General features: G+C 72.2%; 97 protein-coding genes, 1 tRNA gene and 1 pseudogene (1 of these 99 only partly in view). 38 read left to right on the plus strand and 61 right to left on the minus strand.

Annotated elements, in window-relative coordinates; translation table 11 throughout:
- Positions 1 to 259 precede the first annotated feature (259 nt).
- The 4 genes from ACIQD7_RS30615 to ACIQD7_RS30630 all read right to left on the minus strand — a co-directional run bounded on the left by ACIQD7_RS30615 (position 260) and on the right by ACIQD7_RS30630 (position 4,428).
- On the minus strand, positions 260 to 766 hold the full coding sequence (locus tag ACIQD7_RS30615) for an ATP-binding protein (protein WP_121828756.1): 507 nt from the start codon (positions 764 to 766) through the stop codon (positions 260 to 262).
- A gap of 137 nt (positions 767 to 903) precedes the next feature.
- Complete coding sequence (locus ACIQD7_RS30620) at positions 904 to 1,671, minus strand: enoyl-CoA hydratase/isomerase family protein (RefSeq protein WP_402445888.1); 768 nt, start codon at positions 1,669 to 1,671, stop codon at positions 904 to 906.
- Positions 1,672 to 1,753: 82 nt separating this feature from the next.
- The gene (locus tag ACIQD7_RS30625; RefSeq protein WP_402445890.1) at positions 1,754 to 3,007 is read right to left on the minus strand and encodes an Ig-like domain-containing protein; all 1,254 of its coding nucleotides are present in this window, start codon (positions 3,005 to 3,007) and stop codon (positions 1,754 to 1,756) included.
- 203 nt (positions 3,008 to 3,210) lie between these two features.
- Entirely contained in the window at positions 3,211 to 4,428 is a 1,218-nt protein-coding gene (locus tag ACIQD7_RS30630) for an Ig-like domain-containing protein (protein ID WP_402445893.1), read from the minus strand.
- A gap of 164 nt (positions 4,429 to 4,592) precedes the next feature.
- On the opposite strand from ACIQD7_RS30630, the gene glgX reads away from it, so the two are divergent.
- On the plus strand, positions 4,593 to 6,794 hold the full coding sequence (gene glgX / locus ACIQD7_RS30635) for a glycogen debranching protein GlgX (RefSeq protein ID WP_402445896.1): 2,202 nt from the start codon (positions 4,593 to 4,595) through the stop codon (positions 6,792 to 6,794).
- Between the two features lie 246 nt (positions 6,795 to 7,040).
- Here the strand turns inward: glgX and ACIQD7_RS30640 are convergent, their stop codons facing one another.
- Entirely contained in the window at positions 7,041 to 7,886 is an 846-nt protein-coding gene (locus ACIQD7_RS30640) for a hypothetical protein (protein WP_402445898.1), read from the minus strand.
- 222 nt (positions 7,887 to 8,108) lie between these two features.
- Between ACIQD7_RS30640 and ACIQD7_RS30645 the strand changes: the two genes are divergently transcribed.
- The 3 genes from ACIQD7_RS30645 to ACIQD7_RS30655 all read left to right on the plus strand — a co-directional run bounded on the left by ACIQD7_RS30645 (position 8,109) and on the right by ACIQD7_RS30655 (position 14,283).
- Complete coding sequence (locus ACIQD7_RS30645) at positions 8,109 to 9,905, plus strand: ABC transporter ATP-binding protein (RefSeq protein WP_402445900.1); 1,797 nt, start codon at positions 8,109 to 8,111, stop codon at positions 9,903 to 9,905.
- Complete coding sequence (locus ACIQD7_RS30650) at positions 9,902 to 11,740, plus strand: ABC transporter ATP-binding protein (RefSeq protein WP_402445902.1); 1,839 nt, start codon at positions 9,902 to 9,904, stop codon at positions 11,738 to 11,740. The genes ACIQD7_RS30645 and ACIQD7_RS30650 overlap by 4 nt, the downstream gene beginning before the upstream one ends.
- Before the next feature lie 515 nt (positions 11,741 to 12,255).
- Complete coding sequence (locus tag ACIQD7_RS30655) at positions 12,256 to 14,283, plus strand: M4 family metallopeptidase (protein ID WP_402445905.1); 2,028 nt, start codon at positions 12,256 to 12,258, stop codon at positions 14,281 to 14,283.
- Positions 14,284 to 14,371: 88 nt separating this feature from the next.
- On the opposite strand, the gene ACIQD7_RS30660 is transcribed toward ACIQD7_RS30655, so the two are convergent.
- Both ACIQD7_RS30660 and glgP read right to left on the minus strand, forming a co-directional pair.
- Positions 14,372 to 15,295, minus strand: coding sequence for a serine hydrolase (locus ACIQD7_RS30660; protein ID WP_402445907.1), 924 nt, complete (start codon positions 15,293 to 15,295; stop codon positions 14,372 to 14,374).
- Between the two features lie 183 nt (positions 15,296 to 15,478).
- On the minus strand, positions 15,479 to 18,043 hold the full coding sequence (gene glgP, locus ACIQD7_RS30665) for an alpha-glucan family phosphorylase (RefSeq protein WP_402445910.1): 2,565 nt from the start codon (positions 18,041 to 18,043) through the stop codon (positions 15,479 to 15,481).
- A 448-nt stretch (positions 18,044 to 18,491) separates the two neighbouring features.
- Here glgP and ACIQD7_RS30670 point away from each other — a divergent pair, with 448 nt between their 5' ends.
- The 4 genes from ACIQD7_RS30670 to glgB all read left to right on the plus strand — a co-directional run bounded on the left by ACIQD7_RS30670 (position 18,492) and on the right by glgB (position 26,221).
- Positions 18,492 to 20,477, plus strand: a complete 1,986-nt coding sequence (locus ACIQD7_RS30670; protein ID WP_402445911.1) for an alpha-1,4-glucan--maltose-1-phosphate maltosyltransferase — start codon at positions 18,492 to 18,494, stop codon at positions 20,475 to 20,477.
- Positions 20,474 to 22,168, plus strand: a complete 1,695-nt coding sequence (gene treS, locus ACIQD7_RS30675) for a maltose alpha-D-glucosyltransferase (protein WP_121828726.1) — start codon at positions 20,474 to 20,476, stop codon at positions 22,166 to 22,168. Before ACIQD7_RS30670 ends, treS begins: the two co-directional genes overlap by 4 nt.
- Before the next feature lie 233 nt (positions 22,169 to 22,401).
- Positions 22,402 to 23,751, plus strand: a complete 1,350-nt coding sequence (locus ACIQD7_RS30680; RefSeq protein ID WP_121828727.1) for a maltokinase N-terminal cap-like domain-containing protein — start codon at positions 22,402 to 22,404, stop codon at positions 23,749 to 23,751.
- A gap of 148 nt (positions 23,752 to 23,899) precedes the next feature.
- Positions 23,900 to 26,221, plus strand: a complete 2,322-nt coding sequence (glgB, locus tag ACIQD7_RS30685) for a 1,4-alpha-glucan branching enzyme (protein WP_402445915.1) — start codon at positions 23,900 to 23,902, stop codon at positions 26,219 to 26,221.
- Between the two features lie 18 nt (positions 26,222 to 26,239).
- Here glgB and ACIQD7_RS30690 read toward each other — a convergent pair whose 3' ends face one another.
- The 7 genes and pseudogenes from ACIQD7_RS30690 to ACIQD7_RS30720 form a co-directional block, all read right to left on the minus strand.
- The gene (locus tag ACIQD7_RS30690) at positions 26,240 to 28,474 is read right to left on the minus strand and encodes a HelD family protein (protein ID WP_402445918.1); all 2,235 of its coding nucleotides are present in this window, start codon (positions 28,472 to 28,474) and stop codon (positions 26,240 to 26,242) included.
- A 125-nt stretch (positions 28,475 to 28,599) separates the two neighbouring features.
- Positions 28,600 to 29,067, minus strand: coding sequence for a GNAT family N-acetyltransferase (locus ACIQD7_RS30695; protein ID WP_402445920.1), 468 nt, complete (start codon positions 29,065 to 29,067; stop codon positions 28,600 to 28,602).
- 64 nt (positions 29,068 to 29,131) lie between these two features.
- Positions 29,132 to 29,491 (minus strand): thioredoxin family protein, encoded by a 360-nt coding sequence (locus tag ACIQD7_RS30700; RefSeq protein ID WP_402445921.1) that lies wholly within the window; start codon positions 29,489 to 29,491, stop codon positions 29,132 to 29,134.
- 5 nt (positions 29,492 to 29,496) lie between these two features.
- Entirely contained in the window at positions 29,497 to 29,901 is a 405-nt protein-coding gene (locus tag ACIQD7_RS30705) for a MerR family transcriptional regulator (protein ID WP_402446043.1), read from the minus strand.
- 207 nt (positions 29,902 to 30,108) lie between these two features.
- Positions 30,109 to 30,309, minus strand: a pseudogene (locus tag ACIQD7_RS30710) (HAD hydrolase-like protein); the annotation flags it as partial.
- 77 nt (positions 30,310 to 30,386) lie between these two features.
- The gene (locus ACIQD7_RS30715) at positions 30,387 to 30,767 is read right to left on the minus strand and encodes a DUF6221 family protein (protein ID WP_402445924.1); all 381 of its coding nucleotides are present in this window, start codon (positions 30,765 to 30,767) and stop codon (positions 30,387 to 30,389) included.
- A 139-nt stretch (positions 30,768 to 30,906) separates the two neighbouring features.
- Positions 30,907 to 31,446: an Lrp/AsnC family transcriptional regulator gene (locus tag ACIQD7_RS30720; protein WP_402445926.1), complete on the minus strand. Its 540-nt coding sequence runs from the start codon at positions 31,444 to 31,446 to the stop codon at positions 30,907 to 30,909.
- Positions 31,447 to 31,513: 67 nt separating this feature from the next.
- Between ACIQD7_RS30720 and ACIQD7_RS30725 the strand changes: the two genes are divergently transcribed.
- Together ACIQD7_RS30725 and ACIQD7_RS30730 are read left to right on the plus strand one after the other, a co-directional pair.
- The gene (locus ACIQD7_RS30725; protein WP_121828734.1) at positions 31,514 to 32,410 is read left to right on the plus strand and encodes an NAD-dependent epimerase/dehydratase family protein; all 897 of its coding nucleotides are present in this window, start codon (positions 31,514 to 31,516) and stop codon (positions 32,408 to 32,410) included.
- A gap of 11 nt (positions 32,411 to 32,421) precedes the next feature.
- Positions 32,422 to 33,411 carry an aldo/keto reductase gene (locus ACIQD7_RS30730; protein WP_402446046.1) on the plus strand — a complete coding sequence of 330 codons (990 nt, stop codon included), beginning with the start codon at positions 32,422 to 32,424 and terminating at the stop codon, positions 33,409 to 33,411.
- 107 nt (positions 33,412 to 33,518) lie between these two features.
- On the opposite strand, the gene ACIQD7_RS30735 is transcribed toward ACIQD7_RS30730, so the two are convergent.
- On the minus strand, positions 33,519 to 34,871 hold the full coding sequence (locus ACIQD7_RS30735) for a cation:dicarboxylate symporter family transporter (RefSeq protein WP_402445930.1): 1,353 nt from the start codon (positions 34,869 to 34,871) through the stop codon (positions 33,519 to 33,521).
- Between the two features lie 188 nt (positions 34,872 to 35,059).
- Here ACIQD7_RS30735 and ACIQD7_RS30740 point away from each other — a divergent pair, with 188 nt between their 5' ends.
- The 4 genes from ACIQD7_RS30740 to ACIQD7_RS30755 all read left to right on the plus strand — a co-directional run bounded on the left by ACIQD7_RS30740 (position 35,060) and on the right by ACIQD7_RS30755 (position 39,057).
- Positions 35,060 to 36,778, plus strand: a complete 1,719-nt coding sequence (locus ACIQD7_RS30740; protein WP_402445933.1) for an ATP-binding protein — start codon at positions 35,060 to 35,062, stop codon at positions 36,776 to 36,778.
- Positions 36,775 to 37,470 carry a response regulator gene (locus tag ACIQD7_RS30745; RefSeq protein WP_161373004.1) on the plus strand — a complete coding sequence of 232 codons (696 nt, stop codon included), beginning with the start codon at positions 36,775 to 36,777 and terminating at the stop codon, positions 37,468 to 37,470. Before ACIQD7_RS30740 ends, ACIQD7_RS30745 begins: the two co-directional genes overlap by 4 nt.
- A 168-nt stretch (positions 37,471 to 37,638) precedes the next feature.
- Entirely contained in the window at positions 37,639 to 38,247 is a 609-nt protein-coding gene (locus ACIQD7_RS30750) for a helix-turn-helix domain-containing protein (protein ID WP_402446049.1), read from the plus strand.
- 48 nt (positions 38,248 to 38,295) lie between these two features.
- On the plus strand, positions 38,296 to 39,057 hold the full coding sequence (locus ACIQD7_RS30755) for a tyrosine-protein phosphatase (RefSeq protein ID WP_402445936.1): 762 nt from the start codon (positions 38,296 to 38,298) through the stop codon (positions 39,055 to 39,057).
- Here ACIQD7_RS30755 and ACIQD7_RS30760 read toward each other — a convergent pair.
- Positions 39,054 to 40,232 carry a helix-turn-helix domain-containing protein gene (locus ACIQD7_RS30760; RefSeq protein WP_402445938.1) on the minus strand — a complete coding sequence of 393 codons (1,179 nt, stop codon included), beginning with the start codon at positions 40,230 to 40,232 and terminating at the stop codon, positions 39,054 to 39,056. The genes ACIQD7_RS30755 and ACIQD7_RS30760 overlap by 4 nt on opposite strands.
- Before the next feature lie 185 nt (positions 40,233 to 40,417).
- Positions 40,418 to 41,443: an ATP-dependent 6-phosphofructokinase gene (locus ACIQD7_RS30765; RefSeq protein ID WP_402445940.1), complete on the minus strand. Its 1,026-nt coding sequence runs from the start codon at positions 41,441 to 41,443 to the stop codon at positions 40,418 to 40,420.
- Between the two features lie 381 nt (positions 41,444 to 41,824).
- On the opposite strand from ACIQD7_RS30765, the gene pta reads away from it, so the two are divergent.
- From pta to pyk, 3 genes are all read left to right on the plus strand, one after another.
- Positions 41,825 to 43,906, plus strand: coding sequence for a phosphate acetyltransferase (gene pta / locus ACIQD7_RS30770; protein ID WP_402445942.1), 2,082 nt, complete (start codon positions 41,825 to 41,827; stop codon positions 43,904 to 43,906).
- Positions 43,903 to 45,189: an acetate kinase gene (locus ACIQD7_RS30775; RefSeq protein ID WP_402445945.1), complete on the plus strand. Its 1,287-nt coding sequence runs from the start codon at positions 43,903 to 43,905 to the stop codon at positions 45,187 to 45,189. Before pta ends, ACIQD7_RS30775 begins: the two co-directional genes overlap by 4 nt.
- Before the next feature lie 82 nt (positions 45,190 to 45,271).
- Entirely contained in the window at positions 45,272 to 46,702 is a 1,431-nt protein-coding gene (gene pyk, locus ACIQD7_RS30780; RefSeq protein ID WP_161374065.1) for a pyruvate kinase, read from the plus strand.
- Positions 46,703 to 46,786: 84 nt separating this feature from the next.
- Here the strand turns inward: pyk and ACIQD7_RS30785 are convergent, their stop codons facing one another.
- From ACIQD7_RS30785 to ACIQD7_RS30800, 4 genes are all read right to left on the minus strand, one after another.
- On the minus strand, positions 46,787 to 48,082 hold the full coding sequence (locus tag ACIQD7_RS30785; RefSeq protein ID WP_402445947.1) for a hypothetical protein: 1,296 nt from the start codon (positions 48,080 to 48,082) through the stop codon (positions 46,787 to 46,789).
- Positions 48,072 to 48,620 (minus strand): DUF6114 domain-containing protein, encoded by a 549-nt coding sequence (locus tag ACIQD7_RS30790; RefSeq protein ID WP_401418607.1) that lies wholly within the window; start codon positions 48,618 to 48,620, stop codon positions 48,072 to 48,074. The genes ACIQD7_RS30785 and ACIQD7_RS30790 overlap by 11 nt, the downstream gene beginning before the upstream one ends.
- Positions 48,621 to 48,738: 118 nt before the next feature.
- Positions 48,739 to 49,410 (minus strand): DUF6230 family protein, encoded by a 672-nt coding sequence (locus ACIQD7_RS30795; RefSeq protein WP_121828747.1) that lies wholly within the window; start codon positions 49,408 to 49,410, stop codon positions 48,739 to 48,741.
- Between the two features lie 600 nt (positions 49,411 to 50,010).
- Positions 50,011 to 50,976: a tetratricopeptide repeat protein gene (locus ACIQD7_RS30800; protein WP_121828748.1), complete on the minus strand. Its 966-nt coding sequence runs from the start codon at positions 50,974 to 50,976 to the stop codon at positions 50,011 to 50,013.
- A gap of 307 nt (positions 50,977 to 51,283) precedes the next feature.
- On the opposite strand from ACIQD7_RS30800, the gene ACIQD7_RS30805 reads away from it, so the two are divergent.
- A complete protein-coding gene (locus ACIQD7_RS30805) occupies positions 51,284 to 51,919 on the plus strand; it encodes a TetR/AcrR family transcriptional regulator (RefSeq protein WP_121828749.1) in 636 nt (211 codons plus the stop codon).
- A gap of 82 nt (positions 51,920 to 52,001) precedes the next feature.
- Here ACIQD7_RS30805 and ACIQD7_RS30810 read toward each other — a convergent pair whose 3' ends face one another.
- The 4 genes from ACIQD7_RS30810 to ACIQD7_RS30825 all read right to left on the minus strand — a co-directional run bounded on the left by ACIQD7_RS30810 (position 52,002) and on the right by ACIQD7_RS30825 (position 56,019).
- Positions 52,002 to 53,702: a methylmalonyl-CoA mutase gene (locus tag ACIQD7_RS30810; RefSeq protein ID WP_121828750.1), complete on the minus strand. Its 1,701-nt coding sequence runs from the start codon at positions 53,700 to 53,702 to the stop codon at positions 52,002 to 52,004.
- Positions 53,703 to 53,774: 72 nt separating this feature from the next.
- Positions 53,775 to 54,107 carry a DUF3817 domain-containing protein gene (locus tag ACIQD7_RS30815; RefSeq protein ID WP_121828751.1) on the minus strand — a complete coding sequence of 111 codons (333 nt, stop codon included), beginning with the start codon at positions 54,105 to 54,107 and terminating at the stop codon, positions 53,775 to 53,777.
- A 43-nt stretch (positions 54,108 to 54,150) separates the two neighbouring features.
- Positions 54,151 to 54,660 (minus strand): MarR family winged helix-turn-helix transcriptional regulator, encoded by a 510-nt coding sequence (locus ACIQD7_RS30820; RefSeq protein ID WP_121828752.1) that lies wholly within the window; start codon positions 54,658 to 54,660, stop codon positions 54,151 to 54,153.
- A 9-nt stretch (positions 54,661 to 54,669) separates the two neighbouring features.
- On the minus strand, positions 54,670 to 56,019 hold the full coding sequence (locus tag ACIQD7_RS30825; protein ID WP_402445953.1) for an MFS transporter: 1,350 nt from the start codon (positions 56,017 to 56,019) through the stop codon (positions 54,670 to 54,672).
- A gap of 74 nt (positions 56,020 to 56,093) precedes the next feature.
- Here ACIQD7_RS30825 and ACIQD7_RS30830 point away from each other — a divergent pair, with 74 nt between their 5' ends.
- Positions 56,094 to 57,086: a DUF5937 family protein gene (locus ACIQD7_RS30830; protein ID WP_383416490.1), complete on the plus strand. Its 993-nt coding sequence runs from the start codon at positions 56,094 to 56,096 to the stop codon at positions 57,084 to 57,086.
- 254 nt (positions 57,087 to 57,340) lie between these two features.
- On the opposite strand, the gene ACIQD7_RS30835 is transcribed toward ACIQD7_RS30830, so the two are convergent.
- Positions 57,341 to 57,634 carry an MTH1187 family thiamine-binding protein gene (locus tag ACIQD7_RS30835; protein ID WP_351971223.1) on the minus strand — a complete coding sequence of 98 codons (294 nt, stop codon included), beginning with the start codon at positions 57,632 to 57,634 and terminating at the stop codon, positions 57,341 to 57,343.
- Positions 57,631 to 57,975: a DUF3817 domain-containing protein gene (locus tag ACIQD7_RS30840; protein ID WP_383416481.1), complete on the minus strand. Its 345-nt coding sequence runs from the start codon at positions 57,973 to 57,975 to the stop codon at positions 57,631 to 57,633. Before ACIQD7_RS30840 ends, ACIQD7_RS30835 begins: the two co-directional genes overlap by 4 nt.
- A gap of 121 nt (positions 57,976 to 58,096) precedes the next feature.
- On the opposite strand from ACIQD7_RS30840, the gene ACIQD7_RS30845 reads away from it, so the two are divergent.
- The 4 genes from ACIQD7_RS30845 to ACIQD7_RS30860 all read left to right on the plus strand — a co-directional run bounded on the left by ACIQD7_RS30845 (position 58,097) and on the right by ACIQD7_RS30860 (position 60,784).
- Positions 58,097 to 58,735, plus strand: coding sequence for an AIM24 family protein (locus ACIQD7_RS30845; RefSeq protein ID WP_121833451.1), 639 nt, complete (start codon positions 58,097 to 58,099; stop codon positions 58,733 to 58,735).
- Positions 58,735 to 59,385: an AIM24 family protein gene (locus ACIQD7_RS30850; RefSeq protein ID WP_121833450.1), complete on the plus strand. Its 651-nt coding sequence runs from the start codon at positions 58,735 to 58,737 to the stop codon at positions 59,383 to 59,385. Before ACIQD7_RS30845 ends, ACIQD7_RS30850 begins: the two co-directional genes overlap by 1 nt.
- On the plus strand, positions 59,382 to 60,167 hold the full coding sequence (locus ACIQD7_RS30855) for an AIM24 family protein (RefSeq protein ID WP_121833449.1): 786 nt from the start codon (positions 59,382 to 59,384) through the stop codon (positions 60,165 to 60,167). The genes ACIQD7_RS30850 and ACIQD7_RS30855 overlap by 4 nt, the downstream gene beginning before the upstream one ends.
- A 140-nt stretch (positions 60,168 to 60,307) precedes the next feature.
- The gene (locus ACIQD7_RS30860) at positions 60,308 to 60,784 is read left to right on the plus strand and encodes a MarR family winged helix-turn-helix transcriptional regulator (protein ID WP_121833448.1); all 477 of its coding nucleotides are present in this window, start codon (positions 60,308 to 60,310) and stop codon (positions 60,782 to 60,784) included.
- A 61-nt stretch (positions 60,785 to 60,845) separates the two neighbouring features.
- On the opposite strand, the gene meaB is transcribed toward ACIQD7_RS30860, so the two are convergent.
- Together meaB and ACIQD7_RS30870 are read right to left on the minus strand one after the other, a co-directional pair.
- On the minus strand, positions 60,846 to 61,802 hold the full coding sequence (gene meaB, locus ACIQD7_RS30865) for a methylmalonyl Co-A mutase-associated GTPase MeaB (RefSeq protein ID WP_121833447.1): 957 nt from the start codon (positions 61,800 to 61,802) through the stop codon (positions 60,846 to 60,848).
- A 57-nt stretch (positions 61,803 to 61,859) separates the two neighbouring features.
- Complete coding sequence (locus tag ACIQD7_RS30870) at positions 61,860 to 63,062, minus strand: acetyl-CoA C-acetyltransferase (RefSeq protein WP_121833446.1); 1,203 nt, start codon at positions 63,060 to 63,062, stop codon at positions 61,860 to 61,862.
- Positions 63,063 to 63,199: 137 nt separating this feature from the next.
- On the opposite strand from ACIQD7_RS30870, the gene mce reads away from it, so the two are divergent.
- The 7 genes from mce to ACIQD7_RS30905 all read left to right on the plus strand — a co-directional run bounded on the left by mce (position 63,200) and on the right by ACIQD7_RS30905 (position 73,240).
- Complete coding sequence (gene mce, locus ACIQD7_RS30875; protein WP_366371980.1) at positions 63,200 to 63,652, plus strand: methylmalonyl-CoA epimerase; 453 nt, start codon at positions 63,200 to 63,202, stop codon at positions 63,650 to 63,652.
- A gap of 223 nt (positions 63,653 to 63,875) precedes the next feature.
- Positions 63,876 to 68,210 carry a polarized growth protein Scy gene (scy, locus tag ACIQD7_RS30880; RefSeq protein ID WP_402445961.1) on the plus strand — a complete coding sequence of 1,445 codons (4,335 nt, stop codon included), beginning with the start codon at positions 63,876 to 63,878 and terminating at the stop codon, positions 68,208 to 68,210.
- A 114-nt stretch (positions 68,211 to 68,324) separates the two neighbouring features.
- On the plus strand, positions 68,325 to 69,260 hold the full coding sequence (locus ACIQD7_RS30885) for a cellulose-binding protein (RefSeq protein WP_053647663.1): 936 nt from the start codon (positions 68,325 to 68,327) through the stop codon (positions 69,258 to 69,260).
- Positions 69,261 to 69,349: 89 nt separating this feature from the next.
- On the plus strand, positions 69,350 to 70,327 hold the full coding sequence (locus tag ACIQD7_RS30890; protein WP_161374797.1) for an ABC transporter ATP-binding protein: 978 nt from the start codon (positions 69,350 to 69,352) through the stop codon (positions 70,325 to 70,327).
- Between the two features lie 3 nt (positions 70,328 to 70,330).
- Positions 70,331 to 71,110: an ABC transporter permease gene (locus ACIQD7_RS30895; RefSeq protein ID WP_121833162.1), complete on the plus strand. Its 780-nt coding sequence runs from the start codon at positions 70,331 to 70,333 to the stop codon at positions 71,108 to 71,110.
- 142 nt (positions 71,111 to 71,252) lie between these two features.
- Positions 71,253 to 72,407, plus strand: a complete 1,155-nt coding sequence (locus tag ACIQD7_RS30900) for an ATP-binding cassette domain-containing protein (RefSeq protein ID WP_121833163.1) — start codon at positions 71,253 to 71,255, stop codon at positions 72,405 to 72,407.
- Positions 72,404 to 73,240, plus strand: a complete 837-nt coding sequence (locus tag ACIQD7_RS30905) for an ABC transporter permease subunit (protein WP_402445965.1) — start codon at positions 72,404 to 72,406, stop codon at positions 73,238 to 73,240. Before ACIQD7_RS30900 ends, ACIQD7_RS30905 begins: the two co-directional genes overlap by 4 nt.
- A gap of 18 nt (positions 73,241 to 73,258) precedes the next feature.
- Here the strand turns inward: ACIQD7_RS30905 and ACIQD7_RS30910 are convergent, their stop codons facing one another.
- On the minus strand, positions 73,259 to 73,585 hold the full coding sequence (locus ACIQD7_RS30910) for an ATP/GTP-binding protein (RefSeq protein ID WP_402445968.1): 327 nt from the start codon (positions 73,583 to 73,585) through the stop codon (positions 73,259 to 73,261).
- 199 nt (positions 73,586 to 73,784) lie between these two features.
- Here ACIQD7_RS30910 and ACIQD7_RS30915 point away from each other — a divergent pair, with 199 nt between their 5' ends.
- On the plus strand, positions 73,785 to 74,819 hold the full coding sequence (locus ACIQD7_RS30915; protein ID WP_121833166.1) for an LLM class flavin-dependent oxidoreductase: 1,035 nt from the start codon (positions 73,785 to 73,787) through the stop codon (positions 74,817 to 74,819).
- A 158-nt stretch (positions 74,820 to 74,977) separates the two neighbouring features.
- Here ACIQD7_RS30915 and ACIQD7_RS30920 read toward each other — a convergent pair whose 3' ends face one another.
- Positions 74,978 to 75,370 (minus strand): SCO5389 family protein, encoded by a 393-nt coding sequence (locus tag ACIQD7_RS30920; protein WP_030218823.1) that lies wholly within the window; start codon positions 75,368 to 75,370, stop codon positions 74,978 to 74,980.
- A gap of 249 nt (positions 75,371 to 75,619) precedes the next feature.
- Here ACIQD7_RS30920 and nucS point away from each other — a divergent pair, with 249 nt between their 5' ends.
- Positions 75,620 to 76,291 carry an endonuclease NucS gene (gene nucS, locus ACIQD7_RS30925; protein ID WP_351971945.1) on the plus strand — a complete coding sequence of 224 codons (672 nt, stop codon included), beginning with the start codon at positions 75,620 to 75,622 and terminating at the stop codon, positions 76,289 to 76,291.
- A gap of 94 nt (positions 76,292 to 76,385) precedes the next feature.
- On the opposite strand, the gene ACIQD7_RS30930 is transcribed toward nucS, so the two are convergent.
- The 3 genes from ACIQD7_RS30930 to ACIQD7_RS30940 form a co-directional block, all read right to left on the minus strand.
- A complete protein-coding gene (locus ACIQD7_RS30930) occupies positions 76,386 to 78,995 on the minus strand; it encodes an ATP-binding protein (protein WP_402445973.1) in 2,610 nt (869 codons plus the stop codon).
- A gap of 203 nt (positions 78,996 to 79,198) precedes the next feature.
- Positions 79,199 to 79,522, minus strand: a complete 324-nt coding sequence (locus tag ACIQD7_RS30935; RefSeq protein ID WP_030210572.1) for an STAS domain-containing protein — start codon at positions 79,520 to 79,522, stop codon at positions 79,199 to 79,201.
- A 189-nt stretch (positions 79,523 to 79,711) separates the two neighbouring features.
- Entirely contained in the window at positions 79,712 to 80,560 is an 849-nt protein-coding gene (locus ACIQD7_RS30940) for a 3-hydroxyacyl-CoA dehydrogenase family protein (protein ID WP_402445976.1), read from the minus strand.
- A 214-nt stretch (positions 80,561 to 80,774) separates the two neighbouring features.
- Between ACIQD7_RS30940 and ACIQD7_RS30945 the strand changes: the two genes are divergently transcribed.
- Complete coding sequence (locus ACIQD7_RS30945) at positions 80,775 to 81,347, plus strand: cob(I)yrinic acid a,c-diamide adenosyltransferase (RefSeq protein ID WP_121830201.1); 573 nt, start codon at positions 80,775 to 80,777, stop codon at positions 81,345 to 81,347.
- Here ACIQD7_RS30945 and ACIQD7_RS30950 read toward each other — a convergent pair.
- The gene (locus ACIQD7_RS30950) at positions 81,264 to 81,959 is read right to left on the minus strand and encodes a hypothetical protein (RefSeq protein WP_402445979.1); all 696 of its coding nucleotides are present in this window, start codon (positions 81,957 to 81,959) and stop codon (positions 81,264 to 81,266) included. The two genes, ACIQD7_RS30945 and ACIQD7_RS30950, sit on opposite strands and share 84 nt — an antisense overlap.
- A 152-nt stretch (positions 81,960 to 82,111) precedes the next feature.
- Between ACIQD7_RS30950 and ACIQD7_RS30955 the strand changes: the two genes are divergently transcribed.
- From ACIQD7_RS30955 to ACIQD7_RS30965, 3 genes are all read left to right on the plus strand, one after another.
- Positions 82,112 to 83,326 (plus strand): sensor histidine kinase, encoded by a 1,215-nt coding sequence (locus tag ACIQD7_RS30955; RefSeq protein WP_402445982.1) that lies wholly within the window; start codon positions 82,112 to 82,114, stop codon positions 83,324 to 83,326.
- Between the two features lie 64 nt (positions 83,327 to 83,390).
- Positions 83,391 to 84,044, plus strand: a complete 654-nt coding sequence (locus ACIQD7_RS30960; protein ID WP_121830198.1) for a response regulator transcription factor — start codon at positions 83,391 to 83,393, stop codon at positions 84,042 to 84,044.
- A 118-nt stretch (positions 84,045 to 84,162) separates the two neighbouring features.
- A complete protein-coding gene (locus tag ACIQD7_RS30965; RefSeq protein ID WP_402445985.1) occupies positions 84,163 to 86,010 on the plus strand; it encodes a glycosyl hydrolase family 18 protein in 1,848 nt (615 codons plus the stop codon).
- A 62-nt stretch (positions 86,011 to 86,072) separates the two neighbouring features.
- Here the strand turns inward: ACIQD7_RS30965 and ACIQD7_RS30970 are convergent, their stop codons facing one another.
- From ACIQD7_RS30970 to ACIQD7_RS31090, 25 genes are all read right to left on the minus strand, one after another.
- Complete coding sequence (locus ACIQD7_RS30970) at positions 86,073 to 86,519, minus strand: DUF2550 domain-containing protein (RefSeq protein WP_062756864.1); 447 nt, start codon at positions 86,517 to 86,519, stop codon at positions 86,073 to 86,075.
- A gap of 142 nt (positions 86,520 to 86,661) precedes the next feature.
- Positions 86,662 to 87,036 carry a F0F1 ATP synthase subunit epsilon gene (locus ACIQD7_RS30975; RefSeq protein ID WP_121830196.1) on the minus strand — a complete coding sequence of 125 codons (375 nt, stop codon included), beginning with the start codon at positions 87,034 to 87,036 and terminating at the stop codon, positions 86,662 to 86,664.
- Positions 87,037 to 87,146: 110 nt separating this feature from the next.
- Positions 87,147 to 88,589, minus strand: a complete 1,443-nt coding sequence (gene atpD / locus ACIQD7_RS30980) for a F0F1 ATP synthase subunit beta (protein ID WP_121830195.1) — start codon at positions 88,587 to 88,589, stop codon at positions 87,147 to 87,149.
- Positions 88,589 to 89,506, minus strand: coding sequence for a F0F1 ATP synthase subunit gamma (locus ACIQD7_RS30985; RefSeq protein WP_121830194.1), 918 nt, complete (start codon positions 89,504 to 89,506; stop codon positions 88,589 to 88,591). The genes atpD and ACIQD7_RS30985 overlap by 1 nt, the downstream gene beginning before the upstream one ends.
- 20 nt (positions 89,507 to 89,526) lie before the next feature.
- Positions 89,527 to 91,125, minus strand: a complete 1,599-nt coding sequence (atpA, locus tag ACIQD7_RS30990; protein ID WP_121830193.1) for a F0F1 ATP synthase subunit alpha — start codon at positions 91,123 to 91,125, stop codon at positions 89,527 to 89,529.
- Positions 91,126 to 91,276: 151 nt separating this feature from the next.
- Positions 91,277 to 92,092, minus strand: a complete 816-nt coding sequence (locus ACIQD7_RS30995; protein ID WP_402445989.1) for a F0F1 ATP synthase subunit delta — start codon at positions 92,090 to 92,092, stop codon at positions 91,277 to 91,279.
- Positions 92,089 to 92,634, minus strand: a complete 546-nt coding sequence (locus ACIQD7_RS31000; RefSeq protein ID WP_121830191.1) for a F0F1 ATP synthase subunit B — start codon at positions 92,632 to 92,634, stop codon at positions 92,089 to 92,091. Before ACIQD7_RS31000 ends, ACIQD7_RS30995 begins: the two co-directional genes overlap by 4 nt.
- A gap of 41 nt (positions 92,635 to 92,675) precedes the next feature.
- Positions 92,676 to 92,906: an ATP synthase F0 subunit C gene (gene atpE / locus ACIQD7_RS31005; protein WP_006346597.1), complete on the minus strand. Its 231-nt coding sequence runs from the start codon at positions 92,904 to 92,906 to the stop codon at positions 92,676 to 92,678.
- Between the two features lie 91 nt (positions 92,907 to 92,997).
- Positions 92,998 to 93,807, minus strand: a complete 810-nt coding sequence (gene atpB / locus ACIQD7_RS31010) for a F0F1 ATP synthase subunit A (protein WP_030218874.1) — start codon at positions 93,805 to 93,807, stop codon at positions 92,998 to 93,000.
- A gap of 222 nt (positions 93,808 to 94,029) precedes the next feature.
- A complete protein-coding gene (locus ACIQD7_RS31015; RefSeq protein WP_121830189.1) occupies positions 94,030 to 94,443 on the minus strand; it encodes a hypothetical protein in 414 nt (137 codons plus the stop codon).
- 262 nt (positions 94,444 to 94,705) lie between these two features.
- Positions 94,706 to 96,019, minus strand: a complete 1,314-nt coding sequence (locus tag ACIQD7_RS31020; protein WP_121830203.1) for an MraY family glycosyltransferase — start codon at positions 96,017 to 96,019, stop codon at positions 94,706 to 94,708.
- Between the two features lie 107 nt (positions 96,020 to 96,126).
- Positions 96,127 to 97,374, minus strand: coding sequence for a serine hydroxymethyltransferase (gene glyA / locus ACIQD7_RS31025; RefSeq protein WP_402445994.1), 1,248 nt, complete (start codon positions 97,372 to 97,374; stop codon positions 96,127 to 96,129).
- A 71-nt stretch (positions 97,375 to 97,445) separates the two neighbouring features.
- A complete protein-coding gene (locus tag ACIQD7_RS31030) occupies positions 97,446 to 98,093 on the minus strand; it encodes a protein-tyrosine-phosphatase (RefSeq protein ID WP_121830187.1) in 648 nt (215 codons plus the stop codon).
- Positions 98,090 to 98,737 carry an L-threonylcarbamoyladenylate synthase gene (locus tag ACIQD7_RS31035; protein ID WP_053648610.1) on the minus strand — a complete coding sequence of 216 codons (648 nt, stop codon included), beginning with the start codon at positions 98,735 to 98,737 and terminating at the stop codon, positions 98,090 to 98,092. Before ACIQD7_RS31035 ends, ACIQD7_RS31030 begins: the two co-directional genes overlap by 4 nt.
- A 58-nt stretch (positions 98,738 to 98,795) precedes the next feature.
- The gene (prmC, locus tag ACIQD7_RS31040) at positions 98,796 to 99,677 is read right to left on the minus strand and encodes a peptide chain release factor N(5)-glutamine methyltransferase (protein WP_402445999.1); all 882 of its coding nucleotides are present in this window, start codon (positions 99,675 to 99,677) and stop codon (positions 98,796 to 98,798) included.
- Between the two features lie 78 nt (positions 99,678 to 99,755).
- Positions 99,756 to 100,832, minus strand: coding sequence for a peptide chain release factor 1 (prfA, locus tag ACIQD7_RS31045; RefSeq protein ID WP_121830185.1), 1,077 nt, complete (start codon positions 100,830 to 100,832; stop codon positions 99,756 to 99,758).
- A 96-nt stretch (positions 100,833 to 100,928) separates the two neighbouring features.
- Positions 100,929 to 101,153, minus strand: coding sequence for a 50S ribosomal protein L31 (gene rpmE, locus ACIQD7_RS31050; RefSeq protein ID WP_030218896.1), 225 nt, complete (start codon positions 101,151 to 101,153; stop codon positions 100,929 to 100,931).
- 135 nt (positions 101,154 to 101,288) lie between these two features.
- Positions 101,289 to 102,353, minus strand: coding sequence for an LCP family protein (locus ACIQD7_RS31055; RefSeq protein WP_402446004.1), 1,065 nt, complete (start codon positions 102,351 to 102,353; stop codon positions 101,289 to 101,291).
- Between the two features lie 183 nt (positions 102,354 to 102,536).
- Positions 102,537 to 104,621: a transcription termination factor Rho gene (gene rho / locus ACIQD7_RS31060; protein WP_402446007.1), complete on the minus strand. Its 2,085-nt coding sequence runs from the start codon at positions 104,619 to 104,621 to the stop codon at positions 102,537 to 102,539.
- Between the two features lie 414 nt (positions 104,622 to 105,035).
- Entirely contained in the window at positions 105,036 to 105,953 is a 918-nt protein-coding gene (gene thrB / locus ACIQD7_RS31065; RefSeq protein ID WP_383406574.1) for a homoserine kinase, read from the minus strand.
- Between the two features lie 315 nt (positions 105,954 to 106,268).
- Positions 106,269 to 107,339 (minus strand): threonine synthase, encoded by a 1,071-nt coding sequence (gene thrC / locus ACIQD7_RS31070; RefSeq protein ID WP_351970162.1) that lies wholly within the window; start codon positions 107,337 to 107,339, stop codon positions 106,269 to 106,271.
- 6 nt (positions 107,340 to 107,345) lie between these two features.
- The gene (locus ACIQD7_RS31075) at positions 107,346 to 108,638 is read right to left on the minus strand and encodes a homoserine dehydrogenase (protein WP_161372894.1); all 1,293 of its coding nucleotides are present in this window, start codon (positions 108,636 to 108,638) and stop codon (positions 107,346 to 107,348) included.
- A 144-nt stretch (positions 108,639 to 108,782) separates the two neighbouring features.
- On the minus strand, positions 108,783 to 110,174 hold the full coding sequence (gene lysA / locus ACIQD7_RS31080) for a diaminopimelate decarboxylase (protein ID WP_402446012.1): 1,392 nt from the start codon (positions 110,172 to 110,174) through the stop codon (positions 108,783 to 108,785).
- Positions 110,175 to 110,190: 16 nt separating this feature from the next.
- Positions 110,191 to 111,174, minus strand: coding sequence for an ArgS-related anticodon-binding protein NrtL (gene nrtL, locus ACIQD7_RS31085; protein ID WP_402446014.1), 984 nt, complete (start codon positions 111,172 to 111,174; stop codon positions 110,191 to 110,193).
- A gap of 95 nt (positions 111,175 to 111,269) precedes the next feature.
- Positions 111,270 to 111,761, minus strand: a complete 492-nt coding sequence (locus ACIQD7_RS31090; protein ID WP_121830178.1) for a response regulator — start codon at positions 111,759 to 111,761, stop codon at positions 111,270 to 111,272.
- Between the two features lie 160 nt (positions 111,762 to 111,921).
- On the opposite strand from ACIQD7_RS31090, the gene ACIQD7_RS31095 reads away from it, so the two are divergent.
- Together ACIQD7_RS31095 and ACIQD7_RS31100 are read left to right on the plus strand one after the other, a co-directional pair.
- Positions 111,922 to 111,993, plus strand: a tRNA-Arg gene (locus tag ACIQD7_RS31095).
- A gap of 234 nt (positions 111,994 to 112,227) precedes the next feature.
- A complete protein-coding gene (locus ACIQD7_RS31100; RefSeq protein WP_402446017.1) occupies positions 112,228 to 112,689 on the plus strand; it encodes a hypothetical protein in 462 nt (153 codons plus the stop codon).
- A 56-nt stretch (positions 112,690 to 112,745) separates the two neighbouring features.
- Here the strand turns inward: ACIQD7_RS31100 and ACIQD7_RS31105 are convergent, their stop codons facing one another.
- A protein-coding gene (locus ACIQD7_RS31105; protein WP_402446020.1) for a tyrosine-type recombinase/integrase crosses the window boundary here: on the minus strand, positions 112,746 to 113,985 show its 3' portion. Its footprint extends 134 nt past the window's final position; only the last 1,240 of its 1,374 coding nucleotides appear in the window; the start codon falls outside the window, past its right edge — the gene reads right to left on this strand; it ends in the stop codon at positions 112,746 to 112,748.

A 113,985-nucleotide genomic window follows, 5' to 3' on the forward strand; every position in this document is an offset into this window, starting at 1 on the left:
AACCGCATAGCCATTCACTGTTTACAAGGCAGGTGCCACATGTCACCAACGATTCACAGTTAAAGTGTTGGCGTTTGACCGTTTTTGCCCCACTATGGGCTTTTGGCGATGGCGCACTTGTCTGCCATAGTCGATGACACGACCTCCATTGACCCGGGCCAGGTCGACACGGCGGCCGTGGATACACCCCCCCGTCCACGGCGCATCACACGGAAGCCCCCCGCACGCCCCACCACGGCGCACGGGGGCTTCCGTGCGTTCAGGGGCGGTCCGCGACCCGCATCTCGAACCAGGTCGTCTTGCCGCGCGGCGCCAGGTCCACGCCCCAGCGGTCCGCCAGCTTGTCGACGAGGAAGAGCCCCCGGCCGCTCGTGTCCAGCTCGTGCACCGGCATCAGACAGGGCAGCCCGCGCGAGGGGTCGCGCACCTCGACCCGGATCGAGCCCCGGCGCCGCTGCAAGCGCAGCGCGAAGGACCGGGCGCCGGTGTGCCGGACCGCGTTCCCCACCAGCTCCGAGACCAGGAGCACCGCGTGCTCGGCGATCTGGGGCCCCAGCGCCCACTGGCGCATCACGACGTGCTGCGTGAGCCTGCGGGCCACCCACGCGGACTCGGGGCGGGACGGCAGCCGGACGTCGTCCTCGGCCGGATTCCCGTACAACTCGACTGCTTCGGCGGCCTGTTCGTCATCCGCGGCCAGTGGCCACCGCCCCGCGGCGGCGCTCGCGCGCTGCCGTGGTTGTTCCCTACCCTCCAGGCCCGCCATGCCCCCCATCATGGCTGGACGGAACGGCCCGCGGGGGCCGTTCCGCCGGAATCGGCCCCCCACGGGCCCCCGACGGGCCCCCGGGGAGGTGCCTTACGGACACCTGGCCGACGCCCGACGGCTCCCTTTCGGTCAGCTCAGCCGAATTTCGCCTTCCCGGGGCCCTCCTCGACGAAGCTGCGCATCCCGCGCTCGCGGTCCTCGGTGGCGAACAGACCGGCGAACCAGGTGCGCTCGATGGCCAGACCGGTGTCGATGTCGGTCTCCAGGCCCTGGTCGATCGCCTCCTTCGCGGCCCGCAGGGCGACGGCCGGCCCCTGCGCCAGCTTCGCGGCCCACGCGTGCGCCTGCTCGTACACCTCGGCGGCCGGGACGACCCGGTCGACCAGGCCGAGCGAGAGGGCCTCGTCCGCCTTCACCATCCGGCCGGTGAAGATGAGGTCCTTCGCCTTGGAGGGGCCGACGAGGCGGGAGAGGCGCTGGGTGCCGCCCGCGCCCGGGATCAGGCCGAGCAGGATCTCGGGCTGGCCGAGCTTGGCGTTGTCGGCGGCGATCCGGTAGTCGGCGCAGAGCGCCAGCTCGCAGCCGCCGCCGAGCGCGTAGCCGGTGATCGCGGCGACGACCGGCTTGGGAACGCGCGCGACGGCGGTGAAGGCGTCCTGGAGGGCGCGCGAGCGCTTGACCATGGCCACGTGGTCCATGACCTGCATCTCCTTGATGTCCGCGCCGGCCGCGAACACCTTCTCGCCGCCGTACAGGACCACGGCCCGCACGTCGTCGCGGTCGGTCGCCTCCTGGGCGAGCTCGCGCAGCCGGTCCTGGGTGGCGACGTCCAGGGCGTTCATCGGGGGGCGGTCGAGGCGGATCGTTCCGACGCCGTCGGCGACTTCGAGGTTCACAGTCATGGGAGAAGGTTAGAGGTCGTTAACGCGAGGGGGCCCGGTGCTGTTGCTCACAGCACCGGGCCCCGCCGAAGACCGGGAGCGCCTAGGCGGTCCACTCCGACCACGGCATGTTCCAGCCGTTGAGGCCGTTCTCCGGCTTGATCTGCTTGTCCTTGGAGTTCTTCACGACGACCACGTCACCGATAATCGAGCTGTCGTAGAACCAGGCGGCCGGGGTCGAGCCGTCCCCCGCGCCCCGGGTGTCCGCGAGGCCGACGCAGCCGTGGCTGACGTTCTGCGAGCCGAAGGTGCTCTTCGGGGCCCAGTAGTTGCCGTGCACGAAGGTGCCCGACTGGGACAGGCGCATCGCGTGCGGCACGTCCTTGATGTCGTACTCGCCGCCGAAGCCGACCGTGGCGCCGTTCATCCGGGTCACCTTGTACTTCTCGCTGATGACCATCTGACCGTTGTACGTGGTCGTGGACGGCGCGCCCGCGGTGATCGGCAGCGTCTTGACGATCTTCCCGTCGCGCTCGACCTTCATCGTCTTGGCGCCGGCGTCGACGGTGGAGACCTGGCGGCGGCCGATGGTGAAGGTGACCGTCTTCTTCTGCTTGCCGTAGACGCCGGGGCGGCCCTCGACGCCGTCCAGGTTGAGGTGGACCGTCACCTTGGTGCCGGCGGCCCAGTACTGCTCGGGGCGGAAGTCAAGGCGGTCGTTGCCGAACCAGTGGCCCTCGATCGGGACGGACGGCACGGCCGTCACCTTGATGGCCTTCTCGACGGCCTCGGGGTCGGTGATGCCCCGGGTGAAGTTGATGGAGACCGGCATCCCGACGCCGACGGTCGAGCCGTCCTCCGGCGTGTAGTGGCCGATGAAGGTGTTCTTCGGGACCAGGGTGGTGAAGGTGGTGTCCTTCGCCGACTCGCGGCCCTCGGCGTCCTTCGCGACGGCGTGGACCTTGTACTGGGTGCCCCCGGACAGATGGGCGGTCGGCTGCCAGCTGGCGCCGTCCGCCGCGATCTCGCCCTCGACCTCGGTGCCCTTGGAGTCGGCGACCGTGACCGTGGTCAGCTTGCCCTGCTGGGCGGTCACCTTGAGGGCGCCGCTGGTGGCGACCGAGTCGGCGCCGTCCTTCGGAAGGATCGTCACGACGGCCTGGGAGGCCGCGTTCTCCTGCCGGCCGGCGCCCTGGCCCTCCGGGCCCTTCGCGCCGCCGGTGGCGTCCCCGCCGCCGCAGGCGGTGAGCACCAGGAGCAGCGCCCCCGCCGCCAGGGCCTGGAGCCGGACGCCCCCGCGTCGCCGGCCCCGCCCGGTGGTCCCTACCGATGCCCCCGATATCGGCTGCCCGTTCACTGTGGTCGTCTCCCCTCGCACGGCCCGGCGCTGCCGCGGCCCCACCCCCGTGCGCATTCACTCGCGCACACGGCGCTAGATAATCACACCGCAGGACACGAAAGATCCTCGCGCATGTCACCGTTCCGTCCCGATCGACGTGCGAGAACGACGGAAGCGGCGGGGGTGGCGGGGGACGACGGGAGCGACGGGAGCGACGGGGGTCAGCGGAGCGCGGAGCCCGCCCTCCAGCTCCTCCAGTCCGTGTTCCAGCCGCCGAGCCCGTTGTCGGGAGCGACCTGCCGGTCCCGGGAGTTGACCACCTCGACCACGTCGCCGACGAGGGTCCGGTCGAAGAACCAGCCCGCGGGCGAGCGCTCGCTGCCGCCCTTCTCGTCCCGGAGCCCCACGCACCCGTGGCTGACGTTGGCGGCGCCGAAGGTCTCGGGCGGCGCCCAGTAGTTGCCGTGCAGGAAGGTCCCGGATTCGGTCAGCCGCATCGCGTGCGGCACGTCCTTGATGTCGTACTCGCCGCCGAAGCCGACCGTGGCGCCGTTCATCCGGGTCACGTCGTACATCTCGGTGACGACCATCCTCCCGTTGTACGTGGTGGTCTTCGGCGCCCCGGCGGTGATCGGCAGGGTGGCCAGGACCTCGCCGTCCCTGCGAACCTCCATGGTGTGCGCGGCGGCGTCCACGACGGAGACCTGGGAGCGGCCGACGGTGAAGCCGACCTTCCTGCGCTGGATGCCGTACACGCCGGGCGCCCCCTCGACGTCCCGCAGGCCGATGTCGACGGTGACCTTCGTGCCGGGGGCCCAGTACCGCTCCGGGCGGAAGTCGAGCCGCTCCTTGCCGAACCAGTGGCCGACGACCTCGACCGGCGGGTCCGAGGTGATCCGGACGGCGCGCTCGACCGCGGCCCGGTTCTCGACGGGCCGGCTGAAGGAGAAGGAGACGATCATGCCGGTGCCGACCGTGGAGCGGTTCTCCGGCTTGAAGTAGCCGATGAAGCGGGACTCGGGGACCACGGTGGTGAAGGTGGTGTGGCGGGCCGAGCGGCGCCCGTGCGCGTCGAGGGCGACGGCGTCCACGCTGTACTTGGCGGCGAGTGCGAGCCGGCTGCCGGCCGGCGGCCGCCAGCGCAGCCCGTCGGCGGAGAGCTCCCCGGCGACCTCGGTCCGCCGGCCGTCCTCGACCCGGGCGACGGTCACCCGTTCGAGCCGACCGGAGTCCACCCGCACCTCGACCGGCCCCCCGGCCGGGACCGCGCGGCTGCCGTCCTCCGGGGTGACCCGGATGACGTCGCCGGGGGCCCGCGCCTTGCCCGGCAGGGAGAGGCCGACGCCCCCGCCGCCGTCCGCCCCGGTACAGCCCGCGAGGCCCGCCAACAGTCCCGCCACCGCGAGGGCGCGCCCCGCCCGCTTCCATACAGATCTCACGCCCGGCCCAACGACGGCCACCCTCCAGGGGAAACGTGCGTACGGGTCATGTTGGGAGCACGGCCGTGCGGGCAGAACAGGGGGAGAACCTCGCGCGGGGAGCGGTGGCCGGGACGCCACCGCTCCCCGCGCGCGGACCCGACGGAGCCGCGGGAGGCCGGACGGTGGCGAGCGCAGCCGAGCAGGAGGCGGTACAGCAGCGTGCCCTGGAGCGGGCGGGGCCGCCCGTGTGGCCGGGGGCGCCGACGCCCCTCGGCGCCCGCTGCCGGGTCGGGCCCGGCGGGATCGCGGGCACCAACTTCGCGCTGTGGGCGGGCGGGGCGGAGGCCGTCGAGCTGTGCCTGTTCGACGGGGACGGGACGGAGACGCGGCTGGCGCTGACCGAGCTGACCCACGAGATCTGGCACGGCTTCGTGCCCGGGATCGGCCCGGGGCAGCGGTACGGCTACCGGGTGCACGGCCGCTGGGACCCGTGGACGGGCGCCCGGTGGAATCCGGCGAAGCTGCTCCTCGACCCGTACGCGCGGGCCGTCGACGGCGAGTTCTCCCTCCCGCCCGAGGTGTACGGGCACGTCCGGGACTGGCCGCAGCAGCACGTGGCCGACACCGTCCGCGACGAGCGGGACTCCGCCCCGCACGTCCCGAAGGGGGTCGTCGTCCACGACGACGACGACTGGTCCGACGACCGCAGGCCCAAGACGCCCTGGCAGGACTCGGTCATCTACGAGGTGCACGTCAAGGGCTTCACCAAACTGCACCCGGGCATCCCCGAGCACCTGCGCGGCACGTACGCGGGCCTCGCGCACCCGGCCGCGATCGACCACCTCGTACGGCTCGGGGTGACGGCGGTGGAGCTGCTGCCGGTGCACCAGTTCGCGCACGAGGACCACCTGCTGCGGCGGGGCCTGCGCAACTACTGGGGGTACAACTCCGTCGGCTACTTCGCGCCGCACGCCGGCTACTCCTCCTCGGGGACGGCCGGGCAGCAGGTCGGCGAGTTCAAGAAGATGGTGCGGGCGCTGCACGCGGCCGGGATCGAGGTCATCCTCGACGTGGTCTACAACCACACGGCGGAGGCGGGCGAGCTGGGCCCGACCCTCTCCCTGAAGGGCATCGACAACCGGGGCTACTACCGGCTCCAGTCCGACGCCCGCCGGTACGCCGACTACACGGGCTGCGGCAACACGCTGCACGTGGTGCAGCCGCAGGTGCTGCGGCTCATCACCGACAGCCTGCGCTACTGGGTGACCGAGATGGGGGTGGACGGCTTCCGCTTCGACCTGGCGGCGGCCCTCGCCCGCTCCTTCCACGACGTCGACATGCTCTCCCCCTTCCTGGCGGTCATCGCCCAGGACCCGGTCCTGCGCCGCGTCAAGCTGATCGCGGAGCCGTGGGACGTGGGCAACGGCGGCTACCAGGTCGGGGCGTTCCCGCCCCTGTGGACCGAGTGGAACGACCGCTACCGGGACGCCGTGCGGGACTTCTGGCGGGGGGCGCTGCCCGACGTGCGGGACCTCGGCTACCGGCTCTCCGGCTCCAGCGACCTGTACGCCTGGGGCGGGCGCCGGCCGTACGCCTCCGTCAACTTCGTCACCGCCCACGACGGCTTCACCCTGCGGGACCTCGTCACGTACGAGCGGAAGCACAACGAGGCCAACGGCGAGGGGAACCGGGACGGCACCCACGACAACCGGTCCTGGAACTGCGGCACGGAGGGCGAGACCGACGACCCGGAGATCGGGGCGCTGCGGCTGCGCCAGCAGCGCAACCTGCTCACCACCCTGCTCCTGTCGACCGGGGTGCCGATGCTGGTCTCCGGCGACGAGATGGGCCGCACCCAGGGCGGCAACAACAACGCGTACTGCCAGGACAACGAGATCGGCTGGCTCGACTGGTCGCTGCCGGAGGACCCGGGCCGGTCCCAGCTCCTCGCGCTGTCCCGGCGGCTGCTCGCGCTGCGGCACCGGCATCCGGTGCTGCGCCGCCGGGCCTTCTTCTCCGGCCGGCCGCAGCGCGCGGACGGGCTGCGGGACCTGGCCTGGTTCACGGCCGAGGGGGCCGAGATGACGGAGGGCGACTGGTACGCGCGGACGGGGACGCTCGGCCTCTACCTGTCGGGCCGGGACATCCCGGGCCGGGACGCGCGGGGCGAGCGGATCACCGACGACAGCTTCCTCGCCGTCCTGCACTCCGGCCACCGCCCCCTGGACTTCCGGCTCCCGGGCCCGCCGTGGGCGGAGACGTACGAGCTGGTCGTGGACACCGCCCGCGAGGACCAGTCCGGGCCGCCGGGCACGGTCCACCGGGGCGGGGAGGTGCTCGCGGTGGGGGCCCGGTCGGTGGTGCTGCTGCGGGTGTCGAGATGAGGCCCGGGGGCGGGGGCGCGGGAGGTCAGCGGAGCCTGACGTAGCAGGTGAAGTCGCCGGTGACGGTGGCGTCGGGGCCGACGTAGGTGAAGGAGAGGCTCTCGTCGCCCGCCACCCAGTACCGGCCGGAGGTCCGTCCCCCGGAGGTCCGGGCGGCGGGCGCCTTCCGGTAGGCCTTCTCGCACCGCTCGGACGCGAGCCGGCTGCCGAGGCCCGCCGGGCCACGGGCTTTCCCGGCCCGGCCGCTCAGGGGCGGACCAGGGTCTCCCGGTCGTGACCGGCGGCGAGTTCCGTTTCGAGGCGGGTCACGTACCGGGCCTCGGCCTCCTTGCGCACGGCGGCGAAGCGGCGGTCGACGAGGAGGACCGGCAGCAGCCAGAGGTAGCCCCACAGGCTGAGGCTCTCGACGGTCCCGGTCTGCCGGAGCAGCTGGTTGGTGACCAGGGCGAGGCAGCAGGAGAGCGCCCAGACCACCGTGCGGTGGCGCCCGAGGAAGCGCACCGGCGCGTTCCGGGGGCCCGCGAGCGCCTCGACGGTCGCGGCCCGCACGGCCGCCGCGCGGTCGGTGGGGTCGGCGGCGCGGACCGCGTCGCCCCCGGCGGCGAGGTCGGCGTCGAGGTCCCGCGCCTGCTCCTGCGTGTGCCCGGAGGCGATCGCCCCCTGGACGGCGGCCATCCGCAGGTCCTCCCAATAGCCCCGGCGGGCCCAGCGCTCGGCGGCGGCGAGCCGGTCGGCCTCGGCGGATTCGGGGGATTCGGGGGCCAGTTCCTTCAGGCGCCGGGAGAGGGCGACGGCGCGGTCGGCGCGGCCCGGGTGGTCGAACGCGTCGGCGCGCAGGCACAGCTCGGCGTACCCGGCGAGGAGCCCGAGGTGGTCGCGGTCGAGCGCGAGCCCGGCCCGGAAGGCCTCCTCGGCCAGGTCATCGTGGTCGTCCTCGTCCTCGGCGGCGTGGCCCAGGGCGAGCCGGCAGTAGAGGTCGGGCTGCGGGCCGAGCGCGTCGAGGCCCTCCTGCGCGGCCCGGCGCACGGCCGCGTTGCCGCCCGCCAGGAAGAGCTGTTCGCAGCGGGTCTCATAGGTGTCGAGCGTGGTCATGCGGCCCCTCCGTGTGCACCCCGGTGCGGGGCCGCGCAAGTCTCCGGCCTGCGGCTTCGTCCGGTCAAGGGCATTCCGGGAACCCGTGGGCACCGCGCGCGAGGACCGGTCCGGGCCGCCGGGCGTCCCCGTACCCGGCGGGGACGTGCCGCTCCGGCCCCGGAGGCCCCGGCCGGAAAACCGGATGAGCCGTGTCAGTGGCGAACCGTAAGGTCGGACCTGATGCCCGAGAACCCCTTGCCCCCAGCGAACCCGGCGGAGACCGCCGACCGGTCGGCGGTGCGCGTGCTGCTCCGCCTGTGGCCGTACGTACGACCCGTGCGGGGGCGGCTGTTCACGGCCGCCTTCGTCGCGATCGTCGCCTCCTGTCTGTCGCTCGTCATCCCTCTGGTCCTGAAGTGGCTGGTGGACGGGCCCGTCGCGGACCGGGACCCCGGGGGCGTGTGGCTCGGGGCGCTGTACCTGCTGCTGCTCGGCATCACGGAGGCGGTGCTCTTCGGCTTCCGGCGCTGGCTGGTGGCGCGGCCGCTCGCCGGGGTGGAGGCCCGGATGCGGTCGGACCTGTACGGCAGGCTCCAGCGGCTGCCGATCGCCTTCCACGACCGGTGGGCGTCGGGCCAGCTCCTGTCGCGCGGGACGACGGACCTGATGCTGGTCCGGATGTTCCTCGCCTTCCCGCTGACCTTCCTGCTGGTCAACGGCGTGACGATCCTCGCCGGGTACGTGCTGCTGCTCTCCCAGGACTGGTCCCTCGGCCTGGTGCTGCTGACCCCGGTGCTGCCCCTGGTGGTGGTCTGCTCGCTCTTCGAGGGCCGCTACGGCCTGGTGGCGCGCAAGGCCCAGGACCAGGTGGGCGATCTGACGACGGTCGTGGAGGAGAGCGTCCTCGGCATCCGGATCGTCAAGGGCTTCGGCCGGCACCGCAGCCAGGCCCGCGCCTTCCGCGAGCTCTCCGAGCGCCTGCGGGGCACGGAACTCGTCAAGGCCCGGCTGCTCGCGATGATCTGGGCGGTCATCACGGTCGTACCGGAACTGGCCATCGGCGCGGCGCTCGTCCTCGGCACGGTGCAGGTCGCGGAGGGCGACCTGTCGGCGGGCACGCTCGTCGCCTTCCTGTCGACGGCGCTCGCGCTGCGCTGGCCGGTGGAGTCGATCGGCTTCCTGCTCGCGATGAGCCAGGAGGCGGCGACGGCGACGGAGCGGTACTTCGAGGTGATGGACGCCGAGGAGGAGCCGGACACCGCCTCCCCCGGGGCCCCGCGGACCGACGGCCCGGACGGGGTCCGCTTCGAGAACGTCACCTTCCGCTACCCGGACGCCCCGGAGGACGCCCCGCCGGTCCTGGACGGCGTCGACCTGCACATCCGCCCCGGTGAGACGCTGGCCCTGGTCGGCGGCACGGGCTCGGGCAAGACGACGCTCACCGCCCTCGTACCGCGCCTGCACGAGACGACGGCCGGCCGGATCCTGCTCGACGGCGAGGACATCGCCCTGATGGAGCGCGGCCGCCTCCGCTCCCTGGTGTCGATGGCCTTCGAGGAGCCCACCCTGTTCTCCGCGTCCGTCGGCGAGAACGTCCTGATGGGGGCCGACGGCACGGCCGGTGGACCGGAGCTGCGGCGCGCCCTCGCCGTGGCCCAGGCGGACGGCTTCGTGGACCGGCTGCCCGAGGCCGCCGCGACCCAGGTCGGCGAGCAGGGCCTGAGCCTGTCGGGCGGCCAGCGGCAGCGACTCGCCCTGGCCCGCGCGGTGGTCGGCCGCCCCCGCTTCCTCGTCCTCGACGACCCCCTCTCCGCCCTGGACGTGCACACGGAGGCCCGGGTGGAGGCGGCCCTGCGGGAGGTGCTGCGGGAGACGACGGCCCTGGTGGTGGCGCACCGCCCGTCGACGGTGATGCTGGCCGACCGGGTCGCGCTGCTGTCCGGGGGCCGGATCACGGCCGTGGGCACCCACCAGGAACTGCTGCGGAGCAGCGAGGAGTACGCCTGGCTGATGTCGGGCGAGAAGGAACGGCGATGACGGACACCACGCTCACCAAGCCGCCCGCCCCCGCGCCGGACGAGGCGGACCCCTTCGACCGGGACGACCTGCCCGCGCCCCCGGGCGCGACGGGCGCCCTGCTCCGCTCCCTCCTGTCCGCGCACCGCGCGCGGGTCGCGGTCGCCGCGCTCGTCCTCCTGGTCAAGGAGGCCGCGGTCCAGGCGGGCCCGCTGCTCGTCGCGTACGCCATCGACCGCGGCGTCCCTGCCTTCCGCGCGGGCGACCACGGCCCGGTGATCGCCGTGGCCCTCGGCTACCTCCTCTGCGCGTCCCTCTCGGGCCTCCTCCAGTACGCCTTCGTCCGGGGAGCGGCCCGCGTCAACCAGGACGTCCTCCTGGACCTGCGCGGCCGGATCTTCCGCCACGCGCAGATCCTGAGCGTCGACTTCCACGAGCGCTACACCTCGGGCCGGCTGATCTCCCGCTCCACCACGGACGTGGAGTCCCTGCGCGAACTCCTCTCGGAGGGCCTCCAGGAACTCATCGGCGTGGTCCTCTCCTTCCTCTCGATCACCCTGGTCCTCCTCTGGCTGGACCTGGGCATCGGCGCGGTGGCGACGGCCTCGTTCGTCCCCCTCTACCTCCTGGTGCAGCTCTACCGCCGCCGCGCGGGCCGGGTCTACGGCGAGCGCTCCACCGCGATCGCGGGCGTGATCGTGAAGTTCGCGGAGACGATGAACGGCATCCGCCCGGTCCGCGCCTTCCGCCGCGAGGAGACCAACGACACGGAATTCTCGGCGCTCAACCACCGCCACGAACGAAGCAACGGCGACGCGCTCCTCGAAATGGCCCGCTACGTCGTCGGCTCACGCCTCGTCGCGAACACGGCGGTGGCCGGAATGTGCCTCTGGGGCGCGTACCGCGTGGCGGAGGGCTCCCTGGAACTGGGCGTCCTGGCGGCGGCGGTCCTCTACATGCGGCGCCTGTACGACCCGATCGACCGCCTGGGCATGTTCCTCAACTCGTACGAGTCGGCGGCGGCGTCCCTGGCCAAGATCGCGGGCCTCCTGGCCCAGGAGCCGGGCGTCCCGGAGACGACGACGCCCCGGGAACTCCCCCACCGCGAGGGCGCTCCGGGCCGGGAGGTGGTCTTCGACGACGTGAGGTTCGCGTACCGCACGGGAGGCGAGGTCCTCCCCCGCTTCACCCTGACGATCCCGGCCGGCCAGACGGTGGCCGTGGTAGGAGCGACGGGCGCGGGAAAGTCGACCCTGGCCAAACTCCTGGCCCGCTTCTACGACCCGACGGAGGGCCGGGTCCTCCTCGACGGCATCGACCTCCGCCACCTCACCACCCCCGATCTCCGCAGGGGAATCGTCATGGTCACCCAGGAGGCGTTCCTCTTCTCGGGCACGGTGGCGGAGAACATCGCGATCGGCCGCCCGGACGCGACCCGCGCGGAGATCGAGGAGGCGGCGAAGGCCATCGGCGCCCACGACTTCATCGAGGGACTGCCCGACGGCTACGACACGGACGTGCGCAAACGAGGCGGCAGGATCTCGGCGGGCCAGCGCCAGCTGGTGGCCTTCGCCCGCGCGCTCCTGGCGGACCCGGCGGTCCTGATCCTGGACGAGGCGACGAGCTCCCTGGACGTACCGGGCGAAAGGGCGGTCCAGCAGGCCATGGACACGGTCCTGAAGGGCCGTACGGCGGTGGTCATCGCCCACCGCCTGTCGACGGTCGAGGTGGCGGACCGGGTCCTGGTGATGGAGTCGGGCCGGATCGTCGAGGACGGCCCCCCGTCGACCCTGGTGACGGGCGACGGCCACTACGCGGGCCTGCACCAGGCGTGGCGGGACAGCCTGGTGGGCTGAGGGAAGGCCCCACGGCCGCGAGCTCGCCCTCGTACGCGAGTGGGGGCCGTGGAGGGGGTCGTGTTCGGGACGTAGAGCGTGATTTGTGGCGCATGAGAACCGGTCACTCCGCCGGGACCCGCAGGCGCCGTAAATCATGCAGTCCCGAACGCGGCCCCCGGAACGGCCCCCACGCCCGCAGAAAACCGGAGTACACCCCACCGCCCAACCCCCACGGGCGAAAAGGCTCCTCCGCCCGAACAGGAAGCAACACCACCCCCGCACCTCACGAAACGTCCGCTTAACGAACGCGCCCGTACCAGCAGCGGACGATTTCTGGCCAACTTCCAGCCGCACTCCTGACAGGTCCCCGTCATCCCTGCCACTCTCTCCCCGGCTGTACGAACGAAAGTTCACCGCACCACCCGAACGTGCTCACACGAACGTGCTCAACCGAACGTGCTCAACCGCTCTCCTTGCTCTGCCCGACGGACTCACCCAAGCCCGCCGGTACCCCCCTCGCAAAAGGAGTCCGCGTGAGATCCACGCCCAGCCGTCGTGCCACCGCGACCGGCGCCCTGATAGCCGCCGCCGCCATGATCGCCGTCAGCGTCCAGACGGGCGCCGCCACCGCGGCGGACACCCCGTTCAGCGCCGCCCCCAAGGCCCAGCAGGGCACCTCGGCGAACCCCGGCAAGCTCCCGGCCGACCTCACCCCGGCCCAGCGCACCGCGCTGATCAAGGCGGCCGACGCCGACAAGGCCGCCACGGCCAAGTCCCTCGGCCTCGGCGCCGAGGAGAAGCTGGTCGTCCGCGACGTCGTCCAGGACCGCGACGGCACGACCCACACCCGCTACGAGCGGACCTACGCGGGCCTGCCCGTCCTCGGCGGCGACCTGGTCGTCGAGGAGTCGAAGGCCGGCGCCCGGCAGAGCGTCACCAAGGCGGTCCGCACGGAGCTGAAGAACGTCGACACGACCGCCAAGGTCGCCCCGGCGGCCGCCGAGAAGCAGGCCGTCGGCCTCGCCCAGGCGGACGGCTCCGAGAAGACCGCCGCCAGCCGCGCCCCGCGCAAGGTCGTCTGGCTCGCCGAGGGCTCCCCGGTCCTCGCGTACGAGACCGTGGTCGGCGGCCTCCAGCACGACGGCACCCCGAACGAGCTGCACGTCGTCACGGACGCCAAGACGGGCGCGAAGCTCTACGAGTGGCAGGCCGTCGAGACGGGCACCGGCAACACGCAGTACAGCGGCCAGGTGACCCTCGGCACCGCGCCCTCGTACACGCTGACGGACACGGGCCGCGGCAACCACAAGACGTACAACCTCAACGGCGGCAGCTCCGGCACGGGAACGCTGTTCACCAACTCCACCGACGTGTGGGGCAACGGCAACCCGTCGAACAAGGAGACCGCGGGCGCCGACGCGCACTACGGCGCCGCGCTCACCTGGGACTACTACAAGAACGTGCACGGCCGCACCGGCATCCGCGGTGACGGCGTCGGCGCGTACTCCCGGGTCCACTACGGCAACGCGTACGTCAACGCCTTCTGGCAGGACTCCTGCTTCTGCATGACGTACGGCGACGGCGCGGGCAACGCCAAGCCGCTGACCTCGATCGACGTGGCCGCGCACGAGATGACGCACGGCCTGACCTCGGTCACCGCCAAGCTCGTCTACAGCGGCGAGTCCGGCGGCCTCAACGAGGCCACCTCGGACATCTTCGCGGCGGCGGTCGAGTTCTACGCGAACAACGCCCAGGACCAGGGCGACTACCTGGTCGGCGAGAAGATCGACATCCGCGGCAACGGCACCCCGCTGCGCTACATGGACAAGCCGAGCAAGGACGGCTCGTCCAAGGACGCCTGGTACTCGGGCATCGGCTCGATCGACGTCCACTACTCCTCGGGCCCGGCGAACCACTGGTTCTACCTGCTCTCCGAGGGCAGCGGCGCCAAGACGATCAACGGCGTGAGCTACGACTCGCCGACCTCGGACGGCCTGCCCGTCACGGGCATCGGCCGGGACAAGGCGGCGCTGATCTGGTTCAAGGCGCTCACCACCAAGTTCGGCTCGAACACCAACTACGCCGCGGCCCGCACGGGCACGGTCGACGTGGCGAAGGCGCTCTACGGCGCCACCAGCCCCGAGGTGACGGCCGTCGAGAACGCCTGGGCCGCCATCAACGTCGGCGCCCGTCCCGGCGGCGGCAACCCCGGTGGCAAGGTCTTCGAGAACACCGCCGACGTGTCCATCCCGGACAACGGCGCCGCGGTCACCTCGACGGTCAACGTCACCGGCGTCACCGGCAACGCCCCCAGCAACCTCTCCGTCGGCGTGGACATCGTCCACACCTACAAGGGCGACCTGATCGTCGACCTCGTCGCCCCCGACGGCTCGGTCTACAACCTCCACAACCGCACCGGCGGCAGCGCCGACAACATCGTCCAGACCTACACCGTCAACGCCTCCTCCGAGGTCGCCAACGGCGCCTGGAAGCTCCGCGTCCAGGACAAGGCCGCGGCGGACGTCGGCTACATCAACGCCTTCAAGCTGACCTTCCCGTAACCGTCACGGGACAGGCCGGAACGAAGCGACGGACGCCCCGGGGGGAAACCCCCGGGGCGTCCGCGCGTTTCGACGGGCGGGGGCGCCGTCAGCCCCGGGGCACCGCGACGTACGCCTCCTGGGGCGTGGCGGTGGGCGTGTAGCGGGACGCGGCGGGCGCGGTCGGGGTCAGGTCCCGGTGGATCGCCTTGGCCACGGCCTGGATCGTGGTCACGCCGTAGTTCATCGTGCTGTTGCCGTCGGTGAGCACGGAGACGGTGTAGTCGTGGCCGCCGCCCTGGAACGTGCCGATGCTGTGCACGCGCCAGCCGCGCGTGGCGCGCTGGAGCCAGCCGTTCTTGACGTGCACGGAGACGGCGGAGGGCGCGCCGGCCGGGGTGCCCCACTTCTGCGAGCTGACGACGTTCTTCATGAGCTTGAGGATGTAGGCGCGCGCGTTGTCGCTGAGGACGGAGTTCTTGGCGCTGACCAGCGAGAGCAGCCGCTGTTCGTCGGTGACGTTGATCTGGGTGAGTCCCCAGTAGCCGCCGGATCCCGGCACCGTCCGCGTCATGCCGGCGGCCGTCAGGAAGCCCTTCACCTTGGCGACGCCGAGCTGGTTCCACAGGGCGGTGGTGGCCGCGTTGTCGGACTTGGTGATCATGGCGGTGGCGAGGGTGGACTCGCGCGAGGTCAGGTACCGGTTGGTCTTCTTGGCGTCCCAGAGGAGCGCGGCGAGGACGGTCACCTTCACGACGCTGGCCGAGTCGTACGAGGTCGTGGCCCGCAGGGTGCAGGTGGTGTTCGTGGTGCGGTCGCGCAGGCCGATGGCGACGGTGCCGGTGCGCGTGGCGAGGGCGGCGGTGATGTCCTTCTGCAGCTTGGCGGCGAGCCCGGCCTTGCCCGACGTACAGCTGACCTGCGGCGCCGTGGCGGCGGAGGCGGGCGCGGCGCCCGCGACGGCGGGCACGAGGATCCCGGCGGCGACCACGGCCGGGAGCACGCGGGCCCGCAGGGATATGCGGCGAGTCATGAGGGTCCCCCTGAAAACGGAACGAGCGCGCCTGCGGCGCATTCGCCCTAGAGGACTCCTGAGCGTGCGGATGGTTGTACGAATCCAGCGAAACAGCGGAATCCCACGTCACCGCGGAACGACGCACGGGGTGCCCCGCGAACCGGGACACCCCGTGTCGAATCAGACGAACCCGACGGACCGCTACCGCAACAACACCCCCGCCCCCGCCCCCGTCGTCTCCTCCGGCAGGGCCGCGAGGCCCAGTTCGGACGGGTGGGCGAGGAGGGGGTGGGTGGGGAGGACGCGGACGGTGCAGCCGAAGGAGCCGGTGCGGTCGAGTTCCAGGGTGCCCGCGTACGGGAGGCGGCCCTCCAGGTCCGGGCCGCCCGCCGGCTTGAGGGTGACCGTGCGGGGGGCGGTGAGGGTGTCGTCGGCGTCGACCCGGCCGGTGACGGCCTGGACCTCGACGTCGTCGGGGGTGAGGGTGCCGAGGGCGACCCGGACCCGGACGACCGGGGTCGCGCCCAGCTCCGCGTCGGCCACGTCGTCCGCGAGGCCGTCGCCGACCTCGACGTGGTCGACGGTCACCTTGGGCCAGGCCTCCCGGACCCGGGCCTTCCAGGCGGCGAGCTCGCGGGCCCGGTCCGGGGTGAGGGCCCGGCGGGCGGTGGCGGCGGGGGCGTAGAGCCGCTCGACGTACTCGCGGACCATGCGGTCGGCGAGGACCTTGGGGCCGAGGTCGGTGAGGGTGCGCCGGACCATCGCCGTCCAGCCGGACGGGACGCCGTCGGCGCCCCGGTCGTAGAAGCGGGGGGCGACCCGGCGCTCGATCAGCTCGTAGAGGGCGGCGGCCTCCAGGTCGTCGCGGCGCTCCTCGTCGGCGGCGGCCGCGCCGTCGGCGGTGGGGATGGCCCAGCCGAAGTCGGGCTCGAACCACTCGTCCCACCAGCCGTCGAGGACGGAGAGGTTGAGGCAGCCGTTGAGGGCGGCCTTCATGCCGCTGGTGCCGCAGGCCTCCAGGGGGCGCAGGGGGTTGTTGAGCCAGACGTCGCAGCCGGGGTAGAGGCCGCGGGCCATCTCCATGCCGTAGTCCGGCAGGAAGACGATCCGGTGCCGGACCCGGGGGTCGTCGGCGAAGCGGACGAGTTCCTGGACGAGCCGCTTGCCGCCGTCGTCGGCGGGGTGGGCCTTGCCGGCGACGACGAGCTGCACGGGCCGCTCGGGGTGGAGCAGCAGCGACCGCAGCCGGTCCTTGTCGCGCAGCATCAGGGTGAGCCGCTTGTACGAGGGGACGCGGCGGGCGAAGCCGATGGTGAGGACGTCGGGGTCGAGGACGGAGTCGGTCCAGCCGAGTTCGGCGGCGGCCGCGCCGCGCTGCCGCCAGGAGGCCCGCAGCCGGTCCCGTACGTCGGCGACGAGCCGTTCGCGCAGGGTGCGGCGCAGGTCCCACAGCTCCCGGTCGCTCGCGTCGGGGCCGAGCGGGCCGACCTCGGGGGCGACCCAGGTGGGGGCGTGGACGCCGTTGGTGATGGAGGTGATCGGCACCTCGTCGGCGTCGAATCCCGGCCATAGTCCGGCGAACATGGCGCGGCTGACGGCGCCGTGGAGGGTGGAGACGCCGTTGGCGCGCTGGGCGAGGCGCAGGCCCATGGCGGCCATGTTGAAGACGCCGGGCTCGCCGCCGAGGGGGATTTCGTCGCCGAGGGCGAGGACGCGGCCGGTGTCGACGCCGGGCAGGGCGCCGTCTTGGCCGAGGTGGCGGGCGACCAGGGCGCGGTCGAAGCGGTCGATGCCGGCCGGGACGGGGGTGTGGGTGGTGAAGACGGTCCCGGCCCGGACGGTCTCCAGGGCGCTGTCGAAGTCGCGCCCCTCGCCCTGGAGTTCACGGATGCGTTCGAGGCCGAGGAAGCCGGCGTGGCCCTCGTTGGTGTGGAAGACCTCGGGGACGGGGTGGCCGGTGAGCCGGGTGTAGGCGCGGACGGCGCGGACGCCGCCGATGCCGAGGAGCATCTCCTGGAGGAGCCGGTGCTCGCTGCCGCCGCCGTAGAGGCGGTCGGTGACGCCGCGTTCGCCGGGGGCGTTCTCCTCGACGTCGGAGTCGAGCATGAGCAGCGGGACGCGGCCGACCTGGGCGGTCCAGAGCTGGGCGTGCAGGCTGCGGCCGCCGGGCAGGGCGAGGGTGACGCGGGCGGGGGTGCCGTCGGGCTCGCGGAGCAGGGTGACGGGCAGCTCGCCGGGGTCGAGGACGGGGTACTGCTCCTGCTGCCAGCCGTCCCTGCCGAGGGACTGGCGGAAGTAGCCGTGCCGGTAGAGGAGTCCGACGCCGATCAGGGGGACGCCGAGGTCGCTGGCGGCCTTGAGGTGGTCGCCGGCGAGGATGCCGAGGCCGCCGGAGTACTGGGGCAGGGCGGCGGCGACGCCGAACTCGGGCGAGAAGTAGGCGATCGCGGCGGGCAGGTCGCCGGACCGCTCCTGGTACCAGCGGGGGGCGTTCAGATAGGCGTCGAGGTCCTCGGCGGCGGCGCGGAGCCGGGCCAGGAAGTCCTGGTCGGCGGCGAGCGCGGCGAGCCGGGGGGCTTCGAGGGAGCCGAGGATCCGGACGGGGTCGGTGCCGGGCGGGGTGCCGGGACCGGAGGCGGCGAGGGACTCGAAGAGGGCCCGGGTGGGCTCGTGCCAGGACCAGCGCAGGTTGCGCGCCAGGTCGGCGAGGGGTCGAAGGGTGTCGGGGAGGACGGGACGCACGGTGAATCGACGGATTGCCTTCACGTGTTCCACCTTCGCAGGCGAGTACGGACCGGAGCGGACGCACCACGCTGTGTGTCCGGCGTGCCGCTCCGATGGTAGCCCCGACCGGATCGGAGCAACGGGAACCGACGGATGAGGACACCCCTGTGACGGGCCGTGCGGGAGCAACGTCCTGATGCCGCGGGGACGGTGACGGCTTCGTGTCCGACTTCCGCCCTTGCCCGTTTTGCTACGACCCGGTAGTTAACAAAGCGCCGGATTGCCCGAGGGTGCACCATGGGAAGGCTCCTCCGGTAACGCCCGGCACGCGCCCCTTCCTGACCCCCTTTCACCCCCTCGGTTCGACCGTCCGGGTGAACGCGGACGGGAGAGGGCACGCCCCCGACCCGCCGGCCGTCGGCGGAGCTAGAAAGAGCGCACCACCACCCGCACCCCCGTACCCCCGTCAGGTGATGCTGTGAATCCGCTCATGGGACGCATTCCCGTACTGGACGTCCGCCCACTGGTCGACTGCGGCCGGCGCCCCGCGAAGGCGGTGGCCGGAGAGACCTTCGAGGTGACGGCGACCGTCTTCCGCGAGGGGCACGACGCGGTCGCCGCCAATGTCGTGCTGCGCGGCCCCTCGGGCCGTCCCGGCCCCTGGATCCCGATGCGCGAACTGGCCCCGGGCACCGACCGGTGGGGGGCCGAGGTCACCCCGGACGCCGAGGGCTCCTGGACGTACGCCGTGGAGGCCTGGAGCGACCCGGTCGCCACCTGGCGGCACGCGGCGAAGATCAAGATCCCGGCCGGGATCGACTCCGAACTGGTCCTCGCCGAGGGGGCCGAGCTGTACGAGCGGGCCGCGAAGGGCGTCCCGAAGAAGGGCGGCGGCCGGGAGGCGGTGCTCGCGGCGGCGGACGCCCTGCGCGACCCGTCCCGCCCCGCCGCCGTGCGGCTCGCGGCGGCGCTCGCCCCCCGGGTGGTGGAGGCCCTGGACCGCCACCCGCTGCGCGAACTGCTCACCTCCTCCCCGAAGTTCCCCCTCCAGGTGGAGCGGGAGCGGGCCCTGTACGGCTCGTGGTACGAGTTCTTCCCGCGCTCGGAGGGTGCGCGGACGGTCGACGGGCGCACGGTCCCGGGGAACTTCCGGACGGCCGCCGAGCGGCTGCCGGCGGTGGCGGCGATGGGCTTCGACGTGCTGTACCTGCCGCCGGTGCACCCGATCGGCGAGACCCACCGCAAGGGCCCGAACAACTCCCTGTCGGCGTCGCCGAGCGACGTGGGCGTGCCGTGGGCGATCGGCTCGCCGGAGGGCGGGCACGACGCGCTCCACCCGGACCTGGGCACCTTCGAGGACTTCGACGCCTTCGTGGCGCGGGCCCGGGAGCTGCGTCTGGAGGTGGCGCTCGACTTCGCGCTCCAGTGCTCGCCGGACCACCCGTGGGTGGAGAAGCACCCGGACTGGTTCCACCACCGCCCCGACGGCTCGATCGCGTACGCGGAGAACCCGCCGAAGAAGTACCAGGACATCTACCCGATCGCGTTCGACAAGGACATGGACGGGATCGTCGAGGAGACCGTGCGGGTGCTGCGGCACTGGATGGACCACGGGATCCGGATCTTCCGCGTCGACAACCCGCACACCAAGCCGGTGGTGTTCTGGGAGCGGGTGATCGGGGAGGTCAACAAGAACGACCCGGACGTGATCTTCCTGGCGGAGGCGTTCACCCGGCCCGCGATGATGCGGACCCTGGGCGCGATCGGCTTCCAGCAGTCGTACACGTACTTCACCTGGCGCAACACCAAGGAGGAGCTGACGGAGTACCTGACGGAGCTGTCCCGCGACACGGCCGCGCAGATGCGGCCGAACCTGTGGGTGAACACCCCGGACATCCTGCCCGGCTACCTCCAGGAGGGCGGCCGGCCCGCGTTCGAGGCGCGGGCGGTGCTCGCGGCGACGCTCTCGCCGTCCTGGGGCATGTACGCCGGGTACGAGCTGTGCGAGGGCACCCCGCTGCGGGAGGGCAGCGAGGAGTACCTCGACTCGGAGAAGTACGAACTGCGGCCCCGTGACTGGGAGTCGGCGGAGCGCGCGGGGCGGACGATCACCCCGCTGATCACGACCCTGAACCGGATCAGACGCCGGCACCCGGCGCTGCGCCGGCTGCGGAACCTGACGTTCCACGACGTGGACAACCCGCAGGTGATCGCGTACAGCAAGCGCTCCGGTTCGAACACCGTTCTGGTGGTCGTCAACCTCGACCCGCACCACACCCAGGAGGCGACGGTCTCGTTGAACATGCCGGAACTCGGCCTCGACTGGCACGAGACCGCGCCGGTGCGCGACGAGCTCACCGGCGAGACCTATCACTGGGGCAGGGCCAACTACGTGCGCCTAGAGCCGGGCGTCACGCCCGCGCACGTGCTGGCCCTGCGACCGTCCCCGCAGACCGGAGGGTCACCCACCTCATGACTGTCAACGAGCCCGTCCCCGACACCTTCGAGGACACCCCCGCCAAGGACCGTGATCCCGACTGGTTCAAGCGGGCCGTGTTCTACGAGGTCCTCGTCCGCTCCTTCCAGGACAGCAACGGCGACGGCGTCGGCGACCTGAAGGGCATCACGTCCAAACTGGACTACCTCCAGTGGCTGGGCGTGGACTGCCTCTGGCTTCCGCCGTTCTTCAAGTCCCCGTTGCGGGACGGCGGCTACGACGTGGCCGACTACACGTCCGTGCTCCCGGAGTTCGGCGACCTGGCCGACTTCGTGGAGTTCGTGGACGCGGCCCACCAGCGCGGTATGCGCGTGATCATCGACTTCGTCATGAACCACACCAGCGACCAGCACATGTGGTTCCAGGAGTCGCGGCGCGATCCGGACGGGCCGTACGGCGACTACTACGTCTGGGCCGACGACGACAAGCAGTACCCGGACGCCCGGATCATCTTCGTCGACACGGAGACCTCCAACTGGACCTTCGACCCGGTGCGCAAGCAGTACTACTGGCACCGGTTCTTCTCGCACCAGCCGGACCTCAACTACGAGAACCCGGCGGTGCAGAAGGAGATCCTGTCCGCGCTGAAGTTCTGGCTGGACCTGGGAATCGACGGCTTCCGGCTCGACGCGGTGCCGTACCTGTACCAGGAGGAGGGGACCAACTGCGAGAACCTCCCGGCCACCCACGCCTTCCTGCGGCGGGTCCGCAAGGAGATCGACGAGCACTACCCGGACACGGTGCTGCTCGCCGAGGCCAACCAGTGGCCGGAGGACGTCGTCGACTACTTCGGCGACTTCCGGTCGGGCGGCGACGAGTGCCACATGGCCTTCCACTTCCCGGTCATGCCGCGGATCTTCATGGCCGTGCGGCGCGAGTCCCGCTACCCGGTCTCCGAGATCCTGGCGAAGACCCCGGAGATCCCCTCCGGCTGCCAGTGGGGCATCTTCCTGCGCAACCACGACGAGCTGACGCTCGAAATGGTCACGGACGAAGAGCGCGACTACATGTACTCCGAGTACGCCAAGGACCCGCGGATGCGGGCCAACATCGGCATCCGGCGCCGCCTCGCCCCGCTCCTGGACAACGACCGCAACCAGATGGAGCTGTTCACCGCCCTGCTCTTCTCGCTGCCCGGCTCACCGGTGCTGTACTACGGCGACGAGATCGGCATGGGCGACAACATCTGGCTGGGCGACCGGGACGGGGTGCGGACCCCGATGCAGTGGACGCCCGACCGGAACGCCGGCTTCTCCTCCTGCGACCCGGGCCGGCTGTACCTTCCGGCCATCATGGACCCGGTCCACGGCTACCAGGTGACCAACGTCGAGGCGGGCATGGCCTCGCCGTCGTCGCTGCTGCACTGGACGAAGCGGATGATCGAGATCCGCAAGCAGAACCGGGCCTTCGGGACGGGGACGTACACGGAGCTCCCGGCGTCGAATCCGGCCGTGCTCGCGTTCCTCCGCGAGGACGGCGACGACCTGGTGCTGTGCGTGAACAACTTCTCGCGGTTCGCGCAGCCGACCGAGCTGGACCTGCGGCGCTTCGCCGGTCTGCACCCCATGGAGCTGATCGGTGGCGTGAAGTTTCCTGCCATCGGCCAACTCCCGTACCTCCTGACCCTCGCGGGACACGGGTTCTACTGGTTCCGCCTCAAGAAGGGCTGAGACCGCGACGGTTCGGCCACGTCCGCGGCGGGGCGGTTTCGCCCGTCCCGCCGGGGGCACTGTGAACCACACACGATTCAGGTCCATACGGGCCTTCTTCCCGGGCCCATACGGATCTTCCCTTTCCGACACGTCCCGCACTTCCGGACAGCCCAAGCCGCCATCCGGGACACTCTGCGCATTTGAACGCATACGAAAGCCAACTGCGCGCCCCGGGGAAAGGACGCGACGCCATGCCGGAGACCGCATCCAACACCCGGGCCCCGGACGCCCTCCTTCCGTCCCTCGCCCCCCTGCTCCACGAATGGCTGCCACGGCAGCGCTGGTTCGCGGGCAAGGGCCGCCGGGTCACCGGATTCACACTGGACGCGGCCACCGAGCTGCTGCCGCTGGACGGCCCGGGGCCCGGCCTCCTCCATCTGCTCGTACGGGTCGAACAGCCGGGCCGCCCGGCCGGTTCGCCCTCCGACTGCTACCAACTGCTCCTGGGCGTACGGACCCAGCTCCCGCCCCGCCTCGCCCCCGCCCTGATCGGGCGGATCCGGCAGGGGCCGCTCGCCGGACGGGCCGTCTACGAAGGGCTGCGCGACCCGCGGCTCGCCGGGCTCCTCTACGAGCGGCTGCGCACCCCGGGCCGGACCGGCCCGCTGCGCTTCCACGCCACCACCGCCCTGCCGGCCGCGCTCGCGCCCCGCGTGCTCGACGCCGAGCAGTCCAACTCCTCGCTGGTCTACGGAGACGCGTACATCCTCAAGATCTTCCGGCGGGTCAGTCCCGGCGCCAACCCCGACCTGGAGCTGCCGCTCGCGCTCAGCCGGGCCGGCTGCGCCCGGGTGCCCGCGCCGGTCGCCTGGTTCGAGTCGGGGGCCGCGACCCTCGGCGTCCTCCAGCCGTACCTGCGGGACTCCCGGGACGGCTGGCGGCTCGCGCTCGACGCGCTGGCCGACGGGCGGGAGTTCACCACCGAGGCGCGGGCGCTGGGCCGCGCCACGGCCGAGGTGCACCTGGCGCTCGCCGACACGCTGCCGACGCGGCGACTCGGGAAGGCCGAGGCCGAGCTGCTCGCCGACGCGATGGACCGGCGGCTGCACGCGGCGGCGCAGGCCGTGCCCGCGCTGCTGCCGCACGTCCCCGGTCTGCGGGCCGTCTTCGCGGCGGCGGGCGGGACCGCCGGGGCGGGCGCGGTCCAGCGCATCCACGGTGACCTGCACCTCGGGCAGACCCTGCGGGGGTCCGACGGGGCCTGGGCGGTGATCGACTTCGAGGGCGAGCCCGCGAAGCCGCTGGACGAGCGGCGCAGCCCCCAGCCCACGGTCCGGGACGTGGCCGGGATGCTCCGCTCCTTCGACTACGCGGCCCGCACCCACCGCCCCTGGAACGCCGACTGGGCGTCCCGCTGCCGGGCCGCCTTCTGCACCGGCTACGCGGAGGCGGCGGGCGCCGACCCCCGCTCGGACCCGGCACTCCTGCGCGCCTACGAGACCGACAAGGCGGTGTACGAGGTCGTCTACGAGGCCCGGCACCGGCCGGACTGGCTGCCGGTCCCGATGGCGGCGATCGAACGTCTGGCGGCGGCCCGGTGACGCCCTCGTTCGGAGCAGCGTCCCCCGTCCCCGTGACCGCTCCCGCCCGCGAACACGGCCACGCGCCCCGTTCGGCCGAGTTTCCCGGGCGGGCGGCGGACCGTTCACACCCCGTATCCCCTTCTTCCGTCCTCCAGGAGGCATCCCCGTGACCGCCCGACCCGCAGGAAAGACGTCCACAGCCAAGAAGGCGCCCGCGTCGGCCACTGCCAAGAAGGCGTCCGCGGCGGACCTGCCCGCCGTGCGGAAGGAGCCGGCACCGGAGCGGCCCGCCGTACGGAAGGCGCCACCGCTCGACCCGGGCGACCGGGCCCGGCTGCTCGCCGGGGAGCACCACGACCCGCACGGGGTGCTCGGCGCGCACCCGGTGCGCGGCGGGGTGGTGGTGCGGGTGCTGCGCCCGTTCGCCCGGGAGGTCGCCGTCCTCGCCAAGGGCCGCCGGGTCGTGCTGCACGACGACGGGGACGGGCTGTTCTCCGGACTGCTGCCGCTGCTGCGGAAGGTGCCGGCGTACGAGCTGCGGGTGCGCTACGACGAAGGGCCCGAGCTGGAGGTGCAGGACCCGTACCGCTTCCTGCCCTCGCTCGGGGACCTGGACCTGCACCTGATCGGGGAGGGCCGGCACGAGGAGCTGTGGACGGCGCTCGGCTCCCGGATCATGACGCACGAGGGCGTGACCGGCACCCGCTTCGCGGTCTGGGCGCCGAACGCGCGCGGGGTGCGGCTCACCGGCGCGTTCACGTACTGGGGCGCGGGCCTGCCGATGCGCTCGCTCGGCTCGACGGGCGTGTGGGAGCTGTTCGTGCCCGGCCTCGGCGAGGGCACGGTCTACAAGTACGACATCACCCGGCCCGACGGCTCGCACACGCTGCGGGCGGACCCGATGGCCCGGCGGACCGAGTGCCCGCCGAACACCGCGTCGATCGTCACCGAGTCGCACCACGCCTGGGGCGACGCGGAGTGGATGGAGCGGCGGGGCGTGCGCCCGGCGCACGAGGCCCCGCTGTCGGTGTACGAGGTGCACCTGGCGTCCTGGCGGCCCGGTCTGACCTACCGCGAGCTGGCCGAGCAGCTGCCCGCGTACGTGCGGGACCTGGGCTTCACGCACGTGGAGTTCATGCCGGTCACGGAGCACCCCTTCGGCGGCTCGTGGGGCTACCAGGTCACCGGCTTCTACGCGCCGACGGCCCGGATGGGCACCCCGGACGACTTCAAGCACCTGGTGGACGCGCTGCACCGGGCGGGGATCGGGGTCCTGATGGACTGGGTCCCGGCGCACTTCCCGAAGGACGACTGGGCGCTCGCCGAGTTCGACGGGCGGCCGCTGTACGAGCACGAGGACCCGCGCCGGTCGCACCACCCGGACTGGGGGACCCTGGAGTTCGACTACGGCCGCAAGGAGGTGCGGAACTTCCTGGTGGCGAACGCCGTGTACTGGTGCCAGGAGTTCCACATCGACGGCCTGCGGGTGGACGCGGTCGCCTCGATGCTCTACCTGGACTACTCGCGCGAGCACGGCGAGTGGGTGCCGAACGAGTTCGGCGGCCGGGAGAACCCGGACGCGGTGGCGTTCCTCCAGGAGATGAACGCGACCGTGTACCGGCGCTGCCCGGGGATCGTGACCTTCGCGGAGGAGTCCACGGCCTGGGACGGGGTGACGCGGGCGACGGACCAGGTGGGTCCGGGCGGCTTCGGCGGCCTGGGCTTCGGCATGAAGTGGAACATGGGCTGGATGCACGACTCCCTGGAGTACGTGCAGAAGGAGCCGGTGCACCGGAAGTACCACCACGACGAGATGACGTTCTCGATGGTGTACGCGTACAGCGAGAACTACATCCTGCCGATCTCGCACGACGAGGTGGTGCACGGCAAGCGGTCGCTGGTGTCGAAGATGCCGGGCGACTGGTGGCAGCAGCGGGCCAACCACCGCGCCTACCTGGGCTTCATGTGGGCCCACCCGGGCAAGCAACTCCTCTACATGGGGCAGGAGTTCGCGCAGGGCGGGGAGTGGTCGGCGGACCACGGCCCGGACTGGTGGCTGCTCGACCCGGCGTACGGGGCGGCGGCCGACCACCGGGGCGTGCAGAACCTGGTCCGCGACCTGAACACGGTGTACACGGCGACGCCGTCGCTGTGGGAGCGGGACACCTCGCCCGAGGGGTTCGCGTGGGTGGTCGGGGACGCGGCCGACGACAACGTCTTCGCGTTCCTGCGGTTCGACGGCTTCGGCTCGCCGCTGCTCGCCGTGTCGAACTTCTCGCCTGTGGTGCGGCAGGACTACCGGCTCGGGGTGCCGGACACCTTCGCGGCCTGGACGGAGGTGCTGAACACGGACGCGGGCCGCTACGGGGGCTCGGACGTGGTCGGCACCGACCCGGTGAAGACCGAGTCGGTGCCGTGGCACGGTCGGGAGTCGAGCGTGCGGATGACGCTGCCGCCGCTGGCGACGGTGTGGCTCAGGCCGGCTTGAAGGGCACGGCGGGCGTGATCAGGCGGGCCTGATCACGCCGAGGCGCTGGGTGGCCCGGGTCAGCGCCACGTACAGGTCGTTCACGCCGTGCGGGGCGCCGGCCCGGATGCCTTCCGGGTCGACGACGAGGACCGTGTCGAACTCCAGGCCCTTGGCCTGCCGGGGGTCGAGGAGGACCACCGGCCGGGTGAGGTCGGGGGCCGGGCCGTGGTCGGCGTCCGGGAGGGCGGCGACCAGGGCCGGGTGCAGCTCCGGCGGGGCGATCACGGCAAGCCGTCCGTCGGGGCGCCGCTCGGCGGCGACCGCGTCGGCGGTCTCCTTCACCGGGTCCCCGGCCGTGCGGTCCCAGGGCTCGACTCCGGTGGAGCGGACCGAGCTCGGCGGTTCGAAGCCGGGGTCGGTCTCGCGTCGCACGCCGGCGGCGACGGCCATGATCTCGGCGGGGGTGCGGTAGTTGACGCCGAGCCGGACCAGCTCCCAGCGGTCCTCCACGTACGGGCCGAGGATGTCCCGCCAGGCGCCGACGCCGGCCGGGTCGCCGGTCTGGGCGGGGTCTCCGACCAGGGTCATGGAGCGGGTGGGGCTGCGGCGCATGAGGAGCCGCCAGGCCATCGCGGAGAGTTCCTGGGCCTCGTCCACGATGATGTGGCCGAAGGCCCAGGTGCGGTCGGCGGCGGCCCGCTCGGCGGCGGTGCGGTGGTCGGCCTCCTCGTGGCGCTCCGCGAACCGCTCGGCGTCGATGATGTCGTGGGCGGAGAGGACCTCGGAGGCGTCCTTGTCCTGCTCCTCCTTGTCCTCGAACTCGTAGGTGCGGGAGGCGTAGGAGACGTCGAGGACGCCCTGCGCGTACTGGATCCGCTTCTGTCGCTCGGCCTCCTCGGCGGCGCGGAGGGCCGAGTCGTCCTCGCCGAGCAGTTCGGCGGCCTCGTCGAGCAGGGGCACGTCGGCGGAGGTCCACGGGCCGCCCCCGCGCCGGATCGCGGCGGCGTCGGCGTCCGGGAGGTGGGTCGGCTCGGTGAGGTAGTCGGCGAGGAACTCCCGCGGGGTGAGGGCGGGCCAGAGGGTGTCGAGGGCGGCGTGCACCTCGGGGTTGGCGGCGATGCCCTTGGCGAGCAGGGCGATGTCGTCGGGGCCGAGGAAGTTGGGGCCGCCGTAGGGGTCGGCGCCGATGCGGTCCGCGAGCTGCTCGGCGAGGGCGTCGAGGATCCGGAAGACGAAGTAGGGGCGGGCGAGGTTGTGCGGGAGGGCGGTCTCGCGGGCCTTGTGGCGGGCCTCCAGGGCCATGTCCCAGTCGACGACCAGGTCGCCGTCCTCGTGCGGGACGATCAGCGGCTCGCCGCGCTCGGGGACCCGCTGGCGGTCGCGGACGGCGGCGGCGAGGGCGTCGGCCATGGCGGCGGAGCCCTTGACGGCGGCGGCCCGGGGGGTGTCGGTGCCGGTGGCGCGGACGCCGGGGAAGAGTTCGGCGGGGGTGGCGAGGAGGACGCCGGTCTCGCCGAGGGAGGGCAGCACGTTGCCGATGTAGCCGAGGAAGGCGGGGTTGGGGCCGACGATGAGGACGGCCCGGCGGGCGAGCTGCTCGCGGTGGGCGTAGAGGAGGTACGCGGCGCGGTGCAGGGCGACGGCGGTCTTGCCGGTGCCGGGGCCGCCCTCGACGACGAGGACGCCGCGGTGCGGGGAGCGGATGATGGCGTCCTGCTCGGCCTGGATGGTCTGCACGATGTCGTGCATCCGGCCGGTGCGGGCGGCGTCGAGCGAGGCGAGCAGCACCTCGTCGGCGTCCCGGCTCTCGTGGCCGGTGCGGGTGGCGTCGGCGAGGTCGAGGACCTCGTCGTGGAGGCTGGTGACCGTGCGGCCGGTGGTGCCGATGTGGCGCCGGCGGGAGAGGCCCATCGGCTCGTACCCGGTGGCGAGGTAGAAGGGGCGGGCGACCTCGGCGCGCCAGTCGACGACGAGGGGGGTGCGGTTCGGGTCGTCCTCGCGGATGCCGAGCCGGCCGATGTGGTGGTCGCGCCCGTCGCGGAAGACGAGCCGGCCGAAGCAGAGGCCGCTCTCCCCCGCGTTGAGCGCGGCGAGCAGCCCGGACTGCTCGGCGACCAGCACGTCCCGTTCGAGCCGTCCCTGGTTGCCGCCGGTGCCGGGGGTGCGCAGGGCGCGGTCGACGGCGGCCTCGGCCTGGTCCCTCAGGTCGTCGAGTCGTGTGTAGAGATCGGTGATGAATTGTTGTTCGTTCCGAAATTCCTCGGTTGACAATTCGACTCCCGGCGCGATACAGTGCGTTTATTGAGCTTCACCGTGACTTTCAGGCGCACTTGGGTGCGCCTTTTTGTTGTGCAGACACGGAATCCACCAATATACGCTCCGCGACACCCCCGCCGTCAATTCCGGTGGGGGTTTTCCCGTTCTTCCGGGGCCTGGTTCCCGGTCAGGTCCTTGTGGAAGTGGACGTCCTCGGCGCCGCCCGGGATGCCCAGGGTGCGGCCGGTCTCCACGTAGCCGTGCCGGCGGTAGAAGTCCGGGGCCTGGAAGGTGAAGGAGGAGACGGAGGCCCGGTCGCAGCCGCGACGGCGGGCCTCCTCCTCGGCGGCGCGCAGGAGCCTGCCGCCCCAGCCGTCGCGGCGGTGCTCCTCGTGGACCCAGAGCATGTCGATGCCGAGCAGTCCGGCCCAGGTCCAGGCGGTGATCCCGCCGACGACCTCGCCGGTCGCCGGGTCGACGGCCTTCACCGAGAACTCGGCCTGGTCCTCGGGGCCGGTCCCGGTGGCCGCGAAGTTGTACGCGTCGAGCCCCCGGTCGAGGAGCTTCGCCAGCTCGGGGTCGCGGTCCCCGACGGTCAGACCGGTCATGTCGTGATCATGGTTCATGCGGCCCGAGTCTGGCACGGGCCGGGGCGCCGGGGGCCGCCGCGGTTCAGGGGCCGAGGACGTCCTCCAGCTCCTCCAGGAGGCGGCGCTTCGGGCGGGCGCCGACCAGGGACCTCACGGGCTCGCCGGCCCGGAAGACCATGAGGGTCGGGGTGGCGAGGACCCCGTACCGCACCGTGGTCTCCGGATTGCGGTCCACGTCGATCTCGACGATCCGCAGGCGTCCGGCCTCCTCCCGGGCGAGCGCGCCGAGCACCGGGCCGAGCTGCCGGCACGGCCCGCACCACTCGGCGGTGAACTTCACCAGGACCGGCGGCCCGGAGCCCAGCACCTCCGTGCCGAAGTCCGCGTCCGTCACCTCGGTCACGCCCGCCGCGTCCGTCGCGTCCGCCGTGTTCGTCGTCATGTCCGTCATCCCTCTTCCTCCGTGGCCAGTTCGCACCGGGGCTCCGGGCCGTGCGGCAGCTCCGCCTCGGCCCGGAGGAGCTGGGCGCCCACCTGGGCGCGTACCGCCCGGAGCTGTTCGATCAGGCCGTCCAGCTCCGCGACCTTGCGCCGGTAGACGGCGATCGACGCGGGGCACGCGTCCCCCGCCGGGTGCCCCGCGCGCAGGCAGTCGACGAACGGCCGCGTCTCCTCCAGCTCGAACCCGAAGTCCTGGAGGGTCCTGATCTGCTGGAGGAGCCGCAGGTCGTCCTCGTCGTACGTGCGGTGCCCCCGGTCCGTGCGCCGGGCGGTCAGGAGCCCCCGGGACTCGTAGTACCGCAGGGTCCGCGGGGTGGTCCCGGCCCGCTCGGCCAGCTCTCCGATGCGCATGTCCCCGACGGTAGGCCTTGACGTCGACGTCAGGGCAAGGGCCGGGCCCCGGCCCGTGCGCGAAACGGACCCCCGGATCGGCGTGTCAGTACGCCGGGGCAGCACGAGCCGTGCGTGCGTGACCTCGACGACCGGTTGTGCGGCTGGGAGACAACCGTCAGCGCGCTCGCTCGTTGAACCGGGCGATCTCCCCGGCAGCTCGGTGAGGCTCTCGGCCCGGAAGGTCGGGAGCTTCTCCGCTTCCTCGGTCCGCCATTGGATCGTCGCCCACGGACCGCGGCGCACGAGCGCCGTCTCCATCCCGGCCGCGACCGCGGGGCGCAGGTCGTTGTCGACGCGGTCGCCGACGTAGAAGACCACTGCGCGAATCGTCATGGCCCGGATCCTGGGGACCGGGCGGATACGCATGGAGACACGGAGCGCACTTGGCCGATCTCCGCGCTGTCGGTCCCGCCCCTGTGGGCTGTCCCGTAAACGACCTCTGTTCAGGGGGCTCTGGGACAGTCGGGGTGATCGGCATACGGTAGGGCGAGGTCGAGCAAGTCGTCGCACGGCCAGGGCTCACCGTCGTACTGGCAGTCGTCGTTGTTCTCCCACGGCAGTTCCGGGTCGCCTATGGCCGGGCTGAACGCATGGCGGGCGAGCACGCGTCGCTTGGCCTCGACCTCTCGGAGGACACGGGCCGGGTCGTGCAGAGCCACGTGCAGGGCGATCGCGGGACGGAATCCGGCGAGTTCCCCTTGGCGGAAGTCGACGGTGTGCCCCTGAGCGGTCCACTCCCCACCTCCCCCACCGTCACAGCGTCGGGCGAGGTCGGCCTCCTCGTCCAACCGTGCGTGGAGGAACGTCACCAGATCTTGGCTCATGGGAGCATCCTGGACGACGCACCGGGGCCCGGTCGCCCGGTTTTCACGGTGCGGTCGGATCGGGCCGGCCCCAGGGGGCGGGCTCACAGGTCTTCGAGCATCGGCACTGCGCCATTTCGGCGGCTCGCACCGGTGGGCGTCAGGAGTGGTCCCGGTCCGGGGGCAGCAGCGGTTTTCCCTCCACCGGGGAGGAGAGGACGATCGAGGTCGTCGTGCGGCCGAGGGCCGAGGTCTGTTCCAGGACGTCTTCGAGGTGGACGGTGTCGGTGACGGCGACCCTGAGGATCCAGCAGTCCTCGCCCACCACGTGGTGGACCTCCAGGACCTCGGGGCGGGCGGTCAGTTCGAGGGTGCGGGGGTGCTTGAGGGTGTAGCCGCCGTGCGGGTTGACCCGGATGAAGGCCTGGAGGCCGTAGCCGAGGCGGGCCGGGGAGACCCTGGCCCCGTAGCCGGTGACCGCGCCGCTCGCCTCCAGGCGGCGGACCCGTTCGGTGACGGCCGCCGGGCTGAGCCGGACGCGGCGGCCGAGCTCGCTCAGCTTGATCCGGCCGTCGGTCTGGAGCAGCTCCAGGATCAGCCGGTCGACCGGATCGAAGGCCGCGTGAGGGGCCGCCGAGGTTTCGTCGGCGGTTCCTCTCGAACGCCGTGGTTCCTTCGGCGCGAGGGCCGCAACGCCCATGTCTCCCCCTTCAGACGGCGGACGCCGAACGTAACACTTGTCCCCGGAGAAAAGGGAGTGGGAACTCATGGACGTTCTGGTCATCGGCGGGAGCCGCTATTTCGGCAAGCGGGTCATCGCGCTCCTGCGGGAATCCGGGCATCGGGTCACGGTGCTCAACCGGGGTTCCTCCGGAGTTCCGGACGGAATGGGGCACCTCGTGGCCGACCGCGACGACGAGGCCGCTCTGGAATCCGTGCTCGCGGGGCGTTCCTTCGACGTCGTCCTCGACCAGGTCTGCTACACCCCGCGCCAGGCGGAGATCGCCCGGCGGGTCTTCACGGGGCGCGTCCGGCGCTATGTGATGACGTCGACGGTGGAGGTGTACGCGGACGAGGACTCGGCCGGGCCGGTCCCGGAGAGCGCCCTCGACCTGGCGTCGGTCGCCGTCGACCCGGACGCGGCCTGGGACGACCCGGAGTTCCGCGACGCGCACTACGGGGAGGGCAAGCGGCAGGCCGAAGCGGTGTTCGCGGCGGGGGCGCCGTTCGCGTGGGCCTCGGTGCGGGTGGCGCACGTCCTGGGCGGCGACGACGACTTCACCGGCCGACTCGACCACTACGTGCGGCGCGTCCGGGACGGCGAGCCGATCGCGGTGCCGGCGGTGAACCGCCCGGCGACCTACGTGTACGTGGACGAGATCGCCGCGTTCCTCGCCTGGGCGGTGGAGGCGGACTTCACCGGTCCTGTGAACGCGCACTCCCACGGTCCGCTGCACACGGCCGACCTCTGCGCGGAGATCGAGCGGCAGGTGGGCGGCCGGACGGTGTTCCGGGAGGTGGAGGTCGGGGAGGTCTCGCCGTTCTCCTTCGCCCGCTCGTACGGAATGGACAACGCGCGGGCCACGGAGCTGGGTTACTCCTTCTCCCATTCCTCGGAATGGCTCGCGCGGGCCGTCTCCGACGCGGTCGGGGCGGCGCGGTGACGCGCTTCCGGATGCTGGGGGACGTACGGGTCGGGGCCGTCGGCCTCGGCACGATGCCGCTCTCCATCGAGGGGCGGCCCGACGAGGCGCGGGCCGTGGCCACGGTGCACGCGGCCCTGGACGCGGGCGTGACCCTGCTCGACACCGCCGACTCCTACCACCCGCCGGGCGGCGAGCCCGGCGAGGGCGAACTGCTCGTGGCCCGGGCCCTGGCCTCGTACGGGGGCCGTACGGACGGGGTGCTCGTGGCGACGAAGGGCGGGCGGGGACGGACGGCCGACGGCGGCTGGATCGTGGACGGGCGGCCCGGACACCTGCGGCGGGCGGCGGAGGCCTCGGCCCGGCGGCTCGGGGGCGACGCGATCGGGCTCTACCAGCTGCACAAGCCGGACCCGGCCGTCCCGTACGCCGAATCGCTCGGCGCGGTGCGGGAGTTGCTGGACGCGGGCACGGTCCGGCTCGCCGGGGTGTCGAACGTGGACGCGGAGCGGATCCTGCTGGCCCGGGAGGTCCTGGGCGACCGGCTCGTCTCCGTGCAGAACCGGTATTCGCCCGCCGTCCGGGACGGGGAGGCGGAGCTGCGGCTCTGCGCGGAGCTCGGCCTCGCCTTCCTGCCGTGGAGCCCGCTGGGCGGGATCTCCCGCAGCTCCCTGGACGGGACGTCCGCCTTGGAGGAGGACCCGGAGTTCGGGGCGTTCCACCGGGTGGCCCGGGCCCGCGGGACCGGCCCGCAGCGGGTGGCGCTCGCCTGGCTGCTCTCCCGCTCGGAGACCGTCCTGCCGATCCCCGGCGCGAGCCGCCCGGAAACGGCCCGCGACTCGGCCGCGGCGACCGGGCTCGTCCTGACGGAGGAGGAGTTGCGGGAGCTGGGGGGCTCGGCGGTACGGGGGAAACGAGAAGCCTCCGGCCGTACAGAGGTGAACGGGGCCCGGTCGTACGGGCGTGAACAGGAGGTCCCCGGCCGTACGAGGGTGAACAGGGCCCTGGCCGTACAGGGGTGAACGGGGGATCCCCGGCCGCTCGTGGCGGCCGGGGATCTCCCGTGCCCGGGGCCCGGATCCGGCTCAAGGCCCGGGACCCGGAGGTTCTTCGCGGCGGCGCGGGGCCGTCAGACCGTCGCGGGGGTCTTCTCGTCCTCCCCGTCCGCCCGCTGGTCCGGGACCGGGGTCGGGGCGTGGTCGTCGACGAGGGTCTTCTCGTCGAAGGGGACGCGGCCGGCGAGGACCTCGGTCACCCGCGCCTTGTCGATCTCCTTGGTCCAGGTGCCGACCAGCACCGTGGCGACGGCGTTGCCCGCGAAGTTGGTGAGGGCGCGCGCCTCGCTCATGAAGCGGTCGATGCCGACGATCAGGCCCACCCCGTCGACCAGTTCGGGCCGGTGCGACTGGAGGCCGCCCGCCAGGGTGGCGAGGCCCGCGCCGGTGACGCCCGCCGCGCCCTTCGACGCGATGATCATGAAGACGAGGAGGGAGACCTGCTCGCCGATCGACAGCGGGTCGCCCATCGCCTCGGCGACGAAGAGCGAGGCCATCGTGAGGTAGATCGCGGTGCCGTCGAGGTTGAAGGAGTAGCCGGTCGGCACGGTGATGCCGACGACCGGCTTGGAGACGCCCAGGTGCTCCATCTTCGCGATGAGGCGCGGCAGCGCCGACTCGGAGGACGAGGTGGAGAGGATCAGCAGGAACTCGCGGCCCAGGTACTTCAGGAGGGCCCAGATGTTGATCCCGGCGACCAGGCGCAGGAGCGCGCCGAGCACGACGAAGACGAAGAGTCCGCAGGTCAGATAGAAGCCGATCATGATGACGGCGAGGGACTTCAGGGCGTCCACGCCGGTCGCGCCGACGACGGCCGCGATCGCGCCGAACGCGCCGACCGGGGCCACCCACATGATCATGGCGAGGATGCGGAAGACCAGCCGCTGGATGTGCCCGATCCCGCGCAGGACCGGCTCCCCGGCCGCGCCCATCGCCTGGAGCGCGAAGCCCGCCAGGAGGGCGACCAGGAGGGTCTGGAGGACCTCGCCCTCGGTGAAGGCGGAGACGAGGGTGGTGGGGATGATCCCGAGGAGGAAGTCCGGCGTGGACTCGCTCGCGCCCTCCGCCTGCTTGGCTCCGGCCTCGGCCAGCTCCTTGGTGAGGTGCAGTCCGGAGCCGGGCTCCAGGAGGTTGCCGACGAGCAGGCCGATCGCGAGCGCCACCGTCGACATGAGCAGGAAGTAGCCGAGGGCGAGGCCGCCGACGGCCCCGACCTTCGCGGCCTTCCGCACCGAGCCGACGCCGAGCACGATCGTGCAGAAGATGATCGGGGAGATCATCATCTTGATCAGGTTGACGAATCCGGTGCCGAGCGGCTTCAGCTCGACGGCGAAGCCCGGCGCCAGGAAGCCGACCGCGATGCCGAGCAGTACGGCGCCGATGACGGCCAGGTACAGATAGTGGGTACGGTCCCGGCGTGCGGCCACGGCGGTCCTCCTCGTGCTGGTGGGTGTCCCCCGGGCGTCCGCGTCCCGGTGGACCTCCGCGACTATCCACCAGCCTGTGACCCGGGTCACGGTTGCGTACGTTTCGTTCACGGCCGAAACGGCGGGGGCGCGGAACCGGGCGGGGCCGGGACGCCGCCGCGCGGCCCCGGACGTGCACACTTACCCGCATGTGTGTGCCCCTCCCCCGGCTCCCCCGCCCCCGCAGCCTGGCCGGCCAGCTCTTCGCGATGCAGGTCGTGCTCGTGGCCGTCGTGGTGGCGGGGTGCGCGGTCTTCGCGTACCTCACGGACCGGGAGCAGGCCGAGGAGACCGCGCGGCGCCAGTCCACGGCCACCGCCGCGGCCGTCGCCGACTCCCCGTCCGTGGCGGCGGCCGCCCGCTCGGCCGATCCGTCGGCGGCGCTCCAGCCGTACGCGGAGGCGCTGCGGCGCCACGCGGACGTCGCCTTCGTGGTGATCATGGCGCCGGACGGCACCCGCTGGACGCATCCGGAGCCGGACCAGATCGGCCGCACGTACCTCGGCCACATCGAGGAGGCCCGGCGGGGGCAGGTCCACTCCGAGACCCACCTGGGGGTCCTCGGACCCTCCGTGCGGACGATCGCGCCCGTCTTCGACGCCGACGGGCGGGTCGTCGCGCTGGTCAGCGCGGGCATCACGATCGAGCGGATCAGCGCGCAGGTACGGGAGCAGGTGACCGCCCTGCTCGGCATGGCGGGCGCGGCGCTCGCGCTCGGCGGGGCGGGGACGTACGTGGTGAACGCGCGGCTGCGCCGCCACACCCACGGCATGAACGCCACCGAGCTGAGCCGGATGCACGACTACCACGAGGCCGCGCTGCACGCCGTGCGGGAGGGGCTCGTGATGCTCGACGGGCGGCGGCGGATCGCCCTGATCAACGACGGGGCGCGGGAGCTGCTGGGCCTGGACGAGGGGGTCGTGGGGCGTCCGGCGGCGGACCTCGGCCTGCCCGCGCCGCTGACCGGCGCGCTGCTGTCCTCGGAGCCGCGCGTGGACGAGACGCACCTGACGGACGACCGGGTCCTCGTCGTGAACACCCGCCCGGTGGTGGGCGGGGAGCGGCGCGGGACCGTCGTGACGCTGCGGGACCGCACGGAGCTCCAGGCCCTGTCGGGCGAGCTGGACTCCGAGCGGGGCTTCACGGAGGCGCTGCGCTCCCAGGCCCACGAGGCGGCGAACCGGCTGCACACGGTCGTCTCGCTGATCGAGCTGGGCCGGGTGGCGGAGGCGGTGGAGTTCGCGACGGCGGAACTGGAACTGGCCCAGGCGCTCACCGACCGGGTCGTGGACGCGGTCGGCGAGCCCGTCCTCGCGGCACTGCTGCTCGGCAAGGCGGCGCAGGCCAACGAGCGGGGCGTGGAGCTGGTCCTCACCGAGGACAGCCGCATCGACGACGGCCGGGTGCCGGAGGCGCTGTCCGCGCGGGACCTGGTGACGATCCTCGGCAACCTGATCGACAACGCCGTGGAGGCGGCCGGCGGGACCCCGCACGCGCGCGTGACGGTCACGGTCGCGGCCCGCGCGGGGGACGGCGAGCTGCTGCTCCGGGTCTCGGACAGCGGCCCCGGCGTCAGCCCGGCCGACCGGGACGCGGTCCTCGGCCGCGGCTGGTCCACCCGGGGCCCCGGCCGCGGCCTCGGCCTGGCCCTGGTCCACCAGGCGGTCTCCCGCGCCACGGGCACGCTGACCCTCACGGACGGGGCGGAGGGCGGGGCGGAATTCACGGTACGGCTGCCGTTGCGGGAGGAGGGAGCGGTACGAGGGGACGTGCCGGCGCCTCGGAGAGCCGGAGGGGCGCCCCGTAAGGGCGACGCTCCCGGCGTGAGCGGTGCCCCCGCCGCCCCCGGCGCGGAGGTGGCCCCGTGAGTACCGTCCCCCTTCGGGTGCTGGTCGTCGAGGACGACCCCGTGGCCGCCGACGCGCACGCGCTCTACGCCGGGCGGGTCGAGGGGTTCGTCGTCGTGGGGGTCGCGCACTCGCGGGCCGCCGCCGTGCGGGTGCTCGACCGGACGGCGGTCGATCTGATCCTGCTCGACCTGTACCTGCCGGACGGCCACGGCCTCCAGCTCCTGCGGGCGCTGCGCGCCGCCGGGCACACGGCCGACGTCATCGCGGTGACCTCCGCCCGGGACCTGGCGGTCGTGCGGGAGGGCGTCTCCCTCGGGGTCGTCCAGTACGTGCTCAAGCCCTTCGCCTTCGCGACCCTCAGGGACCGGCTCGTGCGGTACGCCGAGTTCCGGGCGGCCGCCGGGGAGGCCTCCGGGCAGGACGAGGTGGACCGGGCGCTCGCCGCCCTGCGGGCCCCGCACCCCGCCGCGCTCCCCAAGGGCCTGAGCGCCCCGACCCTGGAGGCCGTCACCCGCACCCTCCGGGCCGCCCCGGAGGGGCTCACCGCCGCCGAGGCGGGGGCGGCCGTCGGGATCTCCCGGATCACCGCGCGCCGCTACCTGGAACACCTGGTGACCGAGGGCCGGGCCGTACGGGCGCCCCAGTACGGGCAGATCGGACGACCCGAGCTCCAGTACCGCTGGCTGGGCGGACCCGTACGGGGTCACTGAACAGGCGGAACGCCGTTACCGGGCGGTTCCCACGTTCCTACGAACCTCGGGCCTTGGGCGAACGCACCGTATCCAGCCGTCACCCTCCGCACCTACGGTGTCCGCGTGCACCCACCTTCCCCACCCTTCGACGCCCCGGCCGCGCGCCGCCTGCGGGAAGGCCTCGGCATGGCCCACGACCACGTCGCCTACGGCCTGCGGGCGCAGTACGGCATCCTCGCCACCCCCGAGACCGTCCTCGCCTGGGAGCGCGGCGGGGCGGTCCCCACCGAGCAGGAACTCACGGCCCTCGCGGGCGTCCTGTGGTGCTCCCCCGCCGAGCTGATCGCCACCGCCTCCACCCTGCGCGAGCACCGGGTGGCGCGCGGGATCGCCCCCGAGGAGCTGGCGCGCCGGGTGGGGGTCACGGCCCGGGAGTACCGGCGGATGGAGGACGAGGGGCGCTGGCGCGGCACCGAACGCCAGACGGCCGCCCTCGCGGAGGCCCTCGGCCTCGGCCCGCGCGCCCTGATCACCGCGACCGGCGGCGACGAGCGCCTCGCCGGGCTGCTGCGCGACGCGGCCACCACCCGCTGGCAGGCGTACGTGAAGCCGGTGGTGCGGACGGTGCCGCTGCCCCGGCGGACCGTGGAGGCCGCACTCCAGCGGCTGCACGCGGACTACCACGCCCGGATGGCGGCGACCAGCAGCTGGGGCGCGTCGGGGGGCTCCGGCGACGCGGGGCGCGCGTATCTGGACGACGTCATCGGCCACTTCTGGACGTACGCCGGCACGTGACCCCGGGCCGTACGCCGAAGACCCGCACCGGCGCCGTAGATTGGCGCCGTGAGACGACACATACCTTTCGAGCGGCTCCACAACTTCCGTGACCTGGGCGGCTGTCGGACCGCCGGCGGCGGAACCGTGCGGTGGGAGACCCTCTACCGCTCCGACTCCCTCGGCAAGCTCGCGGACGCCGGTCCGGCGGACCTGGCACGCTTCCGGGAGCTGGGCGTGACCACGGTGATCGACCTGCGCTACCCGTGGGAGATCGCGGCCAAGGGCCGCCTGCCGGAGACCGACGGCGTCGCCTGGCACAACCTCTCCGTCGAGCACCGCCCCTACGACCAGGCGGAGATCGACCCCGGCCTCGACCCGTGGCGGTACCTCGCCGACCGGTTCGCCGAGGTCGCCGAGGACGGGGCCGTGGAACTCCGTACGGCCCTGGAGGTCATCGCCGCCGCCGACGGGCCGCTCGTCTTCCACTGCGCCTCGGGGAAGGACCGTACGGGACTGCTCGCGGCGGTCCTCCTCGCGCTCCTGGAGGTCCCCGACGAGGAGGTCCTCGCGGACTTCGCCCTCACCGAACTGGCCACGGAGCGCCTGGTCGCCGACTGGCACGCGTCCCACCCGGGTCGCACGCTCCGCTGGCCGGGCTACGGCCGCGCCCCCGCCGAGGTCATCCGCCTGTTCCTCGCGGACCTGCGGGCGCGGTACGGATCGGTGGAGGCGTACACCACCGGCCACGTCGGCCTGGACCCGGCGGTGGTGACGGCCCTGAGGACCCGTCTGGTGGAGCCGCCGGCCGCCGTCCTGGGCCTGCCCTAGTCCCGGCGGTCGAAGTCGAAGAGCTGGCCCTCGGCGTCCGGTGCGCAGGGGGCCAGGGCGAGGCGGGACCAGGCGGCGGCGCGGTCGCCGACGACGGTGACGCAGCCGCCGGGGGGCGCGGAGCCGGCCGGGACGATCCGGTATCCCCTGACGGGGGTGCCGTACGGCTCCAGGGAGAACTCCTCGATCCGGGTGGGGTCGCCGCACTCGGAGTCCTCGTACGGCACGCCGGGCACCCGCCCGCCGGAGGGCACGCCGGAGCAGCCGGCGCCGTAGTCGGGGTGGTCGGAGGCGATCCGCCACCGGCCGCCGCCCGTCTCCGCGAGCGCGTACAGCGGGACGCCCGCGGCGGCGCACGGCACCTGGTGGATCTGGCCGGTCCGGGTGCCGCGCCGCTCGCCGAGGCAGAGGTCGGTGCCGACGACCCGGATGCGGACGTCGCCGGCGGCGGGGGTGGTGGGGGTGCGGGGCGGGTGCCCGGTGTGGCCGTCCCGCAGGAAGGCGACGACGCTGACCCCGGCGAACACGAGGGCGGCGACCGCGACCACCGGGACGAGGAGGCGCCGCGGCCGCAACCGTATTCGGGACCGCGCCCCGCCGGCGGCCTCCGGCCCGGAAGCCTCGGGGAGGGGGACGGGGGCGGTGGGCCAGACGGGCCGGGGGGCGGGTTCGGGGTCCGGGTCGGGGATGGTTTCGGGGTCCGGGTCGGGGGCGGCTTCGAGGGCCGGATCGGGGATGGTTTCGGGGTCCGGGGCCGTCTCGGGGTCGGCCTCCGGGGCGGTCTCCATGGTGGGGGACGCCTTGTGCACCGGGGCCGTTTCCTCCGGTCTCTCCGGCCCCTCCGGTGCGAGGCCCCGAGCCGGGTCCGGGTCCTCCGTCCCGTACCCCCGGCGCTCCGTCAGTTCCCTGCGTGCCGCCCGCCAGCGTTCCAGCCCGGCCGGGCCGGTGCCGCACGCGCGGACGAAGGCCGTCAGGAGTTCCTCGCGGGGCAGGGTCGTGCGGGAGAGCATGTTCGCCACCGTGGAGCGGGGCAGGACGTCCCCGCGCGCCTCCGCCCGCGCCGAGAGCTCGCGGTACGTCAGGCCGGACCAGTCCTTGAGCGCCTGGAGGCGCGCGAGGAACTCGGCGGGGCTCCGTACGCCCCGCGGGTCAGGGGCGTGCTCCCCCGGCGCCATCCTCGCCTCCCCCTTCTCCCGGACGGGCGGACAGGACTGGGACATGTCCGGGACAGGCCCCCAGCCTTGTTGATCCCGCGCTCCGGCTCAAGAGTGGATTCCGGCATTTCCGGGGGGATGCCGGTACGCGGAAACGGCCCCGACCGTCCACGGGGGGACGGTCGGGGCCGTGGAGGCCCGGGGGCTCAGAAGACCGACTCCGCCTCGCGCATCCGGTCCGCCGGGACCCTCTTGAGCTGGGTCACGGCCTCCGCGAGCGGCACCATCTCGATGCTCGTGCCGCGCAGCGCCGTCATCCGGCCGAAGTCGCCGCGGTGCGCCGCCTCCACCGCGTGCCAGCCGAAGCGGGTGGCGAGCACCCGGTCGTACGCGGTCGGGGTGCCGCCGCGCTGGACGTGGCCGAGGATGACCGGACGGGCCTCCTTGCCGAGGCGCCGCTCCAGCTCGACGGCGAGCTGGGTGCCGATGCCCTGGAAGCGCTCGTGGCCGAACTGGTCGATCTCGCCCTTGGCGTACTCCATCGAGCCCTCGGCGGGGTGCGCGCCCTCGGCGACGCAGATGACGGCGAACTTCTTGCCGCGCGAGAAGCGTTCCTCGACCATCTTGACGAGGTCGTCGACCTCGAAGGGGCGCTCGGGGAGGCAGATGCCGTGCGCGCCGCCGGCCATGCCGGACTCCAGGGCGATCCAGCCGGCGTGGCGGCCCATCACCTCGACGACCATCACGCGCTGGTGGGACTCGGCGGTGGTCTTGAGCCGGTCCATGGCCTCGGTGGCGACGCCGACGGCGGTGTCGAAGCCGAAGGTGCGGTCCGTGGAGGAGATGTCGTTGTCGATGGTCTTCGGGACGCCGACGACGGGCATCCCCGCGTCGGAGAGCATCCGGGCGGCGGTCAGGGTGCCCTCGCCGCCGATCGGGATGAGGACGTCGATGCCGTACTGGCGGGCCAGGTCGGAGGCGGACTCGGCGGCCTCGCGCAGCCGGTTCCGCTCCAGGCGGGCCGAGCCGAGGATGGTGCCGCCGCGGGCCAGGATGCCGCTGACGGCGTTGAGGTCGAGGGGCCGGAAGTGGCCGTCGAGGAGGCCCTTGAAGCCGTCCTCGAAGCCGATGACCTCGTCTCCGTGGCCGGTCATCGCCCGGTGCACGACCGACCGGATCACTGCGTTCAGGCCGGGGCAGTCGCCGCCTGCGGTGAGAACTCCGATGCGCATCGTGCTGTGTCTCCTGCTCGGTCGCGGTCCGTGTGAGCCACGGCAATTCTCACACGGCGGGCCCGAGGGGCGCGCTCGTCGCCGTTCCGCGCGTCCCTCCCGGGGGCCCCGCGGCGGCCCTTCCGACGGCCCTGCGACGGCCCTGCGGCGGCCCGCCCACCGGGTCTCCGGCGGCCCTCCGGCGGTCCCTCCGGGGCCTTTCGGCCCGTGCTTCCGGGCCCTTCGTCCGGCGGGCGACCTAACCATCGCCGGGGGTATTGTCAAGGGGGTAATGCCGCCCTAACGGGGCTTTCCGAGCCCTTTTGATTGACGTACGGGCCGGGAAGGCGGAGCTGGGGCACCGCCCGGGCCCTTCCGCAGGACTGGACAGGAGACCACGGCGTGACGCGCAGCGTGTACGTGACCGGGATCGACCGCGGTGACGGCCGCCAGGTCGTCGAGCTGGGAGTCATGGAGCTCCTCACCCGCCAGGTGGACCGGGTGGGGGTCTTCCGGCCGCTGGTGCACGACGGGCCGGACCGGCTCTTCGACCTGCTGCGCGCCCGCTACCGGCTCTCGCAGGACGCCTCGACGGTCTACGGCATGGACTACCAGGAGGCCTCGACCCTCCAGGCCGAGCGGGGCACCGACGAGCTGGTCTCCCGGCTGGTCGACCGCTTCCACGCCGTCGCCCGGGAGTACGAGGTCGTCCTGGTCCTCGGCACCGACTTCGCCGCCACCCAGCTCCCCGACGAGCTGGCGATCAACGCCCGGCTCGCCAACGAGTTCGGCGCCTCCGTCATCCCGGTGGTGGGCGGCAAGGGCCAGTCGGCGGAGTCCGTGCGGGCCGAGGCGCGCAACGCCTTCCGGGCGTACGACGGGCTCGGCTGCGACGTGCTCGCGATGGTGGTCAACCGGGTGGCGGCCGAGGACCGGGAGGCCATCGCGGAGCGGCTCGCGGCCCGGCTGCCGGTGCCCTGTTACGTCCTGCCGGACGAGCCGGCCCTGTCCGCGCCGACCGTCGCCCAGATCACCCACGCGCTCGGCGCCACCGTCGTCCTCGGGGACGACGCCGGGCTCGCCCGGGACGCCCTGGACTTCGTCTTCGGCGGCGCGATGCTGCCGAACTTCCTGAACGCCCTGACGCCCGGCTGTCTGGTCGTCACCCCCGGGGACCGGGCCGACCTGGTCGTCGGCGCGCTCGCCGCGCACTCGGCCGGCACCCCGCCGATCGCCGGGGTGGTGCTCACCCTGAACGAGCGGCCCAGCGAGGAGATCCTGACCCTGGCGGCCCGGCTCGCGCCCGGCACCCCGGTGGTCTCGGTCGCCGGGAACAGCTTCCCGACCGCCGCCGAACTCTTCGCCCTGGAGGGCAAGCTGAACGCGGCGACCCCGCGCAAGGCGGAGACCGCGCTCGGCCTGTTCGAGCGGCACGTGGACACCGCCGACCTGCTCAAGCGGGTCTCGGTGGCCCGCAGCGGCCGGGTCACCCCGATGATGTTCGAGCACGAGCTGCTCGAACAGGCGCGGGCCGACCGGCGCCGGGTGGTGCTCCCGGAGGGCACGGAGGAACGGGTGCTGCGCGCCGCCGACGTGCTGCTGCGCCGGGACGTGTGCGACCTGACGCTGCTCGGCGACGTGGAGACCATCCGCAAGAAGGCCGCCGACCTGAGCGTGGACCTGCGCGAGACGCAGCTGATCGACCCGCACACCTCGGAGCTGCGGGACGCGTTCGCGGAGAAGTACGCGGCACTGCGCGCCCACAAGGGCGTCACCGTGGAGCTGGCGTACGACGTGGTGTCGGACGTGAACTACTTCGGCACCCTGATGGTCCAGGAGGGCCTGGCCGACGGGATGGTGTCCGGTTCGGTGCACTCCACGGCCGCGACGATCCGCCCGGCCTTCGAGATCATCAAGACGAAGCCGGACGCGTCGATCGTCTCCTCGGTCTTCTTCATGTGCCTGGCGGACAAGGTCCTGGTGTACGGCGACTGCGCGGTCAACCCGGACCCGAACGCCGAGCAGCTCGCGGACATCGCCGTCCAGTCGGCGGCCACCGCGGCCCGGTTCGGCGTGGAGCCGCGGATCGCGATGCTCTCGTACTCCACGGGCACCTCGGGCTCCGGCGCCGACGTCGACAAGGTGCGGGAGGCGACCAAGCTCGTCCGGGAGGCGCACCCGGAGCTGCGGATCGAGGGGCCCATCCAGTACGACGCGGCCGTGGAGCCCTCGGTGGCGGCGACGAAGCTGCCCGGTTCGGAGGTGGCGGGGCAGGCGTCGGTGCTGATCTTCCCCGACCTGAACACCGGCAACAACACGTACAAGGCCGTGCAGCGTTCGGCCGGCGCCGTGGCCGTCGGCCCGGTCCTCCAGGGCCTGCGCAAGCCCGTGAACGACCTCTCGCGCGGCGCGCTCGTCAGCGACATCGTCAACACGGTCGCCATCACGGCGATCCAGTCCCAGGGTCAGGAGCTCCCCGCATGACCGCGCCCACGTCCACTCCCACGCGTGTACTCGTCCTCAACTCCGGTTCGTCGTCGCTGAAGTACCAGCTGCTCGACATGCGCGACGGCAGCCGTCTGGCGCAGGGGCTGGTGGAGCGGATCGGCGAGGAGACCTCGCGGCTCGTCCACACCCCGCTCCGGGAGGGGGACGGCGGGAAGCGGGAGAGGAACGGGCCGATCTCCGACCACTCGGCCGCCCTGAAGGCGGTCGCCGAGGAGCTGGCGGCGGACGGTCTGGGCCTGGACTCCCCCGAACTGGCGGCGATCGGGCACCGGGTGGTGCACGGCGGGCTGCGGTTCACCGAGCCGACCGTCATCGACGGCGAGGTGCTCGCGGAGATCGAGCGGCTCGTCCCGGTGGCGCCGCTGCACAATCCGGCGAACCTCGTGGGCATCCGCACGGCGATGGCGCTGCGGCCCGACCTGCCGCAGGTGGCGGTCTTCGACACCGCCTTCCACACCACGATGCCGGAGTCCGCGGCGCGGTACGCGATCGACGTGGAGACCGCCGACGCGCACCGGATCCGGCGGTACGGCTTCCACGGCACCTCGCACGCGTACGTCTCGCGGGAGACCGCGCGGCTGCTCGGCAAGGAGCCGGAGGAGGTGAACGTGATCGTGCTGCACCTGGGGAACGGGGCGTCCGCCTCGGCGGTGCGGGGCGGCCGGTGCGTGGACACCTCGATGGGCCTGACGCCGCTGGAGGGCCTGGTCATGGGGACCCGCTCGGGCGACATCGACCCGGCGGTCACCTTCCACCTCCGGCGGGTGGCGGGGATGTCGGCGGACGAGATCGACGTCCTGCTGAACAAGCGGTCCGGTCTGGTGGGGCTCTGCGGCGACAACGACATGCGGGAGATCCGCCGCCGGGTCGACGAGGGCGACGAGCGGGCGGCGCTCGCCTTCGACGTCTACGTCCACCGGCTGAAGAAGTACATCGGCGCGTACTACGCGGTGCTCGGCCGGGTGGACGCGGTGGCGTTCACGGCGGGGGTCGGGGAGAACGCGGCGCCGGTGCGGCAGGCGGCCGTCTCGGGTCTGGAAGAGCTGGGGCTCGCGGTGGACGCGGAGCTGAACGCGGTGCGTTCGGACGAGGCGCGGTTCATCTCGCCGGAGTACGCGCGGGTGGCGGTCGCCGTGGTGCCGACGGACGAGGAGCTGGAGATCGCGCGCCAGAGCTACGCGCTCGTACGGGGCCCGGGAGTGGAGGACGCGCCGGCGGGGGACGCGCTCGTACGGGGTGCGGAGGGCTCGAACGAGTGATCGCTTGAGCGGCCGCCCGCCCATTTGTACTTTCCGCCAGTCGGAATATTCCGCAGTGAAACAAACCGATAGGATCCGCCTCATGCGCCGTTCCAAAATCGTCTGCACGCTGGGCCCCGCCGTCGACTCGTATGAGCAGCTGAAGGCTCTCATCGAGGCCGGCATGAACGTGGCCCGATTCAACTTCAGCCACGGCTCCCAGGCAGAACACCAGGAGCGGTACGACCGCGTCCGGCAGGTCGCCGCGGACACCGGGCGGGCCGTCGGCGTCCTCGCCGACCTCCAGGGCCCCAAGATCCGTCTGGAGACCTTCGCCGAGGGACCGGTCGAGCTGGTGCGCGGTGACGAGTTCACCATCACCACCGAGGACGTCCCGGGCGACAAGTCGATCTGCGGCACCACCTACAAGGGTCTGCCGGGCGACGTCTCCAAGGGCGACCAGGTCCTCATCAACGACGGCAACGTCGAGCTGCGGGTGGTCGAGGTCGAGGGCCCCCGGGTCAGGACCATCGTCATCGAGGGCGGTGTCGTCTCGGACCACAAGGGCATCAACCTGCCCGGCGCGGCCGTCAACGTCCCGGCCCTGTCCGAGAAGGATGTCGACGACCTGCGCTTCGCCCTGCGGATGGGCTGCGACATGGTCGCCCTGTCGTTCGTGCGGGACGCCGACGACGTCAAGGACGTCCACAAGGTGATGGACGAGGAGGGCCGCCGGGTCCCCGTCATCGCCAAGGTGGAGAAGCCGCAGGCCGTGGAGAACATGGCCGACGTCGTCGCCGCGTTCGACGCGGTCATGGTGGCCCGCGGCGACCTCGCCGTGGAGTACCCCCTGGAGAAGGTCCCGATGGTGCAGAAGCGCCTGGTGGAGCTCTGCCGCCGGAACGCCAAGCCGGTCATCGTCGCCACCCAGATGATGGAGTCGATGATCACCAACTCGCGTCCGACCCGCGCCGAGGCGAGCGACGTCGCCAACGCGATCCTGGACGGTGCCGACGCGGTCATGCTGTCGGCCGAGTCCTCGGTCGGCGCGTACCCGATCGAGACCGTCAAGACGATGTCGAAGATCGTCACGGCGGCCGAGGAGGAGCTGCTCTCCAAGGGCCTCCAGCCCCTGGTCCCGGGCAAGAAGCCGCGCACCCAGGGCGGTTCGGTCGCCCGCGCGGCCTGCGAGATCGCGGACTTCCTGGGCGGCAAGGCGCTGGTCGCCTTCACCCAGTCCGGCGACACGGCCCGCCGCCTCTCGCGCTACCGGACCCAGCAGCCGATCCTCGCCTTCACCACGGACGAGAACACCCGCAACCAGCTCACCCTGAGCTGGGGCGTCGAGTCCTACGTCGTCCCGCACGTGGACAACACCGACGCGATGGTCGACCTCGTGGACGCCGAGCTGCTCAAGCTCCAGCGCTACAACGAGGGCGACACCATGGTCATCACGGCCGGCTCGCCCCCCGGCGTCCCCGGCACCACGAACATGGTCCGGGTGCACCACCTCGGCGGCGGCGAGCGCGACTGACGCGCCGCGCGCACCCCGCGCCGAAGCCCCCGTCCGGTGCGGACGGGGGCTTCGGCGCGTGCGGCTCCCGGAGCAGTACGGGGGTCAGCTCGGCTCGATCGTGTTGCGCAGGTCCTCGACCTTGAGGGTGCCGCCGAACTGACCGGCCTGCTTGAGCTTGACGTTGGTGAAGAGGATCTCCGGAAGGTTCAGCGGGGGCGGGGACTCCGGCCCGAAGGTGATCGGGATGATGCCGAGGAGGTTGCCCTTCAGCTCCTCCGTGTACATCGTCACCGTGCCGCCGGTGATGGTCGACGTCGAGCCCTTCTGGGACCGGACGTGGGCCGTCAGTCCCGGGGAGTGGACCGTCATCTGGTGCAGGTCCTTGATGCCCACCGAGGACGCGGTGAACTTCAGGACCTTCTTGGTCTTGCCGCCGTAGGTCCTCACCTCGACGATGCCGTGGTACTTCAGACCGCTCAGCGTGAGCACCGAGCTCTCCAGGCGCCACGGCTCGTCCGGGAGCAGCGGGATGCCGGGCTCCAGGTCGGCCGCCGCGAGCGCCGCGTCGTCGCGCTCGGGGCACGGGAAGCGGGGCTTGGCGCCTTCGGGTATGTCCTCGTCCTTCTTGGCGTCGAGGCCCTGGGCGCTCTCCGGCAGTTCCTCGGCCTCGACGCCGGCCTTCTCGGCCGCCGCGCGGATCTCGGCCTTCGTCTTCTCGGCGTCCGGGTCGGCGGTCGCCTTCGCGGCTCCGGTGGGCTTCGGCGTGGTGGTCGCCTTCGGCGCGGTGGCCGGGGCCGACGTGGTCGGGGCCGGGGTCGTCGGCGCCGCCGTCGTGGGCGTGGCCGTCGCGGTGGGCGTGGGGGTCGCCTTCTTCGGGGCGAGGCCGTCGAAGACGTCCTTCAGCGCGTCGCCCAGACCCAGCGGGTCCAGCGGGTTCTTCGACTTCGTCGGCGTGGGTGCGGCCGTCGGGGTCGGGGTGGCGGCAGGCTTCGGGGCCGTGGTGGTCTGCACCCGCTGCGTGGTCGTCTGCCCGGTCGTCGTCGCGGTCGGCGTCGGCGTCGCGGTGGCGGAAGGGGTCCCGGAGGGAGTGGCCGAGGGGGTGGCGGTCGCCGAGGGGGTGGCCGTCGGCTTCGGCGTCTCCTTCCGCGTCTCCGTGGCCTCCGGCGTCGGCTCGTCCGAGCGCGTCACGCAGGGGCCGGGCGCGAAGGGGACGTCCTTGTCGTCGGCGAGGGCGATCTTGGGCGTGAGGCCCATCCCCACGAACACCGCGGTCGGCATGGCGGCCAGCGCCATCGCCTTGCCCGCGGGGCCCTGGATCCTGTTCAGCAGCGTCTTGCGTGGGGCCGCGTGCCGCGGTCCGCCCTTCGCGAGCGCCGGCTGGGTCTCGTCACCCCGCACTGTTCCTCCCGCCGTTGGCATCGAACGTCTTCTGGGTCGCGTGGTGCTCCGGTCCGCGCTGCTCCGGGAGCCCGGCCGTCAGCACGGCCCCGGCTTCGGCGGAGGCCTCCGGCCCGGCGTCGTCCTCCGTGTCCGCGGTCTCCTCGACCGGCGGTGCGGGAGCCCAGGCGATGGACATGCCGCCTCCGATGAGGGAGAGCAGGAATCCGACGCCGAGACCGCCGAAGTTCGACACGGGGATGGAGACCAGGCCGAGGACGATCGTCGCGACGCCCGCGAAGACCCGTACGGCGGGCTGGAACCACATCATCAGGCCGAGCGTGATGAGCAGGACGCCGATGATCAGCGCGCTGGATCCGGCGGTCGTCTTCATCGCGAGGGTGATGTTGCCGAGCCGCATGTCCCCGTAGGGGAGGTAGGCGATCGGCACGCCACCGAGGAGGGTGAACAGTCCCGCCCAGAAGGGCCGGGTCTGCCGCCAGACCTTGAACCGGTTCTCCTTGGGGACTTCGCGGGAGGCAGGGGTCTCGGCGCTCATGGAAAACAGCTCCCTGGAAGCGGTGTCGCTGAGAAGTGGAGATGAGAAGGGAGGGGCCCGGCGGCGGGACCGCGCACGGCGGTCCCGCCGCTTCGGGGCGGATCGGTCCGGGGACCGGTCAGCCCTTGAAGCACTCCTTCTCCGTGCCCCGGTGCAGGGACAGGTTCAGGTCGGGAAGCCTGAAGGTGGCGGCCGTGGTGGCCCACGCCTTCTGCTTGACGTTGCTGAGGGTGGCGTCCTTGGCGCGCTGGCCGAAACCGAACTTGTTGGCCTCGGTGTTGGGCTGGATGCCCTGGCCGCCCTCGTACTTCGGGAGGGAGCCGGCCGCGACGCCGATGTCGATCTGCTTGAACTCGGCGTCGGCCTCCAGGTAGGAGACGTCGAGGTACAGGTCCTTCGCGTAGACCTGCTCGTCCGTGTCGCCCTTCTTGGCCTTGTCGCTGTCACCGGCCGTCAGACGGAGGGTGATGTCACCGAGACCCGGAACCGGCGTCACGACCGACTGGCACATGTTGGTGATGTGGGCCGTGTCGAAGCCGGAGACCGCGACCGGGGCGCCGAACGGCGTGCCGTCCAGCTTGTTGCCCTTGGCGACGCTGCCGTACTGGACGAACTCGGTGCCCACCAGCTTGTCGGTGGAGACCTTGAACTCCTGGCCGGAGATCGCGAACGACGCGGCGAGCGCGCCCTGCGCCAGGCCGACGCCGATCGCTGCCGTCGCGGCCACGCTGGGCACCATGACGACGGCGAAACGCTTCCATCTGGTCCCGCCACGAACCTGGGACTTCATGAGAATCCTCCTTCTCGGACGTACATCTCCAGAAGGGGCGTGGGCCCGTTCTGCGATGGGAGAAGAGCTACGTCCTCGGGAAGGAGAGCGCCGAGGCGACGAGCGGCGCAGTACGCCTCCGCATCACCGGCGATCACCCCCGAGCGACAACCATGGGCCACGCGGTGCGCGTGACCTGATCGGACAGGCCCCGTTCGGTGAGAGCGGGAACCCCCCTGTCCACGACCGGTGCCGGAGCACCGGTCCGCCCGGTGGGGACCCTCTCCGCGGTCCCGGTTGGTTGCCGGGGTCGTGCGGTTCGGACCGAGCGTGGCCGATCGTGGTCCATTCCGGGCGCCCGCACAAGGGGGTTCGTTACTGGCTAGTAACGGGTGGATAACCGCGACATGGCGGGACGGGACCGAACGGGCACACAGGGTGCGTTCGAGGGGAGGGGAATATCGGCAGATCGCCAGACGAACCCGGACAGAGCGCCGGGTTCGATTTACTGCAAGTAACAGCGGCCGCGATTACCAAGTTTTGGTAAAGCGCGGCCGCCATTTGTCACTCCGCTGCCAAATCGCCGGACGATCGGGCATGGGGGAAGGGGTCCGGAAGACCTCAGAAGAGCACGCGGGCCAGGGCCTGCCGGGCCGCCGTCACGCGCGGGTCGTCGGAGCCGATCACCTCGAACAGCTCCAGGAGCCGCAGCCGCACCGCGTCCCGGTCCTCACCGGCCGTGCGGCGCACGGTCTCCACCAGGCGCCCGAAGGCGTCCTGCACGTGACCGCCCGCCAGATCGAGGTCGGCGGCGGCGAGCTGCGCGGTGACGTCGGCCGGATCGTCCGCGGCGTTCCTGCGGACGGCGCCCGGGTCCAGGTCCTGGACGCGGGCGAGGAGTTCGGCCTGCGCGAGGCCGAGCTTGGCCTCCGGGTGGGCCGGGTCGTCGGCCAGCACGTTCTTGTACGCCTGGACGGCGCCCGCCAGGTCGCCCGCGTCGAGCGCGACCATCGCCGCTTCGAGGAGGGAGTCGTACGGGCCGGCCGGGCGCGGGGCGGGGGCCGAGGGGTCGGCGTCCGCGTCCACGGCGATGCCGGTGAGGCCGAAGCGCTCCTCGCCGACCGCGATCAGCTGGTCGAGGGTCTCGCGGATCTGGGCCTCGGGCACCGCGCCCTGGAAGAGCGGCAGCGCCTGACCGGCGACCACCGCGAAAACGGCCGGAATTCCCTGGATGCCGAACTGCTGCATCAGCATCTGGTTGGCGTCGACGTCGATCTTCGCGAGCAGGAAGCGGCCGTGGTACTCGACGGCGAGCCGCTCCAGGAGGGGGCCGAGCTGCTTGCAGGGCTCGCACCACTCGGCCCAGAAGTCGAGGACGACCGGGACCTCGGCGGAACGCTGGAGCACATCGCGCTCGAAGCCCGCCTCGTCGACGTCGATCACCAGGGCGGACGGGGGCACGGCGGCCGTTCCGCCCTGCCGGGCGGCTTCGGCGCGCGCCTGCTCCGCCTTCGCCTTGGCCTCTCCGGCCGCCTTCACCGCGGCGAGGTCGACGACGCCGCTCATGGACATGTTTCGGGGCTGCATGGCTCCATCCTCCCCCTTCCGCGCGCGTAACCGTTAAGCCGTGGCCGAACCGCGCCGTCCACCCGCCTCCCGCCGGTGTGCGAGACGCGTGGACGACACGGTTGCCCGTCTTCTGTTGTCTGGTTCGCACCGGGTCCCCACCCGGTGCCGTGGTTGTCGCTCGGGCCGCTCAAAGCCTTTCGCTACGAGTCGTAGCGTAACTGGCGGGGCGGAGACGACGGGAGAGCGGACGGCAGATCCGTACGGTGAACTGGCTCACATCGCAGCCCTCTGGCGCCGTACCTACCGGCGGGTATGGTCGACGTTCATGTGTAGCCGCACCAACCCCCGCAGCAGCCGTACCGGGCGCCCCCGCTCCACCGAGGCCGACGAGGCCATCCTGGAGGCGACCCGCGCGGCCCTGGTCGAGCTGGGCTGGTCCAAGCTCACGATGGGGGACGTCGCCGGCCGCGCCGGGGTCGCGAAGACGACCCTCTACCGCCGCTGGGCCAACAAGAGCGAGCTGGTGGTGGACGCGGTCGCCGTCCTCTTCGACGAGCTCGAACTCCCCGACCTGGGTTCGCTCCGGGCCGACATCGAGCACGTGGTGCTCCAGTTCGCGGCGCTCCTGGAGCGCCCTGAGACGAAGACGGCGCTGATGGCGGTGGTCGCCGAGTCGACCCGGGACGAGCCGCTGCGCCGGCGCATCCGCGCCTCGATCGTCGACCGCCAGAAGCGGTTGGTCCTGGAGGGCCGGATGCGGGCGCAGCGGCGCGGCGAACTCCCGTCCGACCGCGACCTGCCGGCCGTCGGCGCCACCGACGACCTGATCTTCGACGTCATCGCGGGCGCGGTCGTGCACCGCGCCCTGGTCAGCGCCGAGCCGGTGGACGGGCCGTGGGTGGCGCGCCTGTCGGCCCTCCTGGTGGGGGGTCTCGGCGCGGCGGCGACGGCCGGGGGCTGAGCCGCGCACGGACGCGTGAGGGGCGGTACGGGAATCCCGTACCGCCCCTCATCGCCGTACCGCCCCTGTCCCGCGCGGGACTTCAGAAGCCCGGGGGCTCCGTGTAGACGCCCCACTCGTCGCGCAGGGCGTCGCAGATCTCGCCGAGGGTGGCCTCGGCGCGGACGGCCTCCAGCATCGGCGCGATCATGTTCGAGCCGTCGCGGGCGGCGGCCAGCATCGCGTCGAGCGAGGCGCGGACCTTCGCGTCGTCCCGGCGGCCCTTGCGCTCGCCGAGGATGCGGACCTGTTCCCGCTCGACCTCGTGGCTGACCCGGAGGATCTCCAGGTCGCCGGTGACGGAGCCGTGGTGGACGTTGACGCCGACGACCCGCTTGTCGCCCTTCTCCAGGGAACGCTGGTACTGGAAGGCGGACTCGGCGATCTCGCCGGTGAACCAGCCGTCCTCGATGCCGCGCAGGATGCCGGAGGTGATCGGGCCGATCGGGTGCCGCCCGTCCGGGTGGGCGCGGCGGCCGCGCTCCTTGATCTGGTCGAAGATGCGCTCGGCGTCGGCCTCGATGCGGTCGGTGAGCTGCTCGACGTACCAGGAACCGCCCAGCGGGTCCGCGACGTTGGCGACGCCGGTCTCCTCCATGAGCACCTGCTGGGTGCGCAGCGCGATCTCGGCGGCCTGCTCGCTGGGGAGCGCGAGGGTCTCGTCGAGGGCGTTGGTGTGGAGGGAGTTGGTGCCGCCGAGGACGGCGGAGAGGGCCTCGACGGCGGTCCGCACGACGTTGTTGTACGGCTGCTGGGCGGTGAGGGAGACGCCGGCGGTCTGGGTGTGGAAGCGGAGCCACTGCGCCTTGTCGGTCTTCGCGCCGTACGTCTCCTTCATCCAGCGGGCCCAGATGCGGCGGGCGGCGCGGAACTTGGCGATCTCCTCGAAGAAGTCGAGGTGCGCGTCGAAGAAGAAGGAGAGGCCGGGGGCGAAGACGTCGACGTCCAGGCCGCGGGAGAGGCCGAGCTCCACGTAGCCGAAGCCGTCGGCGAGGGTGTACGCGAGCTCCTGCGCGGCCGTCGCCCCGGCCTCGCGGATGTGGTAGCCGGAGACGGAGAGCGGCTTGTACGCGGGGATCTTCGCCGCGCAGTGCTCCATCAGGTCGCCGATGAGGCGCAGATGGGGCTCGGGCTCGAAGAGCCACTCCTTCTGTGCGATGTACTCCTTGAAGATGTCGGTCTGGAGCGTGCCGTTGAGCACGGCCGGGTCGACGCCCTGGCGCTCGGCGGCGACGAGGTACATGCAGAAGGCCGGGACGGCGGGTCCGGAGATCGTCATGGACGTCGTGACGTCGCCGAGGGGAATGTCCTTGAAGAGGACCTCCATGTCGGCGGCGGAGTCGATGGCGACGCCGCAGTGGCCGACCTCGCCGAGCGAGCGGGGGTCGTCGGAGTCGCGGCCCATGAGGGTGGGCATGTCGAAGGCGACGGAGAGGCCGCCGCCGCCGGCGGCCAGGATCATCTTGTACCGCTCGTTGGTCTGCTCGGCGTTGCCGAAGCCGGCGAACTGGCGGATGGTCCAGGTCCGGCCCCGGTAGCCGGTCGGGTGGAGTCCCCGGGTGAAGGGGTACTCGCCCGGCCAGCCGATGCGCTCGAACCCCTCGTAGGTGTCCCCGGGCCGGGGCCCGTAGACGGGCTCGACGGCGTCGCCGGAGAGCGTGGTGAAGTCGGCGTCCCGCTTGCGGGCCTTGTCGTAACGGGCCTGCCAGCGACGGCGGCCTTCCTCGATGGCGTCAGCGTCCATGCTTCGAATTTACTAGGACGTCCTAGTAAATGTCGATGGCGGACCCCGCGCGGCGTGGCGCGGGGTGGGGGGTTACGCCTTGGCGGGGACGGGCTGCGCGCCGCTGACCAGCGGAAGCGTCTCGCGGTGGACCTTGCGCTCGACGAAGAAGGCGGCGAAGGGGATGGTCCCGGAGACCAGCACCCAGAGGAGCTTCCCGAACGACCAGCGTGCCTTGGAGCCCAGGTCGAAGGCGAAGACCAGGTAGATGATGTAGAGGACGCCGTGGGTCTGGGAGACCGCGAAGGTGAGGTCCTCGCCCGTGTGGAAGCCGTACTTGGCGACCATGCACGCGCACAGGATGAGGAGCATGACCGCGGTCACGTACGCCATGACGCGGTAGCGGGTCAGCACGCTGGATTTCATGCCGTCGAGCGTAACCGCACGTTCCGGGCGATCTTCGCGCGGGTCAGGCCTCGTCGAAGTCGTTCGCCGCCACCCGGAGGGGGCGCAGCATCGCGAAGATCTCGGCGCACTCCTCGGAGTCGTACGCGCCGAGCCCGAAGTCCATCTCCATCAGGTCGCGGGTGGCCGCCTCGACCACCTCGCGGCCCTTGTCGGTGATGGTGGCGAGGGTGCCGCGGCCGTCGTTGGGGTTGGGCCGCTTGGCGACGAGACCGGACTTCACCAGCCGGTCGACCGTGTTCGTCACCGAGGTGGGGTGGACCATCAGCCGCTCGCCGATCTTGGACATCGGCAGCTCGCCCGCCTTGGAGAAGGTGAGCAGGACCAGGGCCTCGTACCGCGCGAAGGTCAGGCCGTACGGCTTGACGACCGCGTCGACCTCCGCGAGGAGGATCTGGTGGGCGCGCATGATCGAGGTGATCGCGGCCATCGAGGGGACCGGGCCCCAGCGCTTCTGCCAGAGTTCGTCGGCGCGGGCGATGGGGTCGAAGGGGAGACTGAGCGGCTTCGGCACGCGTCGACCTTACCCATGGGGAACATGGCGGTCAGCCCCGTCTCGTCCTTCGGTCGCCCCGGCCGCCCGCAGTTCCGCGGCGGCGGCGAGGAGGCAGAGGGTCCCGACGACCCCGGTGCCCGCGACGACCGCGTGGACGGGGAAGAACTCGGCCGCGAGCCCGGCCCCCGCCATCCCGACGCCCTGGACGGTCATCATGCCCGCCGTCATCAGGGTCATGGCCCTCCCCCGCCGCTCCTCGGGGACGGCGGCGACGAACCACGCGTCGAGGCCGAGGGTGTACGCGCCGGTGGCGCCGGCCAGGAAGAGCGCGGCGGCCGCGAGGGCGACGCCGGGCCCGACCGCGTACAGGAGGTAGGGCAGGACGCCGGTGACGGCGAGCGGCAGCACGATCCGGGAGCGGGCGGCGGCGGAGAGGAGGGAGCCGGCGAGGAGCTCGCCCGTGATGGTGCCGACGGGCAGCGCGCACATGAGGAGGCCGAGGGCGGCGGTGGAGACGCCGATCTCGTCGGCGTAGGGAGCGGCGAGCGCCTCCGGTACGACGGCGAAGAGCGGCGGCACCCAGAACATCACCATCAGGGCGCGCACGCGGCGGTCGCGGAGGACCGCCCAGGTGCCGGAGAGCCCGCCCGCGGACCCGGCGGCCCGGGCGGGGCGGCGGACGGTGCCGAGACGGAGCAGCAGCGCGGAGGCAAGAAAGGTGGCGGCGGTGACGACGAGGGCGCCGCGCGGCGGGACGACGGTGAGGAGGAGGCCGCCGGCCGCGAACCCGGCGAGCAGGGCGCTCTGGGAGACGATCCGCAGGAGGGAGCGGCCGAGGACGAAGAGGTCGCCCTCGCCGAGGACGTCGGCGAGGGTCGCCATGCGGGTCCCGTTGAAGACGGGCGAGACGACGGCGATGGCGCAGCGCAGCGCGAGCAGGGCGGCGACGGGGGTGGCGGGGACGGTCATCAGGACGACGCACGCGGCGCAGACGAGGTCGCAGACGACGAGGATCCGGCGGGGCGGGAACCAGTCGGTGAGACCGGCGAGGAGGGTGCCGCCGAGGAGGTAGGGGAGGAAGCCGAGAGCGAAGGTGAGGGAGGAGAGGAGCGGGGAGCGGGTGAGGTCGTAGACGAGCACGGTGAGCGCGAGCTCGCTGACGACGACCCCGAGCAGCGAGAACAGATGCGCCACGAACACGAACCGGAACTCCCGCACCCGGAAGACGGCCCGGTATCCGGGACCGGGCGGGGTCTTCCGGCCGTCGGCGGGTGTGGGCGTGTCCGCCGGTACGGGTATGGGCGCGGGTACGGGTACGGCTGTGGGCGCGGACTCCCCCGTAGGCGCGGAGGTGTTCGAGACGTCGGGCTTCGGCATGGGCGCAGACTGCCGTCGAGCAGGCGGGCGGCCTAGACTTTCGGGTCCAGGCGAATCTTCCGGAGGGGTGGGCCGTGCCGTACCACCTGCGTTTCGGGGAGGCCGACCCGCTGCGGGTGCGGTTCGCGGTGTCGCCGTTGTGGGAGACGCACTCCGCCGTGCGGGTCCTCGCGCGGCCCCGGCAGCAGGGGTACCACCTGCCCTGGATGCGCCGGATCGCGGGCGCCGCGCGGGGGCTCGACCTGGGGCCGCTGCACCTGCTGATGCCGGCGCGCGGGCACAGCCCGGACTTCCTGTACCCGCCGCCGCTGGGGCCCGCCGCCTCCTTCGAGGAGGAGATCGAGGCCGTACGGGAGACCCCCGCGGCGCTCGCCCTGGACGACTTCGAGCGGGCGCTGGCCTCGACGCCGGGGGCGGCGGAGACCGACGAGGGGCGGCGGATGCTCGCGGACCCCGCCGGTGCGGTGGGGCGGCTCGCCGAGCTGCTGCGGGCCGCCTGGGAGGCGCTGGTCGCGCCCGACTGGCCCCGGCTGCGGGCGCTCCTGGAGGCGGACGTGGCGTACCACTCGCGGCGGCTCGCGGAGGGCGGCTTCGAACGGCTCCTGGGCGAGCTGCACCCGTCCTTCGCCTGGGCGGCGGAGACGGCCACGCTCCGCGTGGACTACCACGGCGAGCACGTGCGGCCGCTGGACGGGCAGGGCCTCGTCCTGATGCCGTCCGTGTTCACCTGGCCCGACGTGGTGAGCGGCTTCGACCCGCCGTGGCAGCCGACGGTGGTGTACCCGGCGCGCGGGATCGGCGGGCTGTGGACGGACGCCCGGGACCGCACCCCGGAGGCCCTCGGGCGGCTCCTCGGCCCGGTGCGGGCGGACGTCCTGTGCGCCCTGACGGAGCCGATGGGGACCACGGCCCTCGCCCACCTCCTGGGCAGGGCGCCCTCCACCGTCTCGGCGCACCTGGCGGTGCTGCGGGACGCGGGGCTGCTCACCTCCCGGCGCTACGGGCACCAGGTGCTGTACGAGCGGACCCCGCTGGGCCTCGCGGTGTCGCAGCCCGGAACCGGCTGACCGCCATGTCCCGATGGCGCGGATCATCCCCTCGCCCGTACGCGCCGCCGCGCACGGCGTTCCCGACCCTGGGGGCCGGATGTCCCGCCGGGGCGGTCGACCGACCACCAGAGGGGCAAAGACCCGGCGTGCCGGCCGGAGTCGTCCGTGCGAGGGGTTTTGCCGGGCGTGTCGTTCGCGCCGCCCTCGCGGGGAAAACGGAACGGCCCCCGCTCCGGACGGGAGCGGGGGCCGCGAGAGGAAACGGGCGGGGATCAGGCGTCGAGGTGGCGCTCCACCGTCGCGACCTTCGAGGTCAGACCGTCCGTCACGCCCGGGCGGATGTCGGCCTTGAGGACGACGGAGACGCGGGGCGCGCGGGCCTCGACGGCGGCGACGGCGCGCTTGACGACGTCCATGACCTCGTCCCACTCGCCCTCGATCGAGGTGAACATCGCGTCGGTGCGGTTCGGCAGGCCGGACTCCCGGACGACCCGGACGGCGTCGGCGACGTACGCGCCGACCTCCTCGCCCACGCCGAGCGGAGTCACCGAGAAGGCGACGATCACGCGTTCACCGTGCCCTCGCGGCGGGCGCGGGACGCGATGACCGCGTCCTCGGCCTCGCGCTTCAGCTTCCGCTCGGCGTAGAAGCCGCCCAGGGGCAGGACCGAGAGGGCGAAGTACAGGGCGGCGGTGCCGAAGCCCCACTTGGTCCGGTTCCAGGCGTCCAGCCAGAAGAGGACGTACACGACGAAGAGGATGCCGTGGATCGCTCCCATGACCGGCACCGCGTTGAACTCCGTCGTCCGCTTGAGCACCGAGCAGACGAGGAGGAGCAGGAAGGAGACGGCCTCCGGCGCGGAGACGAGCCGGAGCCGGTGGAGGGAGGAGGCGGTCTTGATGTCCACGGAGGGGGTCACCTTCGTTCGGTCTTGTGAACGCGATCTTGTGAACGGAAGCACAAGGGCCCGACCATTGTGCACGGCGACTTTGCTGTCCCTTTAACCGGGTCCCCAGTACCTTCGGCCCGTGGCAACGTTCCGACTCCAAGGCAGCAAGGTGCTCGCCGTCTCCCTGACCGGCGACGCCGTGAAGGCGAAGAACGGCTCGATGGTCGCCTACGACGGCCAGATGGCGTTCAAGAAGATGAGCGGCGGCGGTGAGGGCCTGCGCGGCATGGTGACCCGCCGGCTCACGGGTGAGCAGATGGAGGTGATGGAGGTGCGCGGGCAGGGGACCTGCTGGTTCGCCGACCGGGCCTCCGAGATCAACCTCGTCTCCCTGCACGGCGACAAGCTGTGGGTGGAGGCGAGCAACCTGCTGTGCACCGACGCGGGGCTGCGCACCGGCACCACCTTCACGGGGCTGCGCGGCGGGGCCACCGGCAACGGCCTCTTCACCACGACCGTGGAGGGGACGGGCCAGGCGGCGATCATGTCGGACGGCCCGGCGGTGGTGCTGCGGGTGACCCCGCAGTACCCGCTCCAGGTCGACCCCGGCGCGTACATAGCCCACCAGGGCAACCTCCAGCAGCACTTCCAGTCGGGTGTGACCTTCCGCACCTTCATGGGCGAGGGCGGCGGCGAGGCCTTCCAGATCCGCTTCGAGGGGGACGGCCTGGTGTACGTCCAGCCGAGCGAGCGGAACACGATCGGGGGTGACGTCTGATGCCGTTCCGCGAGATCAACTCGAAGATGGTCGAGGCGACCGTCGTCCCGGGGCAGCGGCTGTTCAGCCAGCGCGGCGCGATGCTGGCGTACCGGGGCGAGGTCTCTTTCACGCCGAACACGGCGGGCGGCCAGGGCGGCCTGATGTCGATGATCGGACGCCGGGTGGCCGGCGAGGCGACCCCGCTGATGACGGTCGAGGGCAGCGGCACGGTGATGTTCGGGCACGGCGGCCACCACATCCAGGTGATCGCGCTGACCGGCGACACCCTGTACGTCGAGGCCGACCGGCTGCTCGCCTTCGACGGGACCCTGGAGCAGGGCACGATGTTCATGGGCTCGCAGGGCGGGGTCATGGGCATGGTCCGGGGCCAGGTGACCGGCCAGGGGCTCTTCACCACGACCCTGAAGGGCCACGGCTCGGTGGCCGTCATGGCGCACGGCGGCGTGATCGAGCTGCCGATCGTCCCGGGCCGCCCGGTGCACGTCGACCCGCAGGCGTACGTGGCCCACCACGGCGACGTGCGGAACAAGCTCTCCACCGCGCTCGGCTGGCGGGACATGGTGGGGCGCGGCTCGGGCGAGGCGTTCCAGCTGGAGCTGAGCGGCAGCGGCGCGGTGTACGTCCAGGCCTCGGAGGAGAAGCTGTGAGCACCCCTGTCATCCACGATCCGCACACCCTGCCGTCGGACGACAACGTCAATCCGTACACCTTCTGCGTGGAGCTCAAGGGCTCCCAGTGGTTCCTGCAGAAGGGCAAGATGATCGCCTATTACGGGCGGATCGAGTTCAACGGCATCGGGCACGGGCGGCTCGACCGGCTGGTGCGGACGTCCTTCCACTCGCCGCTGCACGCGAGCGACTGGGTGGTGGCCGAGGGCAGCGGCAAGATGCTGCTCGCGGACCGGGCCTTCGACGTGAACTCCTTCGACCTGGACGAGGGCAACCTGACGATCCGGTCCGGGAACCTGCTGGCCTACCAGCCGACCCTGGCGCTGAAGCAGTCGATCGTGCCGGGTTTCGTGACGCTGATCGGGACGGGCAAGTTCGTCGCCGCGTCGAACGGTCCGGTGGTCTTCATGGAGCCGCCGATGCGGGTGGACCCGCAGGCGCTGGTCGGCTGGGCGGACTGCCCCTCGCCCTGCCACCACTACGACCACGGCTATCTGACGGGCGTGCTGGGCGGCCTGCGGTCCCTGACGGGTCTGGGCGGCACCTCGGGCGAGGAGCACCAGTTCGAGTTCGTGGGGGCGGGCACGGTGCTGCTCCAGTCGACGGAGCTGCTGATGGCGGAGCGGGACGCCGGCGCTCCCCCGGCCCAGGCGGGTGTGCCCGGCGGTCACGGCGGGTACGGTTCAGGCCACGGGCAGCAGGGTGCGGTACCGCGTCTTCCCGGCCAGCTGGGAGACCTCCAGCGTCGCTTCGGGCTGTGAGCGGTAGTCTGCGGAGTGTGACGCCCTCGAACGTCTGCGCCGGTGGCGGGACGGGGACCGCGCCCGGGTGGGGCCCCGGGTGCCCGGCGTCACGCTCCCAGATTTCGTCAAGAATTCAACTTCTTAGGTAGAATCCACATATGGAGACCGAGACGGCCACCCCGTGGCTCACCGACGGCGAGCAGTGTGCCTGGCGCACCTTCCTGGACGTCCAGCGGATGCTGACGTACCAGTTGGAGAAGGACCTCCAGCCCTTCGGCCTGACGATGAACGACTACGAGATCCTGGTGAACCTCTCGGAGTCGGCCGAGCGCCGGCTGCGCATGAGCGACCTCGCCGCGGCCACCCTCCAGTCGAAGAGCCGCCTCTCCCACCAGATCACCCGGATGGAGACCGCGGGCCTGGTCCGGCGCGAGAACTGCGAGTCCGACCGGCGCGGGCTGTACGCCGTCCTCACCGACACCGGCATGGAGACCATGCGCAAGGTCGCCCCGCACCACGTCGAGTCGGTGCGCAGGCACTTCATCGACCAGCTCACCCCCGAGGCGCTCGGCGACCTCCACGAGTCCCTGAAGCCGGTCGCGGAGCAGCTGCGCGGACGGCGCGGCAAGCCGTAGCCCTCCGTACGGGAAAGGGCCTCCCCGCCGATCCGGGGAGGCCCTTCCTCGTACGTGCCCCTCAGGTGCCCGTCAGCTCCGCGACCAGCTCGTCGGCGGCCGCGTACGGGTCGAGGCCGCCCGCCGTGATCCGCTCCGCGAGCGCGTCGAGCCGCCGGTCGCCGCGCAGGTCCCCGATCCGCTCGCGCAGGGCCGTGACCGCGATGGTCTCGACCTCGCGGGCGGCACGGGCCCTGCGGCGCTCCGCCAGGACCCCCCGCTCCTCCATCCAGGCGCGGTGCTTCTCCAGGGCCTCCACGACCTCGTCGACGCCCTCGCCGCGCGCCGCGACCGTCTTGACGATCGGCGGCCGCCAGTCGCCCGGTCCGCGCGCCTCCCCGAGTCCCAGCATGTGGTTGAGCTCGCGGGCGGTGGCGTCCGCGCCGTCCCGGTCGGCCTTGTTGACCACGTACACGTCGCCGATCTCCAGGATGCCCGCCTTCGCGGCCTGGATCCCGTCGCCCATGCCCGGCGCGAGCAGGACCACGGAGGTGTCGGCCTGGGAGGCGATCTCGACCTCCGACTGCCCGACGCCGACGGTCTCCACGAGGACCACCTCGCAGCCGGCCGCGTCCAGGACGCGGATCGCCTGCGGGGCGGACCAGGCCAGGCCGCCCAGGTGGCCGCGGGTGGCCATGGAGCGGATGTAGACGCCCGGGTCGGAGGCGTGGTCCGACATCCGGACCCGGTCCCCGAGCAGCGCCCCGCCGCTGAACGGCGAGGACGGGTCGACGGCCAGGACGCCGACCCGCTTGCCCGCCCGCCGGTAGGCGGTGACGAGCGCGGACGTCGAGGTGGACTTGCCGACGCCGGGCGAGCCGGTCAGGCCCACCACGTACGCCCCGCCGGTGAGCGGCGCGAGCGCCGCCATCACCTCGCGCAGCTGCGGGGACGCCCCCTCCACGAGCGAGATCAGCCGGGCCACGGCCCGGGGCCTGCCCTCGCGCGCCTGGGCGACGAGTGCGGGGACGTCCACCATGTGCAGAACTCCTTGCCTGACCTTGACCGATCCTGCCCGGCCTGTCGCCCGGGTGACTTACTTGCCGGCCACGCGGACGATCAGGGCGTCGCCCTGGCCGCCGCCGCCGCACAGGGCCGCCGCGCCGATGCCGCCGCCGCGCCGCTTGAGCTCCAGGGCGAGGTGGAGCACGACCCGGGCGCCGGACATGCCGATCGGGTGGCCGAGCGCGATGGCGCCGCCGTTGACGTTCACCTTGTCGGAGGTGACGCCGAGGTCCTTCATCGACTGGACGGCGACCGCGGCGAAGGCCTCGTTGATCTCGATCAGGTCGAGGTCGTCGACGGTCAGGCCCTCCTTCTTGAGGGCGTGCTGAATCGCGTTGGACGGCTGCGACTGGAGGGAGTTGTCCGGGCCGGCCACGTTGCCGTGGGCGCCGATCTCCGCGATCCACTCCAGGCCCAGCTCCTCGGCCTTGGCCTTGCTCATCACGACGACGGCGGCGGCGCCGTCGGAGATCTGCGAGGAGGTGCCGGCGGTGATCGTGCCGTCCTTGGCGAAGGCGGGGCGGAGCTTGCCGAGGGACTCGACGGTGGTCTCGGCGCGGATGCCCTCGTCCTTGGCGAAGATCACCGGGTCGCCCTTGCGCTGCGGGATCTCGACCGGGGTGATCTCGGCCTCGAAGACGCCGTTCTTCTGGGCGGCGGCGGCGCGCTGGTGCGAGAGGGCCGCGATCTCGTCCTGCTCGGGGCGCGCGATGCCCAGACGGGTGTTGTGCTTCTCGGTGGACTCGCCCATGGCGACGCCCTCGAAGGCGTCGGTGAGGCCGTCGTACGCCATGGCGTCGAGCATCTCGATCGCGCCGTACTTGAAGCCCTCGCGGGACTTCGGGAGCAGGTGCGGGGCGTTGGTCATCGACTCCTGGCCGCCGGCGACGACGACGTCGAACTCGCCGGCGCGGATCAGCTGGTCGGCGAGGGCGATGGCGTCGAGCCCGGAGAGACACACCTTGTTGACGGTGAGGGCCGGGACGTTCATCGGGATGCCGGCCTTGACGGCGGCCTGGCGGGCGGGAATCTGACCGGCGCCCGCCTGGAGCACCTGCCCCATGATCACGTACTGCACCTGGTCGCCGCCGATGCCGGCCCGGTCGAGGGCCGCCTTGATGGCGAAGCCGCCGAGCTCGGCGCCCGAGAAGGACTTGAGCGAGCCGAGCAGGCGACCCATGGGCGTGCGGGCGCCCGCGACGATCACTGAGGTGGTACCGGTCGTTCCAGACATGAGGCACGGCCCCTAGGGGTGAGAAGTGAACGAGGGTTTACAGTCAATGTACTGAGGCGTCCGGCGCCCGGTCATCGGCCGGACGGTGTGACGGCGCGCACGTTGCGTAACCGCCCCTCCGGGGTTGCACTGGAGCCATGCTGACGCGAATCGACCACATCGGGATCGCCTGTTTCAACCTCGACGCGACCGTCGAGTTCTACCGCGCGACCTACGGCTTCGAGGTCTTCCACACCGAGGTCAACGAGGAGCAGGGCGTCCGCGAGGCCATGCTCAAGATCAACGGGACCTCGGACGGCGGCGCCTCCTACCTCCAGCTCCTGGAGCCGACCCGGGAGGACTCGGCGGTGGGCAAGTGGCTCGCCAAGAACGGCGAGGGCGTGCACCACATCGCCTTCGGCACCGCCGACGTCGACGGCGACGCCGAGGCCATCCGCGGCAAGGGCGTCCGGGTCCTCTACGACGAGCCGAGGACCGGTTCCATGGGCTCCCGGATCACCTTCCTGCACCCCAAGGACTGTCACGGCGTGCTCACGGAACTGGTCACCTCGGCGAAGCCGTCGGCTGACCACTCCTCAGCGGAGCACTGACCTCCGGATTCCCGGCCCGGTAGAGTGGGCGGCTCCGGGCCGGGGCCGGTCGGGGCCGCTCCGCGTGGCACCCAAGTCGGGATGTCGGGGTCGTCCGATCTGCCACGATTCCCCGGGGGCCCGTCCCCGGCCGAGGGGACGGCGCTCGTGGAGTGTTGCGACCAGGGTTGGGGTCACCCCTGCTCGAACGCGTTGAGAGCTCGGGGAAGGATGGGACCGCGCAGTGCGGGGCTACGAACGGCAGGAGAGCCACCGAGCCGAAGACGACCATCTCGCCCGGTTCGAAGCCGAGATGGACCGGCTGAGGACCGAGCGGGAGAAGGCCGTCCAGCACGCCGAGGACCTCGGTTACCAGGTCGAGGTCCTGCGCGCCAAGCTCCACGAGGCGCGGCGCACCATCGCGTCCCGGCCCGCTTACGACAGCGCCGACATCGGCTACCAGGCCGAGCAGATGCTGCGGAACGCGCAGGCGCAGGCCGAGCAGCTCCGCCAGGACGCCGAGCGCGAGCTGCGCGAGGCCCGGGCCCAGACCCAGCGCATCCTCCAGGAGCACGCCGAGCACCAGGCGCGGCTCCAGGCCGAGCTCCACAACGAGGCCGTCCAGCGCCGCCAGCAGCTGGACCAGGAGCTGAACGAGCGCCGCCAGACCGTCGAGGCGCACGTCAACGAGAACGTCGCCTGGGCCGAGCAGCTGCGCGCCCGTACGGAGTCCCAGGCCCGCCGGCTGATGGAGGAGTCCCGCGCGGAGGCCGAGCAGGCGCTCGCCACCGCCCGCGCCGAGGCCACCCGGCTCGCCGAGGAGACCAGCCGCCGCGCCGGCGCCGAGGCGGAGGCCGCCCGTGCCGAGGCCGAAGCGATTCTGCTGCGCGCCCGCAAGGACGCCGAGCGGCTCCTCGGGGCCGCGTCCAGCCAGGCCCAGGAGGCCACCAGCCACGCCGAGCAGCTCCGCTCCTCCACCGCGGCCGAGACCGACCAGGCCCGCCGCCAGGCCACCGAGCTGTCCCGCGCCGCCGAACAGCGGATGCAGGAGGCCGAGGAGCGGCTGCGGCTCGCCCGCGCCGAGGCCGAGAAGGCCCTCACCGAGGCCAAGGAGGCCGCCGCCCGGCAGCTCTCCTCCGCCGAGTCGGTCAACGAGCAGCGCACCCGTACCGCCAAGGCGGAGATCGCCCGGCTCGTCGGCGAGGCCACCAAGGAGGCCGAGGCGCTCAAGGCCGAGGCCGAGGAGAAACTCCGCGAGGCGACCGCCGAGGCGGAGAAGCTCGTCACGGAGGCCTCCGACAAGGCCCGTACGGCCGCCGCCGAGGACTCCGCCGCCGCGCTCGCCAAGGCCGCCCGCAGCGCCGAGGAGATCCTCACCAAGGCGTCCGAGGACGCCCGGGAGACCACCCGCAAGGCCGCCGAGGAGGCCGAGCGGGTCCGCCGCGAGGCCGAGACCGAGGCCGACCGGCTGCGCGCCCGGGCCGGGGAGCAGGCCGACGAGCTGCTCGGTTCGGCCAAGGACGACACCAAGGAGTACCGCGCCAAGACCGTCGAGCTCCAGGAGGAGGCGCGGCGGCTGCGCGGCGAGGCCGAGCAGCTGCGCGGCGAGGCCATCGACGAGGGCGAGCGGATCCGCGGCGAGGCGCGCCGCGAGGCCCTCCAGCAGATCGAGGAGGCGGCGAAGACCGCCGAGGAGCTGCTGTCCAAGGCCCGTACGGACGCCGAGGAAGTGCGGACGAAGGCCGGCGCGGAGAGCGAGAAGGTCAAGTCCGAGGCGATGGAGCGCGCCCAGACGCTCCGGGCCCAGGCCGAGGAGACCCTGGAGCGCACCCGGGCCGAGGCCGAGCGGCTGCGGGTCGAGGCCGAGGAGCAGGCCGAGGCGGTGCGGGCCGCGGCCGAGACGGCCGCCGCGGGGCTGCGCGCGGACGCCGAGCGGGCCGCCGGGGCGCGGCGCGCGGAGGCCGCCGAGGAGCTGACCCGGCTGCACGCCGAGGCCGAGGCGAAGGTGGCGTCCGCCGGGGAGGAGCTCACCGACGCGCGCGCCGAGGGCGAGCGGATCCGGCGCGAGGCCGCCGAGGAGACGGAGCGGCTGCGGACCGAGGCCGCCGAGCGCATCCGCACCCTCCGGGAGCAGGCCGAGCAGGAGGCCGAGCGGCTGCGGGCCGAGGCGGCGGCGGACGCGTCCGCCGCGCGCACCGAGGCCGAGACCGCGGCCGTACGGCTGCGCACGGAGGCGTCCGACGAGGCCGAGCGGCTGCGGTCGGAGGCCCAGGAGACCGCCGACCGGGTGCGGTCGGAGGCCGCGGCCGCCGCCGAGCGGGTGGCCGCCGAGGCCGCCGAGGCGCTGGCCGCCGCGCAGGAGGAGGCCGTCCGGCGCCGCCGGGAGGCCGAGGAGACGCTGGAGTCGGCCCGTTCCGAGGCCGGCCGGGAGCGCGAGCTGGCCCGGGAGCAGTCCGAGGAGCTGCTCGCCGCCGCCCGCAAGCGGGTCGAGGACGCCCAGACCGAGGCGCAGCGCCTGGTCGAGGAGGCGGACGCGCGGGCGACCGAGATGGTCGCGGCGGCCGAGCAGACCGCCCAGGAGGTGCGGGACTCGGTGGCCGGTCTGCGCGAGCAGGCCGAGGAGGAGATCGCCGGGCTGCGGTCGGCGGCCGAGCACGCGGCCGAGCGGACGCGCGGCGAGGCGCAGGAGGAGGCGGACCGGGTCCGCGCCGACGCGTACGAGGAGCGGGAGCGGGCGACCGAGGACGCGGCCCGCACGCGGGCGCGTGCCCAGGAGGAGACCGAGGCCGCGAAGGCGCTGGCCGAGCGGACGGTCGCGGACGCGCTCGCCGAGTCGGAGAAGCTGCGGACGGACACCGCCGAGTACGCGCAGCGGGTGCGCACCGAGGTGACGGACTCGCTCGCCGCGGCCGAGCAGGACGCGGCCCGCACGCGGGCGGACGCCCGGGACGACGCGAACCGGATCCGTTCGGAGGCCGCCGAGCGGGCCGAGACGGTGGTCGGCGAGGCGCGGTCCGAGGCGGACCGGCTCACCGCCGAGGCGGTCGAGCTCATGGAGACGACCGAGCAGGACGCCCTGCGCATCCGTACCGAGGCCGAGCGGGTCAAGGCGGACGGCGAGGCGCACGCGGAGGCGCTGCGGGCCGCCGCGCTCGCGGACGGCGAGCAGGTCCTCGACGAGGCCCGCAAGGCCGCCGACAAGCGCCGCGCCGACGCCGCCGAGCAGGCCGACGCCCTGATCGCCGAGGCCACGGGCGAGGCCGAGCGGATCACCCGCGAGGCCGCCGAGCTGGCCGAGCGGGTGACCTCCGAGGCGACGGCCGAGTCCGAGCGGCTCACCGCCGAGGCGATCGAGCTCATGGAGACGACCGAGCAGGACGCCCTGCGCATCCGCGCCGAGGCCGAGCAGGTCAGGATCGACGGCGAGGCGCACGCCCAGGCCCTGCGGGCCGCCGCGCTCGCGGACGGCGAGCAGGTCCTCGACGAGGCCCGCAAGGCCGCCGACAAGCGCCGCAGCGACGCCGCCGAGCAGGCGGACGCCCTGATCGCCGAGGCGACGAGCGAGGCCGAGCGGATCACCCGCGAGGCCGCCGAGCTGGCCGAGGCGGTCGTGGCGGAGGCGCGCGCCGGGGCGGAGGCGGCGCTGGGCTCCGCGCGGCGGGACGCCGAGGAGGTCCGTGCCGGGTCCGAGCGGCTGAAGGCGGACGCCGAGGCGGCGGCCGAGCGGATGCGCGCGGAGGCCCGCGAGGAGGCGGACCGGGTCCTGGACGAGGCGCGGGAGGCCGGGGCCAAGAAGCGCTCGGACGCGGCCGAGCAGGCCGACCAGCTCATCGACAAGGCCCGGGAGGAGGCGCTGCGCGCCACCACGGAGGCCGAGTCGCAGGCGGACCTGATGGTCGGCGCGGCCCGCAAGGAGGCCGAGCGGATCGTCGCCGAGGCGACCGTCGAGGGCAATTCCCTGGTGGAGAAGGCCCGCACGGACGCGGACGAGCTCCTGGTCGGGACGCGCAGCGACGCGACGGCCATAAGGGAGCGGGCCGAGGAGCTGCGGAGCCGGATCGAGGGCGAGATCGAGGAGCTGCACGAGCGGGCGCGGCGTGAGACGGCCGAGCAGATGAAGACGGCCGGCGAGCGGGTCGACAAGCTGGTGAAGGCGGCGACGGAGCAGCGCGCCGAGGCCGAGGAGAAGGCGAAGGAGCTGGTCTCCGACGCGAGTTCGGAGGCGAGCAAGGTCCGGATCGCGGCGGTGCGCAAGGCCGAGGCGCTCCTCAAGGAGGCCGAGCAGAAGAAGGCGTCGCTCGTCGCGGAGGCCGAGGGCATCAAGGCGGAGGCCGAGCGGATCAGGGCCGAGGCGGCGGCCGAGGCCGAGGAGACGATCGCGGAGGGCAAGCGCGAGCTGGAGGTCCTGGTGCGCCGGCGCAAGGACATCAACGCCGAGATCTCCCGTGTCCAGGACGTGCTGGAGGCGTTGGAGTCTTTCGAGACCCCGGGCGGTGCGAAGTCCTCCGGGGCGGTGGGCGCCAGAGCGGGGGCCTCGGCGGGTTCCACCCGTACGAGTGGCAAGTCCCAGGACGGCTAGCCACTCAAAAGGCTGGACATTCTCCAGACCAAACAGGCATACGCTCGATGACACGCCGCTTCGGCCCCTAGGATTCCCTCTAACACCTCACCGGTCTCATTCGACAGGAACCCCATGAGCGACACTTCCTCCCCCTTCGGCTTCGAGCTCGTGCGGCGCGGTTACGACCGCGGTCAGGTGGACGACCGCATTACCAAGCTCGTGGCCGACCGCGACAGTGCTCTTTCGCGCATCACCTCTCTGGAGAAGCGCATCGAGGAGCTCCACCTCGAAACGCAGAACGCCCAGGCACAGGTCACCGACGCCGAGCCGTCGTACGCGGGGCTCGGCGCCCGGGTCGAGAAGATCCTCCGGCTCGCCGAGGAGGAGGCGAAGGACCTGCGCGAGGAGGCCCGTCGCGCCGCCGAGCAGCACCGCGAGCTGGCCGAGTCGGCCGCCCAGCAGGTGCGCAACGACGCGGAGTCATTCGCGTCCGACCGCAAGGCCAAGGCCGAGGACGAGGGTGTCCGGATCGTCGAGAAGGCGCAGGGCGAGGCCAACTCGCTGCGCGCCGAGGCGCAGAAGGACGCGCAGTCGAAGCGCGAGGAGGCGGACGCCCTCTTCGAGGAGACCCGCGCCAAGGCCGCCCAGGCCGCCGCGGACTTCGAGACCAACCTGGCGAAGCGCCGCGAGCAGTCGGAGCGGGACCTGGCCTCGCGCCAGGCGAAGGCCGAGAAGCGCCTGGCGGAGATCGAGCACCGGGCCGAGCAGCTCCGCCTGGAGGCCGAGAAGCTGCGGACGGACGCGGAGCGCCGGGCCCGTCAGACGGTGGAGACCGCGCAGCGCCAGGCCGAGGACATCGTGGCCGACGCGAACGCCAAGGCCGACCGCATCCGCAGCGAATCGGAGCGCGAGCTGGCGGCCCTGACGAACCGCCGGGACTCGATCAACGCGCAGCTGACCAACGTCCGCGAGATGCTGGCGACGCTGACCGGTGCCGCGGTGGCGGCGGCCGGCTCCCCGATCGACGACGAGCGGCAGGCCGGCGTCCCGGCCCAGCAGACGCGGTAACGGCCCTCCGGGTAACGACTCGGCGGCGTCTCGCGAAACCCTCCGTCATTCCGGTGGCGGAGGGTTTTGCGCGCCCGTAGGTTGTACGCATGATCGAGCTCGATGGCCTGACCAAGCGTTACGGGACGAAGACCGCGGTCGACCACCTCTCCTTCCAGGTGCGGCCCGGCATGGTGACCGGCTTCCTCGGGCCGAACGGGGCGGGCAAGTCGACGACGATGCGGATGATGCTGGACCTGGACAACCCGACGAGCGGGACGGTCCGGATCGACGGCCGGCACTACCGGGAGCTGGACGAACCCCTGAAGCACATCGGGGCGCTCCTCGACGCCAAGGCGATGCACGGCGGCCGGTCGGCGTACAACAACCTGCTGTGCCTGGCCCAGTCGAACCGCATTCCGCGGAGCCGGGTGGACGAGGTGCTCGGCCTGGTCGGTCTGACCCCGGTCGCGAAGAAGAAGTCGAAGGGTTTCTCCCTCGGCATGGGGCAGCGGCTGGGCATCGCGTCGGCGCTGCTCGGTGATCCCGAGATCCTGATGTTCGACGAACCCGTCAATGGTCTGGACCCCGAGGGAATTCACTGGATCCGCAATCTCATGAAGGCGTTGGCGTCCGAAGGGCGGACGATCTTCGTTTCCAGCCATCTGATGAGTGAAATGGCGCTGACGGCCGATCACCTGATCGTGATCGGGCAGGGAAAGCTGCTGGCCGACACGTCGATGGCGGATTTCATCCAGCAGAATTCACGCAGTTATGTGCGGCTGCGTTCGCCGGAGCGGGAGCGGCTGCGGGACGTGCTGCACGCCAACGGCTTCACCGCGGTCGAGGCGGACGGCGGGGTCCTGGAGGTGGACGGGACGACCACCGAGAAGCTGGGCGAGCTGGCGGCGGAGAACGGGCTCGTGCTGCACGAGCTGAGCTCCCAGCGCGCCTCCCTCGAAGAGGCCTTCATGCAGATGACGGCGGGCGCGGTGGAGTACCACGCGCACGGCACCGACGTCCACGGGGGCGCACCGGCGCCCGGCCCCCAGTGGGGCACCACCACCAGCACCACCAAGGGAGCCTGAACGATGACAGCGGCATCCGCGGTCCTCCAGTCCGAGTGGACCAAGATCCGGACGGTGTCGTCGACCGTCTGGACGCTGGCGAGCGCCCTTCTCGTCACGGTGGCGATGGGGGCGGCCCTGTCCGCGCTCCTGTCGTCCGAGTTCGACAACCTGAGCGAGGCCGAGCGGCTCACCTTCGATCCGACCCTGGTCAGCTTCTCCGGGACGGTCCTCGGCCAGCTGGCGATGGTGGTCTTCGGCGTCCTGGTGGTGGGCACCGAGTACTCCTCGGGCATGATCCGCACCTCGCTGGCGGCCGTGCCGCAGCGGGCGACCTTCCTCTTCTCGAAGATCGCGGTGGCGGGCGGGCTCGCGCTCCTGGTGGGCCTGGCGACGAGCTTCCTCTCCTTCTTCCTGGGGCAGGCGCTGCTCGGCGACCACGGGACCACGATCGGCGCGGACAACGTGCTGCGGGCGGTGGTCGGCGGCGGGCTCTACATGGGCCTGATCGCGATCTTCTCCATGGGGGTGACGGCGATGCTGCGCTCGTCGATGCTCTCGCTCGGGATCCTGGTGCCCTTCTTCTTCCTGGTCTCGCAGATCCTGGCGGCGGTGCCGAAGGCCAAGGAGGTGGCCCGCTACTTCCCGGACCAGGCCGGGTCGAAGATCATGCAGGTGGTGCCGGGCGCCCTGGACTCGGAGAAGGTCCCGTACGGCCCGTGGGGCGGGCTCGGGATCATGGTGCTGTGGGTGGTGGCGTCGCTGCTCGGCGGCTACCTGGTGCTGCGGAAGCGGGACGCCTGACCCCGGAAGCGGGACGCCCGACCTTTTCTGTTTGGCCGGAACCGTCAACGGCTCGATAAGCTCCTAGCTCATACGGGGGGCTCCGGCCGACGGACGCCGCGCCCCGGCACGGATGCGACCGACCTGTCGATGGGGCTGCAGAATGATCGAGGCAGTCGGCCTGACGAAGCGCTATGGCGCCAAGACGGCCGTGTACGACCTTTCCTTCCGGGTGAGGCCCGGTGTGGTCACCGGCTTCCTGGGGCCCAACGGCTCCGGGAAGTCGACGACCATGCGGATGATCCTCGGACTCGACCAGCCCTCCGCGGGCCACGTGACGATCGGCGGCCACCCCTTCCGGCAGCTGCCGAACGCGCCCCGGCAGGTGGGCGCGCTCCTCGACGCCAAGGCCGTGCACGGCGGCCGGAGCGCGCGCAGCCACCTCCTCTCGCTCGCCCAGCTCGCCGGCATCCCGGCGCGGCGGGTCGACGAGGTCCTCGGCGTGGTCGGCCTCCAGGACGTGGCGAAGCGGCGCTCCAAGGGCTTCTCGCTCGGCATGGGCCAGCGGCTCGGCATCGCGGCGGCGCTCCTCGGCGACCCGCAGGTGCTGCTCTTCGACGAGCCGGTCAACGGTCTGGACCCCGAGGGCATCCTCTGGGTGCGGAACCTGATGAAGAAGCTGGCCGCCGAGGGCCGGACGGTCTTCGTCTCCAGCCACCTCATGAGCGAGATGGCGCTGACGGCGGACCACCTGATCGTGATCGGCCGGGGGCAGCTGCTCGCGGACATGAGCGTCAAGGACTTCATCTCGGCGAACTCCGCCGACTTCGCCCGGGTGCGGACGCCGGGGACCGAGCCGGCGCACCGGGAGAAGCTGACGGCGGTCCTGACGGAGGCCGGCGGCCAGGTCCTCTCCGAGCCGGACGGGGCGCTGCGGGTGACGGGCCTCCCCCTGCCGAGGATCAGCGACCTGGCGCACGGCGCGGACGTACGGCTCTGGGAGCTGTCCCCGCACCAGGCGTCCCTGGAGGAGGCGTACATGCGCCTGACGCAGGGCGCCGTGGACTACCGCTCCACCGACGACCGGCTCGCCCACCTCCAGCCGCCGCTCCAGCCCGGACAGCCGGGGTACGGGGTGCCGCCGCAGCCGGTGGTCCAGGACGTGCCGCAGCAGGGCTGGTACGCCCCGCCGCCGCCCGGACAGAACCCGTACGCCGCACCGGCCCCGGGCCAGGCGCCCGCGCCGGGTCCGTACGCCCCTCCGGCCGAGCGGCCGGGCACTCCCCAGCCGAGCGACACCACCGAGGACGCCCGATGACCGCCCCCGCCCACCCGCAGCACGCCCCGGCGCCGCACTCCTACGTCTCCCCCATCCCGGTCCGCCGGGCGCACCTCGGGGACGCCCTCGCCTCCGAGTGGACCAAGATCCGCTCGGTGCGCTCGACGGTGTGGACGCTCGGCGTCATGATGCTGCTGATGGTGACCATCGGCCTGGGCGTGGCGGCCATCGCCTCGGCCTCCGAGGCTCCGATGGGGGACGAGACGGCGCTCGCCTTCGGCTTCTTCGGGATGCTGCCGGCGTCGATCTGCGTGATCACGCTCGGGGTGCTCACGATCGCGTCCGAGTACGGCACGGGCATGATCCGCACGACGCTGACGGCCTGCCCGAGCCGGGCCCGGGTCCTGACGGCGAAGGCGATCGTCTTCTTCCTGCTGGTCTTCACGGTCACCACGGTGGTCGCGACGCTGGTCGCCCTCGCGCAGGTCGCCATGGTGGACTCGGCGACGCCGTCCGGGGGCGAGTGGCTGCGCTCGACGGTCGGCGCGGGCGCCTACCTGGCCGCGCTGGGGCTGCTGTCGCTGGCGATCGGCACGCTCATCCGGCACTCGGCGGGCGCGATCACGGTGATGATCGGCCTGCTGCTGCTGCCGCTGGTGGCGGCCCTGTTCATGTTCTCCGCGGCGCTGCGGTCGGTGCAGGAGTGGCTGTTCACGTACGCGATCCCCTCGCAGATGATCGCGCTGTACAGCTCGCAGCCGCCGTTCGGCGAGAACGGTCCGGCGGGCTGGGAGCCGCTGCTGATCATGGGCGGCACGGCGGCGGTGGCGCTCGCCGGGGCCTACGCCGTGCTGAACAGCCGGGACGTGTGAGCCGGTACCTCGGCCGAGCTAGTACCTCGGCGCGTTGCGGGACCGCTGCACCCGGCTGGTGCGGCGGTCCTTCGCGTTCCAGCAGGCCTTGTGCCAGTGGCGCCGGTCGTCCACTCCCCCGTACTCCGGCCAGGCGACCACGTGCGGGGCGCCGGACGGGATCTCCTGGTCGCACCCGGGGCAGCGGTAGCGCTTGCCGGGCGAGCTGGCCCCGGCGACCAGGCGGACGCACCACTCCTCGCCCTGCCAGCTCTCGGTGCGCTGCGCGCCGCCGTACCGGTCGCCGTGGTCGTCCTGCGGCGCGGACTTGTCGCGGCCTCGGACGCGGTTGTGACGCGGGGACACGGGCACACCTCACGGGATCGGGGAACACGGACGGTTCCCTCCAGCCTACGGGCCGCCACGCGGTGCCCCGGGCCCGGTGGACGGGGGCCCTGCCGAAAATCGCAAGAACTTCATGAACGGCCGTTGCCTTTGGCACGTGTCAGGCGTTGTTGCCAGTGCGAGGGGGAGATACGCGTCGGCCGCGAGGAGGCACAAGGCGATGCGCGTGGGTACGTTCGTTCTGGCCGCACAGTTCCCGGGCCAGGGACAGGGAGAGGCGCTGCACCGGGCGGTGCGGACCGCCGAGGTCGCCGAGGAGGCGGGGCTCGACTCCGTCTGGCTGGCCGAGCACCACTTCGTGCCGTACGGGGTCTGCCCCTCGGCCGTGACGCTGGCGGCGCTGCTCCTGGGCCGCACCCGGCGGCTGCGGGTCGGCACGGCGGTGAGCGTGCTGCCAGCCGTCCACCCGGTCGCCCTGGGCGAGCAGGCGGCGCTGCTGCACCTCACCTCGGGCGGCAGGTTCACCCTCGGGGTGGGCCGGGGCGGGCCGTGGGTCGACCTGGAGGTGTTCGGCGCGGGCCTGGAGGCGTACGAGCGGGGGTTCCCCGAATCGCTCGACCTGCTGCTGCGCTGGCTGACCGAGCCGCGCGTCGGTGCCGAGGGGGAACGGTTCTCCTTCCGCGAGGTGCCGGTGGTGCCCCGGCCCGGCGAGCTGATCGGCGGGGAGGCGGCGCCGGAGGTGGTGGTGGCGTGCACCTCGCCGAAGAGCGTGCGGCTGGCCGCCGAGCGCGGCCTTCCGATGCTGCTCGGGATGCACTGCGGCGACGAGGACAAGGCCGAGATGGTCGCGGCCTGGACGCGCTGGTCGCGGGAGTCCGGGCGGGACCCGGACGAGACCGCGCGGATCGGCTCCCGGCACGTGTCGGCGGGGGTCGCACAGCTGGCGGACCGGGACGAGGACGCGGCCGAGGCGCTGGTGAAGGCGATGCCCGGCTGGCTGCGCCAGGGGCTCGACGCGCACGTGACGGTGGACGGCCGGCACCGGTCGATGCGGGACCCCGTGGCGTACACGGAGCTGCTGTGCGGGCTGCACCCGGTGGGCACGCCCCGGCGCGCGGCGGACCGGCTGGCGGCGACGGCGGAGCGCACGGGCATCACGCGCTTCGCGCTGCTCGCGGAGGGCTCGGGCGATCTCGCGGCGACCGAGGAGAACGTCCGTCGCCTCGGCGCGGAGGTCCTGCCGCTCCTGGTGTGAGACGGCGGGACGGCGGGTCCCCGGTGTGGTGAGTCCCTGGTGCGGTGCGGTCCCGCTCTCGCGGTGACCGTGCTGCCGCTCCGGCATCCCTTCGCGCCGGTGCGCGTCGACGCGCACCGGCCCCCTTCTCCCGCGACGGGGAGCGGCAGCACCATGGTTCAGCAGTCGCGCAGTTCCGGGGACTGGTTGAGCAACTGCCCCCTGATGGAAGTGAAACGGGCGAGCCGGTCGTCCACCGCCGGGTCCAGCGGGAAGACCGCCACCCGGTGGCAGTTCTGGAAGGCGAGGCGCACCCCGAAGTGCCGCTGCAGGGCGCCACGGATGGCGTCGCTCGCGAGTGCGCGCAGCAGCTGACCACGTGCCTGCTCATTCGGCGGCGGCGTCTGGTTGTCGGCGAACTCTCCGCCGTCGACCTTCAGCTGGGCCACCAGAGAACTGATCATCTCCCATGCGTAGGGCAGGGAGGTCCGGACGCAGTCGACGAAGTCGGCTTCGTCGACCTCGCCTCGCTCGGCCTGTTCCAACAGGGCCGGTGAGACGTCGAGCGACATGGGTTCTCCTCTCGCGACCCCGCGGACGGGGTCTTGCGGGCAGGGCGAAGGCCGGGCCGTGCGCCACGCAGCGTGCACGGACGACGACCTCCAGCTTCCACGGTAAGCGCGCAGTCCTGGCCGCACCAGAAGATGGGGAACACAACCGGCTGATAACCGACGGGTGTTCGGCTCATGAAGATCCCCCCACGGGGCCCGGACGATGCCCGAATCGCGCGGAAGAGCGCCCGTCTTGTAGCGTTGCCGACCATGCGTCTCGTCATTGCCCGCTGTTCCGTCGACTACGCGGGCCGGCTCACCGCCCACCTGCCCTCCGCGCCCCGTCTGATCCTGGTGAAGGCAGACGGCAGCGTCTCCATCCACGCGGACGACCGGGCGTACAAACCGCTCAACTGGATGTCCCCGCCGTGCACCCTGAAGGAGGGGACCGGCGACGACGCGGGCGTCTGGACCGTGATCAACAAAGCGGGCGAGAAACTGATCATCACGATGGAGGAGATCCTCCACGACTCCTCGCACGAGCTGGGCGTGGACCCGGGCCTCATCAAGGACGGGGTGGAGGCGCACCTCCAGGAACTGCTCGCCGACCGCATCGAGACCCTCGGCGACGGCTACTCCCTGATCCGCCGCGAGTACCCGACGGCGATCGGCCCCGTGGACATCCTGTGCCGGGACTCGGACGGCGCGACGGTCGCGGTGGAGATCAAGCGGCGCGGCGAGATCGACGGCGTCGAGCAGCTGACCCGCTACCTGGAGCTGCTCAACCGCGACCCGCACCTGGCGCCGGTGCGGGGCGTCTTCGCGGCCCAGGAGATCAAACCGCAGGCGCGGGTGCTCGCGACGGACCGCGGGATCGGCTGCGTGGTCCTCGACTACGACGCCCTGCGCGGCATCGAGGACGACAAGCTGCGCCTGTTCTAGGGGCGGCGGTACGGAGACGGGGCCGGCCCCGGGTGCGGTGGACGCGCCCGGGGCCGGTCCCTTTTCCCGTACGTGCCCGTACGCGGGTACGGGGTCAGGCAGAGGCCTCGGGGGCGGGCGGGGCGCCGAGGGTGGCGGAGGCGGAGTTGTCGGGGTCGTTCCCCCCGCTCTCCGGGGAGCTGGTCGTGGTGGAGGGGCTGGGGCTCTCGGACGGGGTGCCGCTCGGCGACCCGGAGGGGGAGTCGGTCGGCGTGGTCGGCGTCGAGAAGGTCGGCTTCGGGGGCGTCGTCGGCGGCCGCGTCGTGGTCGGCCGCGTCGGCGGGGTCGTGGGCCGGGTCGTCTCCGTCGGGGACGTCGTCGCCGACGGGCCGCCCGGGGACGGGGAGGAGGACGGGTCACCGGTGGCGCCGGGGCTCGTGGCGGAGGACGTCGGGGCGCTGCCGGAGGCGGAGGGGCTCGGGGTGCCGGAGCCGGTGGGCGCGGCCGTCTCCCCCGGTTCGTCGTCGGCGGGCGTCTCGTCGGTGTTCTCGGACTCCTCGTCGGGGACGCCCTGGGTCGGGGTGCTGTCGGAGGTGACGCGCTGCGGGGCCGGGTCCTCGCCGTTGCCGGAGGTGGCGCCGAGGGTCACGACGGTGCCGAGGACGGCGACGAGGAGCGCGCCCGCGCCGACGGCGACGAGGTTGCGGCGGGCCCCGTTGAGGATGCCGGCCTTGAGGCCGGGGCGGCCGTCGTCCTCGGCGGGGACGGGGTGCGGGGCGGTCGCCGGAGCCTTGCCGGAGGAACCGGCGAAGCCGGAGAAGGCGGGGAAGGCGGGGGCCGGGGTCCGTACGGGTCCGCCGGGCAGCGGGGCCGTGACCGGCTCCGGGCCCGGGAGCGCGGGGCGGGCGGCCGGGGTGCCGCGCGGCGGGGAGACGGGCTCCTCGGCGCGGGCGCCCGCCGGGGCGGCGTGCTCCCCGGAGAGGTCGGCGACGAGGGCGAGCGCCCGGCGGCCGGCGACGGTGCCGCGCTTGTCGGCGAGCACCCCGCGCATCCCGATGGAGGCCTCCAGTTCGGCGCGGGCCCGCTCCAGGTGGCCCGCGCAGATCGCGAGGACGCCGAGCTCGTGGTGGAAGTAGGCCTCCTCCGCGACGTCCCCGGTCAGCCGGGCGGCCTCCTGGCCGGCCCGCAGGGCCCGCTCCCAGGCGCCCCAGTGCAGTCCGGCGGCGAAGGCGGGGGCGGCGGCGCGGGCGAGGAGGACGGCGGTGGCCCGGTGCTCGGCGGCGGCTTCGGCGTCGGTGCCGTGGGCGGGGAGGAGGGCGGTGAGCGCGGCGAGCAGGGCGTCGGACTCGGCGGCGGCCCGCTCGGGGGTGACGGAGGGGTGGGCGGCCCACCAGGCGTAGTGCTGGGCGGCGGTGTGGGCGCGGTCGGCGGCCCCGGGCTCGTACCCCTGGGCGAGGAGCTGGGTGAGGACCCCGGCGGCGAGCCGGTAGCGGGGGCCGGCCGGGGAGAGCAGGCCGCAGGACACGAGTTCGCCGAGGGCGGCGTCGGCGTGGGTGTCGCCGACCAGGGCCGGCAGGTGGGCCTGGTGCGGGACCTCGCCGCCGAGGGCGACGGCGAAGCGCAGGGCGGTCTGGGCGGAGCGGCTGAGCCGGGAGGCGAGGAGGGCGGCGGGGGCGGCGCCCTCGCCGAGGCTGGGCAGGGGTATCTCGCGCAGTTCGACGTCGGGGTCGTCGACGCCGTCGAAGGCGGCGGCCGCGGCCTTCGCCGCCGCGTCGGGGTCGGTGGGTCCGAAGGCCTCTTCGAGGGCGCCGAAGGCGTCGAACTCGGCGGGGGTGACGCGCAGCCGGTCGCGCTGGCGGAGCAGGGCGCCGGCCTGGACGAAGCGGAGGGGCAGGCCCTCGGACTCGAACCACAGGTCGCCGGCCCAGTTGGCCTCCTCGTCGGTGAGGGTGCGGCCGACGGCGCTCTCCAGGAGCTTCAGGGCGGCGCCGCGGCCGAGCCCGGCGAGGAGGACCTCTTCCAGGTGGGCGGCGGCCGAGGGGGCGGGCGTCTCGGGGGACGCGGCGAGCAGGAAGGCGCACTCGGGGGCGGCGGTGAGGAGCTCGTCGAGGGCGGCGCCGCCGAACTCCAGGTCATCGACGACGACCACGGCGCCGACGTCACGGAGCCGGTCGAGGAGCGCGGGCCGGTCGGGGCGCAGCCCGGGGGCGTGCCGGACGGCGGCGAAGAGCTCGTGGAGGAGTTCGCCGGCGGTGCGGTGGTGGCCGGAGAGGCGGACGACGCCGTCGGGGGCGAGGCCGGCGCAGTCGGCGGCGACCGCGTCGAGGAGGGCGGTGCGGCCGGAGCCGGGGACGCCGAGCAGCCGGGCGGAGCGGCCCCGGCCGAGGATCGCGGTGAGCCGCTCGCGCTCCTCCTGGCGTTCGAGGAGGGGCAGGACGGGGGCCGCGGGGCCGGGCGGTACGGGCGGGGCGGCGGCGCGGGCGGCCTCGGCGCGCTCCTCGGGGGTGCGGGGGCGGGGGGCCGCCGGTTCCCGTCCGGGCGGGCAGGGTTCGATCTCGCTGCCGTCGACGGGGTTGACGGTGAGGAGGAGCTCGCCGGAGACGAGTTCGACGACGCGGGCACGCGCGGGCGTGGACGCGGGCGCGGGCACGCCGCGGCCCTGGCGGGCCTCCTCGCCCTCGGCGTCGTGACCGTACTCCTCCGACCCAGGGTTGATCGGGTCCATGGTCTAGCCCCCAAGAAGCGGTGTGCGGGCCCGCCGGGTGGGTCGCGTCCCTGTGCGGACGGCCAAAGTGCGGACGGCCGAAACCCTAGACCGTGGCCGGACGGCCGGGAACAGTCGGGGTGCTCCCGAGACCAAGACGTCACGGTCTTGTGAGGATTGAGCGTGACGCCTGGTTCGCACCGGCCGTCCCCGGGGGGCGGGTCTCAGACCCGGGGCAGCGACTCCAGGGCGAGGCCGCCCTCGATGGCGAGGATGCGGTGCAGCCGGGTGGCGACGAGGAGGCGCTGCATCTGGGGCGGCACCCCGCGCAGGACCAGGCGCCGGCCGCAGCGGCCGGCCCTCCGGTGGGCGCCCATGATGACGCCGAGCCCGGTGGCGTCCCAGGAGTCGAGCCCTGTCAGGTCGAGCACCAGGTCGCCGACTCCGTCGTCGACGGCCGAGTGGAGGACCGTACGGGCGTCCGCCGCGCTGCGGACGTCGAGGCGGCCCCCGACGACCAGCTCGACGTGGTCGCCCCTGATGTGCATATGCGCTCCCCGAGAGTGCTCCGTCTTCGCAACAACTGACTGCCGCACCGGCAGAAGCGTTGCGCCTTGTCAGCGATCCGGTACCGAAATTCACCCCACGGAGTGAGGTGGGGTGGGCGGGCCGGGAACGGTGCTCGTTCCGCGGGCCCGCGTGTCCGTACGGGCGGGGCCCCGACAGCCCCGGTCCGCTCAGTACGTGTAGTAGCCCTGCCCGCTCTTGCGGCCGATGTCACCCGCGTCCACCATCCGGCGCATCACCTCCGGCGGCGCGAACTTCTCGTCCTGGGACTCGGTGTAGATGTTGTTGGCCGCGTTCACCAGGATGTCGATGCCGGTGAGGTCGGCGGTGGCGAGCGGGCCCATGGCGTGGCCGAAGCCGAGCCTGCAGGCGATGTCGATGTCCTCGGCGGTGGCGACGCCCGACTCCTGGAGCTTGGCGGCCTCGACGACGAGGGCGGCGATGAGCCGGGTGGTGACGAAGCCGGCGACGTCGCGGTTGACGACGATGCAGGTCTTGCCGACGGACTCGGCGAACTCGCGGGCGGCGGCGAGGGTGGCGTCGCTGGTCTTGTAGCCGCGCACCAGCTCGCAGAGCTGCATCATCGGGACCGGGGAGAAGAAGTGGGTGCCGACGACGGCCTCGGGGCGTCCGGTCACCGCGGCGATCTTGGTGATCGGGATCGCGGAGGTGTTGGAGGCGAGGACGGCGCCGTCCTTGGCGACCTTGTCGAGCGAGCGGAAGATCTCGTGCTTGACGTCGAGGTCCTCGAAGACGGCCTCGACGATCACGTCGGCGTCCGCGACGGCTTCGAGCTCGGTGGTGGCGGTGATCCGGCCGAGCGCGGCCTCCGCGTCGGCGGCGTCCAGCTTCCCCTTGGCGACGAAGCGGTCGTACGACGCCTTGATGCCGTCGGTGCCGCGGGTCAGGGCGGCGTCGGTGACGTCACGCAGGACGACGTCCCAGCCCGCCTGTGCCGAGACCTGCGCGATCCCGGACCCCATGAGTCCGGCCCCGATGACGGCGAGCTTCCTGCCCACGATGTTCCACCCCTCCACGCCTGTTCACTTCTGGCTCTCCGGCGGAGATTAGCGGTCCGGGGCCGCCATGTGACCGCTAAGTAATGCGCGTCACGCCCTCTTTGACGGACGTCACACTCACGACAGGCGGCGCGGGAGGGAGCGGGGGCCGGCGCGCGCGTGACGGTCGGCACACGCCCGTTCCGGAGCGCGGGCGGCTGGCTACGCTGGCGCCATGGTCAATCTGACGCGCATCTATACCCGTACCGGCGACAAGGGCACCACGGCGCTCGGCGACATGAGCCGGACCGCCAAGACGGATCTGCGGATCTCGGCCTACGCCGACGCCAACGAGGCGAACGCCGTGATCGGTACGGCGATCGCCCTCGGGCGGCTCGACGAGGAGGTCGTGAAGGTCCTGGTCCGCGTGCAGAACGACCTGTTCGACGTCGGCGCGGACCTCTCCACGCCGGTCGTGGAGGACCCGCAGTACCCGCCGCTGCGGGTGGAGCAGGCGTACGTCGACAAGCTGGAGGCCGACTGCGACCGCTTCCTGGAGGAGCTGGAGAAGCTGCGCTCCTTCATCCTGCCGGGCGGCACGCCCGGGGCGGCGCTGCTGCACCAGGCGTGCACGGTGGTCCGGCGGGCGGAGCGCTCCACCTGGGCGGCCCTGGAGGTGCACGGCGAGACGATGAACGCGCTGACCGCCACGTATCTCAACCGGCTATCGGACCTGCTCTTCATCCTCGCGCGCACGGCCAACAAGGAGGTCGGGGACGTCCTGTGGGTGCCGGGCGGGGACCGCTGAGGCCTTCCCGGGGGTCTTGTCCGGGGTCTTCTCGGGGTCGTGCTCCGGGGTCTTCCCGGGGGTCTTCCCGGAGTCGTGCCCCGGCGCCTTCTTCGGCCAGATCGCGTAGCTGAGCGCGATCAGGCCGTGGATGCCGGCCGCCCGCCAGGCGATGAGGATCCAGCCGCGCAGGCTCTCGGTGTTCCCGTCGTCGCCGACGTACCAGGCCGCCAGGAGCAGCAGGCCCGAGGCGACGGCGGCGGCGGTCACCGAGCCGAGCCAGACCGCGCCCTCGTGGCGGGCGCGGGCCATGCCGTAGCGCGGCGGCTTCGGGGGCGGCGGGGCGCCGCCGAAGCGGTGGGCGGCGTGGCCGTCGAGCCACTTCACGGTCCGGTGGCCGTGGCCGACGGTGTAGCCGATGTAGAGCGCGGCGAGGCCGTGCTTCCAGCTGGGGTCGGCGCCGTTCTTGAGGTCGATCGCGGTGACGACGAGGAGGAGGACCTCCAGGAGCGGCTCGCACAGGAGCAGGGCCAGGCCCGTCCGGGGCATCTTCAGGAGGTAGCGGACGGCGAGGCCGGCGGCCAGCAGGACCCAGAAGCCGACCTCGCAGACGACGATCAGCGTGACGATCACGAGGGTTCCCCTTTCGGTTCCCCTTCAGCGTCCCGCCGGTCCGGGCGGGTTTCGTCGTCGCCGGTGACGAATCCCGTCTACATCGTTCGACGGAGGGGCGGATCGGCCCGGACGAGGAGGCCGGGGCCGGGACGGGCGTGTTGGATGGGTGCGTGACGCTCCCCCGCCCGGCGACGCTCCCCCGCCCGCACCGCCTCGACCTGTGCATCGCCCTCTCCGGGCTCACGGGTGGTCTGGTCCTCTGGTCGTTCGGGCTGTACCTGACGCGCGACCACGTCTTCGGGCAGCGGTGGGCCGTGCTGGTCCCGCTGTGCGCGATGGCGGGGGCGGAAGCCCTGCGCCGCACGGCCCCGCGGACCGCGCTGGTCGTCGCCGCCCTGGCTATCGTCGGGGACCAGCTCACCAGCGGCAACCTCGCCACCCTGCTGATGTTCACGGACGTCGTCTACGCGTCGGTGGTGTACGGCACGCCCGCCGCGGCCCGCCGCGTCCCGTACGTCACCGCCTTCCTCACCGTCACGTTCACCGTGGTGCTGCTCGTCTGGTGGGAGAACGCGGCGGCGCTCGTGATCGGCGCGCTCATCGGCACGGTCTCCTTCCTGCCGGCGGTCACGGGCTCGATCGTGCGCAACCACCGGGAGGCGGCGGAAGCGGCCCGGCTGCGCGCGGAGCAGACGGCGCTGCTCGCCGAGATGGACCGGACGCAGGCGGTGGTGGCGGAGCGGGCCCGGATGGCGCGGGAGCTGCACGACATGGTCGCCAACCACCTGTCCGCGATCGCGATCCACTCCACGGCCGCGCTCTCCCTGGACGACCCGGCCACGACCCGGCAGGCGCTCACGGTCATCCGGGAGAACAGCGTGGCGGGGCTCGCCGAGATGCGCCGGCTCATCGGGCTGCTGCGGAGGAGCGACGAGGACACGGAGCCGGCGGCCGCGCCGACGCTCGCCGGTCTGGACGCGCTGATCGCCCAGGCCGGGGCGAACGGCGGGCCGGGCGGACTGTCCTTCGTCCTCGACGACGCCCGGGAGAGGGCGGCGGGGCTCCCCGCGCCGGTGGAGCTGGCGGCGTACCGGATCGTGCAGGAGTCGCTGACGAACGCGCTGAAGCACGCGGCGCCCGGCGAGGTCCGGGTGGTCCTCGCCCGGGAGCCGGGCGCCCTCACGGTCGAGGTGACCAGCCCGTACGGGGAGCGCCCGGGGCCGACCGCGCCCGGCTCGGGGGCGGGCCTGGTGGGGATGCGGGAGCGGACGTCCCTGCTCGGCGGGGTCTTCGGGGCGGGTCCGGTGACGGACGGCGGGGGACGGAGACTGTGGCGGGTGCGGGCGGAGCTGCCCGTGGACGCGAGCGACGAGGAGCGGACATGACGGTGCGGGCGGTGGTCGCCGGGAAGCGGGCGACGGTACCGACAGCGGGCGACTGGGAGCGGACATGACGGTGCGGGTGGTGGTCGCCGAGGACCAGAGCGCGGTGCGGGCGGGCCTGGTGCTGATCCTGGGCAGCGCGCCGGACGTCGAGGTGGTCGGGGAGGCGGCCGACGGGGAGCGGGCGGTGGAGCTGGCCCGTGAACTGCGCCCGGACCTGGTCCTGATGGACGTGCAGATGCCCCGGATGGACGGGGTGACGGCGACCGGGATCGTGGTGTCGGAGGGTCTCGCGGACGTGCTCGTACTGACCACCTTCGACCTGGACGCGTACGTCTTCGGAGCGCTGCGGGCGGGGGCGGCGGGCTTCCTCCTGAAGAACGCGGAGGCCGGGGAGCTGATCGAGGCGGTACGGACGGTGGCGCGCGGCGAGGGGCTGATCGCCCCGGCGGTGACGCGGCGGCTGATCGCGGAGTTCGCCGCGTCCGGGCGGCCCTCCCCGGCGGGGCGCGGGACGGACCCCGCCGTCCTGGAGGCGCTGACGCCCCGGGAGCGGGAGGTCCTCTCGGCGCTCGGCGGGGGCCTGTCGAACGCGGAGATCGCGGTACGGCTGGACATGGCGGAGGCGACGGTGAAGACGCACGTCAGCAAGGTGCTGGGGAAGCTGGAGCTGCGGAGCAGGGTCCAAGCGGCCGTGCTGGCACAGGAGTTGGGGGTGTAGGGGGGCACATCGACTTTGGTCTGGACCTCTTGACGATTGGTCCAGACCTTCCTACGCTCGCGGGGCGCGCGCATCTCCACGGACCACCCCCACCCCGTCCGCAACTTGAGGAGCACCGTTGAGCACTCAAGCACCGACGCGCAGAGCAGGGTTCAGACACCGGGCCGCTGCCGGTCTGACCGCCCTCGTCCTGCCACTGGCCGCCATGGTCGGCCTCGCCACCCCCGCCGAAGCGGCCACCTCGGCCACGGCCACCTACACCAAGACCCAGGACTGGGGCTCCGGATTCGGCGGCAGCTGGACCGTCAAGAACACCGGAACCACCACCCTGACCTCCTGGACCGTCGAGTGGGACTACCCCGCCGGCACCGCGGTCACCTCCGCCTGGGACGCCACCGTCACCAATTCGGCGAACCACTGGACCGCCAAGAACGTCGGATGGAACGGCACCCTCGCCCCCGGCGCCTCCGTCTCCTTCGGCTACAACGGCACCGGCCCCGGCGCGCCCAGCGGCTGTAAGATCAACGGCGCCCCGTGCGACGGCTCCACCCAGCCGGGCGACAACCCGCCCTCCGCCCCCGGCACCCCGGTCGCCTCGAACGTCACCAACACCTCGGTGAAGCTCACCTGGACCGCGGCCACCGACGACAAGGGCGTCAAGAACTACGACGTGCTGCGCGACGGCGCGAAGGTCACCACGACCACGGCCCTCACCTACACGGACACGGGCCTGACCGCCGGCACCGACTACAGCTACACGGTCGTCGCCCGCGACACCATCGACCAGACCGGCCCCGCCGCCGGCCCCGTCCCGGTCCGCACCACCGGAGGCCCGGACATCCCGCCGCCGCCGAACGCGGTCAAGCTGGGCTACTTCACCAACTGGGGCGTCTACGGGCGCAACTACCACGTGAAGAACATCGTGACCTCGGGCTCCGCGTCCAAGATCACCCACATCAACTACGCCTTCGGCAACGTCCAGGGCGGCAAGTGCACCATCGGCGACTCCTACGCCGACTACGACAAGGCCTACACCGCCGACCAGTCGGTCGACGGCGTCGCCGACACCTGGGACCAGCCGCTGCGCGGCAACTTCAACCAGCTCCGCAAGCTGAAGAAGGCGTACCCGCACATCAAGGTCCTGTGGTCCTTCGGCGGCTGGACCTGGTCCGGCGGCTTCGGCCAGGCCGTGCAGAACCCGACCGCCTTCGCCCAGTCCTGCTACGACCTGGTCGAGGACCCGCGCTGGGCCGACGTCTTCGACGGCATCGACCTCGACTGGGAGTACCCCAACGCCTGCGGTCTGACCTGTGACACCAGCGGCCCGGCCTCCTTCAAGAACATGATGCAGGCCATGCGCGCCAAGTTCGGCGCCAACAACCTGGTGACCGCGGCCGTCACGGCCGACGGCTCCGCCGGCGGCAAGATCGACGCCGCCGACTACGCCGGCGCCGCCCCGTACTACGACTGGCTCAACGTCATGACGTACGACTTCTTCGGCGCCTGGGACGCCAAGGGCCCGACCGCCCCGCACTCCCCGCTCACCTCGTACTCCGGCATCCCGCAGGCGGGCTTCAACTCCGCCGACGCGATCGCCAAGTTCAAGGCGAAGGGCGTCCCGGCCAAGAAGCTGCTGCTCGGCATCGGCTTCTACGGACGCGGCTGGACCGGCGTCACCCAGTCCGCCCCCGGCGGCACGGCGACGGGCGCGGCGCCCGGCACGTACGAGGCGGGCATCGAGGACTACAAGGTCCTCAAGAACACCTGCCCGGCCACCGGCACCATCGCCGGCACCGCCTACGCCCACTGCGGCACCAACTGGTGGAGCTACGACACCCCGGCCACGGTCACGTCCAAGATGGGCTGGGCCAAGACCCAGGGCCTGGGCGGAGCCTTCTTCTGGGAGTTCAGCGGTGACACCACCAACGGCGAGCTGGTCGGCGCGATCAACACCGGCCTGAGCTAGCCCGTACGAGAACCAAGAAGCGGGGGACGGCGCAGCACGCCGTCCCCCGCCCCTTTTCCGTACTAGGCGACGTTGACCCGTTGCCCGGGAGGCGCCGCCTCCAGCCAGGCCATGAAACCCGTCCGGGCGTCCTCGCTCATCGCGAGCTCCAGGCGGACGCCCTCGTACATACAGGGCTGGATCACCGCGTCCGAGAGCAGCGCGAGCTCCTCCTCGCCCTCCGGCATCCGGCGCTCCAGGGCCACGATGGAGGAGCGCTCCAGGACCCGGCGCGGGCGGGGGGCGTACGAGAAGACGCGGAACCAGGCGATCTCGTCACCGCTGTAGCGGGCGACGCCGTACACCCAGCCCTTGCCGGCCGGATCCGGCTCGTCGGGCACGTTCCAGCGCAGGGAACAGTCGAACGTCCCGCCGGCCTTCTGGATCAGTCTCCGGCGCAATCCGAAGACGAAGAGCCCGATCACCACCAGTGCGACGACCAGGCCGCACACGAGCAGAGCGAGGAACATCTTCACCGACCTCCTCGCTGCGTCCCGTGGCCGGGCCAGCCGGCAGAACCGAATACAACCTGCACCTGCATCGCCTCAGCCGCGGCACGGTCTGGAAAATTCCAGCCGTGCCGCGGCTGAGGGCACTACTCCGCGCGGACCGTCAGCGGACCGCTACCGCGCGCAGCCGGACGTCGGCGCGCCGCTCGGCGGCGGCGTCGGAGTCCGACTTCGCACGCTCCAGCGCGCGCTCGGCGCGCTGGGCGTCGATCTCGTCCGCCAGCTCGCAGACCTCCGCGAGCAGGGACAGCTTGTCGTCGGCGAACGAGATGAATCCGCCGTGGACGGCGGCGACGACGGTCTCGCCCTCGCTCGTACGGATGGTCACCGGGCCCGACTCCAGCACACCGAGCAGCGGCTGGTGGCCGGGCATGACGCCGATGTCGCCGGAGGTGGTACGCGCGATGACCAGGGTGGCCTCGCCGGACCAGACACTCCGGTCCGCGGCGACCAGCTCGACGTGCAGCTCAGCGGCCAAGGGTGGCTCCTCGGGTCACCACCCGGCGGTCGTGCCGGGTGTTGGGGTCAATTCTAGGGGGCGTGGAGAGGGGGGCGGGACGGGATCCCGCCCCCCTCGGAGCACGGGGCTCAGGAGACGCCAAGCTCCTTGGCGTTCTTCTTGAGGTCCTCGATGCCACCACACATGAAGAAGGCCTGCTCGGGGAAGTGGTCGTACTCACCGTCGCAGATCGCGTTGAACGCGGCGATCGACTCGTCGAGCGGAACGTCCGAACCGTCCACACCGGTGAACTGCTTGGCGGCGTGGGTGTTCTGCGACAGGAAGCGCTCGACGCGGCGGGCACGGTGGACGACGAGCTTGTCCTCCTCGCCCAGTTCGTCGATGCCGAGGATCGCGATGATGTCCTGGAGGTCCTTGTACTTCTGCAGGATTCCCTTGACGCGCGTGGCGGCGTCGTAGTGGTCCTGCGCGATGTAGCGCGGGTCCAGGATCCGGGACGTGGAGTCCAGCGGGTCCACGGCCGGGTAGATGCCCTTCTCGGAGATCGGACGGGAGAGAACCGTCGTCGCGTCGAGGTGGGCGAAGGTGGTGGCCGGGGCCGGGTCGGTCAGGTCGTCCGCGGGGACGTAGATCGCCTGCATCGAGGTGATCGAGTGACCACGGGTCGAGGTGATGCGCTCCTGGAGGAGACCCATCTCGTCGGCCAGGTTCGGCTGGTAACCCACCGCGGAGGGCATACGGCCGAGCAGGGTCGACACCTCGGAACCGGCCTGGGTGAAGCGGAAGATGTTGTCGATGAAGAACAGCACGTCCTGCTTCTGCACATCGCGGAAGTACTCCGCCATGGTCAGACCGGCGAGGGCCACGCGCAGACGGGTGCCCGGGGGCTCGTCCATCTGGCCGAAGACCAGCGCGGTCTTGTCGAGAACGCCGGCCTCCTCCATCTCGACCATGAGGTCGTTGCCCTCACGGGTGCGCTCGCCGACGCCCGCGAAGACGGAGACGCCGTCGTGCAGCTTGGCCACACGGACGATCATCTCCTGGATCAGAACGGTCTTGCCGACACCGGCACCACCGAACAGACCGATCTTTCCACCCTTGACGTACGGGGTGAGGAGGTCGACGACCTTCAGGCCGGTCTCGAACATCTCGGTCTTGGACTCGAGCTGGTCGAAGGCCGGGGCCTTGCGGTGGATCGTCCAGCGCGGCGCGTCGGCCACGGTGGAGGCGTCGGCGTTCAGCACCTCGCCGAGCGTGTTGAACACGCGGCCCTTGGTGACGTCGCCGACGGGCACCGTGATGCCCGTGCCGGTGTCGGTCACCGGGGCCTGGCGGACCAGGCCGTCGGTGGGCTGCATCGAGATGGTGCGGACGACGCCGTCACCGAGGTGCTGGGCAACCTCGAGGGTCAGCGTCTTGGTCGCGCCCTCCTCGGCCGGGTCCGGAACCTCGACGTTCAGCGCGTTGTAGATCTCCGGCATCGCGTCGACGGGGAACTCCACGTCGACGACCGGGCCGATGACCCGGGCGACGCGGCCCGTGGCGGCGGCCGTCTCAACAGTGGTCGTCATTACTTGTCACTCCCCGCGGTCGCGTCGGCCAGGGCTGCGCTGCCACCGACGATCTCGCTGATTTCCTGGGTGATTTCGGCCTGGCGGGCCGCGTTGGCAAGTCGGGAGAGGTTGTTGATCAAGTCTCCCGCGTTGTCGGTGGCCGACTTCATCGCGCGGCGCGTGGCGGCGTGCTTGGAGGCAGCCGACTGGAGCAGCGCGTTGTAGATACGGCTCTCGACGTACCGGGGCAGCAGGGCGTCGAGGACGTCCTCCGCCGACGGCTCGAAGTCGTACAGCGGACGGAGCGTGCCCGTGTCGCCGGCCTCCTTCGCCACCTCGTCGAGGCTGAGGGGCAGCAGCCGGGCCTCGACCGCCGTCTGCGTCATCATCGAGACGAACTCGGTGTAGACGATGTGGAGCTCGTCCACACCACCGTCGGCCGTGTCCTTCTCGATCGCCTCGATCAGCGGTGTCGCGATCGTCTTGGCGTCGCCGTACGACGGCTGGTCCGTGAACCCGGTCCACGAGCCGGCCAGCTTCCGCTCACGGAAGTTGTAGTGCGCGATGCCACGGCGGCCGACGACGTAGATCGTGACCTCGCGGCCCTCGCCCTCGAGCTTCGCCGTGAGCCGCTCCGCCGCCTTGATGGCGTTGGAGTTGAAGGCACCGGCCAGACCGCGGTCGCTCGAGAGGAGCAGGACCGCGGCACGGACGGGGTTCTCCGCCTCGGTGGTCAGCGGGTGCTTGTCGTTCGCACCCGTGGCCACCGCCGTGACCGCGCGCGTCAGCTCGGTCGCGTACGGAGTCGACTCCTGCACCTTGCGCTGCGCCTTGACGACACGCGAGGCGGCGATCATCTCCATCGCCTTGGTGATCTTCTTCGTCGCGGTGACGGATTTGATGCGACGCTTGTAGACCCGGAGCTGCGCTCCCATGAGTCAGGTCCCTTCCGTCGTCACTTCGAGACGTTGACGGCGGCAGGAGCGTCCTCGCCCAGCAGCTTGCCGTCAGAGGTCTCGAACTGCTTCTTGAACTCCGCGATCGCGTCGGCGACGGACTGCAGCGTGTCGTCCGACATCTTGCCGCCCTCACGGATGGAGGTCATGAGGCCCGAGTGGTTCTGGCGCAGGTACGCCAGGAGCTCGGCCTCGAAGCGGCGGATGTCGGCGACCGGGACGTCGTCCATCTTGCCGGTGGTGCCGGCCCAGACGGAGACGACCTGGTTCTCGGTGGGCATCGGCTGGTACTGAGCCTGCTTGAGCAGCTCGACCATGCGCTGTCCACGCTCCAGCTGCGCCTTGGAGGCCGCGTCCAGGTCGGAACCGAAGGCGGCGAACGCCTCCAGCTCGCGGAACTGGGCGAGGTCCACGCGGAGGCGGCCGGAGATCTGCTTCATCGCCTTGTGCTGGGCGGAGCCACCGACACGCGAGACCGAGATACCGACGTTCAGGGCCGGACGCTGGCCGGCGTTGAACAGGTCGGACTCCAGGAAGCACTGGCCGTCGGTGATGGAGATGACGTTGGTCGGGATGAACGCCGACACGTCGTTCGCCTTGGTCTCGACGATCGGAAGACCGGTCATCGAACCGGCACCCAGCTCGTCCGAGAGCTTCGCGCAGCGCTCGAGGAGACGCGAGTGCAGGTAGAAGACGTCGCCCGGGTAGGCCTCACGGCCCGGCGGGCGGCGCAGCAGCAGCGACACGGCGCGGTAGGCGTCGGCCTGCTTCGACAGGTCGTCGAAGACGATCAGGACGTGCTTGCCCTGGTACATCCAGTGCTGGCCGATGGCGGAGCCGGTGTACGGCGCCAGGTACTTGAAGCCGGCCGGGTCGGACGCCGGGGCGGCGACGATCGTCGTGTACTCGAGCGCGCCGGCCTCTTCCAGGGCGCCGCGAACGGACGCGATGGTCGAGCCCTTCTGGCCGATGGCGACGTAGATGCAGCGGACCTGCTTGTTCACGTCGCCGGAGCGCCAGTTGTCACGCTGGTTGATGATCGTGTCGACGCACAGCGCGGTCTTGCCGGTCTGGCGGTCGCCGATGATCAGCTGACGCTGGCCGCGGCCGACCGGCGTCATGGCGTCGACGGCCTTGTAGCCGGTCTCCATCGGCTCGTGCACCGACTTACGGGCCATGACGCCCGGGGCCTGCAGTTCGAGGGCGCGGCGGCCCTCGGTCGCGATCTCGCCGAGACCGTCGATCGGGTTGCCGAGCGGGTCGACAACGCGGCCGAGGTATCCCTCGCCGACACCGACGGAGAGGACCTCGCCGGTGCGCTGCACCGACTGTCCCTCCTCGATGCCGTTGAACTCGCCGAGGACGATCGCGCCGATCTCGCGCTCTTCGAGGTTCAGCGCGAGACCGAGGGTCCCGTCCTCGAACTTCAGCAGCTCGTTCGCCATGGCCGAGGGAAGACCCTCGACCTTCGCGATACCGTCACCGGCCAGGCTGACCGTGCCGACCTCCTCGCGCGAGGCCGCGTCCGGCTGGTACGACTGGACGAAGTTCTCCAGTGCGTCCCGGATCTCCTCCGGCCGGATCGTGAGCTCCGCCATCTGGGTTCCCTGCTCTCCTTGTTGGGCCCGAAGTTTCTTAAGGGGTCTGGGGGCCGACCCCCAGGAATCTTCTGCAATCTCTGCACGGCCCAACCGGGCCGCTGGTGATGCTGTGATGCTTTTCTGCTGTGGTGACCGCCGCGGTGACGCGTCAGCCGGCGAGACGACGGGTCGCCTCGTCGAGGCGCTCCGCGATCGAGCCGTTGATGACCTCGTCGCCGACCTGCACGGTGATCCCGCCGAGGACCGAGGGGTCCACGTCCAGGTTCAGGTGCATCGCGCGGCCGTACAGCTTGGCCAGGGCGGCACCGAGGCGCTGCTTCTGCCCGTCCGACAGCGGCACAGCCGAGGTGACGACCGCGACCATCCGGTCCCGGCGCGCCGCGGCGAGCTTGGACAGGGACTCGAGTCCCGCTTCCAGGCTACGTCCCCGGGGCTGGGTCACCAGACGGACGACCAGTCGCTCGGTGGTCGCGTGGGCCTTGCCGCCCAGCAGGCTGCGGAGCAGCGCGCCCTTGGCGGTGGCCGTGGCGGCCTTGTCCGTCAGCGCGGAGCGGAGCTCGTTGCTGGAGGACACGATCCGGCCGAAGCGGAACAGCTCGTCCTCGACACCGTCCAGGGTGCCCGCCTTCTGTGCCGCGGTGAGGTCTGCGGTGTTCGCCAGCTCCTCGGTCGCATCGGCCAGGTCGCGCGAGCGCGACCAGCGGGAACGGACCATGCCGGAGACCAGGTCGGCGGTCTCGCCGCCCACCTGACCGGTCAGGAGTCGCTGCGCGAGTGCGGCCTTGGCCTCACCCGACTGGGCGGGGTCGGACAGGACCCGGCGCAGCGACACCTCGCGGTCGAGCAGCACGGTGACGGCGGCGAGCTCGTCCGCGAGCTTCGTCGCGTCGACCGGGGTGTTGTCGGTCAGCGCGTCGAGGGACTCGCGGGCGGCGGCCAGTGCCTCACGGCTCGCTCCGTTCATCGGACGGCCTCGGCCTTCTCCTCGAGCTCGTCGAGGAAGCGGTCGATCGTGCGGCTCTGGCGGGCGGTGTCCTCGAGGGACTCGCCGACCAGCTTGCCGGCCAGGTCGGTGGCGAGCTTGCCCACGTCCTGGCGCAGCGAGGCCGACGCGGCCTTGCGGTCCGCCTCGATCTGCGCGTGGCCGGCCGCGATGATCTCCTCGCGCTGGCGCTGGCCTTCCGCCTTCATCTCCTGGATGATCGCGGTGCCCTGCTCCGTCGCCTCCTGGCGAAGACGCGCGGCCTCGTGGCGGGCCTCGGCGAGCTGGGCCTTGTACTGCTCCAGCACACTCTGAGCCTCGATCTGGGCCGACTCGGCCTTCTCGATGCCGCCCTCGATGGCCTCGCGGCGCTCGTCCAGAACCTTGTTGATGTTCGGGAGGAGCTTCTTGGCGAGGAAACCGAAGACGATGACGAAGGCGATCAGGCCGATGACGAGCTCGTCGAGATGCGGGATCAGAGGAGGCTGGGGCTCCTCCGCCGCCGCAAGAAGCAGAGCGTTCACATCAGTGCCTTCCGTAAAAGTGGCTGTCGTCGAAATCGGGCTTAGTAAACGAAGCCCATGACGATGCCGATGAGGGCGAGCGCCTCACAGAAGGCGAAACCCATGATCTGGTTGGTACGGATCAGGCCGGCAGCCTCGGGCTGGCGGGCGAGGGCCTGGGTGCCGTTACCGAAGATGATGCCGACGCCGACGCCGGGGCCGATCGCGGCGAGGCCGTAACCGATGGCGGCGACGTTTCCTTCGACAGCGGCGAGGGTCTGGAGAGCGGACATGCCGGTTCTTCCTTCTCTTTCAAGGACCCGGTGGGGGTTGGCCACCGGACGACTGTTGGTTTGTGAGGCGTGCTGCCGGCCGGGACCGGACTCAGTGGTGCTCGGAGAGCGCGCCCTGGATGTAGCTGGCGGCCAGGAGGACGAAGACGTACGCCTGGACGGCCTGGATGAAGAGCTCGAACGCGGTCATGACGATGACCATCACGAACGACGTGGCGGCGTAGACGATGCCGAGGCCGTTGAGCAGGTACCAAGAGGCCAGCGAGAACATCACGATGAGCAGGTGACCGGCGAACATGTTCGCGAACAGTCGGACCGCGTGCGTGAAGGGCCGGATCAGCAGGTTCGAGAAGAACTCGAGGACGACGACCAGGGGAAGGATCGGGCCGAGCGACTTGTCGTAGCCGACGATGTTCTTCCAGCCACCGACGAAGCCGTGCTTCTTGAAGGTGAGCGAGACCCAGACGACGTAGACGACCAGCGCCAGGGCCACCGGGAACGCGATCAGCGAGGTGACCGGGAACTGGGCCAGCGGGATGATCGACCAGAGGTTCATCATCCACACGAGGAAGAACAGCGTGACCATCAGCGGGACGTACTTCTCGCCGTCCTTCTTGCCGATGATCTCGTAGACGATGCCGCGGCGCACGAAGTCGTACCCGGCCTCGCCGACCATCTGCATCTTGCCGGGGATCAGCTTCGGCTTGCGGAAGGCGGCCCAGAAGAACCCGACGACCACGACGGAGCTCAGGATCGCGAGCAGCATGGGCTTCGTCAGCTCGAAGCTGCCCCACGTGGCGATCGGCTCGTACATGAACGTGTGCAGGCCCGGCGCCGGGAAGCCACATCCGGTGAAGATGTGGCAATCCGGGTCGAAGGCAAGCGTCTGGTCAGCACTCACCGCGGGCTCCTTCAGCGTGGCGCATAGGTACGGCAACCTCGTTGTGTCGGCGCGGCACGCAGCCGCGGGTCGGCACTGGACTGGTCTTACGGATAAGGGGGCGGCGGTTCGGCTTCGAGCCTCGCGCTGGGACAGGCGTCTCGGATGCCCGCGCCCGCAGTGCCGCAGTTGGCACCGGACGATAGCAGGAAGCCGAAGGCGGCTTTATCCCGGCCCTACCCTTCACGACTTCGACCCCGTGTTCGCGGGGTCGATGTAGGTGATCTTGGCCTTCATGTAGGCCCGGGCCTGTGCGGCGACCCATACGACGGTCGCCGCGAGCAGCGTGAAGGCGAAGGCCTTGAAGTCGAACAGCGTGGTGTTCTTGAGCAACGCCAGGAAGATGAAGAGCACCAGGAGCTGGGCCGTGTAGAGCATCAGCCCCATCGCCTGGAACAGGTGCGGCAGCGACTTCGCCGTCCGCTGGAGAACCAGCTGGCCGATCCCCATGAAGAGGATGACCACCAGGGTGCCGACGACTCCGCCGAGCGCTCCCTTGCCACCGGCGACCACGCCGCTGATCACCGTGGCGATCGCGCCGACGGCAGCGGTGGGGATGACGGTGTGCAGCAGGATGCGTGCGTCGTTGGACGGCATGGCGGTGTCTCCGCTTGATGGAGGGGGCGATGGTGTCGTCATGGACGAGCGTAAGCCCGGTCCGAGGTGGGTCTCGGGGCCAACGGACCGTCGCACTACGGTCTTTCGGCACTGTCGCCGGGTCTCGTGAACGGTATCACAAACTATTTGAATAGGTCTTTACCCATAAGGTGTGCCAGTTGTCACACATGAGAGTTACACCGCGCGTGTGTGCGCGACAGCGGGGCACCTTGTCTGGTAATGGCCGCCGCCGCGGCTTTCGTCAACTCGGCGTTCCGGCCTTCCGCCGGTCGGTGAAGCGCGCGCGGTTGCCGATGGCGGTGGCGCCGTTGATCCCGGCGGGCACCGGGACTCGTTCCTCCTCGGCCGCGGCCGGCTCCGGGACCGTCTCCGCGGCGGGGGCGGGCCCGCGGCGCCGGTAGCGGGGCGGCACGACGGACTCGGCCCAGCGGGGCGCGCGCGGCGTGAAGCGCGGCATCAGGAGCAGCACCAGGCCGATCGCGCTGAGCGCGACGACCCCGAGGACGATCCACATCGAGGTCGAGTGGACCGAGTACGCCAGCGTCCCGAAGGCGATCAGGGCCGACCAGAAGTACATGATCAGCACCGCGCGGCTGTGCGAGTGCCCGATCTCCAGGAGCCGGTGGTGCAGGTGGCCCCGGTCGGCGGCGAACGGCGACTGGCCCTTCCAGGTGCGGCGCACGATCGCCAGGACCAGGTCCGCCATCGGGATCGCGATGATCGTCAGCGGCAGCACGAGCGGGATGAAGACCGGCAGGGCGGCGTGGGTGGCCTCGCGGGTCGAGCCCTCGAAGAGCTTCAGCACGTCGGGGTCGACCTGGCCGGTGATCGAGATGGCGGAGGCCGCCAGGATCAGGCCGATCAGCATCGAGCCGGAGTCGCCCATGAAGATCCGCGCCGGGTGCATGTTGTGCGGCAGGAAGCCCAGGCACATGCCCATGAGGATGGCGGTGAAGAGCGTCGCGGGGGCCGCGGCCTCGATCGTGTAGCCGTACCAGAGGCGGTAGCCGTACAGGAAGAAGGCGGTGGCGGCGATGCAGACCATGCCGGCGGCGAGGCCGTCGAGGCCGTCGACGAAGTTGACCGCGTTGATGGTGAGGACCACCAGGGCGACCGTGAGGAGCGTGCCCTGTCCGGGGGTCAGGGAGACGACGCCGACGCCGGGGATCGGCAGCCACAGGATCGTCAGGCCCTGCGCGACCATGACGCCCGCCGAGATCATCTGCGCGCCCAGCTTGATGAGCGCGTCCAGCTCGAACTTGTCGTCCAGGACGCCGATCAGCCAGATCAGCGCCGCGCCGGAGAGCAGCGCGCGGGGCTCGTTGGACAGTTCGAAGACGCTGCTCAGGTTCTGCAGGTGGGCGGCGACGAGCAGGCCCGCGCACAGTCCGAAGAACATGGCGATGCCACCGAGCCGCGGAGTCGGTTCTCGGTGTACGTCGCGGGCGCGGATCTCCGGCATCGCCCCGGTCGCGATGGCGAACTTGCGCACCGGTCCGGTGAGCAGGTAGGTCACCGCGGCCGTGACACAGAGCGTCAGCAGGTAATCACGCACGGGCTGCCCCACAGGAATCGCTGGCCATCTCAGCCCCACACCCTAGCCGTGCCGTCCATGTGCTGGGAGACACGCGGGTCGCCCGAACGGTTGCGGCGGGGGTCCGCTCAGTGTGCGTACGGCGGAAATCGGCCGGTCAGCGCGCGTACTTCCGCCCGTACCCGGGCGGTCTCCGCCGGGTCGTCGCGGAGCGCGGCGGTGAACAGGCCCGCGATCCTGGCCATTTCGGTGGCGCCCATGCCCTGGGTGGTGACGGCGGCCGTGCCGAGCCGGATCCCGCGCCCCTCCCCGTGCGGGAGCGCGCAGGTGTCGAGGACGATGCCGGCGGCGGCGAGCCGGGTGCGGGCGGTGCGCCCGTCGACGCCGAGGGGGGCGGGGTCGGCGGTGATGAGGTGGGTGTCGGTGCCGCCAGTGGTCGGCGCGAAGCCCTCGGCGGCGAGGGCGGCGGCGAGGATCCGGGCGTGCTCGACCACCCGATGGGCGTACGCGGTGAACGCGGGGGTCTCCGCCTCGCCGAAGGCCACCGCCTTCGCCGCGATCGTGTGCATCTGGGCGCCGCCCTGGCTGAACGGGAACACCGCCCGGTCGATCCGGCCGGCGAGCTCCTCCCCGCACAGGACCATTCCGCCGCGCGGGCCGCGCAGCACCTTGTGGGTGGTGGCGCAGACGACGTCGGCGTACGGGACGGGGTTGGGGGCCGCTCCCCCGGCGACCAGGCCGATGGGGTGGGCCGCGTCGGCGATGAGGTAGGCGCCGGTCTCGTCGGCGATCTCGCGGAAGACCGCGTAGTCGAGGTGGCGGGGGTAGGAGATGGAGCCGCAGACGATCGCCTTGGGGCGGTGGTGGCGGGCGAGGGCGGCGACCTGCTCGTAGTCGACGAGGCCGGTCTCGGCGTCGACGCCGTACGGGATGAAGTCGAACCAGCGGCCGGAGAAGTTGGCGGGCGAACCGTGGGTGAGGTGCCCGCCGTGCTCCAGGCCCATGGCCAGGACCGTGTCACCGGGCCTGAGAAGGGCCGCGTACGCCGCCAGGACGGCCGAGGAGCCGGAGTGGGCCTGGACGTTCGCGTGGTCGGCTCCGAAGAGCGCGGTGGCCCGTTGCACGGCGATCCGCTCGACGGCGTCGGCGTACTCGCAGCCGCCGTGGTGGCGGGCGCCGGGATAGCCCTCGGCGTACTTGTTGGCGAGCGGGGATCCGAGGGCGGCGAGGACGGCGGGCGAGGTGAAGTTCTCCGCCGCGATCAGCTGCAGGCTGTCGGCCTGCCGCCGCTCCTCGCCGAACAGCACGTCGGCGACCTCCGGGTCCTGCCGGCGCAGGACGTCGAGCTCGTCGTCGGGGGGCGCGGTGACCGGCATGGCTGACTCCGGGCGTGGAGGGATGTCAGCACCAATGTAGGTACCCGCCGCCGGACGCGCGCGCCGAGCACTCAGCGCCGCGCCGCCACCCCGGTCAGAGCCGTCACCACGGGGTCGAGGGCTTGATTGATCTCGTCGCCGATCGAGCGGAAGAAGGTGATGGGGGCGCCGTACGGGTCGTTGACCTCGTCCGCGTCCGGGGACGGGGCCAGGAGCCACCCGCGTAGAGCCGCGGCCGCGCGGACCAGGGCGCGGGCGCGTTCGACCATGCCCTCGTCGCGCGGGTCCGGGAGCGTGGCCGGGTCGATGGCGCGGACCAGGCGGGTGAACTCCTTCAGGGTGAAGGTGCGCAGGCCCGCCGAGTGGCCCATCGAGATGACCTGCGCCCGGTGGTCGCGGGTCGCCGTCAGGACGAGGTCCGCCCGGATGACGTGCTCGTCGAGGAGCTCGCGGCCCACGAAGCCGCTGTAGTCCGCGCCGAAGTCGGCGAGGACCAGCTCCGCGTTGGCCTCCATCGGGGCGCCCTCGTGGCCCCAGGTGCCCGCGCTCTCCACGATCAGGCCGCCGCCGAGGGGGTCCCCGAGCCGGTCGCACAGGGCGTGGCGGGTCAGCCGCTCGGTGATCGGCGAGCGGCAGACGTTGCCGGTGCTGACGTGGAGGATGCGGAAGGTGTCGCCGTCGTCGTGCCCCGCTATGCCACGCCCCTCAGGGGCGGTCAACTGGCCACCTCGAGGTCGGGTACGACCTTCCGGAGCTCCTCCGCGGAGAGCGCTCCCTGCCGCAGCAGCACCGGCACCGGGCCGGTCACGTCGACGATGGACGAGGGGACGTTGCCGGGCGTCGGGCCGCCGTCGAGGTACACGGAGACGGAGTCGCCGAGCATGTTCTGCGCGGCGTCGCAGTCCTCCGGCGACGGGTGGCCGGTGAGGTTCGCCGAGGAGACGGCCATCGGGCCGACCTCGGTGAGCAGCTCGATCGCGACCGGGTGCAGCGGCATCCGGACGGCGACGGTGCCCCGGGTGTCGCCGAGGTCCCACTGGAGGGACGGCTGGTGCCTGGCGACCAGGGTGAGCGCGCCGGGCCAGAAGGCGTCGACGAGCTCCCAGGCCTGCTCGGAGAAGTCGGTGACCAGGCCGTGCAGGGTGTTCGGGGAGCCGATGAGCACGGGCGTGGGCATGTTGCGGCCGCGCCCCTTGGCGGCCAGCAGGTCCGCCACGGCCTCGCTGCTGAAGGCGTCCGCCCCGATCCCGTACACGGTGTCGGTGGGCAGCACGACCAGTTCGCCCCGGCGGACGGCGGACGCGGCCTCGCGCAGGCCGGTCAGTCGGTCGGTCGCCTCGTTGCAGTCGTATCGCCGTGCCATCAGTTCCCGGCCTCCTCGTACGCGTGGTTCGTCATGGCGGTGATGACGGTCGGGGCCGTCATGGGGTCGCCTTGCGGGCGGTCGCGAAGCGCGGCCGGTTGTTCAGGTCGGGGTGGTCGGCGGCGTCGGTCCAGCCGGCCTCCTCGTTGAAGATCCAGGGCACCTGGCCGCCCTGGGTGTCCGCGTGCTCGATGACCACGAGGCCGCCGGGGCGGAGCAGACGGTGGGCGGTGCGCTCGATGCCGCGGATGGTGTCGAGGCCGTCCTCGCCGGAGAAGAGGGCCATCTCCGGGTCGTGGTCGCGGGCCTCGGGCGCCACGTACTCCCACTCGGTGAGCGGGATGTACGGCGGGTTGGAGATGACCAGGTCGACCTGGCCGTCCAGGTCCGGCAGGGCGCTCAGCGCGTCCCCCTGGTGGACGGTGACGCGCGAGCCCTCGGCGTTCTTCCGGGTCCAGACGAGGGCGTCGTCGGAGAGCTCGACGGCGTGCACGCGAGAGCGCGGCACCTCCTGGGCCATGGCGAGGGCGATGGCCCCGGAGCCGGTGCACAGGTCGACGATGAGCGGTTCGACGACGTCCATGGCGCGCACGGCGTCTATGGCCCAGCCGACGACCGACTCGGTCTCCGGCCGGGGCACGAAGACGCCGGGCCCCACCTGGAGCTCCAGGTAGCGGAAGAACGCCCGCCCGGTGATGTGCTGGAGGGGTTCGCGGGCCTCGCGGCGGGCGACCGTCTCCCAGTAGCGGGCGTCGAAGTCGGCGTCCTTGACGTTGTGCAGCTCCCCCCGCCTGACGCCGTGCACGAACGCGGCGAGCTCCTCGGCGTCGAAGCGCGGGGAGGGGACGCCGGCGTCGGCCAGCCGCCGGGTGGCCTGGGCCACCTCGGCGAGCAGCAGACTGCGGGGGCCTGGGGGTCGCCCCCCAGAAGGTGACTGCACGCTGGTCCTCCGTGGTGCGGGGTGGGGCTTGAGGGGTCGGCCGTACGCTCTGCGGAGCCGTACGGCCTTGCGGGCGCCTCAGGCCGCGGCGAGCTTCGCCGCGGAGTCGGCGTCGACGCACGCCTGGATCATGGTGTCGAGGTCGCCGTCGAGCACCTGGTCCAGGTTGTACGCCTTGAAGCCGACGCGGTGGTCCGAGATGCGGTTCTCCGGGAAGTTGTACGTCCGGATCTTCTCGGAGCGGTCGACGGTGCGGACCTGGCTGCGGCGGGCGTCGGCGGCCTCGGCCTCGGCCTTCTCCTGGGCGGCGGCGAGGAGCCGGGAGCGCAGGATGCGCATGGCCTGCTCCTTGTTCTGGAGCTGGCTCTTCTCGTTCTGGCAGGAGGCGACGATGCCGGTCGGCAGGTGGGTGATGCGGACGGCGGAGTCGGTGGTGTTGACCGACTGGCCGCCGGGGCCGGACGAGCGGTAGACGTCGATGCGCAGGTCGTTGGCGTGGACCTCGACCTCGACCTCCTCGGCCTCGGGCGTGACGAGCACGCCGGCGGCGGAGGTGTGGATGCGGCCGGCGGACTCGGTCGCGGGGACGCGCTGGACGCGGTGCACCCCGCCCTCGTACTTGAGCCGGGCCCAGACGCCCTGGCCGGGCTCGGTGGCGCCGTTGCCGCCCTTGGTCTTCACGGCGACCTGGACGTCCTTGTAGCCGCCCAGCTCGGACTCGGTGGCGTCGATGATCTCGGTCTTCCAGCCGACGCGCTCGGCGTACCGGAGGTACATGCGGAGCAGGTCGCCGGCGAAGAGCGCGGACTCGTCGCCGCCGGCGCCGGCCTTGATCTCCAGGATGACGTCCTTGTCGTCGCTGGGGTCGCGCGGGACGAGGAGCAGGCGGAGCTTGTCGGTCAGCTCCTCCCGGTCCTTCTCCAGCTGCTTGACCTCGGCGGCGAAGTCGGGGTCGTCGTGCGCCAGCTCGCGGGCGGTCTCGATGTCGTCACCGGTCTGCTTCCAGGAGCGGTAGGTGGCGACGATCGGGGTCAGCTCGGCGTAGCGCTTGTTGAGCTTGCGCGCGTTCGCCTGGTCGGCGTGGACCGAGGGGTCCGCCAGCTTCGTCTCGAGGTCGGCGTGCTCGCCGACCAGTTCCTCGACCGCCTCGAACATTCGGGGGCTCCTGGTTTTCGTCAGTTGCTACGGGGACGCCAAAGCGCCGGTCCCGGCCACCCGCGCGGGGCGACCGTGGACCGGCGCAGGGGCTCGCTACTTGTTGGCGGAGCCGGCAGCCTTGCCGAAGCGGGCCTCGAAGCGGGCGACGCGGCCGCCGGTGTCGAGGATCTTCTGCTTGCCCGTGTAGAACGGGTGGCACTCGGAGCAGACCTCGGCACGGATGGTGCCGTCGGTGAGGGTGCTACGGGTGGTGAACGACGCGCCACAGGTGCAGCTGACCTGGGTCTCGACGTACTCGGGGTGGATCTCGCGCTTCAAGGTGTCTCCTATGTTCCGGGAGGGCACCGGGTCGCCGCCGCGGGTTGCGGACTGCGTGAACCGGGGCCGACGTACCAGTCTGCCAGGACCGGCCGCATCTCCCCAAACCGGGGTCGGGCCGGAGGTATTCCCGGGCTACCCGACGACGCCGTCGGCGGCACCGGTGGCGGTGCCCTCCGTCGCGGCGGCGGGGACGGGCAGATCGTCCTTGAGCGCCTTCCAGACCTGCCCGGACTGCCGCTCCAGGGGGACGACGCGGTTGGGGTCGATCCGGTCGTACGCGACGGGCAGCGTGATCATGTGGACGTTCTGGGCGCCGATGCCGGAGAGGCCCCTGGCGAAGGAGGCCAGCTCCTGGACGGAGTCGAGGTCGGAGTCGGGGGTGATGGCCTTGGTGGCGGCGTCGGCGAGGCCGAGGAGCTTCGCCGGGCTGGTCAGGACGCCGACGTCCTTGACCTGCTCGACGAAGGCCTTCATGAAGGCCTGCTGGAGCTGGATGCGGCCGAGGTCGCTGCCGTCGCCGACGCTCTTGCGGGTGCGGACGAGGCCGAGGGACCGCTCGCCGTCGAGGGTGTGGGTGCCCGGTGCGAGGTCGAGGTGGCTCTTGTCGTCCCGGATGGGCTCGGTGGTGGTGATCTCGACGCCGCCGAGCTCGTCGATGAGCCTCTTGAAGCCGGTGAAGTCGACCTCGATGTAGTGGTCCATGCGGATGCCGGACATCGCCTCGACGGTCTTCACGGCGCAGGCGGGGCCGCCGACCTCGTACGCCGTGTTGAACATGGCGCGGCGCCGGCCGGGGACGTCGGTGCCGTGCGCGTCGGTGCAGTCCGGCCGCTCTATGAGGGTGTCGCGGGGTATGGAGACCACGCTCGCCTTCTTGTGGCCCTCGTGGACGTGGACGACCATCGCGGTGTCGGAGCGGGCGCCGCCCTCGTCCCGGCCGTAGGCGTCGTTGTCGCCGGAGCGCGAGTCGGAGCCGAGGACGAGGATGTCCAGGGAGCCGTCGTCGACGTCGACGGGGCGCTGGGGGCCGAGCTGGGCGTTGATGTCGACGCCCTCGATGTTGGCGTCGAGCTCCCGGTAGGAGGCGTAGCCGAATCCGGCGCCGCCGAGGACGAGGAGCGCGAGGACCCCCGTGATGAGGAGCGGTGCCCTGCGGCGCCGGCCGCCCGTACCGCCGCTGTTCGTCTGCTCGGTCATCGCCCCAACCCCCGGCCTTCGGCCCTAGATTCACCTTCTGTGACGGCGGAGGGTGCGAAAGGGTTGCGCGCGGATTCCCGTGGATTCGGGCGGGGTTCGGGCGGGATCCTGGTGGGGTCCTGGTGGAAAAACACCGCGCCCACCGTGCGAACACGGTGGGCGCGGTGGTCGGCGCGGGACGCGTCAGTCGTTGTTGCTCGCTCCGGGGGTGGTCTTCTGGATCTGGAGGAGGAACTCGCCGTTCGACTTCGTCTGCTTCATCTTGTCGAGGAGCAGCTCGATCGCCTGCTGCTGGTCGAGCGCGTGCAGCACGCGGCGGAGCTTCCAGGTGACCGCGAGCTCGTCGCTGCCGAGGAGGATCTCCTCCTTGCGCGTGCCCGAGGCGTCGACGTCGACGGCCGGGAAGATGCGCTTGTCGGCGAGCTTCCGGTCGAGCTTGAGCTCCATGTTGCCGGTGCCCTTGAACTCCTCGAAGATCACCTCGTCCATGCGCGAGCCGGTGTCGACGAGCGCGGTGGCCAGGATGGTCAGCGAGCCGCCGTCCTCGATGTTGCGCGCGGCACCAAAGAAGCGCTTCGGCGGGTAGAGCGCGGTCGAGTCGACACCACCGGACAGGATGCGGCCGGAGGCCGGGGCGGCGAGGTTGTACGCGCGGCCCAGGCGGGTGATCGAGTCGAGCAGGACGACCACGTCGTGACCCAGCTCCACGAGGCGCTTGGCGCGCTCGATGGCCAGCTCGGCGACGGTGGTGTGGTCCTCGGCCGGGCGGTCGAAGGTCGAGGAGATGACCTCGCCCTTGACCGACCGCTGCATGTCGGTGACCTCTTCCGGACGCTCGTCGACCAGGACGACCATCAGGTGGCACTCGGGGTTGTTGTGCGTGATCGCGTTGGCGATGGCCTGCATGATCATGGTCTTGCCGGTCTTCGGCGGGGCCACGATCAGACCGCGCTGGCCCTTGCCGATCGGCGACACGAGGTCGATGATCCGGGTGGTCAGCACGCCCGGGTCGGTCTCCAGGCGGAGCCGGTCCTGCGGATAGAGCGGGGTCAGCTTGTTGAACTCCGGACGGCCGCGGCCGGAGTCGGCGGCCATGCCGTTCGCGGAGTCCAGGCGGACCAGCGCGTTGAACTTCTCGCGGCGCTCGCCCTCCTTCGGCTGGCGCACGGCACCGGTGACGTGGTCGCCCTTGCGCAGGCCGTTCTTGCGGACCTGGGCGAGGGAGACGTACACGTCGTTCGGGCCGGGCAGGTAGCCGGAGGTCCGGATGAACGCGTAGTTGTCGAGGATGTCGAGGATGCCCGCGACGGGGATCAGGACGTCGTCGTCCGCGACCTGCGGCTCGCCGGCCTGGAAGTCGTCGCGGCCACGGCGCCCGCGGCGGTCGCGGTAGCGCCCGCGACGGCCACGGCGGCCGCCGGCCTCGTCGTCGTAGTCGTCCTGCGGACCGGCCTGCTGGCCGCCGCCCTGCTGGCCCTGGCCGCCGCCCTGACCCTGGCCCTGGCGCTCCTGGCGGTCCTTGCGCTGGCCGCCCTGGCCGCCGCCCTGCTGGTCGTCGCCCTTGCGGTCGCGCTGGCGGTCCCGGCGGTCGCGGCGGTCACCGCGCTCGCCGCGGTCCCGGCGGCCGCGGCCCTCGGCGCCGTCGGCGCCCTCGGTCCGGGTGTCGGTCTGCGTCTCGGCCTTGACCTCGCGGGTCTCGGTACGGGCTTCCGCACGGGCCTCGGTCTTGACGGCCTGGGCGCCCTCGGTCCCGCCCTCCGGCGAACCGGCGGGGGCGGTGGCGCGACGGCGGCGGCGCTCGCCGGCCGGCTGGTCGTCGCCGGCGCCCTGCTCCGACGGGGTCTTGGGCGAGGGCTGGCCCGGGATGTCGATCTGCTGCTGGGCGACGGCCTTCTCGGCCTTCTCCGCCTTGGGGGCGGGGGCCTCGGCGGCCGGCTCGGCGGCGGTCTCGCCCGTACGGGCCTTGGAGGTGGCGCGGCGCTTCGGCTTGGCGTCGGTGGTGTCGGCGGCCTTGGCGGGGGCGGCGGAGCCGCCTCCGGCCTGCGCCTCCTTGATGACCTCGATCAGCTGGCTCTTGCGCATCCGCGCGGTGCCCCTGATGCCGAGGCCGGACGCGACCTGCTGCAGCTCGGCCAGGACCATGCCCTCGAGGCCGGTGCCGGAGCGGCGGCGCCGTGCGGTGCCGCCGGTGGCAGCACCTGCGGCGGGCGCGGCGTTGTCGACACTGTTGTCGGCAGTCACGCCCATCAGATCGGTGGTGTCGCTCACGAAGGGTCCTTCCCTGGAGCGGACGTCGGCCATCTGGCTCGGCGACCGGTTGTGCTGTCCGGCAGGGTCCTGGTGTGTGGACCGAGTCCGGGGCGGTGGTCCCGCCGGGTGCGGCGGAAGAGAGGAAACGTGCTGTGGGTCCGGCCCGAGGCCCCCTGCTCGGCCCTCACGAGAGAAGAGCGAGGGGTGTCGTGCCGGTTCCGGAGCGTGCTCGAAACTGCTCAGGCGGGCTGCTCAGGCAGTCGGGGAGGCTCCCGGAAGAATGGGTGGTCCCTGAGGGGACACTCCGCACCGCTCCACAAAGAGGTCGGGTGCAGACTTGAGGTTAACACTACCGGCTCCAACAAACATTCCCCCTCTCCCTCACCGGCAATCTCCCGACCGGGACGCCGCCCGGCGCCCCGGCCTCCTCACCTAGGGCGCCAGCGGCAGGACGCTCGCGCCGGAGGCGTCGAGGTCGAGCCTGTTCGCGGCCCATCCGTCGCCCGCGAGCAGGGCGACCTTGTCGGCGGTCCCCCGCTCCGCGAGGGCGAGCACCGTGGGGCCCGCGCCGGAGATGACCGCGGGGACGCCGTCCGCCCGCAGCCGGTTCACCAGGGCGACGCTCTCGGGCATCGCGGGAGCGCGGTACTCCTGGTGCAGCCGGTCCTCGGTGGCCGCGAGCAGCAGCTCGGGGCGGCGGGTCAGGGCCTCGACGAGGAGGGCGGCGCGCCCCGCGTTGGCGGCGGCGTCCACGTGCGGGACGGTGCGCGGCAGGAGGCCGCGGGCGGTCTCGGTCAGGACGGGCTTCCCGGGGACGAAAACCACCGGAACGATGGAATCCGAGGGCTCCATCCTGATCGCCCGCGCCGCGCCGGACTCGGTCCAGGCGAGCGTGAATCCGCCGAGGAGACAGGCGGCGACGTTGTCGGGGTGGCCCTCGATCTCGGTGGCCAGCTCCAGGAGGGCGGCCTCGTCGAGCCGGGCGTCGCCGCCTATGGTCACGGCGCGGGCGGCGACGATGCCGGCGCAGATGGCGGCGGAGGAGGAGCCGAGGCCCCGGCCGTGCGGGATGCGGTTGGCACAGACGACCTCCAGGCCGCGCGGCTGCCCGCCGAGCAGGTCGAAGGCCGTGCGCAGGGAGCGTACGAGCAGGTGGCTCTCGTCGCGCGGGAGCGTCTCGGCGCCCTCTCCGGCGATGTCGACGTGCAGCCCGGAGTCGGCGACCCGGACGACCACGTCGTCGTAGAGCCCCAGCGACAGGCCGAAGGCGTCGAAGCCCGGGCCGAGATTGGCGCTGGTGGCGGGGACGCGCACCCGTACGGCGGCGGCGCGGAACGCTGGACCGGCCATCGCTCGATGACTCTCCTTGATTGCGACAACGGGTATTTCAACGGGTATTTCAAGAGAAGTACACCGGGACCCGGCGGGCCGTTTCGGCCACGGGGGCGACAACGGCAACGACACCGCGCATATGCGTCGGGGCGGGTCGGTACAGCCTATCGAAGGAAGGTTCCGCCGCGACATAGGGCGCACAGGAGGCGCACGATGCGTGTCGCGGGCCAACCTGTGCCCCTCTGGGCGTTCCTGATCGGGTTTCGCCCCGCGGTCCTTCTCGTACGGGGGACGGTTCGGCGAGGAACGCGTCCCCCGTACGGAGGAACGGGATCAGGCCAGGCCGAGGCGCTCGGCGGCGGCCGCGGCGTCGACCGGGACGGTGACGGGCTGCGGCGCGCCGGCGACGGCCCAGTCGGGGTCCTTGAGGCCGTTGCCGGTGACGGTGCAGACGATCCGCTGGCCGGGGTCGACCTTGCCCTGCTCGGCGGCCTTCAGCAGGCCGGCGACCGAGGCGGCCGAGGCGGGCTCGACGAAGACGCCCTCCTGCGCGGCCAACAGGCGGTAGGCGCGCAGGATCTCACGGTCCGTCACCTCGTCGATGAAGCCGCCCGACTCGTCGCGCGCGGCGATCGCGTAGTCCCACGAGGCCGGGTTGCCGATGCGGATCGCGGTGGCGATCGTCGACGGGTCCTTGACGACCTCGCCGCGCACGAGCGGGGCGGAACCGGAGGCCTGGAAGCCCCACATGCGGGGGCGGCGGGTGGCGAGGCCGTCCTCCGCGTACTCGCGGTACCCCTTCCAGTACGCGGTGATGTTGCCCGCGTTGCCGACCGGGAGGACGTGGATGTCGGGGGCGTCGCCCAGCATGTCCACGATCTCGAACGCGGCGGTCTTCTGGCCCTCGATGCGGACCGGGTTGACCGAATTGACCAGCGCCACCGGGTAGTTGTCGGAGAGGCGGCGGGCCAGGGTGAGGCAGTCGTCGAAGTTGCCGTCGACCTGGAGGATCTTCGCGCCGTGCACGAGGGCCTGGCCCATCTTGCCGAGCGCGATCTTGCCCTGGGGCACGAGGACGGCGGACACCATGCCGGCGCGGACCGCGTAGGCGGCGGCGGAGGCGGAGGTGTTGCCGGTGGAGGCGCAGATGACGGCCTGCGCACCCTCCTCCTTGGCCCGGGTGATGGCCATGGTCATGCCCCGGTCCTTGAAGGAGCCGGTGGGGTTGGCGCCCTCGACCTTGAGGTGCACCTCGCAGCCCGTGCGCTCGGAGAGGACCTGAGCCGGAACGAGCGGCGTACCGCCCTCACGGAGCGTGACGACCGGCGTCGCGTCCGTGACCGGAAGGCGGTCCCGGTACTCCTCGATGATGCCGCGCCACTGGTGGGTGCCCTTGCTGGTCATGGGTCCTTACTCCCCTTCAACACGCATGATGCTGGCGACACCGCGCACGGTGTCGAGCTTGCGCAGCGCCTCGACGGTCCCGGAGAGGGCGGCGTCGGGCGCGCGGTGGGTGACGACGACGAGGGAGGCCTCGCCGTCCTTGCCCTGCTGGCGGACGGTGTCGATCGACACGCCGTGCTCGGCGAAGACCGTCGCCACCTGGGCGAGGACGCCCGGCTTGTCGGCCACGTCGAGGCTGATGTGGTACCGCGTGACGACCTCGCCCATGGAGCTGACGGGCAGCTGGGTGTACGCGGACTCCCCGGGGCCGTTGGCCTCGTTGAGCTTGTTGCGGCACACGGCGACGAGGTCGCCGAGCACGGCCGAGGCGGTCGGCGAGCCGCCCGCGCCGGGGCCGTAGAACATGAGCCGCCCGGCGGCCTCCGCCTCGACGAAGACCGCGTTGTACGCCTCGCGGACGGAGGCCAGCGGGTGGCTGAGCGGGATCATCGCGGGGTGCACGCGCGCGGTGACGGACCCGCCGTCGGCGGCCCGCTCGCAGATGGCGAGCAGCTTGATGGTGCAGCCCATCTCCTTGGCGGAGGCGAAGTCGGCGGCGGTGACCTCGGTCATGCCCTCGCGGTAGACGTCGTCGAGGCGCACGCGCGTGTGGAAGGCGATCCCGGCGAGGATGGCGGCCTTGGCGGCGGCGTCGAAGCCCTCGACGTCGGCGGTCGGGTCGGCCTCGGCGTAGCCGAGGGCGGTGGCCTCGTCGAGCGCCTCGGAGTAGCCGGCGCCGGAGGTGTCCATCTTGTCGAGGATGAAGTTCGTCGTGCCGTTGACGATGCCCATCACCCGGTTGATCTTGTCGCCGGCGAGGGACTCGCGCAGCGGCCGGATCAGCGGGATGGCTCCGGCGACGGCGGCCTCGTAGTAGAGGTCCTGGCCGTACCGCCCGGCGGCCTCGTGGAGGGCCGCGCCGTCCTGGGCGAGCAGGGCCTTGTTGGCGGAGACGACGGAGGCGCCGTGCTCGAAGGCGGCGGTGATGAGGGTGCGGGCGGGCTCGACGCCGCCGATGACCTCGACGACCACGTCGATGTCACCCCGTTTGACCAGGGCGGTGGCGTCGGTGGTGACCAGCTCCGGGGCGATGCCCTCACGGACCTTGTCGGGCCGGCGGACCGCCACGCCGGCGAGCTCGACCGGGGCACCGATGCGCGCGGCGAGGTCGTCGGCGTGCGTCGTCATGATGCGCGCCACCTCTGAGCCGACCACTCCACAGCCCAGCAGCGCCACCTTCAGCGGACGCGTACGCATCATCCGACCTCGTTTCTCGTACTACTTCGTATTGCTACGTTCGTATCTCTACGGTCCCTACGGTGAGGACCAGTCTCACTCACCGGACGGGGGTTTCCGCCCTTTGTCCGGATCGTGAGACATGGATTCCATCACCCGACTATTTCATCATCCGACGTCGAGACGCAGGAGATCTTCCTCCGTCTCGCGCCGGACGATGACGCGCGCCTCGCCGTCGCGGACGGCGACGACGGGCGGGCGGAGCGCGTGGTTGTAGTTGCTGGCCATGGAGCGGCAGTACGCGCCGGTGGCGGGCACGGCGAGGAGGTCGCCGGGGGCCAGGTCGGAGGGCAGGAAGGCGTCCCGTACGACGATGTCGCCGCTCTCGCAGTGCTTGCCGACGACCCGGGAGAGCATCGGCTCGGCGTCGCTGGTCCGCGAGACGAGGGCGACGCTGTACTCGGCGTCGTACAGGGCGGTCCGGATGTTGTCCGACATGCCGCCGTCGACGCTCACGTACGTCCGCAGCCCGTCGAGGGGCTTGATCGTGCCGACCCGGTAGAGGGTGAAGGCGGTGGGGCCGACGATGGCCCGCCCGGGCTCGACGGAGATGCGGGGCGTCCGCAGCCCGGCGGCCTCGCACTCCCGCGTCACGATCTCGTTGAGCGCCTTGGCGATCTCGTGCGGCTCGCGCGGGTCGTCCTCGGAGGTGTACGCGATGCCGAGGCCGCCGCCGAGGTCGATCTCGGGCAGCTCGACGCCGTGTTCGTCGCGCACCTCGGTGAGGAGCTGGACGACGCGGCGGGCGGAGACCTCGAAGCCGGCCATGTCGAAGATCTGCGAGCCGATGTGCGAGTGGATGCCGACGAGTTCGAGCCCGTCGAGCTTCAGCGCCCGGCGCACGGCCTCGGCGGCCTGCCCGCCGGCGAGCGCGATGCCGAACTTCTGGTCCTCGTGGGCGGTGGCGATGAACTCGTGGGTGTGGGCCTCGACGCCGACGGTCACCCGGATCTGCACGCGCTGGCGCTTGCCGAGGGACTGGGCGACATGGGAGACGCGGACGATCTCCTGGAAGGAGTCGAGCACGATCCGCCCGACGCCGGCGGTCACCGCCTTCTCGATCTCCTCCTCGCTCTTGTTGTTGCCGTGGAAGGCGATGCGCTCGGCGGGCATTCCGGCGGAGAGGGCGGTGGTGAGCTCGCCCCCGGAGCACACGTCGAGGTTCAGCCCCTCTTCCGCGAGCCACCGCACGACGGCACGGGAGAGGAAGGCCTTCCCGGCGTAGAAGACGTCGGCGTCCGGGCCGAAGGCGTCGGCCCAGGCGCGGCAGCGGGCGCGGAAGTCGGCCTCGTCGAGGAAGTAGGCGGGGGTGCCGAACTCCTCGGCGAGGTCGGTCACCTTGATCCCCGCGACGGTGGCGACCCCGTCCTCGTCCCGCCCGACGGTCCGGGACCACACCTTGGGGTCGAGGACGTTGAGGTCGGCGGGCGGGGCGGAGTAGTGGCCCTCGGGGAGGACGTCGGCGTGGCGGGGCCCTGCGGGGTGGGCGGAACGGCTCATGTCTGCGTCTGCTCTTTCAGATCCGATCGGGTGCGCTGATGCCGAGCGCGGAGAGGCCACCGGCGAGCACCGTCCCGGCGGCTTCGGCGAGCGCGAGCCGGGAGCGGTGGGCGGCCGAGGGTTTCTCGTCGCCGAGCGGCAGCACGGTGTGCTGGAACGCGAGCAAGGCGTCGGCGACGGCTTCGAGGTGCCGGGCGACCCGGTCGGGGGCGCGGCGGCGGGCGGCGGCGAGGAGCGCGGAGGGGTGGTCGCGGAGGGCGCCGAGGAGCGGGGCGGCGTGGTCGCCGAATTCCCCGGGTTCCCCGGGTTCACCGGGTTCGGGGGCGAACCCGAGCTGTCGGGCGTTGACGAGCAGCCGGCGGGTGCGGGAGTACGCGTACCGGACGCGGAAGAGGGGGTTGCGCTCGTGCGGGACGAGGAGGGGGGCGAGGTCGAGGGGCCGGTCGTGGGGCGCGGCCCGCAGGAAGGCCCAGCGGAGGACGTCGTCCCCGCGGGAGGGGTCGTACTCCCCCGGATGCACGTGGAGCCACTCGCCGTACCGCCCGATCTCGACGTCGGCACCCTGGGAGCGCAGCAGCCGGGCGAGCGTCTCGATCACGAGGGCGTCGCGGGGCGCGCTCGTCGCGGCGAGGGGGACGACGGTCCCGGCGAGGTCGGTGCCGTGCCCGTACGACGTCCCGGCGGCCAGGATCTCCCGTACGAGATCGGTGTCGGCGTCTCCCCGCAGGGTGAAGTTCAGGAACCCGGGCCCGGTGATCTCGACGCGCCGGAGCCCGGAGACGTCCCGGAGCCGCTCCTCCAGGATTCCGGCGACGTCGAGGGGGGTGCGGCCGGCGGGCCGGGCGAGGCTGAGCGCGACGCTGCTGGCGTACTCCCCCACTCCGCCGGGCCGGGTCCGCTCGACCTTCACCCGGGGAGGGACGTCGACCCGCAGAGCACCGTCGTCGACCGCGCGGCGCACGGCGTGCAGCACGGTGAGGGAGAGGTCCGCGGGGGTCACGGGACCAGCGTAGGGGAGGAGGGGGGGCCTGACGCGAACCGGTTTCGCCATGCGGGCAACGGGGTACGGACGGGCGCCCCGGCCCACGGGGGAAATCAGTCGGGGAGGGGGTCGCCGCGGCCTTCGAGGAGTCCGTCCCGGAGCCCCTCCTGAGAGGAGTCGGCCACGGCGGGTTCCTCTCCACCGTCCTGACCGGCCGCGTCGGGACGGTCCCGCCGCTCGCGGCGCATGAGCTGCCGCACGACACGGACGAGCTCGGTGGGCTCGAAGGGCTTGGAGAGGAAGGCGTCGACCTCGGGAGCGGCGCCGTCGACGACCTCGTTGCAGGCGCTGATGAGGGCGACCGGCAGGTGCCGGGTCCGTGGATCGGCCCGCAGCCGCTCGGCCGTCTTGATCCCGTCGAGGCGGGGCATGACGACGTCGAGGGTGACGACATCGGGCCGAACCCGATGCACGACATCCAGACACTCGGCACCATCGGCCGCGGTCACGACCTCGAACCCCTCGAGTTCGAGATTGACCCTGATCAGCTGCCGGATCACCTTGTTGTCGTCGACAACGAGCACCCGGCCGGACGCGCCTGACACACGAACGAGAGTAGGCCGCCCCCGCCGACCCCGTCCGGCTTTTACCCACTTCTGACCCGTGCGGGGGACACGGCCCCCCGTGACACCCCGGAAATACCTGTTCACAGGCACGCCCCGGGAGCTGGTAGGGTTCTACCCGTCGCCGCCGAACGCGGCACACGCCCCCGTAGCTCAGGGGATAGAGCAACGGCCTCCGGAGCCGTGTGCGCAGGTTCGAATCCTGCCGGGGGCACTTCGCAGGAAGTGCCAAAAGACCCCGTGATCAGCGGAAACGCTGGACGCGGGGTCTTGTTGCGTGTGCAGGCGTGTGCTGCCCTGAGCCGCCGTATGTCGGGGCCCGTGGACTATTCGTGGACAGATTCTTGGGGCATCGGCGCTGGTCAACCCCGGGAGCGACGAGGGCTCATGGGGACGAGCGTCAGCGCCGGCAGATAGTGTCTCTCGCGAACCTCGGGTGGGGAGTGCCATGAGCTGGGACGTTCTACTGCTGCCGCTACCTGCGGGCCTCGTATCGATCGAGGATCTCCCCGCCGATCACGAGCCACCTCACATCGGCAGCCGGTCCAGCGTTCACAAGGCACTCAGGTCAGCCGCTGGTGACGTCGATCTCACTGATCCCACCTGGGGCGAGTTGCTCGGCCCTACGTGGGTGATCGAAATCGGCATCGGCGAAGGCGATCCCGTCGAGTCGGTCATGCTCCACGTCCGGGGCAGGGAGAACGACGTACTCCCTGTGATCTTCCACATCTCCCGAACCCTCGGCTGTCGCCCCTTCGACTGCTCGACCGGCGAACTGCTCAAGGACGAGGCCTCCTCCAGCTGGGCAGGCTTTCAGGCCTTTCGAGACAGAGCGATCGCGTCTGACCCACTGGACAGACCCCAGCCAGGTACCGACCTAAGCAGCACGGTCTTCAGGCAACCTCATTGAACGACGAAGGCCCCTGGACAGGTCCAGGGGCCACGAAGCCTAGCGATCAGGGACTCTCACTCGTACTCGCGCAGCAGGTCCTCGATACGCCGGTTCGCCACTTCCTGACGGCCGTCGAGGCACTTCGCGTACCGGCTCAGCAGCACCTCCACACTGTTGCCCGCTCGCTCGGCGACCTCAGTGGCATCCACGCCCGCGTTCAGCCATGTCGAGAGTGCGGAGTGCCGCAAGTCGTAGGGGCGCCGGGCGAGCGGTGAGGCAACCGCGGCCGGCGGGAGTGCTAGCTCTCGGGCCTCCTGCCATGCCCGGTAGTACGTCGAGGAGGAGACCACTCCCCCGTTCTCGCTGAAGAACAGGCGCCCGCCCTCGGCCGTCCCGAACGTCTCGATGTGTTCCCGGAGGACAGACACGAGCTGGGGCGGGATCGGCACCCGGCGGACGTCCTCGGTCGGGCGGTTCTTCAGGCCGCGGTCGTCATGGCTCTCCCCCGTGTCGGTCCACTGCTTCCCGACGCTCGGGCGAGTCCGGTGAAGCAGTGCGGAGCCCCATCCGGAGTCGGGCAGCGAGAGATCCGGCTCCGCCAGGCCCACGGCTTCGGCAGGCCGGAACCCTCCGAAGTACATGCTGGCGAACAGGCCGACCAGACGCCTGCCACGGGCGCGTCGGTAGCCGCCGACGTATGAGACGGCATGGAGGAGGGACCGGGCTTGCTCAGGGTTGGCAACGATCCTCGGGTCCACCTCACTGGACACCTTGGGCTTCTGCCAGCGAACGGCAGCGAGAGGGTTCTCGGGGAACTCCCCCAGATCGACGGCGTAGTGCACAGCGTTGACGAGAGTCCGACGCTTTCGCCGTACCGTCTCGGCAGCGGCCGCAGTGCCGTCCAGCTTGAGCTTGAGCGAGTCGAGAACCGCGCGCCCGATCACCGGGTCGGCAAGGTCGGAGAGTGGGCGAGAAGCCTTCGCCACCCAGTGCAGCGCATTGCCGATCTCGGTCGGCAGTTCGCGGTCGTCGGGCCCCGGAAGAACGAAGGCCCAGTTCCTCAGCGCCCTACGGAGCAGCTCATCGGACGGGCGCCCCGGACGATCATCGAGAAGGGCCGTCGTGATCGAGGTCAGCGATTCGTTGATCCCGTCGCGCGTGTTCGGTGCCGCATGCGGCCACTTCATGGCCAGATACTTCAGCGCGAAGGCGTACCAGGTCAGAGCAGACTTCTTCTCCTCCATGGAGGCCGGAAGGCCTGATTCGGTGTCGAATTCCTCGCCATCGCGAGCCGCTCGCATCAGCTTGGAACGG

Source organism: Streptomyces sp. NPDC093071, assembly GCF_044754545.1.
GTDB lineage: Bacteria > Actinomycetota > Actinomycetes > Streptomycetales > Streptomycetaceae > Streptomyces.

Excerpts from the sequence above, each read along its gene's own strand:
- ACIQD7_RS30660 (WP_402445907.1), bottom strand. The coding sequence starts at position 15,295 with ATGACTCGCCGCATATCCCTGCGGGCCCGCGTGCTCCCGGCCGTGGTC.
- ACIQD7_RS30765 (WP_402445940.1), bottom strand. The coding sequence starts at position 41,443 with ATGCGCATCGGAGTTCTCACCGCAGGCGGCGACTGCCCCGGCCTGAAC.
- meaB (WP_121833447.1), bottom strand. The coding sequence starts at position 61,802 with ATGGTGGACGTCCCCGCACTCGTCGCCCAGGCGCGCGAGGGCAGGCCC.
- ACIQD7_RS30885 (WP_053647663.1), top strand. The coding sequence starts at position 68,325 with ATGAGCGACACTTCCTCCCCCTTCGGCTTCGAGCTCGTGCGGCGCGGT.
- thrC (WP_351970162.1), bottom strand. The coding sequence starts at position 107,339 with ATGACCAGCAAGGGCACCCACCAGTGGCGCGGCATCATCGAGGAGTAC.
- ACIQD7_RS30860 (WP_121833448.1), top strand. The coding sequence starts at position 60,308 with ATGGAGACCGAGACGGCCACCCCGTGGCTCACCGACGGCGAGCAGTGT.
- atpE (WP_006346597.1), bottom strand. The coding sequence starts at position 92,906 with ATGTCCGCTCTCCAGACCCTCGCCGCTGTCGAAGGAAACGTCGCCGCC.
- ACIQD7_RS30650 (WP_402445902.1), top strand. The coding sequence starts at position 9,902 with ATGACGGACACCACGCTCACCAAGCCGCCCGCCCCCGCGCCGGACGAG.
- ACIQD7_RS30775 (WP_402445945.1), top strand. The coding sequence starts at position 43,903 with ATGACCGCGCCCACGTCCACTCCCACGCGTGTACTCGTCCTCAACTCC.
- ACIQD7_RS31015 (WP_121830189.1), bottom strand. The coding sequence starts at position 94,443 with ATGCCGTCCAACGACGCACGCATCCTGCTGCACACCGTCATCCCCACC.
- ACIQD7_RS31075 (WP_161372894.1), bottom strand. The coding sequence starts at position 108,638 with ATGATGCGTACGCGTCCGCTGAAGGTGGCGCTGCTGGGCTGTGGAGTG.
- ACIQD7_RS30750 (WP_402446049.1), top strand. The coding sequence starts at position 37,639 with ATGGCCCACGACCACGTCGCCTACGGCCTGCGGGCGCAGTACGGCATC.
- ACIQD7_RS30730 (WP_402446046.1), top strand. The coding sequence starts at position 32,422 with ATGCTGGGGGACGTACGGGTCGGGGCCGTCGGCCTCGGCACGATGCCG.
- lysA (WP_402446012.1), bottom strand. The coding sequence starts at position 110,174 with ATGAGCCGTTCCGCCCACCCCGCAGGGCCCCGCCACGCCGACGTCCTC.
- ACIQD7_RS30695 (WP_402445920.1), bottom strand. The coding sequence starts at position 29,067 with ATGACCGGTCTGACCGTCGGGGACCGCGACCCCGAGCTGGCGAAGCTC.
- treS (WP_121828726.1), top strand. The coding sequence starts at position 20,474 with ATGACTGTCAACGAGCCCGTCCCCGACACCTTCGAGGACACCCCCGCC.
- ACIQD7_RS30945 (WP_121830201.1), top strand. The coding sequence starts at position 80,775 with ATGGTCAATCTGACGCGCATCTATACCCGTACCGGCGACAAGGGCACC.
- ACIQD7_RS30700 (WP_402445921.1), bottom strand. The coding sequence starts at position 29,491 with ATGACGACGAACACGGCGGACGCGACGGACGCGGCGGGCGTGACCGAG.
- ACIQD7_RS30900 (WP_121833163.1), top strand. The coding sequence starts at position 71,253 with ATGATCGAGGCAGTCGGCCTGACGAAGCGCTATGGCGCCAAGACGGCC.
- prfA (WP_121830185.1), bottom strand. The coding sequence starts at position 100,832 with ATGTTCGAGGCGGTCGAGGAACTGGTCGGCGAGCACGCCGACCTCGAG.
- ACIQD7_RS30815 (WP_121828751.1), bottom strand. The coding sequence starts at position 54,107 with ATGAAATCCAGCGTGCTGACCCGCTACCGCGTCATGGCGTACGTGACC.
- ACIQD7_RS30800 (WP_121828748.1), bottom strand. The coding sequence starts at position 50,976 with ATGCAGCCCCGAAACATGTCCATGAGCGGCGTCGTCGACCTCGCCGCG.
- ACIQD7_RS30640 (WP_402445898.1), bottom strand. The coding sequence starts at position 7,886 with ATGACCACGCTCGACACCTATGAGACCCGCTGCGAACAGCTCTTCCTG.
- ACIQD7_RS30705 (WP_402446043.1), bottom strand. The coding sequence starts at position 29,901 with ATGCGCATCGGAGAGCTGGCCGAGCGGGCCGGGACCACCCCGCGGACC.
- ACIQD7_RS30995 (WP_402445989.1), bottom strand. The coding sequence starts at position 92,092 with ATGAACGGAGCGAGCCGTGAGGCACTGGCCGCCGCCCGCGAGTCCCTC.
- ACIQD7_RS30970 (WP_062756864.1), bottom strand. The coding sequence starts at position 86,519 with ATGTTCCTCGCTCTGCTCGTGTGCGGCCTGGTCGTCGCACTGGTGGTG.
- nucS (WP_351971945.1), top strand. The coding sequence starts at position 75,620 with ATGCGTCTCGTCATTGCCCGCTGTTCCGTCGACTACGCGGGCCGGCTC.
- thrB (WP_383406574.1), bottom strand. The coding sequence starts at position 105,953 with ATGGCCGGTCCAGCGTTCCGCGCCGCCGCCGTACGGGTGCGCGTCCCC.
- ACIQD7_RS30960 (WP_121830198.1), top strand. The coding sequence starts at position 83,391 with ATGACGGTGCGGGTGGTGGTCGCCGAGGACCAGAGCGCGGTGCGGGCG.
- ACIQD7_RS30795 (WP_121828747.1), bottom strand. The coding sequence starts at position 49,410 with ATGAAGTCCCAGGTTCGTGGCGGGACCAGATGGAAGCGTTTCGCCGTC.
- ACIQD7_RS30615 (WP_121828756.1), bottom strand. The coding sequence starts at position 766 with ATGGCGGGCCTGGAGGGTAGGGAACAACCACGGCAGCGCGCGAGCGCC.
- ACIQD7_RS30870 (WP_121833446.1), bottom strand. The coding sequence starts at position 63,062 with ATGTCTGGAACGACCGGTACCACCTCAGTGATCGTCGCGGGCGCCCGC.
- ACIQD7_RS30790 (WP_401418607.1), bottom strand. The coding sequence starts at position 48,620 with ATGAGCGCCGAGACCCCTGCCTCCCGCGAAGTCCCCAAGGAGAACCGG.
- ACIQD7_RS30725 (WP_121828734.1), top strand. The coding sequence starts at position 31,514 with ATGGACGTTCTGGTCATCGGCGGGAGCCGCTATTTCGGCAAGCGGGTC.
- ACIQD7_RS31100 (WP_402446017.1), top strand. The coding sequence starts at position 112,228 with ATGAGCTGGGACGTTCTACTGCTGCCGCTACCTGCGGGCCTCGTATCG.
- ACIQD7_RS30935 (WP_030210572.1), bottom strand. The coding sequence starts at position 79,522 with ATGCACATCAGGGGCGACCACGTCGAGCTGGTCGTCGGGGGCCGCCTC.
- ACIQD7_RS30810 (WP_121828750.1), bottom strand. The coding sequence starts at position 53,702 with ATGGACGCTGACGCCATCGAGGAAGGCCGCCGTCGCTGGCAGGCCCGT.
- atpA (WP_121830193.1), bottom strand. The coding sequence starts at position 91,125 with ATGGCGGAGCTCACGATCCGGCCGGAGGAGATCCGGGACGCACTGGAG.
- ACIQD7_RS30760 (WP_402445938.1), bottom strand. The coding sequence starts at position 40,232 with ATGGCGCCGGGGGAGCACGCCCCTGACCCGCGGGGCGTACGGAGCCCC.
- ACIQD7_RS30680 (WP_121828727.1), top strand. The coding sequence starts at position 22,402 with ATGCCGGAGACCGCATCCAACACCCGGGCCCCGGACGCCCTCCTTCCG.
- ACIQD7_RS30670 (WP_402445911.1), top strand. The coding sequence starts at position 18,492 with ATGGGACGCATTCCCGTACTGGACGTCCGCCCACTGGTCGACTGCGGC.
- ACIQD7_RS30850 (WP_121833450.1), top strand. The coding sequence starts at position 58,735 with ATGCCGTTCCGCGAGATCAACTCGAAGATGGTCGAGGCGACCGTCGTC.
- ACIQD7_RS30905 (WP_402445965.1), top strand. The coding sequence starts at position 72,404 with ATGACCGCCCCCGCCCACCCGCAGCACGCCCCGGCGCCGCACTCCTAC.
- ACIQD7_RS30645 (WP_402445900.1), top strand. The coding sequence starts at position 8,109 with ATGCCCGAGAACCCCTTGCCCCCAGCGAACCCGGCGGAGACCGCCGAC.
- ACIQD7_RS31055 (WP_402446004.1), bottom strand. The coding sequence starts at position 102,353 with ATGACCGAGCAGACGAACAGCGGCGGTACGGGCGGCCGGCGCCGCAGG.
- ACIQD7_RS31035 (WP_053648610.1), bottom strand. The coding sequence starts at position 98,737 with ATGGCACGGCGATACGACTGCAACGAGGCGACCGACCGACTGACCGGC.
- pyk (WP_161374065.1), top strand. The coding sequence starts at position 45,272 with ATGCGCCGTTCCAAAATCGTCTGCACGCTGGGCCCCGCCGTCGACTCG.
- ACIQD7_RS30985 (WP_121830194.1), bottom strand. The coding sequence starts at position 89,506 with ATGGGAGCGCAGCTCCGGGTCTACAAGCGTCGCATCAAATCCGTCACC.
- ACIQD7_RS30805 (WP_121828749.1), top strand. The coding sequence starts at position 51,284 with ATGTGTAGCCGCACCAACCCCCGCAGCAGCCGTACCGGGCGCCCCCGC.
- atpD (WP_121830195.1), bottom strand. The coding sequence starts at position 88,589 with ATGACGACCACTGTTGAGACGGCCGCCGCCACGGGCCGCGTCGCCCGG.
- ACIQD7_RS30920 (WP_030218823.1), bottom strand. The coding sequence starts at position 75,370 with ATGTCGCTCGACGTCTCACCGGCCCTGTTGGAACAGGCCGAGCGAGGC.
- ACIQD7_RS30930 (WP_402445973.1), bottom strand. The coding sequence starts at position 78,995 with ATGGACCCGATCAACCCTGGGTCGGAGGAGTACGGTCACGACGCCGAG.
- mce (WP_366371980.1), top strand. The coding sequence starts at position 63,200 with ATGCTGACGCGAATCGACCACATCGGGATCGCCTGTTTCAACCTCGAC.
- glyA (WP_402445994.1), bottom strand. The coding sequence starts at position 97,374 with ATGCCGGTCACCGCGCCCCCCGACGACGAGCTCGACGTCCTGCGCCGG.
- ACIQD7_RS30825 (WP_402445953.1), bottom strand. The coding sequence starts at position 56,019 with ATGCCGAAGCCCGACGTCTCGAACACCTCCGCGCCTACGGGGGAGTCC.
- ACIQD7_RS30720 (WP_402445926.1), bottom strand. The coding sequence starts at position 31,446 with ATGGGCGTTGCGGCCCTCGCGCCGAAGGAACCACGGCGTTCGAGAGGA.
- ACIQD7_RS30620 (WP_402445888.1), bottom strand. The coding sequence starts at position 1,671 with ATGACTGTGAACCTCGAAGTCGCCGACGGCGTCGGAACGATCCGCCTC.
- ACIQD7_RS30715 (WP_402445924.1), bottom strand. The coding sequence starts at position 30,767 with ATGAGCCAAGATCTGGTGACGTTCCTCCACGCACGGTTGGACGAGGAG.
- ACIQD7_RS30890 (WP_161374797.1), top strand. The coding sequence starts at position 69,350 with ATGATCGAGCTCGATGGCCTGACCAAGCGTTACGGGACGAAGACCGCG.
- ACIQD7_RS30915 (WP_121833166.1), top strand. The coding sequence starts at position 73,785 with ATGCGCGTGGGTACGTTCGTTCTGGCCGCACAGTTCCCGGGCCAGGGA.
- ACIQD7_RS30895 (WP_121833162.1), top strand. The coding sequence starts at position 70,331 with ATGACAGCGGCATCCGCGGTCCTCCAGTCCGAGTGGACCAAGATCCGG.
- ACIQD7_RS30740 (WP_402445933.1), top strand. The coding sequence starts at position 35,060 with ATGTGTGTGCCCCTCCCCCGGCTCCCCCGCCCCCGCAGCCTGGCCGGC.